Genomic DNA, 114294 nt, shown 5'->3' with positions numbered 1-114294 from the left:
GAACGAGATCGCACAGTTCCTCTTCCCCGTGATTGCGGTCGTCTACGGGTTCCTCATCGGCTTCATCGTCCTCGCGCTCTGGGGTCAGGTGAACACGTCGGACCAGACGACGCGGACCGAGGGCGCCATGGCGACGCAGCTGGCCAGGGGCCGCGAGGTGTTCGGCAAGGCCGAGAGCGCGCGGATCAGGCAGAGCCTGTTGGAGTACGGACGCGCGGCGGCGGCCGAGTGGCCCAGCGCCGCGGCCGGTGATTCCACGCCCGCGGCCGAGAACGCGCTGAGCCGCCTGCACAGCACGTACGAGAGCATCCAGCCCCGCAACGACACCCAGCGAGCCTTCCTCACCAGCTCGATCGCGTCCCTGAAGGAACTGAGCATCGCCCGCACGGAACGGCTGCTCCAGGCACGCACCAACATCGGCCCACCCCTGTCCCTGTGGATGGCGGTCCTTCTGACCAGTGGACTTGTCCTCGGGTTCTCCGCCACCTTCGGCTCCGAACAGGCCCTGATCCACTACGGGATGGTCGCGGCGGTGAGCGTCCTCGTCGCCACCAACCTGTTCCTCGTCACGGAACTGTCGTATCCCTTCCTCGGCGAGTTCTCCACGTCGCCGGAGCCACTGCGCGCGGCGGTCGAGGCCCTGTCGCCGCCTCGGTAGACGGGAGGCGGTGCACGGAAGAGGGCAGGGAGAGGAATCCCTCTCCCTGCCCTCACCTGCCAGAACCCTGCGGTCAGCCGGCTCCCACAAAGATCACGTACAGCAGCCAGACGACCGGAGCGGTCGGCAGCAGGGAGTCGAGCCGGTCCATGATCCCGCCGTGGCCGGGGAGCAGTGTGCCCATGTCCTTGATGCCGAGGTCCCGCTTGATCATGGACTCGCCGAGGTCGCCGAGGGTCGCGCTGGCCGCGACGGCGAGGCCCAGCAGCAGACCCTGCCACCAGGCGCCGTCCACGATCAGGAACTCCATGCACAGCGCCCCGGCCGCCATCGCGAAGAGCACCGCGCCGACGAGTCCCTCACGGGTCTTGCCGGGGCTGATGCGCGGGGCGAGCTTGTGCTTGCCGAAGCGCCAGCCGACCGCGTACGCGCCGGTGTCGCTGACGACCGTGAGCAGCAGGAACGTCATCACCCGCTCCGGCCCGTCGGCCTCGGCCGCGAGCATCAGCGCCACGAACGTCGCGAGGAAGGGCACATAGAACGCCGCGAAGACGCCGGCGGTGACATCCCGCAGATAGTTCTCGGGCGCCTCGGTCATCCGCCAGACGAGCACGGCGAGCGCGGTGAGCGCCATCGCCACCCAGGCCCCCTCGGCGCCGCGGACATAGCCCGCGACCACCATGGCCGTGCCGCCGACCGCGAGCGGCACCAGCGGCACCCGGATGTCCTTGCGCTCCGCCAGCCGCGAGGTCAGCTCCCACAGGCCCACGACCACGGCGATCGCTATCACGCCGATGAAGACGGGCTTGTAGACGAAGAGCGACGCAACAATGATCGCGCCGAGGCCGATGCCGACCCCTATGGCGGCGGGCAGGTTGCGGCCCGCGCTCTTCTTCTTCGGCTTCTCTGAGTCCGGCGAGCTGTCGGACCCGGAAAGAGAGGTGGGCATGGGCTCCTGCGGCTTTTCGTCGCGGAACAGGGGGCCGCTCCGTCGAGCAGCCCCCCGGTCGTCCAGGTGATCCCGGTTATCCCGGATGTCCCGATGTTCCCGGTTGTCATCCTGGTATCCGCCTTGCCCGGGGACAAAGGGCATGGGCCGAGTCTGCGCCGCATCGCCCCAGTCGTACACCGGACCCGCCGGAGCGGGGGGCGCCGCCCCGCGAAGCGAGGGGGCCGGTCCGTGGGCGGGCGGTCCCCATTGACCGGCGCCGGGCGGGGCCCCCCAGGAAGACTCGTTCATCAGACCTCGAGGAGCTCGGATTCCTTGTGCTTGAGGAGCTCGTCCACCTGCGCGACGTACTTCGCGGTGGTGTCGTCGAGCTCCTTCTCGGCGCGGCGGACCTCGTCCTCGCCGGACTCCTTGTCCTTGACGAGCTTGTCGAGGGTCTCCTTGGCCTTGCGCCGGACGCTGCGGATCGAGATCTTCGCGTCCTCGCCCTTGTTCTTGGCGACCTTGATGAACTCCTTGCGGCGCTCCTCGGTCAGCTCCGGGAACGTCACTCGGATGATGTTGCCGTCGTTGCTCGGGTTGACGCCGAGGTCGGAGTCCCGGATGGCCTGCTCGATGTTGCGCAGCGCGCTCTTGTCGAACGGGGTCACCACGGCCATCCGCGGCTCGGGCACCGAGAACGACGCCAGCTGGTTGATCGGCGTCATGGCACCGTAGTAGTCCGCCACGATCTTGTTGAACATCGCCGGGTGCGCACGCCCGGTGCGAATCGCGGCGAAGTCCTCCTTGGCGACCACGACGGCCTTCTCCATCTTCTCCTCGGCCTCGAGGAGGATCTCTTCGATCACCACTTGCTCCTGGTCTTTTCGGTAAGAAGCAGAGCCTCGCCCCTGCCGCGCGTCTTCTCCTGCACGGTGTCCGACCGGCAGGCCGTTGTCCATCCCCGTACCGGGGTCCTACCCCGGCCGGGAGTTGCCGCCCGTACGGGCCGATGCCCGTACGGAATCGCGGCAGTTGAGGCCGTCAGGCCCGGGTGTCCTGATCGCTGACGAGCGTGCCGATCTTCTCACCCTTCACGGCACGCGCGATGTTGCCCTCGGCGAGCAGTTCGAACACGAGGATCGGGAGCTTGTTGTCCCGGCACAGCGTGATGGCGGTGGCATCGGCGACCTTCAGGTCGCGGGTGATCACCTCGCCGTATTCGAGCGCGTCGAACTTCACCGCGTCGGGGTTCTTCTTGGGGTCGGAGTCGTAGACCCCGTCCACCCCGTTCTTCCCCATCAGCATGGCCTCGGCGTCGATCTCCAGGGCACGCTGGGCGGCGGTGGTGTCGGTGGAGAAGTACGGCATACCCATGCCGGCGCCGAAGATGACGACCCGGCCCTTCTCCAGGTGGCGCACCGCGCGCAGCGGAATGTACGGCTCCGCGACCTGTCCCATGGTGATGGCTGTCTGGACGCGGGAGTCGATGCCCTCCTTCTCCAGGAAGTCCTGGAGGGCCAGACAGTTCATGACCGTGCCGAGCATGCCCATGTAGTCGGAGCGGGCCCGGTCCATACCGCGCTGCTGGAGTTCGGCGCCGCGGAAGAAGTTGCCGCCGCCGATCACGATGGCGATCTCGTAGCCCTCGCGCACCACGGCGGCGATCTCGCGGGCCATCGCGTGCACGACGTCGGGGTCGACGCCCAGTCCCCCGCCGCCGGCGAATGCTTCGCCCGACAGCTTCAGCAGGAAGCGTCGCCTGCCGCCGTGACCGGCATGGTCTGTGTGCGCGCCGTCGGCACCGTGAATCATTGAGCTCTCCTCGTGCACATACGAAGAAGGCCATTGCCGTGGGTCTGGTTCAGATCCCTCTGCGGCAATGGCCTCCTCGTCACATCTGCGGCCGGCCGTTGAGCGGCCGACTGCGTACGACCCTAGCGGGGTCGCAGGTCATTCGCTGCCTTCGCGACAGGCTCAGATGCCGACCTTGATGCGCGAGAAGCGCTTCAGGGTGACACCGGCCTCCTGGAGGACCTTCTCAACGGACTTCTTGTTGTCAAGGGCGTACGGCTGACCGAGCAGCGTCGCGTCCTTGAAGAAGCCGTTGATCCGACCCTCGACGATCTTCGGAAGAGCAGCCTCGGGCTTGCCCTCCGCGCGGGTGGTCTCCTCGGCGACACGCCGCTCGGCCTCGACGACCTCGGCCGGCACGTCGTCCTTGGCGAGGTACTTCGGGGCGAACGCGGCGATGTGCTGCGCAATGCCCTTGGCGACCTCGGCGTTTTCCTTGTCGAGCTCGACCAGGACACCGATCTGCGGGGGCAGGTCGGGCATGGTGCGGTGCATGTACGCCGAAACATAGCCGTCGGAGAACTGCGCGAAGCGGTCCAGGACGATCTTCTCGCCCAGGTTGGCGTTGGCCTCGTCGACGAACGCCTGGACGGTCTTGCCGGCCGCGATCTCGGAGGCGAGCAGGGCCTCGATGTCGGCCGGGGAGGTCTTCGCGACGTGCGCGGCGATCTCGTTGGCGACGGCCTGGAACTTCTCGCTCTTGGCGACGAAGTCCGTCTCGCACTTCAGCTCGACGATGACACCGGAGGTGTTGTCGCCGGCGATCACGGAGACCACAGCGCCGTTCTCGGCGGACCGGCCCTCGCGCTTGGCGACGCCCTTCTGGCCCTTGATACGCAGCGCCTCGACGGCCTTGTCGACGTTGCCCTCGGCCTCGTCCAGGGCCTTCTTGCAGTCCATCATGCCGGCGCCGGTGAGCTCGCGGAGCTTCTTGACGTCAGCGGCGGTGTAGTTCGCCATGGTCTGTGAATCTCTTCTCGAAATCTCGAAGTCGAAAGATCTACGGGTGGACGGCGGGGGCGGCGCTTGTGGCGCCCTCCCCCGCCGTCATCAGCCGGATGCTGCGGGTCAGGCCTGCTCGGCCGGCTTCTCGGCCTCGGCCTCGGCGGCGGGGGCCTCGGCGGCGGGGGCCTCGTCGACCGGAGCGGCCTCCTCAGCGGGCTTCTCCTCGGCCTTGGGGGCCTCGTCGTCAGCCTTCTTCTCGCCCTCGAGCAGGTCGCGCTCCCACTCGGCCAGCGGCTCGGCCGCAGCGGCCTTCTCGCCGGGCTTCTGGTCGCCGGTGGCGGCACCGGAGCGGGCGATGAGGCCCTCGGCGACGGCGTCGGCGATCACGCGGGTGAGCAGGGTGACGGAGCGGATCGCGTCGTCGTTGCCCGGGATCTTGTAGTCGACCTCGTCCGGGTCGCAGTTGGTGTCGAGGATCGCGACGACCGGGATGTTGAGCTTGCGCGCCTCACCGACGGCAATGTGCTCCTTCTTGGTGTCCACGATCCAGACGGCGCTGGGCACCTTCTGCATCTCGCGGATACCGCCCAGGGTCTTCTCCAGCTTGGCCTTCTCGCGGGAGAGAACCAGGAGCTCCTTCTTGGTGAGGCCGGAGGCGGCCACATCCTCGAAGTCGATCTGCTCGAGCTCCTTCAGGCGCTGCAGGCGCTTGTAGACGGTCGAGAAGTTGGTCAGCATGCCGCCGAGCCAGCGCTGGTTCACGTAGGGCATGCCCACGCGGGTCGCCTGCTCGGCAATGGCCTCCTGGGCCTGCTTCTTCGTGCCGACGAACATGACCGAGCCGCCGTGGGCGACGGTCTCCTTGACGAACTCGTAGGCGCGGTCGATGTACGACAGCGACTGGAGCAGGTCGATGATGTAGATGCCGTTGCGCTCGGTGAAGATGAAGCGCTTCATCTTCGGGTTCCAGCGGCGGGTCTGGTGCCCGAAGTGGACGCCGCTCTCCAGCAGCTCCCGCATCGTGACGACGGCCATGGCCGTACTCCTCGTTGTTCTCGGTTCCACTGCGGCCGGTCGGCCGCGGTGCCTGACGCCCCGACGCGCCTGCCGGGGAAGACACCTTGCGGAGCCGTCCGAGGACCGAGGGGCGCGGCCATCGTGCTGCCCGAACGGGACTGGTGCACTGACGGCGGGGCGTGCGAAGTCGACCCGGTGACCCGGATCGCCATCAGAAGTGTACGGGACTGCCGATGCACCGGGCGACACGCACCTTTTCGAGCCTCACCCGAGTGACACCGTTGTCCACAACCACCCTGTCATCCACAGCTCCAGATCAAGATCCACACACCGCGACGAACTGCGTCACGGTCAGCACATGCGACGAAACCCACGACGAGATCAGCGACGAGACCGGCGACGAGACCCGGAACAAAACCCCCGACGACATTCGGTCCCTGCCAGGGCCTTCAGCGCCTCCTTCAGCGGCTTCACCGGCTTCCGGGGGCGCTTCCCGCGGCCGGTGGACGGTGGGCGGCCCAGGAACCGCGGCCGAGCGGGGAGCGGGCCGGGTCCCCTTCCGGCTGCCCGGCGCCGGGCTCGGTCGTCGCCCTCGCTCCCACCTCCGCCTCGGTCCCAGTCCCCGTCCCGGTCTCGGTCTCGGTCTCGCTGCTCGTCCCCGCCCCCGTCGTCCCGCTTTGGGTCGCCCGCGCCTCTGCCACCGGGGGCGCGCGGGAAGCCGAAGGGGTACGGGCCGAGCTGCTTCTTTCCCGCCCACGCGGCGGCGGTACTGCTGGCCCCGGCCACGGCCGCCGTCCTGACGCTCTTCGCACCGACGCTCGCGGGCGCCGCCGCTCCGTCGGTGAGCGGGGTGGCCGGGCGCGGGGTAGAGCGTGGAGTGGAACGACTGGCGGCGCGCGGGGCAGAGGACGGGCTGGGGTTCGTGGCGGGGCAGCCGGTGCGGCATCGGGTCGACGGGCCGGTGGGGAGCGGGACGGAGGGGCCGGAGCTGCGCGGAGTGGAGAGGCCGGTGGGGCGCGGGACGGGGAGGCCGGTGGGGCGCGAGGTCGACGGGCCGGTGGGTCGCGGGGTGGATTCGGCGGTGGTTGCGGGACGTGGGGAGGTGGGCGAGGGGGTGGGGTGGCGGCCTGAGGGTGGGGCACCCACGGCACCTGCCGCGCCACCGGACAAGGACAGATCCTGGCCGGTGGGAGGCCCTGCGGACGCACAACCAACGGTGGCCAGGGGCTGGGATCCGCCTCCTTCCCCGTGGGCGGCCGGACACCGCGGGGTGGACCTGGCTGCTTCCGCCGGCGCCGTGGTGCGAGCAGCAGCCCCTGGACGGGTGGCCTACGCCGGAACCGTCGCAGGCCGCGGCGTCCTGACCCTCGAGGTGTCCCGCTCGGGCCGCCCTCCGTTACGCACCACGTACGAACCCGTACGCTCCACGGTCCGGAAGGGCCAACGCGTCAAGGCCGGCCAGCCAGTCGCCGTCCTACAGCACGACGGCCCGTTCCACTGCCGCGAGCCCTGCCTCCACTGGGGCCTACGCCGCAACAAGACCTACCTGGACCCACTGTCCCTGCTGCCCCAGACCATGCTCCGCGGCGGCCCCTCCCGGCTACTGCCGATCTTCGGAGTCCCCGTACCGGCAGGCGGCGCTGCCTCTTCCCCGCATCCAGAACCACCGGAGCCAACAGCGCAGGCAAGAAGCTCGGCGCCTACAGGAGCCGCCCTCCTAGAGGCGACCGGACTCGCGGCCGTGGCGATCTGGGCGTTCGGCCGACTGCCTCGGCAAGCGAGGAGGACCCGCGGAGGCGGCGGGGTGGAAGGCGCTCGTGGCACGTCGTCGGGTGAGGGGGTGGGTGAGCGCGAGACGCAGTGATCACGGCGAAACGGTGATCCCGACGCTGCGGTGCTCGCGACGCTGCGGGTGAGCCCGCAACGGTAAGAGCAGCTCGACAGCGAGGCGACAGTTGGCGTCGCACGGGTGTCGCACAGGTAACGGCCCACGTTAGGCCCAGGCGAAAGCAGCGCGAGAGCCGCACAGCAGCTCGGCACCACGCCACAGGCACGACCGGGCACGACCGGGCGCGGGCTGCGGGCTGCGGGCTGCGGGCTGCGGGCTGCGGGCTGCGGGCTGCGGGCTGCGGGCTGCGGGCTGCGGGCTGCGGGCTGCGGGCTGCGGGGCCAACGAGCGTGGAGGTGGTGGAGGTGGGTGGGTGGGCCGGGGGCCCGGGGGGGGAAGCCCCCCAAGTCAGCCGCAGACCCCGCGGAGGGCCATCGCCACCGCCGCCTCTGTGATTTCGCCCGGGTCCTCTGCGGCACCCAGTTCGATGCGGCGAACCGCGGCGTCGACGACACCCTGGAGCAGCATGGCCGCGAGCCGGGGCTGTTCGTGGCCGAGGGCGGCGAGCGCCTCGACGATCATGGCGATGAGTCCGCCGTGCGCCGCGCGGATCTTCTCGCGCGCGCCCGCGTCCAGCTCGCCGGCCGAAATGGCCACGACGGCACGGTGGCGCCGGTCGCCGACCAGCGCGAGTTGCCGGCGCACATATGCCTCGATCTTGTCCTCGGGCGTGTCGACACGCTGCATCGCCGCTTCGACCTCGGCGGCCCAGACCGGGAAGTCGACGGCGCACAGCTCTTCGACGACGGCGGCGCGCGAGCGGAAGTACTCATACACGGAGGAGCGCGCGAGGCCCGTGCGCTCGGCGAGGGCGGGGAAGGTCAGCGCTTCCGTTCCGCCTTCGGACAGCAGGGAGCGGGCGGCGTCCAACAGGGCGCCGCGCTGCATCGACCGGTGCTCGGCCACGGAGGCCGCTCGAATCCTGGGCACGTCACCACTCTACGGATGGCACGCCCGCCGTGGCACTCCGCATGGCGAGACCGCGTGGGAAGACCTGGCGCCCACAACGGGTGACTCAGCGTCCGACGTCGGCGAGCTTCGCCCTGAGCTGGAGTACGGATTTGGTGTGGATCTGGCTGACTCTGCTCTCCGTGACGCCGAGGACATTGCCGATCTCGGCGAGCGTGAGGCCTTCGTAGTAGTAGAGCGTGACCACGGTTTTCTCGCGTTCGGGAAGGGTGTTGATGGCGCGCGCGAGCAGGCGCCGCAGCTCGCGGTCCTCGGCGATCTCGACCGGGTTCTCGGCGGCCGTGTCCTCGAGGGTGTCCATCAGGCTCAGCCGTTCGCCCCCTTCGCCGCCGACGTGCAGCAGGTCCTCCAGCGCCACGACGTTGGCCAGGGACAGCTGGCTGAAGACTCCGTGGAGTTCCTCCAGGGCGATGCCCATCTCCTCGGCGACCTCCGCCTCGGAGGGGGTGCGGCGCAGTTGCGCTTCGAGGGTGGCGTAGGCGCGTTCGACGGCGCGGGCCTTCTGCCGTACGGAGCGCGGAATCCAGTCGAGCGCGCGCAGCTCGTCGATCATCGCGCCGCGGATGCGGGTGATGGCGTAGGTCTCGAACTTGATGGAGCGTTCGGGCTCGAACTTCTCGATGGCGTCGATCAGTCCGAAGACCCCGGAGGAGACGAAGTCGGCCTGTTCGACGTTGGGGGGCAGGCCGACGCTGACGCGGCCGGCGACGTACTTGACCAGCGGGGAGTAGTGCAGGATCAGCTGCTCCCGCAGCCTGCCGTCGCCTGACGCCTTGTAGGCGCGCCACAGCTCGTCGAGCGAGCTGGGCGGAGCGGGGCGCACGCTGCCGCGTGCGGCGGGTGGTACAGCCGCACGGTCAGACCCGGAGGTGTGCTGGGGCATTCGTCGCCTTGAGCCGTTCTGCCGAGACGCGGGTGGATGGATGTATGAGGGTGGAATTTGCCTGTGAGCGTAGCGTGACCACAGCGTCGCGGTGCGCGAGGAAGGCAGGTTCGGGGGTGCGCAGATACGTTCCGCTGCCCGCACCCCGGAGTTACCTCGTACGGCGTGGCGACATCCGGACACGGTGCCGGGCACGGGCATCCGGAGGGCCGTGTGGGCGGACGCCGTGACATGACGGGCGGGGCCTCATGCGTCCCGTGCGCCACATTGCCGTCTCCCCACCGGTCGGGCCCGCGCCACGAAGCACGGCAAACCTGGATTCTGCGGTCATTCCCCTCACCCTTTCACCCGTTCGCCCCAGGTCAAGTACCGCCTCGCCGGGAACGCCCGGTCGTCTCGGCGCGTCGCGCCAACTCCCAGCGATCACCGCACTTTTGAACGAATCCGAGGGACAGCAGCTCGAAGAGTTTGGCGCGGGTGACATCGCGGGGCACGCCGGCTTCCTGGGCCAGATGGCCGGTGCCCGCGCTGCCGCGCGCCGGCAGCGCCTCCAGTACGAGGGTCGCGACGGGGTCCAGAAGGTCGCGGATGCGGGTCCGGCCTTCCCGGTCGGGGGCGAGATCGCCGATGCTGCCGACGAGTTCGATGACCTCGTCGGCGTCCGTGACCACCGCGGCCTCGCCGCGCAGGAGTTGATGCACCCCGGCGGACAGGCCGCTGGTGACCGGGCCCGGCATGCCCATCGTGAAGCGCCCGAGGGTCTGTGCCCGCCGGGCGGTGACGAGGGAGCCGCTGCGGAGTTCGGCCTCTACGACGACGGTGCCTCTGGTGAGCGCCGCGATCACACGGTTGCGCTGGATGAAGCGGCTGCGAGTGGGGTGGTCACCTGGTGGTAACTCAGCGACCACCAAACCCTGTTCGACGATTCGGCCGATCAACTCGGTGTGGCCACGCGGGTAGGGGTGGTCGACTCCGGAGGCCATGACGGCGGCGGTGGCGCCGTCCGCCGCGAGCGCACCACGGTGAGCCGCGCCGTCCACGCCGTAGGCGGCGCCGGAGACGACGGTCCAGCCGCGGTCGGCGAGTCCGGCGCCGAGGGTGGTGGCGAGGTGGGCGCCGTATTCCGTGCAGGCCCGGGCGCCGACGACGGCGACCGAGCGCAGTGCCCACAGTCGGAGGTTGGCCGTCCCCCGCACCCACAGGCCGATGGGGCGGGCGTCGCCGAGGTCGTCGAGCTGGCCGGGCCATTCGTCGTCCCCGGGACAGATGAACCGGCCGCCGAGTGCGGTGACGGCGTCGAGGTCCGCCGTGGGGCGTGCACGGACGGCGCGCAGCCGCAGGCCCGCGACCTTGGCCCGGCTTGCGCCCGGGGGTGGGGCCGCATCGTCGTCGGACAGGGTCTGCCACAGAGCCTCCGGGCCCATCTCGCGCAGCCACCGGCCGGCGGTTTCATCGCCTGGTTCGAGGATGCGGGTGAGGGCTGCGCGAGCCGTACGCGACGGGTCGGGTGCCTCGCTGGCTGCGCGGAATAGGTCGGTGGTTGCGGAGTTCGCCGCGGTCGCCGTGGGGACGGCATGGCCCGGTTCGGCCGTGGGATCGTGTGCGCGGTCCCGGTGGTTGTCGGCCGGCTCCGGCTCACCGGTGGCGAAGCCCCATGCGTCGATGCCGTTCATGGTTGCCCCTGCTTGTGCTGCGGCCGGGCGGTAGCGGTCTCCTTGCGCTTGCCGCCGCTATCAGCCGTCGTCAGCGCGCCGCGGCGTACGCCGGTGCGGAGTTCCAGGGCCCAGTTGACGTCCTCTTTGGTGGGGCGGTCGCGGCCGGCCAGGTCGGCGGCCGTCCAGGCGACGCGGAGGACGCGGTCGAGGCCGCGGGCGGTGAGGAGGCCGCATTCGAGGTCGCGTTCCGCCTGGGCCAGCGCGCCGGGGTGGACCTGCCAGCGGGTGCGCAGCTCGTGCCCGGGTACCTCGCTGTTGGTGTGCCACGGTGTGCCGGCCAAGCGGGCTGCGGCGCGTTCCCGGGCGGTCCGGACGCGTTCGGCCACGACGGTGGTGGTTTCCGTGTCGCGGCCGAGGGCGATCAGTTCAGCGCGGGCGACCGGCTCGACGGCGATGCGCAGGTCCACCCGGTCCATCAGGGGGCCGGAGAGCCGGGCCCGGTAGCGGCGGATGGACGACGGTCGGCATTCGCAGCCGCCGCTGGTGGTGCCGTGCCGTCCACAGGGGCAGGGGTTGGCCGCGAGGGCGAGGAGGATACGGGCGGGCATGCGCATCATGCCCGCGGCGCGGGCGACGACGACATGGCCGGACTCCAGCGGCTGGCGCAGTGCGTCCAGGACGCGTGGGCTGCACTCCGCGGCCTCATCCACGAACAGCACGCCGTGGTGGGCGAGGGAGACGGCGCCGGGGCGGGGCAGTCCGGTGCCGCCGCCGACGAGGGACGCCATGGTCGCGGAGTGGTGCGGGGCGCAGTAGGGCGGCCGGTGGACGAGCGGCTGGCCCGGCGGAAGGGTGCCGGCTACCGAGTGGACTGCGGTGACCTCCAGGGATTCCTTGGGCGACAGGGGCGGCAGCAGCCCGGGGAGGCGTTCGGCGAGCATGGTTTTGCCGGCGCCGGGCGGGCCCTTGAAGAAGATGTGGTGGCGTCCGGCGGCGGCCACTTCCAGGGCGCGGCGGGCGCTGTGCTGGCCTGCGACGTCCGCGAGGTCGGGGGTGTGGTCCCCGGGTGGCAGGCCCGCGCCGACGCTGGTTCCGGGCACGACCAGCCCGGCGAGTGAGGGGTCGGGGCGGCCTTCTTGCCGGGGGTCTTCCTCCTCGGGCACCGGTTCGTCGGCGAGGACGGCGATGAGCTGGCGCAGGCTGCGCACGCCGAGGACGGAGATGCCGGGGACGAGGGACGCCTCGGCCACGGTCTGTTCCGGGACGACAACCTGGCGGTATCCGGCGTCGGCGGCGGCTAATACGGCGGGCAGGACTCCGCGCACGGGGCGGACGCGGCCGTCCAGCCCCAGTTCGCCGATCATCATCAGGTCAGTGAGTTCGCGGGGGTCCAGGCGCTCGGCGGCACCGAGGACCGCGCAGGCCACGGCCAGGTCGAAGCCGCTGCCGCCTTTGGGTACGGAGGCCGGGCTGAGGCCGACGGTGAGCTTCTTCTGCGGCCATTCGGCACCGGAGTTCACGACGGCCGCGCGCACCCGTTCTCTGGACTCGATGAGGCTCTTGTCGGGGAGTCCGACCAGGGTGAAAGCGGCGACGCCGGGTTCCAGGTCGGCCTGGACTTCGACGACGACACCTTCGACGCCTACCAGGGCGACGGAGCACGTGCGGGCGAATCCCATCAGGCCACCCCTCGTGCGTGCTGGACGACCGGGGCGCCGCGGGCCGGGAGCAGTACGCCGATGACGTCGATCCGTACGCCTCCGGGCGGGGGGCCGCCGTGTCGCTCCAGCCAGCGTTCCGCCAGCAGTCGCAGCCGGGCGGTCTTCTCGGGGCGTACGGCCGCCATGGGGTGTTCGTACCAGCCGGCGCGGCGGGTTTTGACTTCGCAGACCACCAGGGCGTCGCCGTCGGCCGCGACGATGTCGATCTCTCCGTCGCGGCAGCGCCAGTTCCGGTCCAGGATCCGCATTCCGGCCTCGATGAGCCGCCGGGCCGCCAAGTCCTCGCCGTACCGGCCGAGGGCGCGGCGCCGGGTGTCGGGCGGTTTGGCCGCCGTGGAGCCGGTGTCTCTCGGGTCGGCGGCGGGTGGCTCGGCGGTGGTCCGCCCGGCTGCCGCGGGAGGCTTACGCCCCGGGGGCGGCGCTCCGCCCCTGCGGCCACCGGCCGACGTAACCTTCGCGGACTGCCCCGAACCCGTGCTGTGCACCTCTTCGCCGACCGGCCCCGCACCGCTGCGCGCCTCGCCCTGCCCGCCCGTCGAGCGCCCCCGGAGGGCCTCGCCCCCGGCGCCCGCCGAGCTGGCCCCGCGTGCCGCGTTCCGGTCCCTCGCGGAGCGCGTCCTCGACGGCGCATCCGTGGTCGGTGCGTCCGTGATCGGTGCGTTCTTCCCGGCCTGCCGGCCGGCCTGCATGGCGTTCATGCGGTACCACCTCCGGCACCGACTGTGACGCCCCCGACCCGATCTTTTGGATCTTGGTGGACAGTGAGCCGGATGTGGATAACCCGCTCACCCGCCCGGATGACGGTGGGCTGCCCCGGGACCCAGCCGCTCCGGCCGGCTCAGCTCCCCGGAAGATCCAGATCGCTCTTGTTGAGCTCCTCGATGTTCACGTCCTTGAACGTGAGTACCCTCACCTGCTTGACGAAGCGGGCCGGGCGGTACATGTCCCAGACCCAGGCGTCAGCCATCGACACCTCGAAAAAGACCTCGCCCTGGACCGAGTGCACCTGCATCTCGTAGTCATTGGTGAGGTAGAAGCGACGCTCGGTCTCGATCACGTATTTGAACAGCCCGACGACGTCGCGGTACTCCCGGTAGAGCTTCAGCTCCATCTCGGTCTCGTACTTCTCGAGGTCCTCGGCGCTCATGGCAGATCCCCTTCAGCCGTGCGTCCCCCCATTGTGCGTCAGACCCGCTCGGTCTCCAGGAGCACCGGCGCATCGGGGGGCCCATCGTCGAGCAGCGTGCGCAGCAGCTCGACGAGTCTGGTCGGATACACCGTCTCACGGGATGCGGACAGTTCCTCCCAAGTCCACCACCTCAGTCCCGAGACGCTGCGTCGCTCCAGGTCAGTCTGCCCGCCGGTGTGGGTGGCAGTCCGGTCGGTTCTTCCCAGGTAGTACCACTCATCCTGCTCCCAGCGGCGCCCGTCGAACGGAAAGGCGCAGTGGCGCTTCCACAGGACGGGGCCCAGGACAGCACCGGTGATGCCGGTTTCCTCGGCGAGCTCGCGGCGGGCGGCCTCTTCCCGGCTCTCCGTGCCTTCGAGGCCGCCACCGGGGGTGAACCACCAGGTGTCGGTGGGGCGGTCCGGTTCGAAGCCGTGGAGCAGCAGGATCCGGTCGTCGGGGTCGAGCAGCACGATGCGGGAGACCTGGCGTACAGCGGTCGTCTCCGGTGCGTCGGGGGCCGCATCGGCTCGTCTCTCGGCCTCAGCACGGCGCCCGGCCGACTCGTCACCGTCAGCCGCAGCGCCGTCCGCGCCCCCACGCCCCGTAGGTTCCTCGGCGTCCCGCCCCCGCCCTTCAGCCACGCTTACGCGCCCCGCGCCGGGCGAGGGGCCCGTAGGCCGCACCGCCGAGGATGAGGACCGCCCCGGCGACCACCGCGAAGGTGATGGGCTGCACCGGGCCGGGCTGCGAGATACCGCCGGGCAGGGCGGCGAAGCTGGTGGGGCGCTGCATCACGCCGACGCTGCCGAGCGGCCAGGCGCGCGCGTCGACCCGGGCGTTGACGGCGCTGCGCGGCACCGAGCCGTGGTCGCCGTCGGTGAGGTGGACCCGGGAGTCGAGGGAGTCGTTGCGGTGATCGCCGAGCAGGAAGAGCTGACCGGCGGGGACCTTGGCCTTGAAACCGACGGGCGAGGCGGGCCCGCTGCCCTGGAGATACGGTTCCTCGATGGGCTTTCCGTTCACGGTCAGCCGGCCCTGCTTGGTGCAGCAGGCGACCTTGTCGCCGCCGGTGCCGACGACGCGCTTGACCATCGGAAGGTCGCCCCAGACGTCGTCCTTGAAGACGACGATGTCGCCGCGCCGTATCTCGGAGCCGTCCACCCGCTCGGCCAGGACCCGGGCACCGGCCGCGATCGTGGGCGACATCGAATCGGTCGGCACCGTATAGGGACGGTATATCAGCGCCCCCCATACGAAGCCGCCCAGGAACAGCACACAGCCGACGGCCACGGCCAGACCGGACAGCACGCTGCCCGTCGTCCGGCCGCGGCCGTCGGTCCTGTGTTCGGTACTGCTGCTCATCCCAGCGCTCCCACCCCGCGGAACCGGCCCGCGTCGAAGATCCGGGACGGCACCTTACCTGGGGTTACGCGCTCCGGTCAGCCTCCGGCGGCGCCACATCACGATCGGCACCGCGCCGGCCAGCCCCAGGGCGGCCGGAGCCGCACCCATTGCCTTGTTGATCCCGGGCTGGTCGAAGGTGTCCGGTACCGGCAGGGTCGACCAGCGGTTGATCGGCCATGCGATGGTGAACGCCCGGCCGACGACCTCGTCCTCCGAGACCGTGCCATTGCCCTTGAGGTTCTGGTGGTAGCGGGAGTCGAGGGAGTCGTCACGGTGATCGCCCATCACCCAGATCCGGCCCTTGGGGACGTGGATCGGGCCGAACGCGCGGTCACCGCAGGGGGTGACGCCGGGGAAGATGTACGAGTCTTCCTTGAGGGCCTTGCCGTTGACCTTGACCGGGCCGGTGCCGTGGCACTCGACGGTGTCGCCGCCGACCGCGATGACCCGCTTGATCAGGTCCTTCTCCTCGGCCGAAGGCATCAGCCCGATGAAGCTGAGGACCTTCTGGACGGGGTTGGGCTCCGGGGTCGGCGTCTCGTTCAGCCAGCCGCCCGGGTCGTGGAAGACCACGACCTCGCCGCGCTGCGGCTTGGAGCCGAACCACGGCGTCAGCTTGTCGACCAGGACCCGGTCCCCGCGCTGGAGGGTGTCCTGCATCGAGTCCGACGGGATCGAGAACGCCTGTACCAGGAACGTCTTGATCAGCAGCGCCAGGAGCAGAGCGATGCCGATGAGGATCGGCAGCTCCTTCCAGAAGGCGCGCGGCTTCTTTGCCTTCTTCATGCCGCCGCTCACCTCCTCGCCCGACGACCTGTCCAACGTATCGGATGTGTCCGATTCGTCGGCCGGGGCCGAACGCTGCGACTGCGCCCCTGACTGTGCTGGTGACTGATGCACGGAACTCGTCGCCGGTCCCGCGGTCTCACCACGCCCTGCCGGCTCTTCGGGCTCTTCGGTTCCGGACCGCGCGCCGACCGCCAAGTCCCCCACATCTGCTCCTCACTCCACGCACTCGCCCACCCGTCAACCGGTGCAGGCCCATCACTCCCATAACGAGCGGGAGTTCCGCAGGGGTCGGGAGTAAGGTCAAACTCTCGGATGCCACCTTATGCGGCGTTCCTGCCGAGGACGCCTTGGCGCCCGGCGCGTCGCGCACGGTCGCAAAGGTGTCGGGCTCTTCGAGGCGCCGCCAGTGACTGAACGGCCAGGCGATCACCACGGCCCGGCCCACGACATTGTCCTCCGAGACCGTGCCACGGTACGGCTCGTCCAGGTGGAAGCGCGAATCCGCGGAGTCCGAGCGGTGGTCGCCCATCACGAAGATCCGCCCGGTGGGGACGGCCACCGTGAACTTCAGCGTGGAGGGCGGATTGCCGGGATGGACATACGGTTCGGTCAGCGGTGCGCCGTTGACGGTGACCCGGCCCTGCTTGTCACAGCATTTGACGGTGTCGCCGCCGACCGCCACGACCCGCTTGATCAGGTCCTGTTCATCGGCCGACGGCAGCAGCCCGATGAAGGTCATGGCGTCCGTGACCGGCTGGAAGGCGCCCCCGTCGGAGGGGGGCTTGGTCTGCTCGCCCTTGAGCCAGCCCCCGGGGTCCTTGAAGACGACGACGTCGCCGCGCTCGGGTTTGGAGCCGAACCACGGTGTCAGCTTGTCGACCAGCACCCGGTCGCCGATCTTGATCGTCTGCTCCATGGAGCCGGACGGGATGACGAATGCCTGGACGAGGAAGGTCTTCAGGACGAGGGCGATGGCCAGCGCCACGCCGACCAGGATCGGGATTTCCTTCAGGTAGGAGCGCTGTCTGCGCCGCTTGATGCGCCGCGCCTGGCGCCGCCGCTCGGCACGCCCGCCGGTCGCGGCCCGGGCCGACCGCCGGCCGCCGTGCCCGACCGTTTCCTGGGGGCCACCGCGCGCGCCGGAGTCGCCGTACGCCTCGTCGCCCGGCCCCGTGGGATCGGCACCCCGCGCCCGGCTCCGCTTCGGCGGGCCGTCGCCCTGGCTCCCGTGGCGGGGGCGTCCGCGCTTACCCATGGGGGCCTGCCGCGGCGGGTATCCGGTCGAAGTTCCGTGGGGTGTCGAAGGTGCGCCAGCGGCTCATCGGCCAGGTGATCAGGTCCGCACGGCCGATGACCCGGTCCACGGGGACCGTGCCGCCGCCCGCCTGACCGAGGTGGTCGCGGGAATCACTGGATCTGGCGCGGTGGTCACCCATGACCCACAGCCTGTCCTCGGGCACCACGATGTCGAAATCCACCGAGGACGGCGCGTCCCCGGGGTGGAGATACGCCTCGCTCACGGGCTCACCGTTCACTTTGATCCGTCCCCGTTTGTCGCAGCAGGTCACACGGTCACCGCCGATGCCGATCACACGCTTGACGTAGTCGGTCTCGGCGGGACGGGCCAGGCCCAGCGCCGCGCCGGCTCCGCGCAGCAGCCCCGTGACGGGATTCTCCCCCTGTTCCCTGTGAACGAAGGAGTCGGTGCCGTCGAAGACCACCACATCGCCGCGCGCCGGTGCGCTGCCGAAACGGTACGCCAGCTTGTTGACCAGCACGCGGTCCCCGATGCGCAGGGTGTTCTCCATGGAGGAGCTGGGGATCAGAAAGGGCTGTGCGATGAACGTGCTGAGCAGCAGCACAAAGGCCAGGCAGAGCGCGAGCAGGGTGACCGGCCGGTGGCGCAGACCGGCCGCACGGGCGCGGAAACGCGCGAAGCGCGACCCCTGCTCCGGCCCCTGGTCGGGGGTGGGAGAGGGGTCGCGCTCCGTGAGCTGTGCGTCGGTGTCCATCGGGCCCTGAGCCTATCCGGCCGGATCCGGGCACCGTACGCGAGCGTCGGTTTGCGTTGCCCCGGCGCAAAAAATCGTGCTCCGGGGCGCACCGGCTCAGTTGTCGCGCTTCTCCTTGATCTTCGCGGCCTTGCCGCGGAGCTCACGGAGGAAGTACAGCTTGGCGCGACGGACGTCACCGCGGGTCACGACCTCGATCTTCTCGACGATCGGGGTGTGCACCGGGAAGGTGCGCTCGACGCCGACGGAGAAGCTGACCTTGCGGACCGTGAAGGTCTCGCGGACGCCGGCGCCCTGACGGCGGATGACAACGCCCTTGAACTGCTGCACACGGGAGCGGTTGCCCTCGATGACGCGGACGTGGACGTTGACGGTGTCACCCGGGCGGAAGGCCGGGATGTCGCTGCGCTTCGACGCGGCGTCGACGGAGTCGAGAAGGTGCATGACCTACTGCTTTCTTCGCTGATGCCACAGGTCATCAACGGGATATGGGAAGGATGTTTCGGATGCCGTTCCGTCGGGCGGGCGTCGTTCCCCCTGTGGCAGGGGCGCGCGCCGGACGCACACAGCAGCGGCCTATTCTTCCACGGCCTCGCTCGTCCGCCCAAATCGGCCGTCGTCGCCCGCTGCCCAGCCGAGGGCGGCGAGTATCGCGCGGTCGTGTTTGTCGAACGCGGCGGGGTCGGCGCGCTCGATCAGATCGGGGCGGTTGAGGTCGGTCCGGCGGAACGCCTCGTCCCGGCGCCAGCGGGCGATCTTGCCGTGGTGGCCGCTGACCAGGACATCGGGGATCCCGCGGCCGCGCCACTCGGGGGGCTTGGTGTAGACGGGGCCTTCCAGGAGGTCGGCCATCGCGCCGGGGGCGAAGGAGTCGTCCTGGTGGGAGGCGGCATTGCCGAGGACACCGGGCAGCAGCCGGGCCACCGCCTCGACCATGACCAGGACGGGTGCCTCGCCGCCGGCCAGGACGTAGTCGCCGATGGAGACCTCGCGGACGTCGACGCGGTCGCCGTACTCCTCGATGACGCGGCGGTCGATGCCCTCGTAGCGGGCCGGGGTGAACACCAGCCAGGGCTTGGCGGAGAGTTCGACGGCGAGCTGCTGGGTGAAGGGGGCGCCGCTGGGCGTGGGGACGACGATCACCGGCTCGCCATCACCGGACGCGAGGATCTCGTCGAGCGCCTCGCCCCACGGCTCGGGCTTCATGACCATGCCGGGGCCGCCGCCGTAGGGCGTGTCATCGACGGTGTTGTGCTTGTCGTGCGCCCATTCCCGCAGGTCGTGGATGCGCACATCGAGCTGTCCGCGGGCCCGGGCCTTGCCGACGAGGGAGACGTTCAGCGGCTCGAGGTACTCGGGGAAGATCGTGACGACATCGAGCCGCATCAGCTGTCCTCGCGGCTGCTGGCGATCTCGGCCTGACTGTCGTCGAGGAGGCCGGGCGGCGGGTCGATGACCGCGCGCTGCTCCTCCAGGTCGATCTCCGGGACGATCTCGGAGACGAACGGGATCAGGACCTCGCTGCCGTCGGGCCGCTGGACGACCAGCAGGTCCTGGTAGGGCAGGTGGGAGATCTCGGAGATCCGGCCGACCTCGGTGCCGTCGCGGGTGACGACGTCGAGGTCCATCAGCTGGTGGTCGTAGAACTCCTCGGGGTCCTCGGGGACTTCCTCGGGGTCGACCTCCGCGATCAGCAGGGTGTTGCGCAGCGCCTCGGCCGCCGTGCGGTCCGCGACGCCCTCGAAGCGCAGCAGCAGCCGGCCGCTGTGCACCCGCCCGGTGGCGATGGTCAGCGGTCCGACGGAGGAGGGTTCGGTGGCGAGGACCGCGCCCGGCCCGAGCCGCAGCTCGGGCTCGTCGGTGCGCACCTCTACCGTGACCTCGCCCTTGATGCCGTGGGCGCGGCCGATCCGCGCCACTACCAACTGCACGCTGTTCTCTCCCGTTGTTGCGGCTGATCCGCCGCCGCTTGCGCGGAGGCGGCGAGGGCCGTCGTGGCTTCTCGATGGAGGGTGACGAGGGTGGATCCACGCTCACCAACGAACTCAGGCCGGGGACGGCCCGAGGGCCCTCCCCGGCCCGAGCCGGTGTTCAACTTGTCAGCGGACCTGGTCCACGTCGACGAGGTCGACGCGGATGCCCCGTCCGCCGATGGCGCCCACGACGGTCCGCAGCGCGCGGGCGGTACGGCCATTACGGCCGATCACCTTGCCGAGGTCGTCGGGGTGAACCCGCACCTCGAGCACGCGCCCGCGGCGCAGGGTGCGCTCGGCCACCTGCACCTCGTCGGGGTTGTCGACGATGCCCTTGACGAGGTGCTCGAGGGCTTCCTCGAGCATGCTCAGGCCTCGGTCGACTCGGAGGTGGACTCGGCCGCAGCCTCGTCCGCCTTCTTGTCAGCCTTCTTCGCCTTCGGGGTGATGGCCTCACCCTTCGGCTCGTCGCCGGAAGCCTTGGCAGCGGCCTCGAAGAGGGCGCGCTTGTCGGCCTTCGGCTCGGCAACCTTCATCGGCGCCGGGGCGGGCAGGCCCTTGAACTTCTGCCAGTCGCCGGTGACCTTGAGGATGGCCATGACGGGCTCGGTCGGCTGCGCGCCGACACCCAGCCAGTACTGGACACGCTCGGAGTCGACCTCGATGCGCGAGGGGTTCTGCACCGGGTGGTACAGGCCGATCTCCTCGATGGCCCGGCCGTCACGGCGGGTACGGGAGTCGGCGATGACGATGCGGTAGTGAGGCGCGCGGATCTTGCCCAGACGCTTCAGCTTGATCTTGACTGCCACGGGAGTGGTGTCTCCTGGTCTTGACGTGGTGGGGCACAACGGGATGCCACGTGGGGTTGCGGTACTCGGGGTGCCCGATGGACGCGTCAGCCGGAGGAGAGAGGGGTCCTATGCGACTGTCGAGTACAGCTAGCTATTGTGCCACACGCCCTCGGGTCAGCCGACCGCGGCCACCTCGGGGATCCGGAAAGGCTTCCCGCAGCCGCCGCAGACGATCGGCGCCTGGGCGAGCACAGACGGCACGACGCGGACATTGCGCCCGCAGTCGCAGACGGCCTTGACGCGGACGCCGCCCCCGGAGGAGCCGTGCCGGGCGGCCGGGCCCCGGAAGCTGCGGGTGGTGTCGGTGGCGGTGGCGGCGGTGTGCGCCTTGAGGGCTCTGCCGAGGCGTTCATTGGTGGAGCGGTAGCGCCTTCTGGCTTCGGGGTTGAGCGTGACCAGGGAGAAGCCGCTGCTGGGGTGCGGCTCGTCGATATGGTCCAGGCCCAACTCCTCGGCGATCGCCAGGAATCGGCGGTTGTGGTAGCGGCCTGCGCGGGAGGTGTCGCGGACGCCGCGGGCGGCGGCGATGCCATGGACTGCCTCGTGGAGCAGCCGTTCGAAGGAGAGTTCCGCGCCACAGGCGGACGAGGACTCCCCGATCAGGGACTCGGGCGCGGCCAGATCCGGCAGCTCGGGGTGGTGCCGTTGAATATCGGCCCAGGCGAGCGCCAGTTCGGCGGCGAGGACAGGCGGTGTCGTGCTCACGTCGTGACAACGAGCCGGGGTCGCCGAGTGTTCCGATTCCGGGGCATCTCAAATAATTTGCACGTACCAGTCAGTTTCCGGTCATGAGTCGTGCCGAGGGCGGGGTGCGCAGATCTGCGCAGAAGGCGCCCAGCGACCCGCAAGCCGGTACGTATCCCCGCGTACGCCGCATGGCGTAGCCGATCGTATCCGGTCGTATACCGAGGCAACGATCATGGCGGCGATGGTACGGGGCGTACCTGTGCCCGGCCGCACCGGCTCGAATCCCACCGTAGGCCCGTCGGACGGGGGAGTCCGGAGAACCGGGCGGCCGGCGCTGCCGTGGCGGAACGGCGCCGTCCGGGGCACGCTGGAACGGCGCTCCAGGGAGCGGGCCCGGCGCACACGGGGGCGCGCGGGAGACAACCCCGGCGCACCCCCTGGACGCTTGGGCGAATGCGCAGTTGTCTGGATCGCGGGGGCGCACCACGCGCGAACACGGGGGCGATCGGTACGGAACAGCTTCGGGTTCTCGGCGAATAGGGGCGCTATCGATGTCACCGACGCTCGTGCGGCACCAGCTTCCGCACTCCGGATCCACGCGCTGCGACGACCCGCCCGCTCCGACCCTGTCGCGGGCGCGCACCCGCGACTGGGCCGAGATCCAGGAGCGGATGCTGGTGCCGCTGTACGAAGCCGCGTACGACCGTCTGGGGGTCGGTCCCGGCACCCGGCTGCTCGGGCTGGGCTGCGGGTCCGGTCTGGCGCTGCTGCTCGCGGCGGCGCGCGGCGCGCAGGTCAGCGGGGTGGACGCGGACGAGTCCCGGCTGGAGCTGGCGCGTGAGCGGCTCACACCGGACGGCATGCCGGAGCACACCCGGGTGGTCAGCGGCGGCCTGGAGGCCGCGGCGCCCGGGGACGCCGCGTTCAACGTGGTCACGGCGTTCCACCCGGTGGGCTGTGTGAGCACGGTCGAGGGACTGACGGCGTCGCTCACCGCGGCGGCCGGGCTGGCGGAGCGCGGCAGCGCGGTGGTGCTCGGCGGCTGGGGCCCGGTGGAGCGGTGCGCCACGGCCGGGGTGCTGCGGGTGGCGCAGCGGCTGGCCGATCCCCCCGGCGGCCCCGTCATCGGCTCCCGTGGGTGGCGGCCCAGCGGGCGGGACGACCTGGAGGACCTGGCGGACCGGGCCGGGCTGCGGCCGGATGGTTCAGGGCGGGTGGCCTGCCCGTTCGGGTACGCGGATCTGGCGAGCGCGGTGCGGGGGCTGTTGTCGACGGGGCTGTTCGACGCGGCGCTGGAGGTGGCCGAGCAGCGCCAGGTGGAGAAGGAACTCGCGGAGGCACTGCACCCGTATCAGCGGGCGGACGGGACGGTGTGGATGCCGAATGTGTTCCGGTATCTGATCGCGCGGACGCGGTAGGCAGAGCCCCGCGTAGCGGCGCGGCCCTCGGGGCGACGAGTGCAGAAGCCCCGCCACAACAAGCAAGAGCCCCCGGCCGCCTCCAAGAGGGGCCAGGGGCTCGTGCGGTGGAGCTCGGGGGTCAGCCCGTGAACCGGGTCAGCCCATGAACTTCTTGAATTCCTCGGGGAGTTCGAAGTTCTGCGGGTCCTGGTCGCCCTGGGGCAGGCCCAGCGGGTTGCCGGCCTGGGCGGCCTCGCGGCGGGCGGCCGCGGCCTCTTCGTCGGCCTTGCGCTTCATCGGGTTGCCGCTCTTGCGCTTGCCCTTGGCCTGCTTGACCTGCTTCTTCTTGCGCGCGCCGCCGCCCATGCCAGGCATCCCCGGCATGCCGGGCATCCCGGGCATGCCGCCGCCCTGCGCCATCTTCGACATCATCTTGCGGGCGTCGAAGAACCGCTCGACCAGGCCCTTGACCGCGCTGACGTCGACACCGGAACCCTTGGCGATACGGGCCCGGCGCGAGCCGTTGATGATCGTCGGCTCCTGGCGCTCGGCCGGGGTCATCGACTTGATGATGGCGGCCGTGCGGTCGACCTCGCGCTCGTCGAGGTTGTTGATCTGGTCCTTCATCTGCCCCATGCCGGGCAGCATGCCGAGCAGCTTGGAGATGGAGCCCATCTTGCGGACCTGCTCCATCTGGGCCAGGAAGTCGTCGAGGGTGAACTCCTTGGGGCCCTTCGCCAGCTTGGCCGCCATCTTCTCGGCCTCGGCCTGGCTGAAGGTCTGCTCGGCCTTCTCGATCAGGCTGAGCATGTCGCCCATGCCGAGGATGCGGGACGCCATGCGGTCCGGGTGGAACGCGTCGAATTCGTCCAGCTTCTCGCCGTTGGAGGCGAACATGATCTGCTTGCCGGTGACATGCGCGATGGACAGCGCGGCACCACCACGGGCGTCACCATCGAGCTTGGAGAGCACCACACCGTCGAAGCCGACGCCGTCGCGGAACGCCTCGGCGGTGTTGACCGCGTCCTGACCGATCATCGCGTCGACGACGAAGAGGACCTCGTCGGGGCTGACCGCGTCGCGGATGTCCGCGGCCTGCTGCATCAGCTCCTGGTCGATGCCCAGCCGGCCGGCGGTGTCGACGATGACGATGTCGTGCTGCTTGCCGCGGGCGTACTCGATCGAGTCCTTCGCGACCTGGACCGGGTCGCCGACGCCGTTGCCCGGCTCGGGCGCGAAGATCGCCACGCCGGCGCGCTCGGCGACGACGGAGAGCTGGTTGACGGCGTTGGGGCGCTGGAGGTCACAGGCGACCAGCATCGGGGCGTGGCCCTGGCCCTTGAGCCAGCGGCCGAGCTTTCCGGCGAGGGTGGTCTTACCTGCACCCTGGAGACCGGCCAGCATGATCACGGTCGGCGCGGTCTTGGCGAGCCGCAGCCGGCGGGTCTCGCCGCCGAGGATGCCGACGAGCTCCTCGTTGACGATCTTGATGACCTGCTGGGCGGGGTTCAGCGCCTGGGAGACCTCGGAGCCGGAGGCCCGCTCCTTGACCTGCTTGATGAAGGCGCGGACGACGGGCAGGGCGACATCGGCCTCGAGCAGCGCGATCCGGATCTCGCGCGCCGTGGCGTCGATGTCCGCCTCGCTCAGGCGGCCCTTGCCCCGGAGGTTTTTGAAAGTACTCGCCAAGCGGTCGGAAAGCGTATCGAACACGGCGGTCGTCGATCCTCGGGGTCGGGGGCGGGGTCCAGTCGGCTTCTAGGGTATCGGCCTCCGCAAGCAAACCGTTCCGGCCCTGTATTCCCGGCCTCTACTGAAGGGCGCGCTCCACGGCCGCCGCCACCTCGTGCGCCGCGGCGTCCGCGAGGGGCGCCCCGTCCGGCCCGGTGACGTAAAACGCATCCACGGCGTTCGCGCCCAGCGTGCTGATGTGGGCGCTGCGGACGGCGACACCGGCCGCCTCCAGGGCGCGGCCGATGCGGTGCAGCAGGCCGTGCGCGTCCTGGGCCCGGACCTCGATGACGGTCGCGGTGTCGGAGCTGCCGGTGGCGACGGTGACCCGGGGTGGCGGGGCGAGCACGGCCCGGGAGCGGCGGGCGTAGGCGCGCTCCCGCTCGGCGAGGCGGGCGGGGATGTCGAGGGTGCCGTCCAGGGCGCGCAGAAGGTCGGCGCGCAGCCGGTCGGCCTGCGGCAGCGAGCCGTATTCGGCGGCCACCCGCCAGCTCAGTACCAGGACGGGGCCCTCGTCGATGGGGTCGAGGAGGAGCAGGTCGGCGGCGCGAACGGTGAGCCGGTGCAGGGCCAGCACCCCGGCCGCGGCGGGCAGCACGCCCGGCTGGTCAGCGACGGCGATGAGCAGTTCCACCCCGACCGGTTCCTGGGCGGGTGCCGGGGTCTCGGGTCCGGTGTCGGCCTCGGTGGGGGCCTCGGCGCGCGTGTGCAGGGCCAGGACCGGGCCGCCGGTGCGCCGGGCCTCGATCGCCAGCCGCTCCTGTTCCGCGGTCGGCTCGCCGGCGCCGCGCTGCTCGGTGTCGGGCTCCCCCGCGAGCCGCGCGGCGACCCGTTTGACCAGGTCGGCGACGAGACCGCCGCGCCAGGCGCTCCAGGCGGCGGGGCCGGTGGCCAGCGCGTCGGCCTCGGTCAGGGCGTGCAGCAGCTCCAGCGTGCGGGTGCTGCCGACCGCCTCGGCGACCGCGCCGACGGTCGCCGGGTCGTCCAGATCGCGCCGGGTGGCGGTCTCGATGAGCAGCAGATGGTGCCGTACGAGGGTGGCGATGACCGTGGTGTCCCGGGCGCCGAAGCCGAGCCGGGCCGCCACGTCGCGGGCGATGGTCTCGCCGGCCACCGAGTGGTCGCCGGGCCAGCCCTTGCCGATGTCGTGCAGCAGGGCGGCGATCAGCAGCAGGTCGGGGCGGTGCACCCGGCGGGTGAGGGCGGCGGCCCGTACGGCGGTCTCGACCAGGTGGCGGTCGACGGTCCAGGTGTGCACGGGGTTGCGCTGGGGGCGGCAGCGGACCCGCTCCCAGTCGGGCAGCAGCCGCGGGATGATGCCCTCCGCCTCCAGGGCCTCCCATACGGGCACGGTGTGTGTGCCGGCGCCCAGGAGGGTGACCAGCTGCTCGCGGGCCTCGGCGGGCCAGGGCACGGGCAGCGGCCGGTTGGCGGTGGCGCAGCGGCGGATGGAGTGGGTGGCCAGCGGCAGCCCGGCCTGGGCGGCGGCGGCCGCGGCGCGCAGCACCAGCACCGGGTCCCGCTCGGGGCGCGCAGTGCGGGCCAGTACCGCCTCGCCGTCGAGTTCGACGACGCCCTCGGCGAGCGGGGAGCGCTCGCCCTTGCCCGCGGTGCGGCCGTGCAGCAGCCCGCGCAGGGTGGGCTTGAGGGAGCGGGCGCGCAGGACCCGGCCGACCTCGCGCCAGGTGACGTCGGCCGCGTAGGAGATGGTGCGGGCGGATTCGTAGGTCTGCCGCAGCAGGGCGTCCGCGTCCAGCATGCCGAGGGCGGTGGCGACCTGGTCCTGGTCCTGGAGGGAGAGCCGGTCGGTGGCGCGGCCGGTGGTCAGGTGGAGCGCGTCGCGGGCGTCGAGGAGACGGGTGCGGGCGGCTTCCAGGCCGCCGCGCGGGGCGTCGGCGAGCCAGGAGGCGGCGACGGCCCGGAGTGCGGTGGCGTCCCGCAGCCCGCCCCGGGCCTCCTTGAGGTCGGGTTCGAGGAGGTATTGGAGTTCGCCCTGCCGTTCGGCGCGCTCCTGGCACAGGTCGTGGAGTTCCGGGAGCCGTTTGGGGGCGCTCTCGCGCCAGTCGGCGTAGGCGGCGGTGCGCACCGCGGCGGTCAGGTCGGGGTCGCCGGCCAGGTGGCGGGCGTCCAGCAGGCCCAGCTGCACCTTGAGGTCCTCGCGGGCGGCTTTACGGGCCTGGGCGGGGGTGCGTACGGAGTGGTCGAGGGCGAGGCCGAGGTCCCAGACGGGGTACCAGAGCCGGTCGGCGAGCGCGGCGAGGGCGCCCGAGTCGGCGCGGCCGTCGTGCAGCAGGAGCAGGTCGAGGTCGCTGCGCGGGGAGAGTTCGCCGCGGCCGTAGCCGCCGACGGCGACCAGGGCGGTGCCGGACAGTCCGGCGGCGGTGCCGTGCCGGGCCAGCAGGCCGGCCAGCCAGTCGTCGGTGAGCCGGGCGAGGGCGGCGCGGTGGTCGGGTCCGATGGAGGTCTCGTCCTGGAGGAGGCGCAGCCGGGCCGCGGGGTAACCCCCGTCCGGGGCGGTCGCGGGCTCGTTCCCCGGGCTCTGCGCTCCGGCCGGTCCTGCCGTGTCCTCGACGCTGTCCGTCAACGCGCGCGCTCCTTGGTCGTGGTGGTCCCCCGCCGTCCCCGTCGCCCGTGCGGCCGCCCCCGTACCGGCCGGGCCCGCACGATCAGTCTGTGCTGCCGCGGACCGGTTGGCCACCGCCGCTCGGGCGGCCGGGCCCGGTCGCGGTCCCCGGCGGCGGAGAGCCGCCCGGGGCCGGAGCCGGGGCCCGGCCGTGGCCTCACAGTGCGTCCGGCCCCCGCTCGCCGGTCCGCACCCGTACCGCGTCGTCGACGGGGATGCTCCACACCTTCCCGTCGCCGATCTTGCCGGTGCGGGCCGCCTTGACGATGACGTCGGTCAGTTCCTCGGCGTCGGCGTCCTCGACCAGTACCTCGATCCGGATCTTCGGGACCAGGTCGACGGTGTACTCGGCGCCGCGGTACACCTCCGTGTGCCCGCGCTGCCTGCCGTATCCGCTGGCCTCGGTGATCGTCAGGCCGTGCACACCGAATGCCTGGAGGGCGTCCTTCACCTCGTCCAGCCGGTGCGGCTTGATTACTGCCGTGATGAGCTTCACGCGTTCACCTTCTTTGTCAGGGCCTCGCCGAGTCGGCCGACCGTGCCGCCGCCCGCGCCGGTGAAGTCGTATGCGGTCTCCGCGTGCGAGGCCTGGTCGATACCGGCGACCTCTTCGTCCTCGCCGATCCGGAAGCCCATCACCAGGTCGATCGCCTTGGCAAGGACATACGAGACGACCAGGGAGTAGAGCAGCACGCTGAACACACCGATGGCCTGCCGGCCGAGCTGTTCGAAGCCGCCGCCGTAGAACAGGCCCTTGGCCTTGCTCTGCACCCCGCCGGTGGCGAACAGGCCGACCAGCAGCGAGCCGGCGACACCGCCGACGAGGTGGACGCCGATGACGTCGAGGGAGTCGTCGTAGCCGAACTTGTACTTCAGGTTGACGGCCATGGCGCACAGCACACCGGCGATCACGCCGACCGCGATGGCGCCCAGCGGGCTGACCGCACCGCAGGCCGGGGTGATCGCGACGAGTCCGGCGACCGCGCCGGAGGCCGCGCCGAGCGTGGTGAACGAGCCGTGCCGGATCTTTTCGTACGCCAGCCAGCCGAGCATCGCAGCGGCGGTGGCGACCTGGGTGTTGACGAAGGCGACCGCGCCGATGCCGTCGTCGTTGCCGAGCCAGGAGCCGGCGTTGAAGCCGAACCAGCCGAACCACAGCAGACCGGCGCCGAGCATCACCAGCGGGAGGCTGTGCGGCCGCATCGGGTCCTTCTTGAAGCCGATGCGCTTGCCGACGACGAGGAGCACGCCGAGCGCCGCGGCACCGGCGTTGATGTGGACGGCCGTACCGCCCGCGAAGTCGATGACCTTCAGCTCGAACAGCCAGCCGCCCTCGCCCCAGACCCAGTGGGCGACGGGGAAGTAGACGACGGTGACCCACAGCGCGATGAACAGCGCCCAGGCGGTGAATTTCACCCGGTCGGCGAGCGCACCGCTGATCAGCGCCGGCGTGATGATCGCGAACATCAGCTGGAAGACGGCGAAGACATAGACCGGGATGGTGGTGGCGCCCCACAGCTCCGTCAGGCCGATACCGCTGAGCCCGGCGAAGTGTCCGTCCCAGCCGATGAAGCCGCCCTGGTCGGTGCCGAAGGCGAGCCCGAAGCCGTACAGGACCCACAGGATCGTCACGATGCCCAGGCTGATGAAGCTCATCATCAGCATGTTGAGCACGCTCTTGACCCGGACCATACCGCCGTAGAAGAAGGCGAGACCGGGGGTCATGACCATCACCAGTGCGGAGCAGATCAGCATGAACCCGGTGTTCGCCGGGCTCAGTGTCGCCTTGTCTGCTGCAAGCGTCAGGATGCCTGGGGGCATCGGCGTCTCCTCGTCGTCGATGCGGCCCGTGCTGGCATGTTCTGGTGGGCCGACTTCGCGATGAGGTTGTCGCAGCACGGTTTCGGCCAAACCTTGCGGGTGTTTCACCCCAGTGACGAAGACACCCCCCGTGTTACACCCCGGTGAACTCCCAGATCAGCACGACATCCCCCGTTCAACCCCCAGAAACCACCAATTGAGCAACCCCCACGCCGCCCAGCCACCTCCGCGAAAGCGGCGCCAGCTTAAGGCGCACAAGCGAGCCCGGCCGCGGCTGCCGCCCGCGTGACCTGGCATGGGGGAGCCGAGTCGGGCTGTACGGGGCGGTGGCCGCGGCCGGAGTTCAGGGGTGGGGTGCCGTCAGACGGCCTCCGCGGTTTCGGGCAGCTGGCGGGTGAGCTCGTCGCCGAGCCGGATCACCTCGGCGACGCCGCCGAATTCCCGCGCCGCGTTGTCGACGGTCTTGCGCAGCCGGGTGTTGACCCGTTCGGAGCGGACCTGCCGGGCGAACGGGATCGCCTGCTGTGCCATCGCGGCGCAGGCCTCGGGCTCCTTCTGGAGCAGATGCACGGTGGCCATCCCGATCAGGTTGAGCGCGTACGACCGCTGGTGCTCGGGGTCCTTGCCGAAGAGCTCCACGGCGCGCTGCATGACGGGCTCGGCGAGCGAGGCGTAGGTGGGGCTGCGGCCGGCGACATAGGCGAGGTCGCGGTAGGAGTGGGCGTTCTCGGCGTTCAGCTCGGCCTCGGAGAAGAAGCGGATCCAGTCCGGCTCGGGTTCGCCGGGCAGGACGTCGGAGAAGGTGTCCTCGGCCATCCGGACGGCCCGCTTGACCTTGCTGGGCTGGCCCATCCCGGCGTAGGCGCGGGCCTCCATCGCATACAACATGGCCTGGGTGCGCGGGGTGGCGGTCTCACGGCTGCCGTACTGGGCGAGGTGGATCAGCTCCAGGGCGTCGTCGGGCCGGCCGAGGTGGATCATCTGCCGGCTCATGCCGGAGAGGATGTACGAGCCCAGCGGCCGGTCGCCGGCCTCTTTGGAGGCGTGCAGCGCGAGCACGAAGTACTTCTGCGCGGTGGGCTGGAGGCCGATGTCGTAGCTCATCCAGCCGGCGAGTTCGGCGAGTTCGGCGGCGACCTTGAACAGCCGCTTGGACACCTGCTCCGGCTGCAGCTCCTGGAGGAGGTCGGTGACCTCGTGCAGCTGGCCGACCACCGCCTTGCGCCGCAGCCCGCCGCCGCATTGCGCGTCCCACTGGCGGAACATCGCGGTCGTCGACTCCAGCAGGTCCAGCTCCGGCCCGGACAGCCGGGCGGGGCGGCGGGCGCGGTCGGGTTCCTCCGCGCCGCCCTGGCCCGCGGGCACCGGGACCAGCCAGCGCTGCATCGGCTCGATGAGGCTGGGGCCGGCGGCGAGCGCGAGGGAGGTGCCGAGGAAGCCGCGGCGCGCCAGCATCAGGTCACTGCGGGAGAACTCGCTGATCAGGCCGACCGTCTGGGCCCCGGCCCAGGGCAGGTCCACGCCGGAGACGGACGGGGACTGGTGCGCGGAGCGCAGGCCCAGCTCCTCGATGCCGACCACACAGCCGAAGCGTTCGGAGAACAGCTCGGACAGGATCCGCGGGATGGGCTCGCGCGGCTGCTCACCGTCGAGCCAGCGGCGCACCCGGGAGGTGTCGGTGCTGATGTGGTGGGCGCCCATCTGGCGGGCCCGGCGGTTGACCTGCCGGGCCAGTTCGCCCTTGGACCAGCCGCTGCGCATGAACCACGAACCCAACTGCGCGTTGGGTTGCTTGACGGCGTCGGTGCCGCCCGTGCCGCCGTTGCCGCCCACTGGAAGCCCCCATCCCGATAGCTGCGTTGGTGCCTGGTACCTGGTGCGTGCCGCGAACTGCCTTCCGGCAACCGTCCGTTACGACGCCTGTCCGGGGTACATCTACCCGATCACGGTTTCCGGCCACACCTTTTGGCCTGTGCTCGACCTGTGCGTTGCCACCGGCATACCCGTGCGAAGGATGCCTCTCCGGGGTTCGCGCACCGAAAGTAATCCTACGATCACGCCCGCCGCGAGGGCGACCGCGGAAACGCCACCATTCGCCACCCCTTCGAATGAACTCCCCGCCCAGCTCTCGCGATTGACTTGACACAGGCCGAAGAACGCCGGGCGGAACGAAGCACACAAGGGCTCACACGGCGCACCACACCACCCGGCACACCACCGCACCACGGGCGCCGCCGGGAACCAGGCGGCGCCGGACCGTCAACCCGCCGACTCGTAACCACTGGCACGCACCACCCGTTGGAGGGGGCATGGGCTTCACGATCGGCGGCATCCGAGAGATGCGTTCCAGCTCCCGGCGCCGCGCCCGCTCGACCGAGATCTCGGCGGTGGCGGAGTACACCGGGCTGTGGGGCTGGGACGTCGTCCCCGGCGCCCGGGCGGTCCGCGCGGGCAGCGGCCGTACGGACTGCTCGTGCGGGGCCGGCGACTGCCCCTCCCCCGGCGCTCACCCGCTGGCCTTCGGCGAGGAGCTGGTGGCCGGTGCCGGCTGGGAGAAGGCCGCCGCGGCGTGGGCCGAGACACCGGGCGCCGCCATCCTCCTCCCGGTGGGCCGGTCGTTCGATCTCCTCGACGTGCCGGAGGCGGCGGGCCGCAACGCGCTGGCGCGGCTGGAGCGGATGGGCCTGCCGCTGGGCCCGGTCGCGGTGGCACCGACCGGCCGGGCGCTGTTCTTCGTCGCCCCCGGCGCGGCCGGGCAGCTCCCCGATCTGCTGTACCGGATGGGCTGGGACGACGCCTCGCTGGACCTGCGCTCCCTGGGCCCCGGCGACCATCTCACCGCGCCCCCCTCCGACCTCGGCGGCCACGGCCCGGTGCGCTGGCTGCGCCCGCCGACCCTGGACACCGCGGGCCGGCCGCCGCAGGCGCGGCTGATGGTGGGCACCCTGGCGTACGCCTGCAACCGCTCGGCGGTCTGAGCCACTCGGCCCGGACCGGTACGGACATGTGTCAGCCCCCGGTACCCGCGCTCTGCGGGTCCGGGGGCCGGTGACGGTCCGGGCATGGTGCCCTGGTGGCGGCGTCAGTCGATCAGGGCGTCGACGAAGGCCTCCGGCTCGAAGGGCGCCAGGTCGTCCGCTCCCTCGCCCAGGCCGACGAGCTTGACCGGGACACCCAGTTCGCGCTGGACGGCGACGATGATGCCGCCCTTGGCGGTGCCGTCGAGCTTGGTGAGCACCACGCCGGTGATGTCCACGACCTCGGCGAAGACCCGCGCCTGGACCAGGCCGTTCTGGCCGGTGGTGGCGTCCAGGACGAGCAGCACCTCGCCGACCGGGCCGTGCTTCTCGACGACCCGCTTGACCTTGCCGAGCTCGTCCATCAGACCGGTCTTGGTGTGCAGCCGGCCCGCGGTGTCGATCAGGACGACATCGGCGGCCTCGGCGATGCCCTCCTTCACCGCGTCGAAGGCGATGGAGGCGGGGTCGCCGCCCTCGGGTCCGCGGACCGTACGGGCGCCGACCCGCTCGCCCCAGGTCTGGAGCTGGTCGGCGGCCGCGGCGCGGAAGGTGTCGGCGGCGCCGAGGACCACGGACTTGCCGTCGGCGACCAGGACCCGGGCGAGCTTGCCGGTGGTGGTGGTCTTGCCGGTGCCGTTGACGCCGACGACCAGGACGACGCCGGGGATCTCGTCGCCGCCGTTGCCGATGCCGTTGGCGGTGTGCACGGTGCGGTCGGCTTCCGTGCCGATGAGGGTGAGCAGCTCCTCGCGCAGCAGCGCGCGCAGGTCCTCGGGGGTGCGGGTGCCAAGGACCTTGACCCGCTCGCGCAGCCGCTCGACCAGCTCCTGGGTGGGCGTGACGCCGACGTCGGCGGTCAGCAGGGTGTCCTCGATCTCCTCCCAGGTCTCCTCGTCGAGGTGTTCACGGGAGAGCAGGGTCAGCAGGCCCTTGCCCAGGGTGTTCTGGGAGCGGGAGAGCCGGGCGCGCAGCCGGACCAGCCGGCCGGCGGTGGGCTCGGGGACCTCGATGGCGGGCGCCGCGGGCGCCTCGGGCTCGGCGGCCGGTGCCTCGGCCGCGGGGGCCTCGGCGGTGGGCAGCGTGACTTCTTCGATGGCGCGACGCTCTTCGTCGCGGGGGGTCTCGGCCTCCTCGCCGACATGCGGTTCGGCGGGGGGCGCGGTGACGGAGGGCTTCGGGGCGGCCGGCGGGGGCGGCGGCAGCTGCTTCTTCTTGCGGCCGCTGATGACGAGCCCGCTGATCGCGCCGAGCACGACCACGGCGATGACTACAGCAAGGATGACGATGTCCATAACCCCTCCAGTATCAGCCACGCTCCGCCCGTGGGGACTGCACGCGCCGAACCTGGAGGGGCGGTGTCCGGAAAGCGGTGCCCGGGCCTCGCAGCACCCTGCCCGGGCTCGCGCCGGGCGTCTCTCGGGAACGCCGGCACGACGCCGGGCCGTACGGGCCGAGGGCCCCCGGGGAGGCGGGCGAACGCCCTGACCCGGCCTCCTCCGGACGGGCTCCGAGCAGCCCGACTAGACCCTTCGACAAGGTTCGGCGACACTCGTCCTCGTCGTGGGGTCCAACGGAATGAACCGGTAGAAGTTGGATCAAAGTACGATGGTGGACGGCCGCGCAACGCGCGTAGAGTCCTGGCAACCAATTTCTGGCCAGGCACCACAGCTGCTGCCTGCACCCCCTCCCCCCGGGGGTGCCCCCCAGATCCCCCGCTCGGAGATACCTGCACCAATGGGCACCACGTCCGCTTCCGCTCCCGCAACCGAAGGCGCCGTCGAGACCCGCGGCATCGAGCCGGTCCCCGACAACGAACGCCAGGGCCGCGTCCGCGAGCTCTTCCCGACCTGGGTCGCCGCCAACATCAGCGTGTTGTTGCTCACCATGGGCGCCTCGCTCGTGGTCAACAACGGCCTGAACTTCTGGCAGGTCCTGCTGGTCGCCGCGATCGCCGCAGCCGTCGCCTTCGGCATGGTGGGCGTGCTGTCGGTCTCGGGTAAGTGGGGCGGCGCCCCCGGCGCGATGCTCTCCCGGGCCGCCTTCGGCGTCCGCGGCAATTACTTCCCCGGCGCGATCCTGTGGGTCGCCCGCTTCGGCTGGGAGACGATCAACGCGGTCACCGGCGCCTACGCGGTGCTGACCGTGCTGCATCTGCTGCTCGGCATCGAGAGCAACAACGTCCTCGTCGTCGTCACCCTGCTCGCCTTCGTGGCCGTCACGTATCTGGTGAGCGGTCTGGGCCGCAAGGCGCTGAACGTCTGCAACAAGTACTCGACGTATCTGTTCGGCCTGTTCAGCATCATGGTGCTGGTCTACCTGGTCGCCACGATGGACTGGGACGCCGTCTTCGCCAAGAAGGCCGGCACCACCGCCATGGTGATCGCGGGCATCGGCACCATCGCGGCCGGCGGGATCAGCTGGGTGCCCACCGGCCCCGACTTCGCGCGGTACCTGCCGCACTCCGCGTCCGGCAAGAAGATCGTCGGCACCACCGTCTCGGGCGCGGCCCTGGTGCTGCTGCCGATGGTGCTGATGGGCGGCGTGATGGCCGTCTCCAGCCCGAAGCTGGCCGGCCAGAACACCGACCCGATGTCGTTCCTCGGCAGCATCCTGCCGGGCTGGCTCGCGGTGCCGTATCTCCTCACGGCGCTGGTCGGGATGGTGCTGATCAACAGCCTGTCGATGTACTCCGCGGGCTTCACCGCCCAGACCATGGGCGTCAAGCTGCCCCGCGCCCTGGCGGTCAGCATCAACGCCGTCATCAGCCTGGTCGGCGGCCTGTTCATGATGCTGGTGGCCAAGGACTTCATCGGCCAGTTCATCGCCTTCCTGACGCTGCTCGCGGTCTCCTTCTCCGCCTGGATCGGCGTCTACGGCGTCGACATGGCCCGGCGGCGCAAGCTGGCGGTGCGCTATGACGCCGACAGCCTGATGAACACCGGCCGCACCAGCCGCTACTGGTACGTCGGCGGCTTCTGCTGGCAGGCCATGACCGCCTGGGGCGTAGCCCTGGCCGCGGGCCTGTGCTTCACCAAGGTCCAGTGGTTCACCGGCCCGCTGGCCACCACCTGGATCGGCGAGAACGGCCTGGGCTGGGCGGCCACGATCGCGATCGCCGCGCTGTTCTTCGCCGTACTGCCGACGCCGAAGGAGACCGCCCCGGCGGCCGGCCCGGACGCGGCGGCCGAGGCCCGGCAGCCGGTCGAGGCGGGCTGACCCGGGCTCCCGTGACCCGGGCCCCCGTGACCCGGACTCCGCCTCTAGTTATCTGACGCATCGTCAGCTACCGTCCCCTTCGCCAACCACCCCGGCGAAGGGGACGTGTGCGATGCCGGCTCTGCCTGTCACGGTCCTGCGGATCAACCTCGTCGACCCCGCGCCCATGCCCGACACCCTGTCCGCGCGCTACCGGGCCGCCGTCGAGATGGCGGCCTTCGCCGACGACCGCGGCTTCACCATGGTCCAGACCGAGGAGCACCACGCCACCACCAACGGCTGGATGCCCTCCCCGCTCACCTTCGCGGGCGCCGTCTTCGGTGCCACCCGCCGGATCGGTGTCACCGTCTCCGCGCTGATCACCCCGCTGCACGATCCGCTGCGGCTGGCCGAGGACCTCGCCTCGCTCGATCTGCTCAGCGGCGGCCGGCTGATCACCGTCGCCGGCCTCGGCTACCGGCCCGAGGAGTACGCGGCGCACGGCAAGGACTGGCCGGGCCGGGGCCCGCTCCAGGACGAGGTGCTCAAGACCCTGCTGTCCGCCTGGACCGGGGAGCCGTTCACGTATCAGGGGCGTACGGTCCGGGTCACCCCGCGCCCGTACACCCGGCCGCATCCGCTGCTGCTGATCGGCGGCAGCTCACGGGCCGCGGCCCGGCGCGCGGCCCGTCTGGGGCTCCCCTTCTTCCCCAGTGCCCACCTCCCCGAACTGGAGGCGTACTACCAGGAGCAGTGCGCCGCCCACGGCACCGACGGGTGGGTGATGCAGCCGCCCGAGCGGACCGCGCTCCTCCACCTCTCCGAGGACCCGGACCGCACCTGGGCCGAGTACGGCAGCCATCTGCTGCACGAGGCCCGGATGTACGCGTCCTGGCAGTCCGCCGGGAGCCGCTCCGCGGTGCGCTCGTCCGCACGGGACGTCGGGGCGCTGCGCGAGGAGGGCGTCTACCGAGTCGTCACCCCTGACGACTGCGTCCGCCTCGCCCGGAGCGCGGGCGCCGGGGGCTCGTTGATCCTCCATCCGCTGTGCGGCGGGATGCCCGTCGACGAGGGCTGGCGCTCGCTGCATCTGTTCGCCGAGCGGGTGCTGCCCCGCCTCAAGGACTGACCGGCGGCGACGGGTTCACAAAAAAAGGGGTACTGCCCGGGGTCCCTGATGACCCGGGGCAGTACCCAGTGCTGAGGAGACGGACTGGCGGGGGGGGGTTAGCCCATCTCCTCCAACGCCTTGCCCTTCGTCTCCTTCACGAACTTGAGCACGAAGGGGATCGAGAGCAGGGCGAAGACCGCGTAGATGATGTACGTGCCCGAGAGGTTCCAGTCGGACAGGCTCGGGAAGCTGGCCGTGATGGCCCAGTTGGCGATCCACTGCGCGGAGGCGGCGACGCCCAGCGCGGCGGCGCGGATCTTGTTCGGGAACATCTCGCCGAGGAAGACCCAGACCACGACGCCCCAGGAGAGGGCGAAGAAGAGCACGAAGACATGGGCGGCGATCAGGGCCACGGTGCCTTCGACGTGCGGCAGGGTGCCGGCCGCGGTCTTGGCGGAGAAGGCCCATGCCTCCAGGGCGAGCGAGACGGCCATACCGGCCGAGCCGATCAGCGCCAGCGGACGGCGGCCGATCCTGTCGACGAAGACCATCGCGATCACGGTGCCGATGATGTTGATGATCGACGTCGTGAAGCTGTAGAAGAACGAGGCGCTCGGGTCGATGCCGACGGACTGCCACAGCGCCGAGGAGTAGTAGAACGCGACGTTGATGCCGACCAGCTGCTGGAAGACCGAGAGACCGATACCGACCCAGACGATCGGCAGGAAGCCCATCTTGCTGCCGAGCAGGTCCTTGAACGACGACTTGTGCTCGCTGCGCATCGCGTCCTGGATCTCGGTGACCCGGGTGTCGAGGTTCACGGACTTGCCCTCGACCTCGGAGAGCACCTCCTTGGCGCGGGAGACCTTGCCGACGGAGATCAGGTAGCGCGGCGACTCGGGGATCGCGAAGGAGAGCAGACCGTAGAGGACGGCCGGGACGACCATCACGCCGAGCATCCACTGCCAGGCCTCCAGGCCGGCCAGGGTGCCGCGCTGGTTGCCGTCGGCGAGGTTGAGGATGCCCCAGTTGACGAGCTGGGAGATGGCGATACCGACGACGATCGCGGCCTGCTGGAACGAGCCGAGGCGGCCGCGGTAGGCGGACGGCGAGACCTCGGCGATGTAGGCCGGGCCGATGACCGAGGCCATACCGATGGCGAAGCCGCCGATGATCCGCCAGAAGGCGAGGTCCCAGAGGGAGAACGGCAGAGCGGAGCCGACGGCGCTGATGGTGAACAGCACCGAGGCGATCTGCATCACCCGGATACGGCCTATGCGGTCCGCGATCCGGCCGGCGGTCGCGGCGCCGATGGCACAGCCGATCAGGGCGACGGCGATCACCTGGGCGAGGACCGCGGATCCGACGTCGTAACGGCTGCGGATCGCCTCGACGGCACCATTGATGACGGAGCTGTCATAGCCGAAGAGAAAGCCGCCCATCGCGGCAGCCGCGGTGATGAAGATGACATGGCCGAGATGGTCGGGATGGGCCTTCCGGCCTTCCGGAACCGTCGGCTGCGCGGTGCTGGTCAACGTGAACTCCAGTGGCCCGGCTGCGCTGCCGGGCGTAGGGGGCTGGCCCTTCTAGTGGTGCATAGGTTGGGGGTACCCACCACTTGAAGGTAAAAGCAACGTTGCAGAGACTATGCCTTCAAGTTTCGAAGTCAATAGGACGTGATGAATTTGTTTCTCGGACGTCCTGGTGGCCATTCGTTCAAGTTCTGAACTGATGGGGTGTCGGATACTCCGGGCGATCATCAGCGGTGCCGGGAAGCGGCCGTCCCGCCCGCCGGCACCGGCCCGCGGCCGCCGCACGAGCCGCCCGCGCGAGCGCGGTCAGTGCAGCCGCTGGCTGATGACCTTCGATACGCCGTCACCTTGCATCGATACCCCGTAGAGCGCGTCCGCGACCTCCATCGTGCGCTTCTGATGCGTGATCACAATCAGCTGCGAGCTCTCCTGGAGTTCTTCCATGATCCGGATCAGCCGCTGGAGATTGGTGTCGTCCAGCGCGGCCTCCACCTCGTCCATCACATAGAACGGGCTGGGCCGCGCCTTGAAGATCGACACCAGCAGCGCCACCGCGGTCAGCGAGCGCTCACCGCCCGACAGCAGCGACAGCCGCTTGACCTTTTTCCCGGGCGGCCGCGCCTCCACATCCACCCCCGTCGACAGCATGTCGTCCGGATCGGTGAGCACCAGCCGCCCCTCCCCGCCGGGGAAGAGCCGCGCGAAGACGCCCTCGAACTCCCGCGCGGTGTCGTGGTACGCCTCGGTGAAGACCTGCTCCACCCGCTCGTCGACCTCCTTGACCACCTGCATCAGGTCGGCCCGGGTCTTCTTCAAGTCTTCAAGCTGTTCGCTCAGGAACTTGTGCCGCTCCTCCAGCGCCGCGAACTCCTCCAGCGCCAGCGGGTTCACCTTCCCGAGCTGCTGATACGCCCGCTCGGCGGCCTTGAGCCGCTTCTCCTGCTCGGCCCGTACATAGGGCACCGGCTGGTTGCGGGGGTGCTCCGGATCGTCCGGGAGCACCTCGCCCTCGGCGGGCGGCGACGGCGGTACCGGCTGCTCGGGGCCGTACTCGGACATCAGCCCGGCCGGCTCCACCCCCAGCTCCTCCAGCGCCTTGCTCTCCAGCTGCTCGATCCGCAGCCGCTTCTCCGCGCCCAGCACCTCACCGCGGTGCATCGAGTCCGTCAGCTTGTCCAGCTCGGACTTCAGCTCCCGGCCCTGGTTGCGCGCGGCCACCAGCGCCTGCTCCCGCTCGGCCTTGGCCCGGTCCGCGGCGCCCCGCTCCTCCTCGGCCCGTACGGCCGACACCTCGATATGCGCCAGCAGCTGCCGGGCACCGGCGGCGACCGCCCCGGCCACCGCCGCCTCGTGCCGGAGCCGGGCGCGCCGCCGCTCGGCCCGCGCCCGCGCCTCGCGCTCGGCCCGCGCGCCCCGGTCCAGCCCGTCCGCCCGCCCGGCGAGCGCCTTCACCCGCTCCTCGTGCGTCCGCGCCTGGAGCCGGGCCTCCATCTCGGTCTGCCGCGCATTGGCTCCGTCGGCCGCCAGCCGGTCCCGTACGGAGGTGTCCGGCTCCTCGTCGCCGACGCCCGAGTCCTCCTCGGCCACCGCGAGCCGCTCGGCCAGCTCCTCGGCCTCCTCGGTCGCCCGCAGCAGCGCCTCCTCGGCCTTGGCCGCCGCCGCCTCGCAGCGCTCGGCCTCGCCCGCGGCCGCCCGCGCCTGCCCGCCGAGCCGGCCCAGGTCCCCGGCGACCTTCGACTTCTCCCGGTCCGCCGCCCGCCGGCGCTCGGCCAACTCCTCGACCAGCGCGGCACCCGCCGTACGGCGCTCCGCCGCGGCCCGCTGGGCCTCCGCCAGCTCCGCGCAGCGCGCCGCCAGTTCCTCCAGCTCGGCCGCCGCCTCGTCGACGGAGGCCTGTACCTCCAGCAGACTCGGCGCACCGGCGGAGCCGCCCTGGGCGAAATGCGCCCCGAGCAGATCGCCCTCACCGGTCACGGCCATCAGCTCCGGCCGCGCGGCCACCAGGTCCTCGGCGTCCTCCAGCGTCCCGACCACCACGACATCCCGCAGCAACCGGGCCACGGCCGCGGTCAATTCCGCGGGCCCCCGGACCAGTTCCGCCGCCGGTACGGGCTCGGCACGCGGCCCGGGAACACGGTGCCCGGCCGCCTCGGGCGCACCCGCCGCCCCGGCCGCCCCCGCACAGACCTCGACCACGGCCCCCTCGGTCGCTCCCCCGAGACCATCGGCCCCACCGGTCCCACGAACCGGCTCAGCCCCGTGAGGCCCGGCAGCACCGGCGACCTGACCAGCGCCGAAGGCACCGGCGCCCCCACTCCACACCGTCCCCTCAGCAACATCAACAGCCCCCACGGCCTCCGCGGCTCCCCCGCCCTCCGTCGCCTCCACCGCCCGTGCGGGCGCGGGCACCCGTCCCGTCCCGCTCCGGCCCCCGATTCCCCCCAGCACCATCGCCGCCCGCCCCGCGTCCTGCTTCCGCAGCAGCCGGATGGCCTCGGCGGCGGTGGCCGGGCCGGTGACGGCGACGGCGTCCGCGGCCGCGCCGAGCGCCGCCGCCACCGGGATCTCGAAGCCGGGGGTGACGGTCAGCAGTTCCGCCGCCGGGCCGAGCAGTCCGGTGAGCCGGTCCGCGGCGGCCAGCAGAGCTCCGGTGCCGTCCTTACGGCGCAGCCCGAGCGCCAGCGCGTCGTGCCGGGCGGCGGTCGCGGCCCGTTCGCGCTCGGCCGCGGTCAGCGCCTCGCGCGCGGCGGTCAGCGCGGTCTCCGTCTCCGCCAGCTCCCGGCGGGCCGCCTCGTGCCGCTCCGCGATCTCCTCGTCGTCCGCGTCCAGCCCGTCGACCTCGGCCCTGAGCTGCTCGTACTCCTCCTGGGCGGTCTCCGCCCGGCTCCGGGCGGCGTCCCTGGCCTCGGCGAGCCGGCCGATCTCCGCCTGCGCCGAGGCGGCCCGCCCCCGGGCGGCGGTGACCTGCCCGCTCAGCCGGGCCAGCCCCTCCCGGCGGTCGGCGATGGCGCGGGCCACGTCCCGCAGCCGCCGCTCCTCGTCCGCCAACTGCCGCTCCAGTCCGGCACGGTGTTCGACGGTGTCCTCCAGGGCCCGGCTCGCCGCCTCCAGCGCGGCGGTCAACTCCGCCTCCTGCTCGCGGATCCGGGCCGCTTCCCGCTCCATGTCCTCGGGGTCCCGCCCGTGCCGCTCCTCCGGCGGCGCCGCCGTGGCGCTCTTCACCCGCGCCTCGGCCAGCGAGATCGTGCCGCGTACGCGCTCCGCGAGCTGCGACAGCTCGTACCAGGTCTGCTGCGCACGCTGCACCCGCGGCGTCAGCGTACGGACCTCCTCCTCCAGCGCCGCCTCCCGCTGCTGGGCGCTGCGCAGCCGGTCCTCGGCGGTCTGCTTGCGTTCCTTGAGCGCCGCCTCGTCCGCGATCTCGGCGCGCAGGGCCCGGCGCAGCGTGACGAGGTCGTCGGCGAGCAGCCGCAGCCGGGCGTCGCGCAGGTCCGCCTGGATGACGGCGGCGCGCCGGGCGACCGCGGCCTGCCGCCCCAGCGGCTTGAGCTGGCGCCGCAGCTCATCGGTCAGATCCTGGACCCGGGCGAGATTGGCCTTCATCGCCTCCAGCTTCCGCAGCGCCTTCTCCTTGCGCTTGCGGTGCTTGAGGACGCCGGCCGCTTCCTCGATGAAGGCCCGGCGCCCCATCGGGTCGGCATGCAGTACGGAGTCGAGCTGGCCCTGCCCGACGATGACATGCATCTCCCGGCCGATACCGGAATCGGAGAGCAATTCCTGGATGTCCAGCAGCCGGCAGGTGTCACCGTTGATCTGGTATTCGCTGCCGCCATTGCGGAACATGATCCGGGTGAGGGTGACTTCGGCGTACTCGATCGGCAGTGCACCGTCGGAATTGTCGATGGTGAGCGAGACCTCGGCGCGGCCGAGCGGCAGCCGCCCGGTCGTCCCGGCGAAGATCACGTCCTCCATCTTCCCGCCGCGCAGCGACTTGGCGCCCTGCTCGCCCATGACCCAGGACAGCGCGTCCACGACGTTGGACTTGCCCGAGCCGTTGGGGCCCACGACACAGGTGATGCCCGGCTCGAAGCGCAGCGTCGTTGCGGAGGCGAAGGACTTGAAACCTCGCAGGGTCAAACTCTTGAGATGCACGCCGTGGGACTCTACCGGCCGTTCCCAGGCGGGTGACCCCAACATTCCGGGGCGCTCCCCGGCCCCGTACGGCCCCCGGGTATACCGCGCCGTTCATTTTCGGTTTCACTGCCGAAAGCGCAGGGCACATCATGCGGTAAGGGAGGGCCGTCAAGGCTGAAGTGACCAGGTGGTTCGCGGAAAAGGCCGCAGTACGAAAAGGCGGAAACGACGAAGGGACGCCGAAGCGTCCCTTGCAGATCTTGAAGAAAGCGGTGCCTCAAGCGGCTGGCGAGCAGCCCTACCGGCCCTGAGGTCGGGGTCAGGTGAGCGCGGGCTCCGCCTGGGGTACGTCGATGTCGAGCATCGAGTCGTCGCGACGTGCGGCAGCGGACAGCATGTCGTTTTCGGCCTGCATCCGAATAAGTTCGGATTCAAGGTCTTGGACGCGCTGCTGAAGCCGTCGCATCTCGGAGAGGACTCGGGGGTCGGAGCCGCCGACGTAACCGAGAAGCGCCTTTGCCATGATGGATGGTCCTCCACAATGAGTGACCGACCGAAGCGGTGTGGGTCGTGAGGGATTCGCACCCGCGGTGCTTGTCATTCTCTGGTGCAGTCAATGCCAAACAGCTAAGGTGCGCGGGGATTCCAGAGTCTCACCAAACGGTTTGACGGTCAACACGATCACACCCCGTATCCTCGGGCACCTGAGAGTGCGCGGCCGTGAAGGCACTGCGCCGACTCCCCAGAAAGGTCCCGCCGGGGCGTGGAGATCATCCGTACAGCGGCAGCCTTGCACGGGTCGGCCGAGTTGGCAACCACCAGGCCTTATCTCCCGTAAGCAGCTCACAAAGACGCATCCGCAAGATCGCTCAGGACGGCCGTACGGACGGTTCCGGCGAGCCGGATCAGCGGATCTCGAAGCCGTCGTAACCGCCGCGGGGCGTGTCCCAGATCTCAGTGACTCCGTCGACCCGCCCGGGCGTGTCTCCGGTGCGGAGCCAGTCGAGCAACTGATCGCAGTGCTCCTTCGGGCCCTCGGCGACCACCTGGACGCGGCCGTCACCCAGATTGACGGCAAATCCCGCGAGTTCGCCAATGCGAAGGGCGTTGGCCCGGGTGAACCAGCGGAACCCGACGCCCTGGACCTGACCACGCACCCAGGCGGTCACTCGGACAGCTTCATTCATGTGTGCACGCTAACCGGCCAATTGCTCAGTGGTCACATCTGCCTCTTAGGCCATGGCGTACAGTCCCCCGACAGCGAGGCTCACTCTTATGGGTGAGTCATCTGGACGCCAGGAAAGCGGTGCGGCGTAGCCGCTCCGGTGGAGCCGGTGCGTGCGCCGGTGGAAGGAAGACAGCGGATGGGCCGCCATCGACGCTCTGCTCCCCCTGCCCCCGACTCCGCCGGTGCGGGGCCTGTTGACGCTCCGACGGCCGAACGGCCGGGCGCGGCGGCCACGACGCGGCAGCGCGGACATCGCGCGGCGCGCGGCAGCGGCAGGGCCCCCGTCCGCACCGGACTGCTCGGCGCCTCCGCGATGGTGGCGATGGGAGCCGTGGCGGTCGCCTCCGGACTGATCCCCGGCCACGGCCAGTTCGACGGGGGTGCGGACGGCGAGCAGGGCGACCGGGTCCGGGCCGGTGCGCTGCCGGAGGCCACCGAGGCGATGGGCGGGGCCTCGGCCACGCCGACCGACCGCGCCACCCAGGAGGCGAGCCGCGGCGGAGCCCGTACCAAGGCCCCCGAGAGCGGGCGCCCTTCCCGCAGCGCCACCCGGCCGGTGTCACCCGCCCCGCACCAGCCGTCCAAATCACCCACCGGGGCGACCGGTTCGCACCGGTCGGCCAAGCCCGTCGAACGGCCCGCCTCCCCGGCGCCCGAGCGCAGCGTGGCGGCAGCGAAGACCCCCGACGCCCAGTCGTCCGCGGAGTCCCAGGTCCTGTCGCTGGTCAATCAGGAGCGCGCCCAGGCCGGGTGCTCGCCCGTGACGGCGGACACGGAATTGGCCGGTCTCGCCCAGGATTTCAGTGACGACATGGCCCGGCGGGGCTTCTTCGACCACACGGACCCGGACGGCGACACGCCCTGGGACCGGGCCGAGGACGCGGGCGTCGACGGCCTCGGCGGCGAGAACATAGCCCGCGGCCAGGCCAACGCGCAGTCCGTCATGGACTCCTGGATGAACAGCCCCGGCCACCGCGCCAACATCCTCAACTGCGAGTACAAGACCCTCGGCGTCGGCGCCCACTTCGGGGCCGGCGGCCCGTGGTGGACCCAGGATTTCGGCTTCTGAGGCAGCCCGCCCCGCGGTGACACCACCGCGGCCGGACGAACGCCCGCGCCGCCCCGTGACCGGTCACGGGGCGGCGCGGGCGTTTCGCGTACCGGGCCGCTACGGCCGGCGGTGTGCCGGTCAGGCGGCGAGTGCCGCGCGGCCCGCGACGACGATGCGGGCCTGCTCGGCGATCCGCCGTCCGAGGTGCTCGGCGGTGGCGATATCGGCCTTGTGGACGCCCTCGGCGCCCTGGTCGTTGGGGGACTGGGCGGCGGCGCCCAGGAAGAAGCCCAGCCGGTTGAGGTCATTCTCGGACGCGGTGGAGGAGTTCCAGCCGGGGAGCAGGTTGAGGCTGACCCAGGTCATCCCGTGCTGGGCGGCGAGCACCGTGAAGAACTGGAGGGTGTGCAGCTTGTCGCCGCTCTTGGAGGCGGAGTTGGTGAAGCCGGCGGCGAGCTTGTCCTGCCAGGCGCGGGTGGCCCAGCGCTTGGAGCTCGCCTCGGCGAAGGTGTGGAAGGCGCCGGAGGCCGTGCCCATGTACGTCGGCGAGCCGAAGACGATCGCGTCGGAGGCGTCGAGCTGCGCCCACTGGGCCTCGGTGATCTCGTCGACCTTGATCAGGTGAACGGTGGCACCGGCCTCGGTGGCGGCGGCCCGGACGGCCTCGGCCAGGACGGCGGTGTGGCCGAAGCCGGAGTGGTAGGCGAGCGAGACGACGGGGGCGGGCAGAGCAGGCGTGGTCACGGTGGATTCTCCTCAGGGGTCGCGGCATGCCGGGACGGCCGGCACCCGGGAACGTCGGGCTGCGATGAGGAAAAGAGAAGCACTAACTTTTAGAAAGCGCAACCCGTTGGTTAGCGCTGCGCGGGGGTAGGGTGTCCCCCATGGCGACCGACACCACTGGCGAGACGGACGGGGAGCCCACCCCCGGCTGTACGGACGACCTGGCCTACAACGTCTTCGCGCGCGACTGCCCGTCCCGCGACGCGCTCCGGCACATCACCGACCGATGGGGCAGCCTGACCCTCGGCGCCCTGCTCGACGGCACCTTCCGCTTCAACGAACTGCGCCGCCGGGTGGCCGGGGTGAGCGAGAAGATGCTGGCGCAGACCCTGCACGCACTGGAGCGGGACGGACTGGTGCACCGCGAGGCACAGCAGACCAACCCGCCCCGGGTGGATTACGCGCTGACGCCGATGGGCGACCAGGTCGCCCGTCAGCTGCGGATGCTGATCGACCTGGTGGAGGACCGGATGCCGCAGGTCATGCAGGCCCGCGAGCAGTACGACGCCCAGCGCACCGACAGCTGAGCCGACGCACGGGCCGCAGGCCGGCGCTCAGGCGCGCGGCGGCCGCTGGCAGCGGGGGCAGAAGTAGCTGGAGCGGTTCATCCAGGGACGGCGACGGATCGGGGTACCGCAGCGGCGGCAGGGCTCGTCCTCGCGGCCGTAGGCGTCCAGCGAGCGCTCGAAGTAGCCGGACTCCCCGTTGACGTTGACATAGAGGCTGTCGAAGCTGGTGCCGCCGACCGCGAGCGCGGCGTTCATCACGTCCCGTACGTGGCCGAGCAGCTCGGCGGTGCGCGGCCGGGTGAAGGTGGCGGTCGGCCGCTCGTAGTGGAGCTTGCTGCGCCACAGTGCCTCGTCCGCGTAGATGTTGCCGACGCCACTGATCAGCGTCTGGTCGAGCAGCGCGCGCTTGACGGTGGTCCGGCGGCGACGCAGCGCGTCGTGGAAGGCGGCGTCGTCGAAGGCGGGATCGAGCGGGTCCCGGGCGATATGGGCGATGACGTCGGGCAGCAGGTCGGCGTCGCCGGGGACGGTGTCGTGCAGCGAGAGGCCGCCGAAGGTGCGCTGGTCGACGAAGCGGAGTTCGGTGTCCACGGCGTCGGCGAAGCGGACGCGGATGCGCAGGTGCTTCTCGTCGGGGGCCTCCTGCGGCTGGACCAGCAGCTGGCCGCTCATGCCGAGGTGGGCGAGGATCGCCAGCCCGTGGGTGACGGACGGGGTGATCATCGGGGGGATGCCCTCCGCCGCGGTCTGGGCGGCCGGACCGCCGCCGGTCACCGGAATCCAGAGGTACTTGCCGCGCCGACGCGCCGTGCCGAGGCGCAGTCCCTTGAGCCGGGCCGCGAAATCGGCCGCCCCGGCCGTGTGCCGGCGGATCGCACGCGGATGCCGCACCTCGACGGCGTCGATCGTGCGGCCGCTGACCCAGCGCTCCAGTCCGCGGCGTACGACCTCGACCTCGGGCAGCTCGGGCACGAAGGGCTCCTTGGGAACGACGGTGGGACGAAAGAGCTCTGACCCCGTCCGGAGCGACACGCGGTCGCCCCGGGCGGGGTCAGAATCAGTGCTTCAGTGTGCCGACGACGAACCGTCGCCGGAGGCCGGAGCCGAATCCTCGGCTGCCGGCGACGCACCGTCGCCGGAGGAGGCCGCCTTGGCCGCCTCGTCCGCCGCGGCGCGAATCGCACGCCACGCGGACTCGGCCGCCTGCTGCTCGGCTTCCTTCTTGCTGCGGCCGGTGCCGGTGCCGTACGAGACACCACCGACGCGGGCGGCAGCAGTAAAGGTCTTCTCGTGATCGGGGCCGGTCTCGGTGACCAGGTACTCCGGAACGCCGAGGCCTTCGGTCGCGGTGAGTTCCTGGAGGCTGGTCTTCCAGTCCAGGCCTGCGCCCAGGCTGGAGGACTTCTCGATGAGCGGGTCGAAGAGCCGGTGCACCAGCTCGCCGGCCGCGTCGAGGCCCTGGTCGAGGTAGACCGCGCCGATCACCGCTTCAAGGGTGTCGGCGAGGATGGAGGCCTTGTCCCGGCCGCCCGTACCCTCTTCGCCCCGTCCGAGGCGGATGAAGGCACCGAGGTCGAGGCCGCGGCCCACCTCGGCAAGCGCACGCGAGTTGACCACCGCGGCCCGGAGCTTGGCCAGCTGGCCTTCCGGGAGATCGGGGTGGATCCGGTACAGCGTGTCCGTGACCACCAGGCCGAGCACCGAATCCCCGAGGAATTCGAGCCGCTCGTTGGTGGGCAGACCGCCGTTCTCGTATGCGTACGAGCGGTGCGTCAGCGCACGCACCAGAAGGGCGGACTCGAGCTGATACCCGAGCCGCCCTTCCAGAAGCGTGTGCGACGAGGCTGTGTCCGCCGGAGTCGGTTCATCCCCGCGTTTGCGGGAAGTCGAATTGGCGTCTGACATGGAGCCTGTCACCAGCCGCTCAGACCTCGAGGACCTGGCGCTTGTTGTAGGTGCCGCAGCTCGGGCACGCGATGTGCTGCAGCTTCGGCTCGTGGCAGCGCTCGCACGCCACCAGGGTGGGGACCGCAGCCTTCCACTGCGACCGGCGGTGGCGCGTGTTGCTGCGCGACATCTTCCGCTTCGGAACAGCCACGGCTACTTCTCCTGCTTCTCGTCGACGCCCGCTTCGGCGCCGCCCATGTTGTCCTTCTCGCCGTCCTTGACGGTCCCGGCGAGTCCCTGCAGTGCCGCCCAACGGATGTCGACGGCGTCGTGGTGGTGGTCCGGGTCGTCCGCCAGCCGCACTCCGCAGTCGGAGCACAGGCCGGGGCAGTCGTCCTGGCACACCGGCTGCATCGGCAGTGCAAGCACCACCGCATCACGCAGCACGGGTTCGAGGTCGAACAGGTCGTCCTCGAGGAAGAGGGTGTCCTCCTCGTCCTCGGCGTCGTCGCCGGCGTCCTCATGGACCCGGGCGTCGGCGTCGGGGTAGGCGAACATCTCCTGGAAGTCCGCGTCGAGCTGTCGCTCCAGCGGCTCCAGACACCTTACGCACTCCCCCTTGACGGTTGCACGGCCGGTGCCTGTGACAAGCACCCCGTCCATGACCGACTCCAGGCGGAGTTCGAGCTCGATCGGTGCGCCCTCAAGCACGCCGATGACCTCATTGCCGAGGTCCCGGGGAGCCTCGACGGAGCGGGAGACCCTCTTGAGCGCACCGGGACGCCGCCCCAGCTCGCGTGTGTCGAACACGAGAGGGGAACGGTGGTCGAGGCGGGCGTTGATGGCTTCCTGCTTTCTACGGGGTTTACGCGCCGCCCGCATTCCAGCGATGCGGGATTCGGGCAGCAGAGATCGCGGATATACGCGCGACCGAAGAGCCAGGATACTGGAAGGGCCCCGATAGGCCCAATCCGCTCCCGGCCGTCCCTCCGGTCCCGCGGGCGGGAGCGCCTACTGGCGCCCCTCCTCGTACGCCCGGAGCTGGTCCAGGTCGATCATGCTGGTGTCGAAGAGGCTGGTCTCGTCCAGCGCGCCCGGCTGATGGGCGTGGCCGTGCGGGGCGTGCTGGGGCTGCTGGGGCACCTGCTGCTGGAGGTACGCATGCGGGTCGTAGCCCTGCTGCTGGGCCTGCTGCTGCCAGTCGTAGCCGTACGCGTTCTGCTGCTGGGGATCCTGGGCGTACGCCGCCTGCTGTGGCTGCTGATAGCCGTAGACGTCCTGCTGCGGGTAGGCCGCGGGGTCGGTGTAGTAGCCCTGCTGCTGAAGCTGGGGCTGGAGGGGCTGCTGATGCTCCTGGGGCTGCTGCTGGGGTTGTGTCTGGGGCATCGGGGGCGCCTGGGGCGGCTGCGGGGGCTGCTCGGCGGCGATGTCCGCCAGGCCGGCCAGGTAGTCGGCGTCGGCCTGCGGGCCGGACTGCGCATCGCCCTGCGCCGCCATGTGGATCGCCAGCTCATCGATCGCACGGGCGCCTTGGAGCTTGTCGCGGCCCCGGCCGACGGCCTCCAGCGTCTTGGTCAGCACGGCCTGGAACGCCCCGAACTTGGCGTCCACATAGGCGTCCGCGCGCTGCTTGAGGGTCTCCGGGTCGCCACTGCGCTCCGGGGCCTCGGTGTCCACGTAGCCCTGCTCGTCGAGCCCCGGGCCACGGCCGAGCAGCTTCTCGCGGCCGCGGTCGACGGAACCGATGGTCTTGGTGAGCACGACCTCGAAGTTGGCGAGCTTGCTGTCGACGTAGTCGTCGGCCTCGGCGCGGATCTCCTCCGCCTCCCGGCGGGCGTCCGCCAGGATCCGGTCCGCCTCCTCCTGGGACTGCCGGGCGACCTCGGTGTCGGAGATCAGCGAGCCGCGCTGGGCGTGCGCGGTCTCGATGATCCGCTCCGCTTCCGCCCGCGCCTGCTCGACCATCTGCTCCCGTCCGCCGATCAGCTCCTGTGCCTGGGCGAGGGAGCCCGGCAGCGCCGCGCGCACCTCTTCCAGCAGGGCGAGCAGCTCGGCGCGGTTGACCACGCACGAGGCCGACATGGGCATGGACCGGGCACCGCCGACGGTCGCGACGATGTCGTCGAGCTTCTTCTGCACGTCCACCTTGGACTCGCCACTCTCTGAAGGGTTTTGAACGACGGGAACGGGACGACTGTACGTCCACCGGCCCTCCGCCCGACACCGGCCGACGCACCGTCAGTGCGGCTTCGCGCGCGGTGCGCCGGGCGGGGTGCTCAGTCCTTCTTGCGCAGGCGCTCGGTGAGGGCTTCGAGGACGAACGGCGGGACCAGGTGGGAGACATCGCCGCCCCAGGCGGCGACCTCCTTCACAAGGCTGGAGGAGAGGAAGCTGTAGGTCGGGTTGGTGGGGACGAAGAGCGTCTCCACACCGGACAGGCCGTTGTTCATCTGGGCCATCTGGAGCTCGTAGTCGAAGTCGCTGACGGCCCGCAGCCCCTTGACGATCGCGGGGATGTCGCGCTGCTTGCAGAAGTCGACGAGCAGGCCGTGGAAGGCCTCGACCTCCACGTTGCCGTACTGGGCGGTGGCCCGGCGGATCAGGTCGATCCGCTCGTCGACCGTGAACAGCCCCTGCTTGGACTGGTTGATCATCACGGCGACATGGACCACGTCGTACAGCTTGGAGGCACGGGCGATGATGTCCAGGTGCCCGTTGGTGATGGGGTCGAACGACCCCGGACAGACGGCGCGGCGCAACTCGGTCTCCTCGCTCTCCGATCCGGTCATGACACGCTTGCTGACGTCGATTCGGCGGACGTCGAAGCGGCGCGACCGTACCAAAGCGTCCCTTCGCCGTAGCGACGGGCCTTGATCGCTTCAAATCCGTCCGGCCATGGGAACGTGCCGCCTCTGGTGCTGCGTTCCACGGTGACGAGTGCCTGCTCCGCAAACCAGCCCTGACCACGGAGTGTGAGCAGGATCTCGCAGAGTTCCGCGTCGGTGACCACGTAGGGCGGGTCCAGGAAGGCGATGTCGTACGGCTCGCCCGGAGGCGGTGCGGCGGCGGTCTGCTCGGCCTTGCCGGCCCGGACCTCGACGCCGGGGAGGCCGACAGTACGGACGTTGTCCCGGATCGTGCGGACGGCGCGGGCATCGGCCTCGACCAGCAGGACATGCGCGGCACCGCGCGAGAGGGCCTCCAGGCCGACCGCGCCGGAGCCGCCGTACAGATCGAGCACCCGGGCTCCGGCCAGCGGCCCGTCGAGCGACTCCCAGGTGGAGAACATGCCCTCGCGCGCACGGTCGGAGGTGGGGCGGGTGCCGTTTCCCGGTGGTACGGCCAGGCGGCGGCCGCCGGCCGTACCGGCGATCACGCGGGTCATGGGCCCGTCCTTACGTTGCGCGTGGTCGGTGTACTGAGCGGGAGCCGGGCAGGCTCCGCACCTCCACGATATTCCGTCAGCCGACGGCCGATGCCCGGCCGGAGCCTCCGGGGAGCACGGCGGGCGGTGATCGATCTCACCCGCGGCGGGCCGCCGGGCCCGTCCGCCGCGTCCCTCCCGTCGCCGCCACGGTGCTCATCCCTTGTCCAGATACTGCTCCCGTTCGTCGTCCAGCAGGGCGGACAGGGCGATCCGCAGCTCCGGATAGCCGGCCAGCTCGGGGTCGGCGGCGACGAGTTCGGTGGCCTCGTCGCGGGCGGCCGCGATCACTTCCTCGTCGTCGATGACCGCGAGCATCCGCAGCGAGGAGCGGACGCCGGACTGCGCCTGGCCGAGGACATCGCCCTCACGGCGCTGTTCCAGGTCGATACGGGAGAGTTCGAAGCCGTCGAGGGTGCCGGCCACGGCGGCGAGCCGGGCGCGGGCCGGGCTGGCCTCGGGCATCTCGCTGACCAGCAGGCACAGGCCGGGGGCCGCGCCACGGCCGACCCGGCCGCGCAGCTGGTGCAGCTGGGAGACGCCGAAGCGGTCCGCGTCCATGATCACCATGGCGGTGGCGTTCGGGACGTTCACGCCCACTTCGATGACGGTCGTCGCGACCAGCACATCCAGCTCACCGGCCGCGAACCGGCGCATCACGTCGTCCTTGTCGTCCGGCGCCATCCGGCCGTGCAGCACCGCCACCCGCAGGCCGTCGAGCGGGCCCGTGGTGAGCTGGTCGGCGATGTCGAGCACCGCGAGCGGCGGCCGCTTCTCCGCCACGTCCTCCGGTGAACTCTCCTTGGCCGCCGCGCCCTTGGCACCGGCCGCGCCCTTCTTCGCCCCCTTGGGCGGGTCCTCCTCGTCGCCGATCCGGGGGCAGACCACATAGCCCTGGTGCCCGGCCGCCACCTCTTCGCGGACCCGCTCCCAGGCGCGCGCCAGGAAATGCGGCTTGTCCTTGGCGGGCACCACATGGCTGGCGATCGGCGAGCGTCCGGCGGGGAGCTGGTCCAGGACGGAGGTCTCCAGATCGCCGAAAACGGTCATGGCGACCGTGCGCGGAATCGGGGTCGCCGTCATCACCAGCAGATGCGGTGACTGTTTGCCCTTGTTGCGCAGGGCGTCCCGCTGCTCGACGCCGAAGCGGTGCTGTTCGTCGACGACGACCAGCCCCAGGTCATGGAACTGCACCTTGTCCTCGATCAGGGCATGGGTGCCGACGACGATCCCGGCCTCGCCGGTGACGAGATCGAGCAGCGCCTGGCGGCGCGCCGCGGCGCCCATGGAGCCGGTCAGCAACACCACCTTGGTGCCCCGCTCCGCGCCGCCGAGCATCCCGCCCTCGGCCAGCTCCCCCATCATCTCGGTGATCGAGCGGTGGTGCTGCTGGGCCAGGACCTCGGTCGGCGCCAGCATCGCGGCCTGGCCGCCGCTGTCGACCACACCGAGCATGGCGCGCAGCGCGACCATGGTGTTGTGCGTGACGGTGAAGTGGTCGGTCACATAGGCGTGGCCGGGATGCCGGACGCTGATGCACTGGACGGGTTTGCGGCCGACGTACTCGATGGCCTCGATGGTGCGGCGGAAGCCGGGGCCGCCCTCCGGGTGACCGTCGGACCCGCCCGGCACCGCACGCCCGGGGGCCCGGTCGCGGAAGGGCGGATAGGCGTCCGGCAGCGCCACCGAGACGTCGTACGCGCCGTCCCGTACGGGGTGGAGCTGGGCACGGCCGCCCAGGGAGCGCACCAGCCAGGCCAGGTCACCGGCCAGCGGAGCGGCCGGCGCGCGGTACACCGCGGCGCCCCCCGCGGGCCTGCCGCCGGCGTCCATCAGGCCCTGCACCACGGCCAGCCGGTCCTTGAGGGGGGCGTTGCGGTAGGCGTCCGGGACCCGGTCCGCCGGGCGGGCGCCGCCGCCGTCGCCGAGTGCCCGCCCCAGCTCGTAGGGGGCGAGCGGCCGGGCCTCGCCGCCGTCCAGATCCACCGGTGTGGCCGGGGGGATGGACCACTTGGGGCGGCCGTCGGCCCGCAGCAGATCACCCCGCAGTTCACGCGTCGTCAGCACCCGCTCCGCCGCACCGCGGGTCCCGGCGATCCACAGATGCTCGTCATCGCACTCGACGGTGCTCCCGTCGGACAGCACGAGGCGCCACACCTCCCGCTCCCCCTGCGGGAAGACGCCGTCCACCACGGCGAGGTCACCGCTGGGCACCACCACTTCGGTGCCGACGGTCATCTCCCCCATGGGGCGGAAGCCGCGCGGCGTCAGCACGAGGGCGTCCAGCGGCTGCGCCTTGCCGGAGCCCACCTCGCCCTGGAGGAGGCGGTGCATGGGGTGCTCGGTCGCCAGGTCGTCGAAGATCTCCCGGCTGACCTTCTGCTGGCCGTCGGTGAGGGTGAAGGGCAGCTTGGCGTCGAACGCGCCGAGGATGCCGTCCTTGACCAACCTCCTTGCCACGGCGGGGAGTTGGGTCTCGGCGCGGCGGCGCCGGGCCAGCGCGACCTGGAGGACGAACGCCTCGTCCCACTTCAGCCGGGACCGCGCATCGGCGATATCGGCCTTGGTGGCCGGCCGGTGGATCTTCAGCAGCGCCTCGGTGAGCGGGACCAGCGCCCGGCCGTCGCGCAGCGCCTCCGGCAGCGGGTCTACGGCGTCCTGCGCACTGGGCAGCACCGCGTCGACCGCCTTGGCGATCTTCCAGGACGCCATCTGCTGGCAGGCCGGGTAGATCGGCATGAGCTGATTGGCGAAGGCGCTGACCGCGTCGGCGCCCTCGTCGTCGGCCGTGCGGTCGAGGAGCTCGTACTCAGGGTGGGCGAGCTGGAGTTTGTGGTTGAAGACGGACACCTTGCCGGCGAACATCGCGCGGCGCCCCGGGAGCAGGTCCTTGTGGGGCTTGTGAATGCCCTTGCCGAAGAAGACCAGCCGCAGCCGGCCGCTGCCGTCGGTGAGCGTCACTTCGAGGCGCTGGCCCCGGCCGCCGTTGAATTTCAGCACCCGGGCGTCCGCGACCTGCGCGACGACGGTGACGTGCTCGTCCAGCGGGAGGTCGGCGAGGCGGGTCAGTTCGCCGCGCTCGGCATAGCGGCGCGGATAGTGGTGCAACAGGTCGCCGACCGTATGCAGGTCCAGATGCTCGGCCAGCACCTTTGCGGTGGTGCCACCGAGGATTTTCTTCAGGGGTTCGTCGAGCGCTGCCACGCATCCATTGCACACCACGCCTGTGACAATCGCGGTTCACTCACCGGTCCGGTGCGCTCACTCCACGCCGATGAGCAGCGGCGCCGCGTGCTGGCCGCCTTCGTAGACGACCGTGTCCACGGCGAGATGGCGCGCCCGCACATGCCGCTCCAGCCGCTCGGCGAGCCCGTCGGGGGCGTCCGCGCCGAGGACCAGGGTGACCATCTCGCCGCCCGCGGACAGCATCCGGTCGAGCACGGCCGTCGCGATACGGGTGAGGTCGGAGCCGATCACCACGACATCGCCGTCGATCAGGCCGAGCACGTCCCCGGCCTGGCAGACCCCGGCCATCGTCCACGACTGCCGCTCGGCGACCGCCAGCTCGGCGTAGCGGGTGGCGCCCGCGGCCGCGGTCATCGCGACCACGTCCTCGTCGAAGCTGCGGCCCGGTTCGTGCACGGCCAGCGCCGCGATCCCCTGCACGGCGGAGCGGGTGGGGATGAGCGCGACCCGTACGCCTTCGGTGCGGGCCTGTTCGGCGGCGGCCGCCGCGGTGTGCCGCAGGTCGGCGTCGTTCGGCAGCAGCATCACCTCACGGGCGTGCGCCTGCCGGATCGCCTGCACCAGTTCGCCGCTGGCGGGCGGCTCTCCGGGGCGTACGGCGACGGGTGTCGCGCCGGCCTCGGCGCAGAGTCCGGCGAGTCCGGGCCCCGGTACCACCGCGACCACGGCCCGCGCCGTCATGGCGGGCTCCTTGGCGCGGGTGACACCGCCGAAGTGTGTGATGCGGACCCGGTACGGGCGGCCCGCCTCGATGCCGGCCTCCACCGCGGCGCCCGCGTCGTCGACATGGACATGGACGTTCCACAGGCCGTCCCCGCCGACCACCACCAGGGAGTCGCCGAGCCCGTCGAGCCGGGTCCGCAGCCGCGCCACCGCCGCGTCCCCGGCCTCCAGCAAGTAGATCACCTCGAAGGCGGGCCCCTCCGGGCCACCGCGGCCGTTCGCGGCCGCCCGGTCCGCGACCTCGCAGCCGGCCGCCTCGGGCAGCGGGGCGTCGGCCCGTACGGCGACCGGTGTCGCCGAGACCTCCCCGGACAGCGCGTCGGCGAGCGCCCCGAGCAGTGCCACCAGGCCGCAGCCGCCGGCGTCCACCACACCGGCCCGGCCCAGGACCGCGAGCTGCCCCGGGGTGGCCTGGAGCGCGGTACGGGCACCTTCGTGGGCGGCGCGGGCGACCTCGGCGGCCTCCGCCCCGGCGGCCGCGGCGGCGGCCCGCTCCGCGGCGTCGGCGGCGGCGGTCGCGACCGTCAGGACGGTGCCCTCCACGGGGTGGGCGACAGCCTCGTACGTCGATGCGGCGGCCCGGCGCAGCGCCTGCCGCAGTGCGTCGGCCGAACCGTCGCCGGCCGCCAGCACCTCCGTCATCCCGCGCAGCAGCTGCGCCACGATCGTGCCGGAGTTGCCGCGCGCCCCGATGAGCGCGCCATGGGCCATGGCGCCGATCGCGTCGGCGAGGCAGGGTGCGGTCCCGGCCGAGGTGTGCCCGTCGAAGGCGGCCTCGACCGCGCGGGCGGCCGATTCGAGCGTCAGATAGAGGTTGGTGCCGGTGTCGCCGTCGGCCACCGGATAGACGTTGATGGCGTCGATCCGCTCGCGTTCCCGTCCGAGCGCCTCCAGAGCCAGCCCGCACCAGGAGCGGACCGCGGCGGCGTCGAGCGGGTACGGCACGTCGTCCTCCTGGGTCGCGGGATGCACCGCACAGTAGCCGCGCTCCGGCGGGACGGCCGGGGCGGGGGCCGGGAGGTGCGTGGTAGTTTCGTTCTACGGGAGCGGTCGTTGTATGCTGCTCCGGTTGCCCGATGAGAATCGGGCCATTCCTCTCCTGACGGTGCCGGTCGGGCAATGCACTCGGCTCGTTGGGATTTCACCGTAAGTGCATCTGAAGTCTTTGGAGTGACCCGTGGCTGCCAACTGCGACGTCTGCGGCAAGGGGCCGGGCTTCGGCAAGAGTGTCTCGCACTCGCATCGCCGTACCAACCGTCGTTGGAACCCCAACATCCAGACGGTTCGTGCAGTGATCGGGCGCACGCCTAAGAAGCTGAACGCCTGCACCTCGTGCATCAAGGCCGGCAAGGTCTCGCGCTGACGTCTTAGCCGTAGCGCAGCCCAGCCGGTTGCTTAGGAAGCCGGTCCACCTTCGGGTGGGCCGGCTTCTGCCGTTCCCGGGGACAGCTGCGGACCCCGGCGGCGTCCGGCCGCGCCGCCGCCGGGGCAAGGTCAGTGCGCGCCGCGCATACGCCAGCCGTGGTCCACGGGGCCGATCCCCGCGCCGAGCCGGAAGCCGGCCGCGAGGGCGCCGGTGACGTAGTCCTTCGCCGCTGCGGCGGCCTGCGGGACGGTGTCCCCCTTGGCGAGCTGCGCGGCAAGCGCGCCGGCGAGGGTGCAGCCGGTGCCGTGGGTGTGCCGGTTGTCGTGCCGGGGCGCGCGCAGCCAGTGCTCCTCGGTGCCGTCGGTGAGCAGATCGACGGCGCTGTCGGACCCGTCGCCGGCCGTCAGATGGCCGCCCTTGATGAGCGCCCAGCGCGGCCCGAAGTCCAGGATCGCGGCGGCCGCCCGCCGCATATCGGCCTCCCCCTCGACCCGTACGCCGGTCAGCTGGGCGACCTCGTCCAGGTTGGGGGTGGCGACGGTGGCCGTGGGGAGCAGGGCGCCGCGGACCGCGTCCAGCGCACTGGCGGCGAGCAGCGCATCGCCGTGCTTGGAGACCCCTACGGGGTCGATGACGACCGGGACCCGCAGTCCGGCGAGCAGCTCGGCGACGGTTTCGACGAGTTCGGCCGAGGAGAGCATGCCGGTCTTCACCGCCTGCACGCCGATGTCGTCGACGACGCTGCGGAACTGGGCCCGTACGGCCTCGGCGGGCAGCTCCCACGCGCCCTGCACGCCCAGGGAGTTCTGCGCGGTGACGGCGGTGACCACGCTCATACCGTGGGTGCCGAGCGCCAGCATCGTCTTCAGGTCGGCCTGGATGCCCGCGCCGCCGCCGGAGTCGGAGCCGGCGACGGTCAGGACGCGTGGAGGTGGGTGCATACGCCGAATCTACTCGGCGGCACCCCGAGGTCCTGCGGGCGCCCGTAGGGGGCCGCCCGTATCCCGCGCGGAACTAGTCGGCGTCCCCGTTGTCGCCGAAGTGGTCCCAGCCGGCCTTCACCCACGGGGCGCCGTCCACCGTCACCTGGGGCAGCGCGGAGGGGTGGAGCACCTCGCCGATGACCTTCCACCGGGCGGGCAGCTTCACATCGGGCGGGAAGGTGGCCACGATCGCGTGATCTTCACCGCCGTTGAGCACCCACTGCATCGGGTCCACGCCGACCGCGGTGCCGATGTCGGACATCTGCGTGGGGATGTCGATGCCCGCGGACCGCAGATCGATCCGGACCTTGCTGGCCTCGGCGATGTGCCCGAGGTCGGCGACCAGCCCGTCGCTGACGTCGGTCATGGCGGTGGCGCCGAGTCCGGCCGCCGCCGGGCCCGCGTGGTACGGCGGCTCGGGGCGGCGGTGGGCCTCCACGAAGGCGCGCGGCGAGCGGAAGCCGCGGGAGAGGACGGCGTGCCCGGCGGCGGACCAGCCGAGCCAACCGGTCACCGCGACCACGTCGCCGGGCTGGGCACCGGCCCGGGTGACCGGCTCCTGATTGCGCAGATCGCCGAGCGCGGTGATGGCGACGGTGATGGTCTCGCCGCGTACGACGTCGCCGCCGACCACCGCGGCGCCCGCCACCTGGCATTCGTCGCGCAGCCCGTCCATCAGCTCGGTCGGCCAGGTCGCGGGGAGGTCCGCGGGGACGACCAGGCCGAGCAGGATCGCGGTGGGCACCGCGCCCATCGCCGCGATGTCGGCGAGGTTCTGCGCGGCGGCCTTGCGGCCGACGTCGTAGGCGGTGGACCAGTCGCGCCTGAAGTGCCGGCCTTCCAGGAGGATGTCGGTGCTGGCGACCACCCTCCGGTCCGGCGCGGTGACCACCGCGGCGTCGTCACCCGGCCCGATCCGTACGGCCGGGGTGGAGGTGAGCCGGGAGGTGAGCTCCCTGATCAGCCCGAACTCCCCCAGCTCGCCCACGGTGCCCTTCATGCTGTTGCCCTTCCCATGTGTACGGACGGTCCGTACGTGGCTGACGACTGTGCCGCACTTGCCGAGTTCACCGCGCGGGTCTCCCCGCTCCGCACGGTGACGCGGTACCGTGGCGTCCCTTCTTCCCACATGATCCTCGTAGCCGCCCTGGAGGTTCCGTGGTACAGGCCTACATCCTGATCCAGACCGAGGTCGGCAAGGCCTCGGCGGTAGCTGAGGTGATCTCCAAGATCCACGGCGTGCTTCAGGCCGAGGACGTGACCGGGCCCTATGACGTCATCGTGCGCGCCGAGGCCGGCACCGTCGACGAGCTGGGCCGCATGGTGGTCGCGAAGGTCCAGCAAGTGGACGGCATCACCCGCACCCTTACCTGCCCGGTCGTGCATCTCTAGCTCCCCGTATCCTCGGCCGGGTGATCTCTGCACGCCAACGGCACCTGGCCCTCACCGCGCTCACCGTGCTGTTCGTCGCGCTGAGCTGCTCCCCTTCCGAGGACGTGGCCGTCCCCTCCCCCAAGGGGGCGGCGGCGCGGTACTGCACGGCGCTCCACGCGCAGTTGCCGCAGACCGTGGACGGGCTGGAGCGGGCCACCGCCCGGCCGGTCTCCGACTTCACTGCCATGTGGGGCGATCCTGCCGTGAAACTGCGCTGCGGGGTACCGAAGCCCGACGTCCTGACGCACGGGAGTGAACATTACAACCCCTCCGCCAACGCGGCGGAAGTCAACGGGGTCAGCTGGCTCTTCGAGAAGCAGGACGACGGGTACCGCTTCACGACCGTGCTGCGCAAGGCTCATGTCGAGGTGACCGTGCCCGGGAAGTACGCCCCCGAGGTCAATGCGCTCACCGACCTCGCGGACGCCGTGAAGAAGACCGTTCCCGTAGGGGTCTAGGGTTCCGGCGCCGGTCCGCCGGGGCTGGACGGGACCGGCCCCGGGAACCGGCGTGGCTCAGCGCAGCCCCGTGGAGCGGTGCAGCGCGGCCTGGAGGAGCCGGTCGATCAGCTCCGGGTAGCTCACGCCGCTCTCCTGCCACATCCGCGGGTACATCGAGATGGGCGTGAATCCGGGCAGCGTGTTGATCTCGTTGATCACGAACTCGCCGTTGTCCTGAAGGAAGAAGTCCGCGCGCACCAGGCCCTCGCAGGACGCCGCGTCGAAGGCCGCGACCGCCAGTTCCTGGACCTTCGCGGTCTGCTCGGCGGTCAGCGGCGCGGGCACGATCCCGGCGGCCGAGTCGATGTACTTGGCCTCGAAGTCGTAGAAGTCGTGCGCGGTGACCGGCGGGATCTCGGCCGGCACGCTGGCCCGCGGGCCGTCCTCGAACTCCAGCACCCCGCACTCGATCTCGCGGCCGCGCAGCAGCGACTCGACGAGGATCTTGGGGTCGTGGCGGCGGGCCTCCTCGATCGCCTCGTCCAGGCCGCCGAGGTCGTTGACCTTGGTGATGCCCATGGACGAGCCGGCCCGCGCGGGCTTCACGAAGAGCGGCCAGCCGTGCTCCGCGGCGAAGTCCACGATCTTCCGGCGGGCGGCCGCCGGATCCGCTTCCCACTCCCGCGGGCGGATGACCTCGTACGGGCCGACCGGCAGCCCGAAGGAGGTGAACACCCGCTTCATGTAGTCCTTGTCCTGGCCGACGGCGGAGGCGAGCACGCCCGAACCGACGTAGGGCACCCCGGAGAGCTCCAGCAGCCCCTGGAGGGTGCCGTCCTCCCCGTAGGGGCCGTGCAGGACGGGGAAGACGACGTCGACCTCGCCGAGCGCCTTGGGCACCGAGCCCGGCTCGCTGTAGACGACCTCGCGGTTGGTCGGGTCGACCGGGAGCACCACGGCGCCCTCGGTGGACTCGGCGAGCGCGGCCACGGTGGGCAGCTGCCGGTCCGCGATGGCCATCCGCTCGGGATCGTCGGCGGTCAGCGCCCAGCGGCCGTCCGTGGTGATGCCGATGGGCAGCACGTCGTACTTCTCACGGTCGATGGCGCGCAGCACGGCGCCGGCCGTGAGCACGGAGATGGCGTGCTCGGAGCTGCGGCCGCCGAACACGACGGCGACGCGGGGCTTGTGGTGGGAGGTCTCGCTGCTCATATCGGGTTGAGGGTACCTGCTGACCGGCACGGAGTCAGTGCTGCGGCGGCCGTTGGTGGCGTCGCGCCCGGGTGCCGCGCGTCACGGGCCCCCGGGCGAACGGCGCCGGACCGCCGCATTCCGTACGGTTTCAGTGCCGCTCGGACTTGGCGCTGCGCGACATCAGGTCCTTGAGGGCGACCATCGGCGGCTTGCCCTCGTGGACGATCTCCACGACCGTCTCGGTGAGCGGCATGTCGACACCGTGCCTGCGGGCCAGATCCAGCACGGATTCGCAGGACTTGACGCCCTCGGCAGTCTGCTTGGTGACCGCGATGGTCTCCTGGAGCGTCATGCCCCGGCCGAGGTTGGTGCCGAAGGTGTTGTTGCGCGACAGCGGCGAGGAGCAGGTGGCGACCAGGTCGCCCATACCGGCCAGGCCCGCGAAGGTATGCGCGTCGGCGCCCATGGCGAGGCCGAGCCGGGTGGTCTCGGCGAGACCGCGGGTGATCAGGGACGCCTTGGCGTTGTCGCCCAGGCCCATTCCCGTGGCGATGCCGACGGCGAGCGCGATGACGTTCTTGACCGCGCCGCCCAGTTCACAGCCCACCACGTCGGTGTTGGTGTACGGGCGGAAGTACGCGGTGTGGCAGGCGGCCTGGAAGCGCCGGGCGACCGCCTCGTCGGCGCAGGCCACGACCGCGGTGGCGGGCTGCCGGGCGGCGACCTCCTTGGCGAGGTTGGGGCCGGTCAGCACCGCGACCCGCTCCGCGGGCACCTTGGCGACCTCCTCGATGACCTCGCTCATGCGCTTGGCCGTGCCCAGTTCGACGCCCTTCATCAGGGAGACCAGGACCGTGCCGGCGGGCAGCATGGGCGCCCATTCGGCGAGATTGCCGCGCAGTGTCTGGGCGGGGACGGCCAGTACGGCGAACTCCGCACCGCGCGCCGCTTCCGCCGGGTCGGTGGTGGCCCGTACGGACGCGGGCAGCTCGACCCCCGGCAGGTAGTCGGGGTTCGTACGGCCGCTGTTGATGGCGTCGACCAGGGCAGCGCGGCGCCCCCACAGGGTCACCTCGCAGCCCGCGTCGGCGAGCACCATCGCGAAGGCGGTCCCCCAGGACCCCGTGCCGTAGACGGCGCAGCGCGTCACTTGCTTTCATCCTCCTGTGCCTGCTGGGTGCTTCGGGCCTGCTGCGGGCCGACGGCCGGTTCGGTGGCGGCGGCCGGTTCGGCGGGGGTCGGGTCCGCTCCGGCGCCCTGGGTGGCCTTGGCGGCTTCCCGGGCGGCGCGGCGCTCCCGGGCGATCGCCTTGCGCCAGTCGTGCGGTTCGACCGGCACGGGCTCGCCGCGGACGACGGCCAGCTGCTCGGTGATCGCGGTCATGATGACTTCGGTGGCGGCCCGCAGTACCTCGGCGGTCGGTTCCCGGTCGTAGAAGGCGCTCAGGTCGACCGGCGGCCCGGCCTGTACCCGCAGTGTCTTGCGCGGGAAGAGCTGGAGCTTCTTCTCCTTGGCGTACGGCGGCATCGCGTCGTTGGCGCCCCACTGCGCGACGGGAATGACCGGCGCCCTCGTCAGCAGCGCCACCCGCGCGGCACCCGTCTTGCCCTGCATGGGCCACAGGTCGGGGTCGCGGGTCAGGGTGCCCTCGGGGTAGAAGGCGACGCATTCGCCCTTCTCGATGGCGGTGACGGCGGCGCGGAACGCGTTGGCGGCGTCGGTGGTTTCCCGGTAGACGGGGATCTGTCCGGTGCCGCGCATCATCAGGCCGACAAAGCCGCTCTTGAAGAGTCCGGCCTTGGCGAGGAATCGGGGGACCCGCCCGGTGTTGTACTGATAGTGCGCATAGGAGAGCGGATCGAGATACGAGTTGTGGTTGACCGCGGTGATAAATCCGCCGTCGGCCGGAATGTGCTCCATTCCCTGCCAGTCCCGCTTGAACAGAACCAGGAGCGGCGGTTTGCAGATGACCGCGGCCAAGCGGTACCAGAAGCCGATTCTGCGGCGGGACACTGGGACACCCTCCTTGTGGGGACCTGCGTAGCTGCTGCGGGCCGGCAGCCGCACAAGTGTCGCCCCAGGTACCCGCTATGTCGAGGACACCGTAACCCCGACGCTCCCGGAGAGCGGCGGCGGCAGGTGAGAATAACGCCGATGCGACGAGACGGAGCGGATGTGGGCTGGAGCCTGGTGGTGCCGCTGAAGCCGCTGGCGCGGGCCAAGAGCAGGCTCTCCCGGGCCGCGGGCGAGGAGTTCCGGCCCCGGCTGGCCCTGGCGTTCGCCCTGGACACCGTGACAGCGGCGCTGGCCTGCGAGAACGTCCAGGATGTGGCGGTTGTCACGGATGACCGGCTGGCCGCTGAGCGGCTGGCGGCGCTGGGCGCGCGGATCGTGCCCGACACACCGGCCCGCGGCCTCAACGCGGCGCTGGCCCATGGAGCGGGCGCGGTCCGGGCGCGTCGTCCGGGCGCGCCGGTCGCCGCGCTGAACGCCGATCTGCCCGCGCTGCGCCCCGCCGAGCTGGAACTGGTGCTCCATTCCGCTTCGCTATTTCCCCGCGCATTTCTCGCGGATGCGGCGGATATCGGGACAACACTTCTGACCGCGACTTCCGGCCGGGAATTGGAACCGGCATTCGGAGGCGCCTCACGGGCCCGTCACCTGGCGTCCGGAGCGCAGGAGATCACCGGCCCGGAGGCGCCGTCGGTACGCCGGGACGTGGACACCGGCGAGGATCTGCTGGCCGCGCTGGCGCTGGGCGTGGGCCCGCACACGGCGCTCCAGGCGCCGCGGCTGGTGGCGGGGGCGGCCGCGCCGGAGGGGTCGGAGCGGCTGCCGCCGCCGCAGGTCAGAGCGTCTGGAGCGTGATCAGGACGATCCTGCGGTCGTCGCCTTCGCCGGTGAGGTCGATCCGGACCCGCTGACCGGGCCGCAGCAGCAGCAGGCCGCCGGCGTCGAAGGCCGCCGCGTCGAAGGGCATCGGGGTGCCGTCGTCCAGCAGCACACTGCCGGAGCGGGTCTCGGAGTCGTACGTATACGCGGTGGCCTGCATGGGAGAGAGCCTAGACGAGGGGGTCCCGGGCCCCTCCGGCCGCCCGTACGGCGGTGGGAAGGGACCTGCGGCCCGCTCAAACGGCGCCGGACGCACCGCGGGCCGGGCTCCCCGAAGGGAGACCGGCCCCACGCGTGGCGTCGCCGCCGAATTACCGCTTACGGGCGGTGGTCTTCTTGGCGGTGGTCTTGCGTGCCGTGGCCTTCTTCGCGGGGGCCTTCTTCGCCGTCGTCTTCTTCGCGGGGGCGGTCTTCTTCGCCGTCGCCTTCTTCGCGGTGGTCTTCTTCGCCGTGGTCTTCTTGGCGGCGGCCTTCGTGGCGGGAGCCTTCTTCGCCGTCGTCTTCTTCGCGGTGGTCTTCTTCGCCGCGGTGGTCTTCTTCGCCGCTGCCTTCTTCGCCGTCGTCTTCTTGGCGGCGGCCTTCTTGGCGGTGGCCTTCTTCGCGGCAGCCTTCTTGATGGCGGTACCGCCGGTGAGGCTGCCCTTGGGAGCCTTCTTGACGGAGACCTCGCCACCCTTGGGGAGCTTCTTCGAGCCGCTCACCAGGTCCTTGAAGCCCTGACCGGCGCGGAAGCGCGGCACCGAGGTCTTCTTGACCCGCACGCGCTCACCCGTCTGCGGGTTGCGGGCATAGCGGGCCGGGCGGTCAACCTTCTCGAACGAGCCGAATCCGGTGACCGAAACGCGGTCGCCGGAGACAACTGAACGGACGATTGCGTCCAGTACGGCGTCCACCGCGTCCGCGGCGTTCTGACGGCCGCCGAGCTTGTCGGCAATGGCTTCTACGAGCTGCGCCTTGTTCACGTCTTCCCCTTCGGAGACATTGCTGGAACGAAAGATTCCAAGCTTTTTCGCACGTTAGGCAGATATATACCGCAAATCAAACACGAAACGGGCTAATCACCCTTGTGCCGCAACGAAGTCGACCTTCACGGACTTCCGCCGGTGTGCACATCTTCGGGATAACGACCTTCGCCGAGGTCAGCCATGAAGCACTCCAGACGCCTTGCCGCGTCCGCAAGATCGTGTTTAGCCGCGGCCGTGATGACGAGCAGCTTCCGGGTCAGCGCCATCCGTACGCCCTCCGGGACTTGCAGTGTCCGCACTCTTGTATGTGCGTCCTTGAGCCGGTCGGCGACAAGACCGTAGAGCTCGAGTTGGTCGTCGCGTTCCATGCGCTAATTGTGCCATCTGCGGCGAGTTGTCGCTTCACGGGGCCTCAACAGCCGCCTCGACACGACGATGCGCCCCCTGCCAACTGCACAGGGGGCGCATCGTACGCAATATAGCTTTGAGCCATAAAACCCGAGGTCAGACCTCGATGGTACGCGGCTTGAACGACGGCCGGTTCGCCTCGTACTCCACGATGGACGACTCCTCCCGAAGGGTGAGGCTGATGTCGTCCAGCCCCTCCAGCAGGCGCCAACGGGCGTTCTCGTCCAGCTCGAAGTCGGCGGTGACGCCCTCGGCGCGCACCTGCCGGCCGACCAGGTCCACCGTCACCTCGGCGGCCGGGTCGTTCTCCACCAGCGTCTGGAGCCGGTCGACGGTCTCCTGCGGCAGGACCACCGTCAGCAGCCCGTTCTTGAGGGAGTTGCCACGGAAGATGTCGGCGAACCGCGAGGAGATGACAGCCTTGAAGCCGAAGTTCTGAAGCGCCCAGACGGCGTGCTCACGGGAGGAGCCGGTACCGAAGTCGGGGCCGGCGACCAGCACCGTGGCGCCCTGGTAACGCTCCTGGTTGAGGACGAACTGCGGGTCCTTGCGCCAGGCCTCGAACAGCCCGTCCTCGAACCCGTCGCGGGTGACCTTCTTCAGCCAGTGGGCCGGGATGATCTGGTCGGTGTCGACGTTGCTGCGGCGCAGCGGGACGGCCCGGCCGGTGTGGGTGGTGAAAGCTTCCATGGTTCAGACTCCCGCGGGCGTGGCGACGGCGACATCGGACAGATCGGCCGGTGAGGCCAGATGGCCGAGAACCGCTGTTGCGGCGGCGACCTGCGGTGAGACCAGGTGCGTACGACCGCCCTTGCCCTGCCGGCCCTCGAAGTTGCGGTTGGAGGTGGACGCGGAGCGCTCACCGGGAGCCAGCTGGTCGGGGTTCATCCCCAGGCACATCGAGCAGCCCGCGTGCCGCCATTCGGCGCCCGCCGCGGTGAAGACCTTGTCCAGTCCCTCGGCGACGGCCTCCAGGGAGACCCGGACCGAGCCGGGGACGATCAGCACCCGTACGCCGTCGGCGACCTTGCGGCCTTCCAGGATCCCGGCCGCGGAGCGCAGGTCCTCGATACGGCCGTTGGTGCACGAACCTACGAAGACTGTGTCCACCTTGATGTCCCGCAGCGGCTGACCCGCCGTCAACCCCATGTACTCCAGGGCCTTTTCGGCGGCGAAGCGCTCCGAGGCGTCCTCGTACGAAGCCGGGTCGGGGACGCTCGCCGAAAGCGGCGCGCCCTGGCCGGGGTTGGTGCCCCAGGTGACGAACGGCGAGAGCGCGGAGGCGTCGATGCGCACCTCGGCGTCGAAGACCGCGTCGTCGTCGGTGCGCAGCGTCTTCCAGTACGCGACCGCGGCGTCCCAGTCCTCGCCCTGCGGGGCGTGGTCACGGCCCTGGAGGTAGCCGAAGGTGGTCTCGTCGGGGGCGATCATGCCCGCCCGGGCGCCCGCCTCGATCGACATGTTGCAGATGGTCATCCGGGCTTCCATCGACAGCTTCTCGATGGCCGAACCGCGGTATTCCAGGACATAGCCCTGGCCGCCGCCGGTGCCGATCCGGGCGATGATCGCCAGGATCAGGTCCTTGGCGGTGACACCGTCGGGCAGCTCACCGTCGACGGTGATCGCCATGGTTTTGAAGGGGGCCAGCGGCAGCGTCTGGGTGGCCAGCACATGTTCGACCTGGCTGGTGCCGATGCCGAACGCCAGCGCGCCGAAGGCTCCGTGGGTGGAGGTATGACTGTCACCGCAGACCACGGTGGTACCGGGCTGGGTCAGTCCCAACTGCGGTCCCACGACGTGGACAACGCCCTGCTCGACATCACCCAGCGGGTGCAGCCGGACCCCGAACTCCGCGCAGTTCTTGCGCAGCGTCTCCAGCTGGGTGCGGGAGACCGGGTCGGCGATCGGCTTGTCGATGTCGAGGGTCGGGGTGTTGTGATCCTCGGTGGCGATGGTCAGGTCCGTCCGGCGCACCTGGCGGCCGGCCTTGCGGAGGCCGTCGAACGCCTGCGGGCTGGTGACCTCGTGCAGCAGGTGCAGATCGATGAAGAGGAGGTCGGGCTCGCCTTCCGCGCGCCGGACGACATGGTCGTCCCAGACCTTCTCCGCGAGTGTCCGTCCCATCGCTTTCCCTCCGACCGGCCGCATTGCCGGCCTTTCCTCGTCCGTGCGCGATGCCCGCAGATATCCCCTTGCCGGGCCGTACGCCGGGCCCTGGTCGAGGGCCACACCTACAGATTGACGACTTCCCTGGAAAATTGAACTTGCGTTTCACAGTGTGAGACGCGAGTATCGTTGCATGGACAACTCTAGCGGCGTCGGCGTTCTCGACAAGGCAGCTCTGGTTTTGAGTGCCCTGGAGTCCGGTCCGGCCACCCTCGCCGGGCTGGTCGCGGCGACAGGGCTCGCACGACCCACGGCCCACCGGCTGGCCGTGGCACTGGAACACCACCGGATGGTGGCGAGGGACATGCAGGGCCGGTTCATCCTGGGCCCGCGGCTCTCCGAGCTGGCCGCGGCGGCCGGCGAGGACCGCCTGCTGGCCACGGCGGGCCCGGTACTCACCCACCTGCGCGATGTGACCGGCGAGAGCGCCCAGCTCTATCGCCGGCAGGGCGATATGCGGATCTGTGTGGCGGCGGCGGAGCGGCTGTCCGGATTGCGGGACACCGTCCCGGTCGGCTCCACGCTCCCCATGAAGGCGGGCTCGGCCGCCCAGATCCTGATGGCCTGGGAGGAGCCCGAGCGGCTGCACCGCGGCCTCCAGGGCGCGCGCTTCACGGCCACCGCGCTGTCCGGCGTACGGCGCCGGGGCTGGGCCCAGTCGATCGGCGAGCGGGAGCCGGGCGTGGCCTCGGTCTCCGCCCCCGTACGCGGCCCCTCGAACCGCGTGGTGGCCTCCGTATCGGTCTCCGGCCCGATCGAGCGGCTGACCCGCCACCCGGGCCGGATGCACGCCCAGGCGGTCATCGACGCGGCGGCCCGCCTCTCCGAGGGTCTGCGGCGCACCGGCTGAGCACTCCGGGCGGGCCGGGACAGGCGCCGCTATTGATTACGGCCGCCATGCCGAGGGGCGGCCCCGCACGGACAGTCCGCACGGGGCCGCCCCGGGCACTCAGGCCGCCATCCGGTCCGCGGCCCGCTCCCCGCGGCGGCCGACCGGCACCGTCCCCAGCGCCTCCCCCAGCCCGAACGACGGCATATTGACGTAGACGCTCTCGTACGAGCCCGCCGGGACGACATAGGTCTCGTGCCAGAAGCCGACCCTGTTCCGCCCCTCCCGCACCCGCCGGTTGAACGCCGCCCAGGCCGGCCGGTGCTCGCCGTCCTGGTCCGTGGCGTAGGCGAACAGCTTCTCCTTCGAGTCCCAGTACTGGAGGACGGCGAAGTGCCTGGGCAGTCCGGGCAGCAGCCGGTAGCCGATCATCCCGCTGTCCGGATCCCGGGCCAGCTCCTTGATCATGCGCGGCATGGCGAGGAACACCGGCAGCCAACTGCTCACCGCACGCCAGCTGTTGAAGCGCATCCCGATGAGGAAGACCACCACCTCCCGGCCACCGTCCGCCGTCATCCGTCCCTGCACCGGCTTGCCGCTCATGGCGGCCCCCTTCCGACACCGGATAGCGTCGCTATCCATATTTAGATAGTGACACTCCCCAAGGGGAGCCGCAAGGGGTAGGCATCTGACGGAGCCGGGCGGGCACAGCGGGGCCATCGCCAAGGAATACCTGCACGAGGGACCACCGCCGCGTCGGCACAGTCCAACCGGGGCCGCGGAAGCGGCAGTTGACACGAAAAGGCCCCCCGCATGACGCGGGGGGCCTTCTCTTCCTGTACCCCCGACCGGATTCGAACCGGCGCTACCGCCTTGAGAGGGCGGCGTGCTAGGCCGCTACACAACGGGGGCAAGTTTTCTTGCAGTTGGGAGTCTCCGAGGACACTCCGCGCTGGGCTACCAGGACTCGAACCTAGACTAACGGAACCAGAAACCGTCGTGCTGCCAATTACACCATAGCCCATGGTGGTTTAGACCAGTACCCCCGACCGGATTCGAACCGGCGCTACCGCCTTGAGAGGGCGGCGTGCTAGGCCGCTACACAACGGGGGCCCTAGCGATCCTGCATGAACGACAGTGGGTGCGACCCGGACTGTCCCCCTGGGAAGGATCTGTACCCCCGACCGGATTCGAACCGGCGCTACCGCCTTGAGAGGGCGGCGTGCTAGGCCGCTACACAACGGGGGCGTGTGCAGAGAGACTCTGCGTGCAGATGAGCTCTGCGAGCTGGCCTACCAGGACTCGAACCTAGACTAACGGAACCAGAAACCGTCGTGCTGCCAATTACACCATAGGCCATCAAAACACAACCCCCCGCAGGGGGCTTGATTTGATCTGCGCTTCCCGGCCCGGCCTTTCGGCCCTCTCGGGCGGCGCAGGAAGAACATTACCTGATCGTGGACGGCGCACCAAAACCGGTAACTGCGCCCAACAGCTCGGGGAGCTCCGCCAGGCTCGCGATCCGACGCACCCCCGCGGGCAGCTCCTCGCCGGTGCCCGCACGATCCAGCCATACGGCCGTCAGCCCGGCGTCCCGGGCGCCGAGTGCGTCGATGTCGAGCTTGTCGCCGATGTACACGACCTCGGCGGGGGTTAGGCCGAGCGCCTGACAGGCACCGGTGAACGCCTCCGGGGCGGGCTTGGCGCACCCCAGCGCGTCGGAGCAGAGCACCGCCTCGAAGCGGGTACGGATCCCCAGGACGGCCAGCTTGCGCTCCTGGTTGGCGGTGGTGGCGTTGGACAGCACCGCCTGCCGTACGAGGGGAGCCAGGGCCGCCAGGGCGGGCGCGGAGTCCGGGAAGAGCGTCCAGGACGCTTCGTAGTGCGCGAGGTACCGGCCGAACCAGGCGTCCGCCTCGGTGTCGGAGAGCGGGGTCCCCAGGAACGTCCGGGCCCGGCCTCTGCGGTGGTCGAGAAAGCCGACCTCGCCGGCGAGGAAGCGGGCGAACTCGGTCTCCATGGCCGTCCGCCAGCGCTCCAGGGCCGCTTCCTCGCCGCCGTACGCGTCGAGGAGTCCCTCGGTCCGCAGGTGCCGCAGGATGCCGGCCCGGTCCGACCCGGTGTAGTCGAAGAGGGTGTCGTCGAGGTCCCACAGGACGGCGCGCAGGGGCATACCGGCAATCTAGCGAAGGGCGCCGGATACGCGAGGGGCCCGGACACCGTGCGGTGTCCGGGCCCGTGGGCGCGGTGGCGGTCAGCCGGCCAGCTTGGCCAGGGCCGCGTCGATGCGCTGGAGGGTGCGCTCCTTGCCGAGGATCTCCAGGGACTCGAAGAGCGGCAGGCCGACCGTGCGGCCGGTGACGGCCACCCGGACGGGGGCCTGGGCCTTGCCGAGCTTGAGGCCGTGCTCCTCACCGGCGGCCAGGACGGCCTCCTTGAGGGGCTCGGGGCCGGACGCCCAGTCGGCGGCGTCGAGCGTGGCGCGCGCCGTGGTGAGCAGTGCGACCGGGTCGCCCTTCATCGCCTTCGTCCAGGACGCCTCGTCCTCGACGGGCTCCTCGCGGAAGAGGAAGTCGACATTGGCGGTGATGTCGGAGAGGACCGTCACGCGGGTCTGGGCGTGCGGGGCGATGGCCCGCCAGGCGGCCTCGTCGAAGTCCTCGGGGGCCCAGTTGGCGTGCGGGGCCGTCAGCCAGGGCTCGCAGGCCGTGATGAAGGACTCCAGGTCCAGGCGCCGGATGTGGTCGGCGTTGATCGCCTCGGCCTTCTTCAGGTCGAAGCGGGCCGGGTTGGCGTTGACGTCCGCGATGTCGAACTTCTCGATCAGCTCCTGCACCGAGAAGAGGTCCTGGTCGGCGGAGAAGGACCAGCCGAGCAGCGCGAGGTAGTTGAGCAGGCCCTCGGGGAGGAAGCCGCGCTCGCGGTAGAGGTTGAGGTTGGCCTGCGGGTCGCGCTTGGAGAGCTTCTTGTTGCCCTCGCCCATGACGTACGGGAGGTGGCCGAAGGCCGGGATCTCCTTGGCCACGCCCAGCTCGATCAGGGCCTTGTACAGGGCGATCTGGCGGGGGGTGGAGGAGAGCAGGTCCTCGCCGCGCAGGACGTGGGTGATCCCCATCAGGGCGTCGTCGACCGGGTTGACCAGGGTGTACAGCGGGGCGCCGTTGGCGCGGACGATGCCGTAGTCCGGGACGTTCTCCGGGGTGAAGGTCAGCTCGCCGCGCACCAGGTCGGTGAAGGTGATCGGCGCGTCGGGCATCCGGAAGCGGACGATGGAGGTCCGGCCCTCGGCGTCGTAGGCGGCCTTCTGCTCGGCGGTCAGCTCGCGGCAGGTGCCGTCGTAGCCGGAGGGCTTGCCGGCCTTGCGGGCGGCGTCGCGGCGCTCGTCGAGCTCTTCGGTGGTGCAGTAGCAGTGGTAGGCGTGGCCGGCGGCGAGGAGCTTGTCGGCGAGGTCCTTGTAGAGGTCCATGCGCTGCGACTGGCGGTACGGCGCGTGCGGGCCGCCGACCTCGGGGCCCTCGTCCCAGTCGAAGCCGAGCCAGTGGAACGAGTCCAGCAGCTGGTTGTAGGACTCCTCGGAGTCGCGGGCCGCGTCGGTGTCCTCGATCCGGAAGACCAGGGAACCCTTGTTGTGCCGTGCGTAGGCCCAGTTGAACAGGGCGGTACGGATCAGGCCGACATGGGGGTTACCGGTCGGGGAGGGACAGAAACGGACGCGGACGGGGGTCGCGTTAGCCACGCTTGATCACCTTGTTGGTGAGAGTGCCGATGCCTTCGATGGTGACGGCGACCTCGTCGCCGACGTTGAGCGGGCCGACTCCGGCCGGGGTGCCCGTGAGGATGACGTCGCCGGGGAGCAGGGTCATGGCCTCGGTGATGTGGACGATCAGGTCCTCCACCGGGCGGACCATGTCGCTGGTGCGGCCGAGCTGGCGCTGTTCGCCGTTGACCGTGCACTGGATGGCGAGACCCGCGGCGATGTCGGCGGGGTCCAGCCCGGTCTCGACCCAGGGGCCGAGCGGGCAGGAGCTGTCGAAGCCCTTGGCCCGTGCCCACTGCTTCTCGCGCTGCTGCACATCGCGGGCGGTGACGTCGTTGGCGCAGGTGTAGCCGAGGATCACGTCCTTGACGCGCTCGCGCGGCACCTCACGGCACATCCGGCCGATCACGACGGCGAGCTCCGCCTCGTGGTGCACCTCCTGGGAGAAGGAGGGGTACGCGATGGGGTCACCGGGGCCGATCACCGAGGTGGACGGCTTGAAGAAGGTGACCGGGACGTCCGGGACGGCGTTGCCCAGCTCGGCGGCGTGGTCGGCGTAGTTGCGGCCGATCGCGACGACCTTGTTGGGGAGGACCGGCGGCAGCAGCCGGACCTTGTCGAGGGGGACCTTTTGGCCCGAGCGCTCGAATTCCGCGAAGGGATGCCCCTTGATGACGTCGAGTTCGCCGTCTTCGAGGACGCCGAAGCCGACGTTGCCGTCGATGGAGAATCTTGCGATGCGCACGGGTTGCCGTCGCCCCTCATTGATCACTGGCCGGAGTTGACACTCCAGGCTATCGCGGGGCTGCTGCCGGTCCGTCGCTGATTACGCCGGGACGCCCTGCTCGGGGGCGGTCATCAGGACCGTACGGCGGGGGTTGGCGGTCTGGGCCGGCAGGTCGACGGTGTGCTCCGGGGCCTCGGTGCCGAGCTCCACGGCGTCGGTGAGGTGGGCCAGGGTGGTGCGCCGCGGGTTGGCTATGTTGCGGAACATCGTCGTCGTCTTCACTGCTGCATGCCTCGCGTCATCGAAGTCGGGAAAGGGCTTGCGGAAAGCTGCCTTGTCATTCTCGGCAACCATGTAAAGCGTCAGGCTAAGCGGGCTATTCCCTGCGATGTGCCGGGGGACTCAATGATCTTCCTGTGAGTTTGCTCACGAAGTGTGTGACAAATGCCGCATATCCCATGATCAACAACCCTGGGCGAATCGGACAATGGCGGATTGAAGTGCACGTTCCGCTCCCGATCACCGCACCTGGGACAGCGCCGAGGGGCAGCCGACTCGCGGATAAAAGTCCGTTATCGACGGTGAAATCTTCGACACGTCGTGACGCCTTCCGTACATTGCGTCACCCAAGTCACAGTGCGGGGCTCCGCTCTTGTTGGAGATCCGGCACTGTGCTGGAATTCCACGGACCGCCGCATGTTTGAGCCGGCGCGCAGGGCGCAACGAAGCGCCGCGCGGCGGTGCCGTCCACTCCGACCGAGAGGACAGCCCGCCGGTCATCACGACCGCCATGAGGGGGACTTAGCGGTCCCCATACGACTCGACACCGTCCCGCCGAGGTGGGACGCCTGGTCCAGAGGTTGCGACGCTAGTGCAGGGACGTTTCAAGAGGGATGGCAGCGCTGCGGCGGACCCGGAGCTGCGCGGCGGAACCGACCGCGCCTCCTCGCCCCAGCGCGCCCAAAGCAACGGTTCCGCCGGGGGCAGCACACTGCCCGTCGACGGGGGCGGCCAGGCGCCGGGCAATGACGCCGCGGACAGCGGTAAACCCAAGGCGTCGAAGGGGTCCAGTGGCCCCGGTTCGCGAATAGCACTGCGCAACTGGCGCATCAGCACGCGCCTGGTCTCCCTGCTCGCGCTTCCCGTGGTCGCCGCGACCACGCTGGGCGGTATGCGCATCGGCACGTCGCTGGAGAACATCGACCAGCTCGACAAGATGCAGCTGCTCACCGAGATGACCCGGCAGGCGACCGAGCTCGCCGACGCGTTGCAGATGGAGCGGGACAAGTCGGCCGGTCCGCTGGCCGGCAGCGGGAACGCCAAGGACGACGCCAACGTCGTCGCGCCCCGCGAGGCGACCGACCGCGCCCGGCTGTCGTTCAACCAGGCCACCGATGACATCCGGGGCCAGGACGCCACGATGACCGGTGTCCGGGCGACCGTCCTGGAGATCACCCGCCAGCTCAACACCCTCAACGAGATCCGCAACAACGCCTACAAGGACGCGGACAACTCGACCCGGACGGTCACCAGCTACAACCAGCTGATCAACTCGCTGCTGTCGCTCTCCCAGGACATGGCCCAGGCGACCAGCAACCCGGAGATGATCCGCAGTACCCGTGCGCTGGCGGCGTTCTCGTCGGCCAAGGAGTACGCGTCGATCCAGCGCGCCCTGGTCGCTGCCGGCCTCGCCCACGACGGCGGCCCGCAGCTGTCCTCCAACGACCGGCTGGCCGGCCGTAACGCCGAGAACAACGAGAAGGCGGCCCGCGACCGCTTCTCGCAGATCTACACCAGCAACGGGGAGAACAGCGCCGGCACGCTCACCCGCGGTCTGGACGGCAACAACGACGAGATCAAGGCCGCGGTGGCCTTCGCGCACCGCGCCTTCGCCAGCGGTTCCGGCATCCGCAGCCAGGACTACCGGTACCTCGACTGGTACGACTCCGACACCGTCAAGATCGACGAGATGTCGCGGATCGAGACCACGCTGCTCTCGGAGATGGAGCAGAAGTCCCGCCAGCTGCGCAACGAGGCCACCCAGTCCGCGATCATCAGCGGTGCGCTGATCCTGCTCGTCCTCGGCGTCTCGCTGGTCGGCGCGTTCGTCGTGGCGCGGTCCATGGTCCGCTCGCTGCGCCGTCTCCAGGACACCGCCCAGAAGGTCGCCCAGGACCGGCTGCCCGAGCTGGTCAAGCAGCTGTCGGAGTCCGACCCGCAGGACGTGGACACCTCCGTCGAGTCCGTCGGTGTGCACAGCCGGGACGAGATCGGCCGGGTGGCCGCGGCCTTCGACGACGTGCACCGCGAGGCGGTCCGCCTCGCCTCCGAGCAGGCGCTGCTGCGGGGCAACGTCAACGCGATGTTCACCAACCTCTCGCGCCGTTCCCAGGGTCTGATCCAGCGTCAGCTCTCGCTGATCTCCGAACTGGAGTCCCGCGAGGCCGACCCGGACCAGCTGTCCTCCCTCTTCAAGCTCGACCACCTCGCCACCCGCATGCGCCGTAACGGTGAGAACCTCCTGGTCCTCGCCGGTGAGGAGCCGGGGCGCCGGTGGACGCGGCCGGTGCCGCTGGTCGACGTGCTCCGTGCCGCCGCCTCCGAGGTGGAGCAGTACGAGCGGATCGAGCTCAACGCCGTACCGCAGACCGAGGTCGCCGGCCGGGTCGTCAACGACCTCGTGCACCTCCTCGCCGAGCTGCTGGAGAACGCCACCTCGTTCTCCTCCCCGCAGACCAAGGTCAAGGTCACCGGCCACGCGCTGCCCGACGGCCGGGTGCTGGTCGAGATCCACGACACCGGTATCGGCCTGTCCCCCGAGGACCTTTCGGCGATCAACGAGCGGCTGGCCAGCCCGCCGACCGTGGACGTCTCGGTGTCCCGGCGGATGGGTCTGTTCGTGGTCGGCCGGCTGTCGCTGCGGCACGGCATCCGTATCCAGCTGCGGCCCTCCGACTCCGGCGGCACCACCGCGCTGGTCATGCTGCCGGTCGATCTCGCCCAGGGCGGCAAGAAGCCGGCGCCCAGCAGCGCCAAGGGCGGCGGCGGTGACCACGGCGGCACGCCCGCCAGCCGGCTCGCGGGGCTCCAGCCGCGCGGTCAGGTCGGTTCGGGCCCCTCGGCCGGCGGGCGTCCCGCGCTGCCCGGCCGCGGCGGCCAGGGCGGCGGCCCCGGCGGCGGTGCGCCCAACGCCTTCGGTGCCCCGGCACCCGCCGGCCGTACGGCCCCGCCCGGTGCGGGCGCCCCCGGCGCCCCGGCGCAGGGCGGCGACGCCCGCCCGGCCGCCGGCCGTCCCGGCGGCGCGCGTCCCTCCCTGCCCACCCGCGGCGCGGACAACGGCCCGGCACCCACCGTCGCTCCGCCGACCGGCGCCCCGCGCCGCGAGGAGCGTCCGCAGCTGCCCGCCCGTGGCCCCGCTGCCGAACTGCCGAGCGGTCCGCCCGCCGGCGGGCAGGGCGGCGGCCAGGGCACTCAGCAGCCCGGCGGTACGAGCTGGGGCGCGCGCCGTGAGCGCGGCGGCTCCGACGACTGGCCGATGACGCCCCGTGAGACGCAGGAGCGGCCGCGCGGCCACGAGGAGCCGGAGACCACCGGCAGCTTCGAGCGGCCCGCGCCGAGCGGCGGCCCCGGTGACACCGCGGCGTTCCCCCGTCCCGACTTCAACGGCCCGCCGCCCGCCGCGGACGGCACCCCGCGCGGTTCCCGCCCGCAGGGCGCGCGTCCGGGCCAGGGTGCGGGCAACGGCCCCGCTGACACCGGGCAGTTCCCCATGCCGGGCGGCAACACGGGTCAGTACGAGACCGGCCGCTACGAGACGGGCGAGTACCGGCGTCCGGACAGCGACACCGGGCAGTACCAGCGCCCCGAGGACACCGGCCAGTACCAGCGGCCCGACAGCGACACCGGCCAGTACGGGACCGGTCAGTTCGGGACCGGTCAGTTCGAGACCGGCCAGTATCAGCGACCGGACGCCGACCGTGCCGCGTACGCCGACGAGTCGCAGGGCACCGGGCAGTTCCCGGTGCAGCGGTCGCAGGACAGCGGTGCGCCGTCCGCCGATGTGCTCGGTGAGGCGGACGCCGGTCCCGGAGACGGCCGTACGCCGATCTTCGACACCATCGAGTCCAACTGGTTCAACCACCCGGCGGCCGCCGCTGCCGGTGTACCGCCCCAGGGCGACGCCGAGCCCGAGGCGCCGCGGCTGCCGCGGCGCGCGGCCGCACAGGACGGCCCGCAGCGCGGCGAGGTGCGCGACGACGCGCGCGGCGAGGCACCGGTCAACGGTGCGCGCCGGGCGGCGCCGGCCGAGGCCACCGGCCAGTGGCGCAGCTCGCCGAACGACGAGACGTGGCGGCAGGCGGAGCAGATCCGCCAGCCCGCCGCGGGCGGTATCACCACCTCCGGACTGCCCCGCCGGGTCCCGCGCGCGAACCTCGTCGCGGGCACCGCGCAACAGCAGCAGTCCACCCAGAGCGGTCCCCAGGTCTCGCGTGCGCCCAGTGAGGTGCGCGGGCGGCTGACCAATCTCCGTCGGGGTATTCAGCAAGGCCGGCAGGCCGGGACGTCGTCCACCGGCACTCACGGCGTTGTCGATCCCACTCACCAGCAGGAGCGTTAGTTGAGTCCGATGAGCCAGGCGGCGCAGAACCTGAACTGGTTGATCACCAACTTCGTGGACAACACCCCCGGGGTGTCGCACACGGTGGTGGTCTCCGCGGACGGTCTGCTCCTCGCCATGTCCGAAGGCTTCCCCCGCGACCGTGCCGATCAGTTGGCGGCGGTGGCCTCCGGCCTGACCTCGCTGACCTCCGGCGCGTCCCGCATCTTCGAGGGCGGGACGGTCAACCAGACCGTCGTGGAGATGGAGCGTGGCTTCCTCTTCATCATGTCCGTCTCCGACGGATCGTCGCTGGCCGTGCTGGCGCACCCCGAGTGCGACATCGGCCTGGTCGGCTACGAAATGGCTCTGCTGGTCGACCGCGCGGGCACGGTACTGACGCCGGATCTGCGCGCCGAACTTCAGGGCAGCCTGCTGCACTGAACGGCGCCCGCAGCGCCGCTCCGTACAGCACCAACCATCCATGTGCCGCACCCCCCACCGGCCCAACCCGACGACAGTCAGTTGTCCCGCCCGGAGGACCCATGACCCCGCCACCTGCCACTTCCGGCCCGTACGGCGCCTACAGTCAAGCGCCGTACGGGAACGAAGGTGACCAGCCGCTGGTGCGCCCGTACGCCATGACCGGAGGCCGGACCCGGCCGCGCTACCAGCTCGCCATAGAGGCGCTGGTCAGCACGACCGCCGACCCCTCTCAGCTGCCCGGGCTGCTGCCCGAGCACCAGCGGATCTGCCACCTGTGCCGCGAGGTGAAATCGGTCGCCGAGGTCTCCGCCCTGCTCCACATCCCGCTGGGTGTGGCGCGGATTCTGGTCGCGGACCTGGCAGAGGCCGGGATGGTGGCGATCCACCAGCCGGGCGGCAGCGGTGAAGCCGGTGGCACGCCCGACGTGACCTTGCTCGAGAGGGTGCTCAGTGGACTTCGCAAGCTCTGACAGCGGTTCGGACGGGACTACGGCCCGCGCCACGACCTCCGCCAAGATCGTGGTGGCGGGTGGCTTCGGCGTGGGCAAGACCACGTTCGTCGGGGCCGTCTCAGAGATCAACCCGCTGCGTACCGAGGCCGTGATGACCTCCGCCTCGGCGGGTGTCGACGATCTCAGCCACGTGCAGGGCAAGACCACGACGACCGTGGCGATGGACTTCGGCCGGATCACCCTGGACCAGGACCTGATCCTGTACCTCTTCGGTACGCCGGGTCAGGACCGTTTCTGGTTCATGTGGGACGACCTGGTCCGCGGCGCGATCGGCGCCGTGGTCCTGGTGGACACCCGCCGTCTCGCCGACTGCTTCCCGGCCGTCGACTACTTCGAGAACAGCGGACTGCCGTTCGTCGTCGCCCTCAACGGCTTCGAGGGGTATCAGCCCCACACGCCCGACGAGGTGCGTGAGGCGCTTCAGATCGGCCCGGGGACGCCGATCATCACCACCGACGCCCGGCACCGCAACGAGGCCAAGAGCGCCCTCATCACGCTCGTCGAGCACGCGCTGATGGCCCGCCTCCAGTAGCCCGTCGCCACCGGCCCGCCGCCGTCCGGCGCGGGCCGGACGGCCCTTGTCAGGGCCGGGGGCGTGCCCCCCTGCCCCGGACCGGATTCCGGCATCCCTGAGTCGATCTGTGTCCTTCGACACGCCCGCAATTTTGCTTCATAACGTTTCGACAGTGAATCAGCGGGCTTTCGACACCCCGCGCGCATGCCCGGCTTCGCTGCGCTCACAATTCTCCTGCATTTTGGCGCGGCTCGCCCTTAACGCCCCTTTTATCTTGGGCCCTTTCGCGCCCGCTCCGGTATTACCCAGTGTTTGGAACGCACCGCCCTGACGTGCTGAAATTCGCTGAACTCCGGAGTAGGAACGCCCAGAAGAAACGGCACAGCAAGTCAGTGCCGGCGCCGAGAGGTTGTTGGTCGAGTGAGGCGAAGCAAGGCGAGCCCCGAGCCGCAGGAACCGCGGCGGGGTAACTTCACACCGCCACCCAGAGGTGGCCTACCGGCTTCTGACGCGCCCGAAAATTCGGCCGCGAAGCCTCCGGTCAGTGGCGGTAAGTACTCCCCGCGCAACTGGCGCGTGGCGACCCGCCTGAACGCCATTCTGCTGATCCCCGTCGGACTCGCCCTGGTTTTCGGCGGTCTGCGGGTGGACAGCTCGTTCGCCACCTGGCAGGAAGCCCAGGACGCGGAGAACACCGCGAAGCTCGTTCGCGCCGCGCTTTCCTACGGCACTGCCGTGATCGACGAGCGTGACCGCACCGCGGCACCGCTGCTCAAGGGCAAGAAGGACGACCCGGTCGTGCAGCAGGCGCGCGACGCCACCGACGCCGCCGCCGACAAGTTCCACGAGGCCGCCAAGGCCATGCCGGACAAGCCGGGCCTCAAGCGCCGGCTCGCGGCGTTCGAGAAGGCCGAGCCCAAGCTCCAGCAGCTGCGTCAGGCCTCCTACACCTCCAAGCTGCGCGGTGTGCAGACCGAAGAGGGCTATGTCGAGGTCCAGCACCCGCTGATGGAGTTCGCCAACGAACTCGGCCTGGGCACCGGCAACATCACCTCCTACGGCCGCACGGTCTACGCCATCTCGCTGGCCAAGGCCGCCGAGTCGCTCCAGCGCTCCATCGGCACCCACCTCCTGGTCGACCCGGCGTCCCCGCAGGGCGGCAAGGAACACAAGCTCCAGCTGACCGCCTTCGCGTCGTACCGCTACCTGGAGGGCATCGCCATCGGCGAGTACACCTCCGGCGGTATGCCCGAGGACGTCGAGCGCCTCAAGAAGGACGCCGCGTCGCTCAAGCAGGCCGCGCAGCAGAAGATCGCGCGGGCGAAGGAGCAGGCGCAGGCGGCCGGCCGGCCGTTCCGCACCCCGCCGTCGATCGACCAGATGTCCGCCCAGATCGCCACCGGCGCCGCGCCGGAGACGCTCGGGGTGCGCGGCATCACCTCCGACACCTACTTCGCGGCCGCGACCGGCAAGTTCGACATGTACCGGTCCATCGAGAAGGACCTGGCGGACAAGGCCGTGAACGAGGCGGCGCAGATCGCCGACGACGCCCGCCAGTCGACCTTCATCGACTCCGGCATCGCGGTGGCCGCGCTGATCATCGCGTTCGTCGTGGCCGGTCTGATGGCCCGCCGGATGAGCCGCAACATGCGCCAGCTGCGCACCGCCGCCTTCGGCATCGCCGAGCAGCGGCTGCCGATGCTGGTCGACCAGCTCTCGCGGACGGACCCGGGCCGGGTCGACACCCGCGTGCAGCCCATCCCGATCTCCACCACCGACGAGATCGGCGAGGTCGCCCGCGCCTTCGACCAGGTGCACCGCGAGGCCGTCCGGCTCGCCGCCGAGCAGGCGCTGCTGCGGGGCAACGTCAACGCGATCTTCACCAACCTCTCCAGCCGCAACCAGGGTCTGATCGAGCGCCAGTTGGAGCTGATCACCGACCTGGAGAACAACGAGGCGGACCCGGACCAGCTGGAGAGCCTCTTCCGGCTCGACCACCTGGCCACCCGTATGCGGCGCAACGGCGAGAACCTCCTCATCCTCGCGGGCGAGGAGCCCGGCCGCCGCTGGAACCAGCCGGTGCCGCTGGTCGACGTCCTGCGGGCGGCGATCAGTGAGGTCGAGTCCTACGAGCGAATAGACCTCACCGGCGTCCCCGAGAGCGAGATCCACGGCACCGCCGTGACCGACCTCGTGCACCTGCTGTCCGAGCTGCTGGAGAACGCCACCACGTTCTCCTCCCCGCAGACGAAGGTGCGGGTGGCCGCGACGCGGCTGCCCGACGGCCGGGTGATGATCGAGATCCACGACAAGGGCATCGGGCTCACCCCCGAGGACTTCGCGGACATCAACCACAAGCTGGCGAACCCGCCGAGCGTGGATGCCGCGATCTCCCAGCGCATGGGCCTGTTCGTGGTCGGCCGGCTGGCCGACCGGCACGGAATCCGGGTGCAGCTGCGCCCCTCCGGCGAGCAGGCGGGCACCACGTCGCTGGTCATGCTGCCCGAGGCGATCACCCACGGTGGTGGTGGCGGCGACGAGCAGTACGACGACGACTTCACGGTCTCCCGGATCGTGCCGGAGCAGCAGCAGCACACGGCGTACGAGAACCATCAGCGCACCGCCGCCGAGCTGGGCTTCGACGACAGCCGCTACGGCCGGCCGGACTCCGGTGAGCTGGACATGGTGGGCCGCTCGCTGGTCCGCGAGGAGCGCCGGGCCGCACTGGAGGCCCAGACCTCCGGTGAGCAGGGCCCCGGGTACCCGCAGGACGAGCGTCCGCTCTTCCGTGACGAGGTGCCGTCCGGCGGCGCCTACCAGGACTACCCGCCCCAGGGATATGCGGAAGCCGATCAACCGCTCTACGACGACCGGTCGCACGGCGGCCACGCGTTCGGCGAGCCCGGCTTCGCGGAGACCACGGGCCAGCAGCCATACGTCTCCCACGAGGCGGCACAGCCGGACGAATGGGCCGAACGCCCCTCATTCGAGGGCTACTTCGGGACCGAAGCGGAATCTGACCGGAATACAACTGCCGCTCCCGCTGACGCCGCCGAGCGCGTACCATTCGAGCGTCCGGGCCCCACACCGAGCGATGCCCCCCCGCTGACGGGCGCCGGCCTTCCGCGCCGCGGAGGCCGCGACCAGCAGGCGCCGCAGGTGCCGCAGCAGGGGAGCCCGCCGGAGACCGGCCAGGACGGTACCGACTGGCGCAGCTCCAACGACGAGCGCTGGGAGCGGGCGGAGCAGCTGCGCGAGCCGAAGGCGGGCGGAGTCACCTCCTCCGGCCTCCCCCGGCGGGTGCCCAAGGCCAACCTGGTCGAAGGTGCCGCGGAGCAGACCCCGCAGGGCGGCCCCCAGGTCTCCCGCGCCCCTGAGGACGTCCGCGGCAGGCTGAGTAACCTGCGCCGCGGTGTCCAGCAGGGACGCAACGTCGGCACGGACCCCTCCGGGGTCCCCCAGAATGACCAACAGGGCTTCGGCCCCGGCAGCACCTACGATCAGGAGCGTTAGTGTGAGCCCGATGAGCCAGGCGGCGCAGAATCTGAACTGGTTGATCACCAACTTCGTGGACAACACCCCTGGGGTGTCCCACACGGTCGTGGTCTCCGCGGACGGTCTCCTCCTCGCCATGTCCGAGGGCTTCCCTCGTGACAGAGCCGATCAGTTGGCGGCGGTGGCCTCCGGCCTGACGTCGCTGACCTCCGGCGCGTCCCGCATCTTCGAGGGCGGTAGCGTCAACCAGACCGTGGTGGAGATGGAGCGTGGCTTCCTCTTCATCATGTCCGTCTCCGACGGATCGTCGCTGGCCGTGCTGGCGCACCCCGAGTGCGACATCGGCCTGGTCGGCTATGAGATGGCCCTGCTGGTCGACCGCGCAGGCACGGTGCTGACGCCGGATCTGCGCGCCGAACTTCAGGGAAGTCTTCTCAACTAAAAGACAGGCAGTGCGTTTCCCGCCACCGCGCCTTATGGTTCGGTGGCGCGACCGGCGTCAGACAGGCAAGTTGGAGGAGGAGACGTGGCAACGCCCCCGAGCGGATACCCGTACGGTTCCGGACAGGAGTCCGGGCCTGTGGGCGAGACCCATAACAACCGCTTCAACTTCCCGTCTGCGCCGAGCCGCCGGCCGCAGCGGCCCCAGCAGCAGCAGCCCCGGCCGTACGACTCCCAGCCGTACGAGCCGTCGGTGTACGACCAGCCCCAGGCACCGCGCATCCAGCCGGTGCAGCCGCAACGGCGCGCGCCCGAGCCCGCCTCCACCGGCTCGAACAATTCGCTGGTGCGCCCGTACGCCATGACCGGAGGCCGGACCCGGCCGCGCTACCAGCTCGCCATCGAGGCACTGGTCAGCACGACCGCCGACCCCGCCAAGCTGCAAGGCCAGCTGCCGGAGCACCAGCGCATCTGCCACCTCTGCCGTGAGATCAAGTCAGTAGCCGAGATCTCCGCGCTTCTCTCCATCCCCCTCGGCGTCGCCCGGATCCTCGTCGCCGACCTGGCAGAGGCCGGACTCGTCGCCATCCATCAGCCCGGCGGGGACGAGACCGCCGGCGGACAGCCAGATGTGACACTGCTCGAAAGGGTGCTCAGTGGACTTCGCAAGCTCTAGCGGTGCAGCCCGCTCCACCACCTCCGCGAAAATCGTGGTGGCGGGCGGCTTCGGCGTGGGCAAGACCACGTTCGTCGGGGCCGTCTCAGAGATCAATCCGCTGCGTACCGAAGCCGTGATGACCTCCGCCTCGGCGGGCATCGACGACCTCACGCACGCGCCGGACAAGACGACCACGACCGTGGCCATGGACTTCGGCCGGATCACCCTGGACCAGGACCTGATCCTGTACCTCTTCGGTACGCCGGGCCAGGACCGTTTCTGGTTCATGTGGGACGACCTGGTCCGCGGCGCCATCGGCGCCGTCGTGCTGGTCGACACCCGCCGTCTCGCCGACTGCTTCCCCGCGGTCGACTACTTCGAGAACAGCGGACTGCCCTTCGTCATCGCCCTCAACGGCTTCGACGGGCACCAGCCCTACACGCCCGACGAGGTACGTGAGGCGCTTCAGATCGGCCCGGACGCGCCGATCATCATCACCGACGCGCGGCACCGCAGCGAGGCCAAGAGCGCGCTCATCACGCTCGTGGAGCACGCGCTGATGGCGCGCCTGCGCTAGGACGCGTCCGGGCCCCCGTGCCCGCACGCGCGCAACGACGAAAGGCCCCCACACCGTTTTGGTGCGGGGGCCTTCGTCGTCCCGGGAGCCCGTACGCACCCGTCCACGGGCCCCCGGTACGGCTTCCCGGCGTCAGCGGCGCCCGGGGCACTCCTTCCATGCGAAGTGGTACAGGGTGTTGATGCTGCCGTCGGTGGAGTCCATGGCCATGTAGCTGGTGGACTTGGGGTCCGCCGACTTGGCGTCCACCCTCATCTCGGTGTTGATGTTGAAGTAGCGCTCCTCGCCGCAGGGGGCGTACACCAGCGCGTCGATGTCGGTCTCGTCCGAGGTCTGCCAGTTGGCGTCGTAGGGGCCGCTGAAGGTGTGGCTCTTACGGGCCGTCTGCTGCTGGCCCTGGAAGTAGTAGCCGGCCGTCTCCAGCCCCCGGGCCCCCGGCGCCAGGGAGGCGTAACCCCGGTAGTCGGCCCGGGCGATGGCGTACGTGAAGCCCTGCGGGACATGCACGTTCAGCGCGATCTGGCAGTTCTTGCGGGAGTCGGTGGGCTTGCTGCCGCTGCCCGCCTGGGCGAGGTACTCGCTGTACGTGACGGTGAAGGCCGTGTTGTCGGGCGCGATGGCCACTGCGGCGCTGCCGGGTCTGCACCCCGAACCGTTGACCGTGGCGACGGTAATAGTGATCTTGCCCGTCGGCGGGTCGTCGCCGAACCGGGCGGTGGCGGTGGGGGATGCCGATCCGGCGAGGAGCAACGATGCCACTGCGGCACCAGCACTCAGCGTGCTGAGCATGGGCTTTCCTTCCGGTCGTCCTAGGCCCGCGACGCGGGAACACCAGGAGAAGGGTTGACGAGCGCATGCCAGCATGGGGATCACCGCTTGAACAGCTCTGCTCCCCAGGGTTGAGGCGAACCTACGCCTTGATCCGGACACGCCATGCCAAACCGGAACACGTTGCGGTTTGCGCCGTTTCGCCTTCGGCGGGTGGGTGGCGGGTCGGAGGGGACGCCCGGTACCCCTCCCCCAGCCTCCGGCCGGGAGGTGCCCCCACGGCGCGGGCGACGCGGGTCCATGGGATTGAGCACCCCGGCGTTCGCTCCGGTCCTGCAGGCGGGGCACCGGGCATCCCCTCCGACCACCGTGCGTGCGCGGCTGACCCGCCGTACGGATCACCGTTACGGCAAGGCAGCGGGACCTCCAAAGGCCCGGAAACCCACAAGGGGCCCCGCAACAGGCGGGGCCCCAAGTCGGCAAGCTCAGCGAAGCGTTACCGCTGCCAGCTGGTCGCTCCGTGGAAGCCGTTCTGCCGCTCCAGGCGGCGCCAGCGGGCAGCCGTGGCGTGCGGACGCGCGGGCGCGGCGGTCGGCCGGTGCGCGGCGCGGGCCAGCAGGACCGCGGTCAGGGCGGCCAGCTCTTCCTCGCTGGCCTGGCCCTTCTCCACGCGGATGGAGTCGGTGCGGTGGGCAGTGTTCACGGTGTGGTCTCCGTCGTCGCGGTGGGCGTGGTGCCGGTGGCGGGTGCGGTGGGTGGCTACTGGGGCGGGTTGCCGTGCTTACGGGCCGGCAGGTCCGCATGCTTGGTGCGCAGCATCTCCAGGGCACGGATGAGCGTGTGGCGGGTCTCGGCGGGGTCGATGACGTCGTCGACCAGGCCGCGCTCGGCCGCGTAGTAGGGGTGCATCAGCTCGGACTTGTACTCCTTGACCATGCGCACCCGCATGGCCTCGGAGTCGTCCGCCTCGGCGATCTGCTTGCGGAAGATGACGTTGGCGGCGCCCTCGGCGCCCATCACCGCGATCTCGTTGGTGGGCCAGGCGTAGGTCAGGTCGGCGCCGATGGACTGCGAGTCCATGACGATGTAGGCGCCGCCGTAGGCCTTGCGCAGGACGAGGGAGATCCGCGGCACGGTCGCGTTGCAGTAGGCGTAGAGCAGCTTGGCGCCGTGCCGGATGATGCCGCCGTGCTCCTGGTCGACGCCGGGCAGGAAGCCGGGGACGTCGAGCAGGGTGACGATCGGGATGTTGAAGGCGTCGCACATCTGGACGAAGCGGGCGGACTTCTCGGACGCCTCGATGTCCAGCACACCGGCCAGCGACTGCGGCTGGTTGGCGATGATGCCCACCACGCGGCCGTCGAGCCGGGACAGCGCGCAGATGATGTTGGTCGCCCAGCGCTCGTGGACCTCCAGGAATTCGCCGTCGTCGACGATCTCCTCGATGACCTTGCGCATGTCGTACGGGCGGTTGCCGTCGGCCGGGACCAGGTCGAGCAGCGCGTCACCGGAGCGGTCGGCGGGGTCCTCGCAGGGCACCGTCGGCGGGTTCTCGCGGTTGTTCGCGGGCAGCAGCGAGAGGAGGTAGCGGACCTCCTCCAGGCAGGTGGCCTCGTCGTCGTAGGCGAAGTGCGCGACACCGGAGGTCTCGGCGTGCACGTCGGCGCCGCCCAGGCCGTTCTGGGTGATCTCCTCGCCGGTCACCGCGCGCACCACGTCGGGGCCGGTGATGAACATCTGCGAGGTCTCGCGGACCATGAAGACGAAGTCCGTCAGGGCCGGGGAGTAGGCGGCGCCGCCGGCGCAGGGGCCGAGCATGACGGAGATCTGCGGGATGACCCCGCTCGCCTTGGTGTTGCGCTGGAAGATGCCGCCGTAGCCGGCGAGCGCGGAGACACCCTCCTGGATGCGGGCACCGGCGCCGTCGTTCAGCGAGACCAGCGGTGCACCGGCCTGGATGGCCATGTCCATGATCTTGTGGATCTTGGTGGCGTGGGCCTCGCCCAGCGCGCCGCCGAAGATCCGGAAGTCGTGCGCGTAGGTGAAGACGGTCCGGCCGTGGACGGTGCCCCAGCCGGTGATCACGCCGTCGGTGTAGGGCTTCTTCGCCTCCAGGCCGAAGCCCGTCGCCCGGTGCCGCCGCAGCGGCTCGACCTCGTTGAACGAACCCTCGTCCAGCAGCAGCTCGATCCGCTCGCGGGCCGTCAGCTTGCCCTTGGCACGCTGCGCTTCGGTGGCACGCTCGCTGGGGCCTCGCCGGACCTGCTCACGGATGGCGTGCAGTTCGGCGACGCGCCCGCGGGCGTCGTTGGCGCCGGCGGGCACATCTTCGACAGTGGTCATGTATCGACGGTACGTGGGCGGGGTGCCCCGCACCGATGTCGGTTTCGTACAACGTCGCATGCGATTTGGTGGGCAGGCAGTACAGAACCGCGCTGTACGCACCCCGCGTCCCGGCGTCCGTTCGGGTGGCGGGCTCATCCGGCGTCTGTATGGGCCCGACAAACAGACGCGGAGCGATGTTGTGGTGACCGGCTGGTCCGGCGGGCCGGGTTCCGGTCAGCCCAGCCGCACGGTGCAGCTGTGGGTGGCGCAGCTCGTGCCGGGGGTCACCCGCAGCCGCAGGGCCCGCCCGGTGGTCAGCACCTCGATCGCCGGGTCATGGGCGAGCACCGCGCGCACCGGCCGTGACCAGGTGATCTCCAGGGTGTCGCCGGTGCGCTCGGGGGCGGCGACGCAGAGCCGCGCGGTGCCGCCGCGGCCCGCCGGCCGCCCGCGCCGCCGCTCCCGTACCAGCACGGTCGCCGGGCCGTCGGCGGTGAGCGGCCCCGCGCGGCCCGCCCGCCAGAAATTGGCGGCGGTTACGCCGAGCGGGTCGACGGCGATCGCCTGCCGGTCCGCGTCGTTGGCGAGCACGGTCAGCCAGCGCCGGTCGGCGGCGCGGGCGGCGAGCGTGCCGGGGGTGGCGCCCGGCATCAGGAGGTAGGCGTAGCAGGCGTCGGTGGGGTCGGTGCCGTGGTCGTGCCAGAGGGTGAGATAGCGGCGGGTGAAGGGTTCGGTGGAGGAGGTCGTGTTGATGTCGTGCCAGGAGCCGGTGCGGGCCTCGCGCAGCGCCATCAGGGGGGCGCCGCCGGGGAAGACATAGCCGCCATGGCCGGCGAGGTGGGCCCAGTGGGCGCGGCGGAAGGCGGTGGTCCGGCCGAGGGTGCCGGGCTGCGGGACGCCGTCGACGGTGAGCGTCGCGGTGCCGGACTCCCCCAGGCAGCGGTTGTCGACGACGGTCTCGGCGGGCACGCCGTCGCGGGCGGTGATGCCGGCGCCCAGGCAGACGACGCAGTCCGCGAGCGCGAACCAGGATTTCCTGGCGGTGAGGGTGGCGGCCAGTCCGCGCAGGTCCTGGCCGAGGGCGGCGTAGGTGCCGTCGGTGGTCCCGCCGACCCAGCGCGCGGCGGGCTTGGGCTCGCCCCAGCCGCCGCCCTCGTTGTCGGCCAGCCGCTTGGTGGAGACGGTCGTGCCGGGGAGCCGGTAGGGGTCGACGGTGGGCCAGAAGGCGTCCGTGTACTGGTCGCCGCCGAAATCGGCGCCCCACCAGGAGAGCATGCCGGCGCCGGTGTGCCAGCCGCGCGGGTTCTCGCCGTTGCCGTTCTCGTAGTACGCGATCCGGTCGGAGGCCATAGCCAGCCCTGCGGCCCAGCCGGGGCGGCGGTGGACGGCGCGGTCCATGGCGGGGAACAGCCGGTGGCCGACGGGTTCGGGGGCGGGGGCCGCGGGGCTCCGGGCGATCTCGCCGAGCCGGGCGAGGTCGGCGACGGGGTACTGCCGGTCGGTGAGGACCGGCAGCGTACGGTCGCGGGCGATCCAGCCCTTGATCATGGCGTGCCAGCGGTCCCGCTCGGCGCCGCTCGCGCTCCGGGCGAGCAGTGCGACGGCGGCGATCAGCGCATGGCCGTGGTAATGGTCGCTGCGCAGGATGTGCCGTTCGTCGCTGCGGAGATAGCCGCGGCTGATGGCGCGGCCGTTGACGCAGTCCATCATCAGGCCGTTGTGGAGCAGCGGGGCGTAGGCCCGTTCGACGCTGTCGAAGATGACCTGCCTGGCCGGGTCGGTGAGCTGCCAGGACGAGCCGCCGAGCAGCGCGAACAGCCGGCCGAGGCCGTCCAGCAGGACATAGCCGTAGGTGCCGGAGTAGGCGACCCAGGTGTGCTGGACGAAGGAGCCGTCGGCGTAGAGCCCGTCGCCCGCGGTGACGTACGGGAAGACCGGGGAGAGGGCGTCGCGGGCCAGCGCGATCTTGTCGGGGGCGCGGCCGAGGACGCCGCGCAGCGCGACCACCCGGCACAGGTCGACGCGGTTGGCGCCGGTACTGGTCCCGGTGTAGTCGCCGAGCATGGTGTCGGGCACGAAGTGGTCGACGGCGGCCAGACAGCGGGTGCGCAGATCGTCGGGCACGCCGCCGCCCTCGGGCAACCGCTCGTCGAGGATCGCGAGGGTGTCGAGAAGGAGTCTGGGGCTGCCGATCTGCCACTCCCACCAGTTTCCGTAACGGGTGGTGGCGGTGCGGTAGACGGTGGCTTCGAGGTGGCCGAGGCCGGTGACGAGGGCTTCGGCGAGGGCGGGGTCGCCGGTGCGGCCGGTGCCGGGCTGGGCGTAGCCCTGGGCCATGGTGTGCAGCCGGCTGTAGCTCTGGGTGATGCCGGACGGCGGGTCGTAGCGGCAGTCGGGCCAGAGGGAGCCGGCGGCCGGGCGCATCCGCGCCTGGAAGGTGCTCGCGAGGGCGCCGGTCTCCTGGAGGGCGGCGGCGTAGGGCGGGGCGGTGGGGTCGAAGCCGGTGCCCAGGGTGAGTTCGCACCAGCGGCGGCGGAGGGCGGTGAACTCGTCGGCGGGGGCGGCCGGCCCGGGGGCGGCGTGCGCGGGGCCGGCCGCGAGGCCGAGCGCACCCGCGGTGGAGACGGCGAGAAATCCTCTGCGTGACCAGACGGGCAGGGCGGGGACTGGTGACACGGGCGGTCCTCTCCAGGGCGTCAACTGGGGGGTGGCGCTGCGCACTTGGGAGTTCCCGATGGTCTAGCACGGGCCGTCGGCGAGCGGCAATGACCGCGCCGGAACGCCGACCACCACCCGCCCGGCGGAGCCCGTTCCCACCAAGAGGTTGAATGTTGAACCAGATAGGGTTACCTTGAATCTCGTTGAAGCTTAAACAAAACTTCCGCACACCGAGTGCACCGTCTTTGAGGAGGAGCCATGGCTCTGTTCAACCGCAAGCGCACCGCCGACACCGCCGTCACCGCCCCCGCCGCCGCTGCCGTCCTCGACGCGGACCCCGGACTCGCGGCACTGACCGGCGACTACACCATCGACCCGGCCCACAGCAGCATCGGCTTCACCGTCCGGCACGCCATGGTCACCAACGTCCGCGGTGCCTTCGGGGTGTACGAGGGCTCGCTGCACCTCGACGGGTCCGAGCCGGCCCGCTCCACCGCCTCCCTCGACGTCACGATCGCCAGCATCGACACCGGGATCGCGGACCGCGACGGCCATCTGCGCAGCGCCGACTTCTTCGACGCCGAGAGCTTCCCGCTGATGACCTTCCGCAGCACCGCCGCCGAGCGCGTGGGCGGTGACCGCTACCGCATCACCGGCGAGCTGACCCTCCGGGACGTCACCAAGCCGCTCACCATCGACCTGGAGTTCCACGGCTCGGCCACCGATGTCTACGGCGCCGAGCGGGTCGGCTTCGAGGGCAGCGCCGAGATCCTGCGCTCCGACTGGGGCCTGACCTGGAACGCCGCGCTGGAGACCGGCGGCGTCATGGTCAGCGACAAGGTCAAGCTCACCTTCGACATCTCGGCCGTCAAGGCGGCCCCGGAGGCCTGAGCCGGCCCCCTCCCCCATGACCGCGGCCCCGCACCGGCCTCCCCGGAGGTCCGTGCGGGGCCGCGGTCATGCCGTGCCCGGCGGCGCTCAGTCCTGGGGTTCGACCCCGGCCCGCAGCAGCCCGTACGCGTAGGCGTCGTCCAGCGCCTGCCAGGACGCGGCGATCACGTTCTCCGCGACGCCGACCGTGGACCACTCGCCCCGGCCGTCGCTGGTGGAGACCAGGACCCGGGTGATCGAGCCGGTGCCCAGGGCGCCCTCCAGGATGCGGACCTTGTAGTCCACCAGCTCCATGTGGGCCAGCTGCGGATAGATCCGCTCCAGCCCCACCCGCAGCGCCCGGTCGAGCGCGTTGACCGGGCCGTTGCCCTCGGCGGTGGCGACGATCCGCTCCCCCTTGGCCCACAGCTTCACGGTCGCCTCGTTGGCGTGCGTCCCGTCCGGGCGGTCCTCGACGATCGCCCGCCAGGACTCGACGCTGAAGTAGCGCACCGGCGTGCCCCGCACCTCTTCGCGCAGCAGCAGCTCGAAGGACGCGTCGGCGGCCTCGTACGTATAGCCCGTCAGCTCCCGCTCCTTGACCCGCTCGACGACCCGGCCGACCAGCGCCCGGTCGCCGCTCAGATCGATGCCCAGCTCCTTGCCCTTGAGCTCGATGGACGCCCGGCCGGCCATGTCGGAGACCAGCATCCGCATGCTGTTGCCGACCAGCGCCGGATCGATGTGCTGGTAGAGATCCGGGTCGACCTTGATGGCGGAGGCGTGCAGTCCGGCCTTGTGGGCGAAGGCGGAGACACCGACGTAGGGCTGGTGGGTGGAGGGGGTGAGGTTGACGACCTCGGCGATGGCGTGCGAGATCCGGGTGGTCTCGGCGAGCTTGCCCTCGGGCAGCACCTGCCGCCCGTACTTGAGCTCCAGGGCGGCGACGACCGGGAAGAGGTTGGAGTTGCCGACCCGCTCGCCGTAGCCGTTGGCGGTGCACTGGACGTGGGTGGCGCCCGCGTCCACCGCGGCCAGGGTGTTGGCGACGGCGCAGCCGGTGTCGTCCTGGGCGTGGATGCCCAGCCGTGCCCCGGTGTCCGCGAGGACGGTCCGGACGACGGCGGTGATCTGCGCCGGGAGCATCCCGCCGTTGGTGTCGCAGAGCACCACGACATCGGCGCCGGCCTCGCTCGCGGTGCGGACGACCTGCTTGGCGTAGACCGCGTCCAGGGCATAGCCGTCGAAGAAGTGCTCACAGTCGAGGAAGACCCGGCGGCCCTGGTCGCGCAGGTGGCGGACGGTGTCCCGCACCATCGCGAGGTTCTCCTCGGGGGTGGTGCGCAGCGCCAGCTCCACATGCCCGACATGGGACTTGGCGACCAGCGTGATGACCGGGGCCCCGGACTCCAGCAGCGCGGCGACCTGCGGATCGTCCTCGACGCGGACACCGGCCTTGCGGGTGGCGCCGAACGCGACCAGCTGGGCGTGCCGGAAGTCGATCTCCTCGCGGGCCCGCTGGAAGAACTCGGTGTCCCGCGGATTGGCGCCGGGCCAGCCCCCCTCGATGAAGCCGACCCCGAATTCTTCGAGGTGCCGGGCGATGGTCAGCTTGTCGGCGACCGTGAGATTGATGCCCTCGCGCTGCGCGCCGTCGCGGAGCGTGGTGTCGAAGACATGGAAGTCGTCGGACACCGCGTCGGCGGGCCGGGGGGCGGGCGACGGGGAGGGTTCTTGTGCGTCCGTCATGCTGGTCTGGCTCCTGTCGGGATCTCGGTCTACCGGAATAACCGGTTCCACCGCCCCTCCATGTTCCCTCGCGCTCCGCCTCCGGTGACATGTGGGCCGGAAACGAAAAAACCTCTCGCGGGTGCGAGAGGTCTGCGCGCGGGTCTGGGACGACGGTGGCCGCGCCGTACTCGGTTCGTACGGGGCGGTCACTGCGGACCGGCGCGCCTGCTGCCAATAATCATGGCGAACGAGAGCACGGTCCGCAGTGTGCCACAACCCCGGGTGGCACAGCGGGACGTCTCACGATGCGGGCGGGCTGTCCACCCCCGCCCAGCGGCGGAGCGCGGCGGTGGCCCGGGCACGGTCCCGGGGCGCCAGGTCGGCGATCTTCACGACATGGCTGGTGTGCGGCGCCAGGTAGATGTGCGCGTCCCGGCTGCCTTTGCCGGTACGGAACGGCTCGGCCCGCGCGGGGTCGTTCGCGCCGTACACGAAGCTCAGTTCGCTGCCGTGGTGCCGGACCCAGCGGTCGATATCGGGCATGGCGCCGGGCTGGAAGCGCAGCGGAATCGTGCGGGGCACATAGGTCCGCATCGTCTGGATGCCGGGGTGGCGCAGCTTTCCGGCCAGCTGCGGGGCGGCGAGTTCCACGAAGCCGAGCTGGGTGCCCAGCTGGTAGAAGGACGCGGTCACGGGCAACAGGTGGCGGTCGGCGTAGCCGGGCAGCTGGACCGCCTCGGCGAACCAGCTGTACAGCGCGTCGCCCTCGGCGGCGGGCCGGGGGATACCGTCGCAGCCCGCCTCGCCGTCGCGCATCCAGAAGAGCATGGGCAGCTGAAGAACGGTGAGCTCCAGCACGCGGTCGGCGCTTCCGATGGTGCGGAAGGTCTGGCCCTCGCGCGCGGCCCAGCGGGAGAGGCGGCCGGCCATCTCCGCCCGCCGGGATCCCAGGATCTCGCGCTGCACGGCGGTGAGTGCGGCCCGGCAGGCGGGGGTGCCCCGGCGCGCCAGGAAGCGGTCCACAGCGGAGTCGTGCCGGTCGTCGGTGTTGTTCGGGGCCGCGTACGCCACCGAGCCGGCCACGTCGTGCGGGTAGAAGCGCCGGTGGTAGACGGTGGCCATCCCGCCCTTGCTGGCGCCGGTGGAGATCCACCGGGCGGGGTAGAGCGGTTTGAGCGCCTGGACCAGCCGGTGGTGGTCGGCCGCCGCCTGCCGGATGTCGAGCTTGGTCCAGTCGACGGGACGGGGGCGGGAGGTGCCGAAGTACCGCTGCTCGGTGCTGATCTGGTTGCCGTCGAGGATCTCGGTCGGCTCGGCGCGGTAGTCGGAGGTCTGGTAGTTGAGGTCGTAGCCGTTGGTGTGGAGCACCATCGGCCGGGCGGCGGACCGGTGCAGCAGGGTCAGCCGCTGGGCGAAGGTGCCCCGGCCGGGGTGCCGGTGGTCGACGGGCTGGCGGTAGGTCAGCGCGAAGGAGCGGTAGCCGGCGGGCGCCGGGTTCTCCTTGACCACTCGCATACCGGGGACGGCCGCGAGCCTGGCCCGGATGTCGTCGGCGGCCGGGCGCATCGTGGCCGGCGGGGCCGTGGCCGGGTGCGCCCCACCGGTCCGGGCCGTCGCCGTGGACGGGGCCGCGACGGCCGAGGCCAGCAGGCCGGTGAGCAGCAGCGGCAGGCATAACTGTCTCGTGATCTTCATGCCGTCCAGCCAACCAGCCGGCGCCGCACCCGCCTATCCCGGAACCGGCCCTGCCGCGGGCGGCGAAGACCGGTTCCGGCCAGGACGGGCCTCAGTCGGCGACGGGCTCCCCCACCCGCGTCCGGCCGGCCCCCGTGCCCGCGTTCTCCTTGCCGACCCGGTGCAGATCGATGGTCCGGGTCTCGCGCATGGTGATGTAGACGATCAGCGAGACCGCGGCGCAGCCGGCGACGTACCAGTAGTAGCCGGACTCGATGCCGCCCTCCTTGAACCACAGGGCGACATACTCCGCGGTGCCGCCGAACAGCGCGTTGGCGATGGCGTACGGCAGGGCCACCCCCAGCGCGCGGATGCCGGTCGGGAACAGCTCGGCCTTCACACAGGCGTTGATCGAGGTGTAGCCGGTGATGACGACCAGGGCGAGCAGCGAGAGCCCGAGGGCGGGCCAGAAGCTGCCGGCGTGCTTGAGCAGCGTCATGATCGGCACGGTCAGGAAGGTCGAGCCGACCGCGAAGGTGATCAGCAGCGGACGGCGGCCGATCCGGTCGGACAGCTTTCCGGCGAGCGGCTGGATGCACATGAAGATGAACAGGGCGCAGAAGCTGACCAGGGAGGCGGTCGGCTTGGACAGACCGGCGCTGCCCGAGAGGTACTTGGTCAGGTAGGTCGTGTACGTGTAGTACGCGACCGTGCCGCCCATGGTGAGCGCCATGACCAGGAACGCCTCGCGCTTGTGGGCCAGCAGCGCCTTGAGGGTGCCGCGTGCCGGGTCGGCGTGGGCGCTGTCGTCCTCGGCGTAGACCTCGGTCTCCAGCATGTTGCGGCGCAGGTAGAAGACGACGGCGGCGCCCAGCGCGCCGATGATGAACGGGATCCGCCAGGCCCAGCTGTGCAGGGCGTCCTCGGACAGGGTGCGCTGGAGCACGATCTGGAGGCCGAGGCCGAGCAGCTGGCCCGCGGTCATCGAGACGTACTGGAAGCTGGAGGCGAAGCCGCGGCGGCCGGGCGCGGAGGCCTCGGTGAGGTAGGTCGCGCTGGCCGCGTACTCCCCGCCGACCGAGAGCCCCTGGAGCATCCGCGCGAGGAGCAGCACGGCCACTCCGCCGTAGCCCGCGACCCCGTAGGTGGGCGCGACGGCGATCAGGATCGCCGAGGCGGACATCAGGGTGACGGTCAGCGTGAGCGCCGCCTTACGGCCCCGGCGGTCGCCGACCCGGCCGAGCACCCAGCCACCCACCGGGCGCATGAAGAAGCCCACCGCGAAGATGCCCATGGTGTTCATGAGGTTCGCGGTGTCATTCCCTTTCGGGAAGAACGAATCCGCGAAGTAGACCGCGAAACTGGCGTACACGAACCAGTCGAACCACTCGACCATGTTGCCGGCCGAACCGACCCAGATCTTCTTCCATTGCTCTCGTCCCATAGCCGGTTACGGTCGCGGACCCGGGGGCCGGCGGCAAGGGAGCGGGCGGCAACGATCGCAGGTACTTACGTGCGTTGTGGTCACGCGGGAGGCGGGTGGCGGCCCCCGGCACAGCCGCAGCGGCACGCCTCCTGCGAGAGAAGAGAAGCGAGATGTCCGAACCTCAACCGCAAGCGGGGCACCGGCCGATTCCCACCGGCGCCGGGGAGGCGCTGGAGATCGGGCGGGTGCGCTCAGCCCCGGGGAACGGACAGCGATTCGTCCAGGAACTCCCGTACGTGGACCCCCACTTCTTCCCGCTCCGTGCCCGGGAGGCCGACTACCAGCTGGGAGCCGAAGCCGTCGAGGAGGGCGCGGGTGCGGGTGGCGAAGCGTTCGGGGTCGACGGGGCGGAACTCGCCCTTCGAGATGCCCTCGACGAGCAGGGCCACCAGGTCGCGGTGCCAGGCCAGTTCCAGTTCCAGCTGGCGTTCGCGGGTCTCGTCGTCGGCGTTCTGGGAGCGGTTCCACACCTCCAGCCACAGCGTCCAGCGCGGATCGCGGTGGCCTTCGGGGAGGTAGAGGTCGACCAGGGCGTCCAGCCGTTCGCGGGCCGGGACGCGGCGGGAGAGGGCGGCCCGGCGCTCGGCGCCGAGCTGCTCCTCGCTCCACTGGAGGGTCTGGAGCAGCAGCTCGTCCTTCGTACCGAAGTAGTAGAGGATGTGGCCGCTGCTCATGCCGACCTCGCGGCCCAGTCCGGCCATGGTCAGCCGGTCCAGGCCCTCGGCGGCGATGGTCGCCATCGCCGCGGCCAGGACCTGCTCGCGGGGCTGGTTGAGCCGGCGCCTGGGGCGGCGCGCGGGACCGGGCACAGGGACCTCCGGGTCGGCTGGGCAGGTCTGCGGATCAGACCTCGGGCTGCTGCTGGGTGATGCAGTGGATACCGCCACCCGCTGCGAAGATCGTACGGGCGTCCACGAGGGTCACCGTCCGGTCGGGGAAGAGCCGGCGGAAGATCGCGGCCGCCTCCTCGTCGCGCGGGTCGTCGAAGCCGCACAGCACCACGCCGTCGTTGCAGAGGTAGTGGTTGATGTAGGAGTAGTCGACCAGCTCACCGTCCTCCTCGATGACGGTCGGGGCGGGCACCTCGATGACCTTCAGCCGGCGGCCCCGGGCGTCGGTGGAAGCGCGCAGCAGCTTGCCGATCTCCTGGCAGATGGCGTGGTCGGGGTGGTCGGGGTCGGGCTGGGTGTGCACGAGCACGGTGCCGGGGCGGGCGAAGGCGGCGACGATGTCGACATGGCCGCGGGTGCCGAACTGCCCGTAGTCGGCGGCCAGACCGCGCGGCAGCCAGATCGCCTTGGTGGTGCCGAGGTGGGCGTGGATCTCGGCCTCGACCTCCTCCTGCGTACGGCCGGGGTTGCGGCCCGGGTCGAGCTGGACGGTCTCGGTGAGCAGCACGGTGCCCTCGCCGTCGATGTGGATGCCGCCGCCCTCGTTGACCAGGGGGGTGGCGTAGCGGCGGGCGCCGGCCAGCCCGCAGACCTGCTCGGCGATCTTCTCGTCGAGGTCCCAGCGGGCCCATTCCTGGGCGCCCCAGCCGTTGAACACCCAGTCGGCGGCGGCGAGTCGGCCCACTCCGTCGGTGAGGAAGGTGGGGCCGATGTCGCGCATCCAGGCGTCGTTGAGCGGGCGCTCGACGATCTCGATGTCCGCGCCGAGCAGCGCGCGGGCGCCCTCGGACCGGCCGGTTCCGGCGACGACGGTGACCGGCTCGTAGCGGCGGACCGCACGGGCGACGGCCGCCCAGGCGCGGCGGGCCTCCGCCAGCGTCTCGCCGCCCTCCTCACCGAAGGTGAAGCCAGGCCCTGGCCAGGCCATCCAGGTGCGCTCGTGCCGGGCCCACTCCGGGGGCATACGGAAGCCGTCGGCGACAGGGGTGTTCATGCGGGGTCCTCAGGGTCTGTATCGGTGTTACAGGCAACGGGTTCGCGCTGGTCGGCCATCGGGGCGCACTCACCAGGAATGGCCACGGGGCGTGGTCGCAGGGGGTGGTTGGTGCCGGGGCGTGGCCGCAAGGAGCCGCCCCAGGGCGCCGCCCTCACAGGAAATAGAGCCGGGACAGTGAGACGGAGTCGGCCGGTTCCGAGCGCATCGGCGCGCCGTCCAGGGTGACCAGTCCGCTGCTCCCGTCGACCTGCACCTGTCCGACCCGGGAGTTGTGGACCAGGCTGCCGGGCCCGATGCCGCGGGTACCGCGGACGGCGACCCGGCGGCGGCGGGTGGGCATACCGTCCCCGCCCTGTTCGGCCGCGGCCCGCGCGACGAAGGCGACGGAGATCTCGGCGGGCGTCGCGCCGTACGCCCCGAACTGCGGGCCGAGCACCAGGGGTTCGCAGGTGTCGGTGGCGGCGTTCGGGTCGCCGGTGACGCCGTAGGCGGGGAATCCGGACTTCAGCACCAGCTGCGGCTTGGCGCCGAAGTACTGCGGCTTCCACAGCACGACATCGGCCATCTTGCCGACCTCGATCGACCCGATCTCATGCGAGAGACCGTGGGCGATGGCGGGGTTGATGGTGAGCTTGGCGACGTAGCGCAGGACGCGGGCGTTGTCGTCGTGCGCGCCGTCGCCCTCCATCGGGCCCAGCTCGGCCTTCATCTTCCCGGCCATCGCGAAGGTCCGGCGGACGGTCTCGCCCGCACGGCCCATGCCCTGCGCGTCGGAGGAGGTGATGCCGATCGCCCCGAGGTCGTGCAGCACGTCCTCGGCGCCCATCGTCCCGGCCCGGATGCGGTCGCGGGCCATGGCGGCGTCACCGGGCAGATCCGTCTTCAGATCGTGGACCGAGACGATCATGCCGTAGTGCTCGGCGACCGCGTCCCGCCCGAAGGGGAGGGTGGGGTTGGTGGAGGAGCCGATGACGTTGGGGACCCCGGCCATCTTGAGGACGTTGGGGACATGACCGCCGCCGCAGCCCTCGATGTGGAAGGCGTGGATGGTCCGGCCGTCCAGCACGCGCAGGGTGTCCTCGACGCTGAGGCACTCGTTGAGGCCGTCGCTGTGCAGCGCGACCTGGACGTCGTGCTCCTCGGCGACCCGCAGCGCGGTGTCCAGGGCGCGGGCGTGGGCGCCCATGTCCTCGTGCACCTTGAAACCGCAGGCGCCGCCCTCGGCGAGCGCCTCGACCAGCGGGGCGTCGCCCGACGAGGAACCGCGGCCCAGGAAGCCGATGTTGACCGGCCAGGCGTCGAAGGCGCTGAAGGCGTGCCCCAGCGCCCAGGGGGAGTTGACGCCGACGCCCCAGACCGGCCCGAATTCCTGGCCGATGATCGTGGTCACGCCGGAGGCCAGCGAGGCCTCCATGACGCGCGGCGAGAGCAGATGGACATGGGTGTCGACGGCGCCCGCGGTGGCGATCATGCCCTCGCCGGAGACGATCGAGGTGCCGGTGCCGACGACGACATCGACCCCGTCGAGGGTGTCGGGGTTGCCGGCCCGCCCTATCGCGTGGATCCGGCCCTCGCGGATGCCGATGGACACCTTGCGGATGCCCTGGACCGCGTCGATGACCAGGACGTTGCTGATCACCACATCGCAGGTCTCGCGGACCGCGGCGGCCTTGAGGTGCAGCCCGTCGCGGGCGGTCTTGCCGAAGCCGGCCAGGAACTCGTCGCCGGGCTTCTGGGCGTCGGACTCGACCCGGACGACCAGGCCCGAGTCACCGAGGACGACCCGGTCGCCGGCCCGCGGGCCGTGCACCGACGCGTACTCGTGGGGGTCGATGTTCCCGGTCATGCCTGCTCCTCCGCTCCCAGGTAGCCGCAGGCGGCGGCCCGCCGCAGCGCTTCCGTCTTGGCGCCCGGCGCGTCCAGCGGGCCGTCGACGAGCCCGGCGAAGCCGATCGCGATCCGGTCGCCGCCGATCGGGACCAGACCGACCTCCTCGGCGCCGCCGGGGTCGAACCGCACCGACGAGCCGGCCGGGACGCACAGCCGCATGCCGTAGGCGGCGGCCCGGTCGAAGTCCAGCCGGGGGTTGGCCTCGAAGAAGTGGAAGTGCGAGGTGACGCTGATGGGCACGGTCGCGGTGTTGCGCACCGTCAGCACCACCGCGGGCGCGGGCTCCGGGTCGGCCGGGCCGGGGAGCACCGCGCCGGGCGCCGGAGCCTGGTCGCTCCCGTCGGCCGGCGGCCGGGCCCCGATCGGGTCGCTGACCACCGCGAGCCGGGAGCCGTCGTCGAAGACGGCCTCCACATGCACCTCGGTGACCACGTCGGCCACGCCCGGCAGCACATCGTCCGGGCCGAGCACGCCGCGTGCCGCCTCGATGGCTTGAGCGAGGCGGCGCCCGTCCCGCGCCGCCTCGCAGACTGTGTCCGCGATCAACGCGGTCGCCTCGGGCACATTCAGCTTCAGCCCACGGGCCCGGCGCGTCCGCGCCAGTTCGGCCGCGCCGAACAGCAGCAGCCGGTCGCGTTCCGTCGGGGTCAACCGCATCCCGTCCACACCTCCCGCTCGATTAGAGCAACACTCTAACCACGAAAATCGTCAATGGGAAAGCATTGACCGAGAGCACAGGCATGGGTCACATTGAGCGCTGCTCTAAGAATGCGGCGCGATGGAACGCCGCTCTAAATGATCTCGCAGCGCGGGCAGCGCGGCAGCGTGCCTCACGCGCACCGTCCACAGCACCGAGCACTGCACGGAGCACCGCCCCGAGCGCTGCGCGCACACTGTTGTCCGGCCTCTCAGGGGAGCCCTCATGCCGATCGAACAACGCGGAGTCGACACCATCCCGGACGAGGAACGCACCAGCGGCCCTCGCGATCTGATCTCGATCCTGCTCGGGTCGAACCTCGCGCTCGGTGTGGTGATCTTCGGCTGGCTCCCGGTCTCCTTCGGGCTCGGCTTCTGGCCCTCGGTGACCTCCCTGGTGGCCGGCACCCTCGCCGGCACCCTGCTCACCGCCCCGCTCGCCCTGGTCTCGCTGCGCAGCGCCACCAACCTGTCCACCAGCAGCGGCGCCCACTTCGGTGTGCGCGGCCGGCTGATCGGCTCGGTCATCGGCCTGCTGCTGTCGCTGGGCTACACCGCGCTGACCCTGTGGGTCGGCGGCGACGCGGTGGTGGGCGCGCTGCACCGGCTGACCGGACTGCCGTCCGGCGGCGCGACCTACGCCCTGGTCTACGCCCTGCTCGCGGGCGCCACCGCCGTCGGCGCGGTCTACGGCTACCGGGTGCTGCTCCGGCTGAGCAAGGTGCTCGCCATCGGACTGACCGTCCTCCTGGCCATCGGCATCGTCGCCTACGCGGACACCTTCACCACCGCCGCGCCGCCCGGCAGCTCCTACCTGCTCGGCGGCTTCTGGCAGACCTGGCTGCTGGCCGCCGTCTCCGCGGGCCTGAGCGGCCCCATCGCCTTCATCACGCTGCTCGGTGACTACAGCCGCTACATCTCCCCGCGCCGGCACAGCGGCCGAAAGGTCTTCGGCGCCACCTGCCTGGGCCTGGTGGTCGGCCTGCTGGTGCCGCAGCTCTTCGGTACGTTCACCGCGCTCGCGGTCGGCGCGGGCGCGGACTACGCGGGGCCGCTGGTGGCCGGCGCACCGTTCTGGTACCTGGCGCTGCTGCTGCTCAACGCCTCGGCCGGCTCCGTCGGCAACTCCGGTCTGATGCTCTACAGCATGGGCCTCGACCTGGACGCGATCCTGCCGCGCGCGACCCGCACCCAGGCCACCTATGTCGTCGCCGCGCTCGCGACCACGCTGGTCTACGCCGGTCACTTCCTGTGGGCGGCGCAGGACGCGATGACCTCGTTCGTGCTGCTGATGACCGCCGTCGGGACGCCCTGGGCGGTGATCACCGTGATCGGCTTCGTCCGCTGCTGCGGCGCCTACGACCCGGAGTCGCTCCAGGTCTACAACCGGGGCACGCGCGGCGGCGTGTACTGGTACCGGGCGGGCTGGCACCTCCGGGCGACGCTGGCCTGGGCGCTGGGCTCCGCGGTCGGCCTGATGGGCGTGGACACCCCGCTCTACCAGGGGCCGCTGCTCCCCCTCACCGGCGGCATCGACCTCAGCTTCCTGCTCGCGGCGGCCGTGGGCGGGATCGCGTATCTGGCCCTCACCGTCCGGGATCCGCGCCCGGTCGCGGCGCTGCGCGCCCTGCCGCCCACGCCCCCGGCCACGGCGAAAGCCCCCGCGGAGCTGGGCTGAGCCGGCCCGGACCCGACCGAGGCCGCCCCCGACGCTCGGGGGCGGCCTCGATCAGGTCCGGGCGACGCGGTGACGGGCTCAGCCCAGCTCGTGCATCCAGCCGTGCTTGTCCTCGGCGACACCGCGCTGGATGTCGAGGAGCGCCTCGCGCAGCTTCAGCGTGACCTTGCCGGGCTCGCCGTCGGACTGGGTCCACTCGCCGCCGGCGCTCTTGACCGTGCCGACAGGGGTGATCACTGCGGCCGTGCCGCAGGCGAAGACCTCGGTGAGGGTGCCGTCCGCGGTGTCGGCCTTCCACTGGTCGATGGAGACCCGGGCCTCCTCGGACGCGTAGCCCAGGTCGCGGGCGACGGACAGCAGGGAGTCACGGGTGACCCCGGCGAGCAGCGAACCGGTGAGGGTGGGCGTGACGATCTTGTCGCCGTAGACGAAGTACAGGTTCATCCCGCCGAGCTCCTCGACCCACTTGTGCTCCACGGCGTCGAGGTAGGCGACCTGGTCACAGCCCTGCGCGGCGGCCTCGGCCTGGGCGAGCAGCGACGCGGCGTAGTTGCCGCCGGTCTTGGCGTCGCCCATACCGCCGGGCACGGCGCGCACCCGGTTCTCGGACAGCCAGATGGAGACCGGCTTGACGCCGCCGGCGAAGTACGCGCCGGCCGGTGAGGCGATGACGACGAAGAGGTACTCGTTGGCGGGCTTCACACCCAGGCCGACCTCGGTCGCGATCATGAACGGGCGCAGGTAGAGCGACTCCTCGCCGCCGTGCGCGGGCACCCAGTCCTTGTCCTGCTCAACGAGCAGGTCACAGGCCTCGATAAAGGTCTCGACGGGCAGCTCGGGCATGGCCAGCCGGCGCGCGGAGGCCTGGAAGCGCCGGGCGTTGGCGTCCGGACGGAAGGTGGCGACGGACCCGTCGGGCCGGCGGTACGCCTTGAGGCCCTCGAAGATCTCCTGGGCGTAGTGCAGGACATTGGTCGCCGGGTCGAGGGAGAGCGGCCCGTACGGCACGAGCTGCCCGTCGTGCCAGCCACGGCCCTCCGTCCACTTGATCGTCACCATGTGATCGGTGAAGTGGCGGCCGAAACCGGGGGCGGCCAGGATCTGCTCCCGCTCCGCGTCGGACAGCGGATGCGAGGAGGGCTTGAGCTCGATCGTGGGCGTCGTCATGGGTGCATGTCCTTCACTGCGTGTGCGATACCGGGGGGTACCTCCCAGCGTGTGCTGGGGAGCATCACCGGCCCAGCCCTCCGGCCGGGGGTAAGGGGGTCGGTCCCCCACCTTGCGGCACCGGTGCGGTGGCTGCCGCGCCTACGAGGGGACTTGAACGTACCGGTCGTTACTGGGACGTCCGAGTTTCCTCGCGGGCAAGGATGCCACGTCCGATTATCGCCCGTGGGTTCGTACAGCCGGAACCGGGGCGGCGGCCGGGCGGGACCCACGCGCACAGCGCCGGGCCCCCTGGAGTGAGGCCCGGCGCTGTGCGTGGTGCGTGTGTCTGCGCGGCGGGCCTCAGCCCGCTACTCGTGCGACCAGCGCGTCACCGATCTCGTCCGTGCTCCGCGCCGCGCCGTCCCTGGCCTCCAGGTCGGCGGCCACGGCCTCCTCGATGCGGGCGGCCTGCTGCTCGTAGCCGAGGTGGCGCAGCAGCAGGGCGACGGAGAGGATCGTCGCCGTCGGGTCGGCCTTGCCGGTGCCCGCGATGTCCGGCGCGGAGCCGTGCACCGGCTCGAACATCGAGGGGAAGTCACCGGTCGGGTTGATGTTCCCGGAGGCGGCCAGGCCGATACCGCCGGTGACCGCCGCGGCGAGGTCGGTGAGGATGTCGCCGAAGAGGTTGTCGGTGACGATCACGTCGAACCGCTCGGGCTGAGTGACGAAGAAGATCGTCGCGGCGTCGACATGCAGGTAGTCGGTGGTGACCTCGGGGTACTCCTGGCCGACCTTGTCGAAGATGTTCTTCCACATGTGGCCCGCGTACACCAGCACATTGTTCTTGTGCACCAGCGTGAGCTTCTTGCGGGGGCGGGAGTTGGCCCGCTCGTACGCGTCGCGGACCACCCGCTCCACGCCGTAGGCGGTGTTGAGGCTGACCTCGGTGGCGACCTCGGCGGGGGTGCCGGTGCGCAGCGAGCCGCCGTTGCCGGTGTACGGGCCCTCGGTCCCCTCGCGCACCACCACGAAGTCGATGTCGGGGCGGCCGGCGAGCGGAGTGGAGGTGTTCGGGAAGAGCTTCGACGGGCGCAGGTTGACGAAGTGGTCGAAGGCGAAGCGGAGCTTCAGCAGCAGACCGCGCTCCAGCACACCGGAGGGTACGGACGGGTCGCCGATCGCGCCCAGCAGGATCGCGTCGTGCTGCTTGAGCGACTCCAGCTCCGCGTCGGGGAGGGTCTCACCGGTCGCATGCCAGCGCCGGGCACCGAGGTCGTACTCCTTGGTTTCCAGCTTGACGTCCTGCGGGAGGACCGCGGTCAGGACCTTGAGGCCCTGGGCCACGACTTCCTGGCCGATACCGTCACCGGGGATCACTGCGAGGCGAATGCTGCGAGACATGTCTGGACCCTACGCTCAGTCCCATGGATTGACACGTAACGTCCGCCATACGGACACATGGGGAGGCGGTCAGCCGGCGTTCACCCGCTGTCCCCACAACGGTCGGGTCGCGCTGGGAAATTCGGGGCATGACTGGAAATTCCCGGGGGGCCGCCCGGCCCTCGCACACCCCGCGCGTCGGCATCCCGGAGCAGCTGGCGGCCCGGATGAGCATGCCGGAGCAGCATGACTACCTCCGCACCAAGCTGAGCCGCAGAGGTCTGCTGCGCACCTCGGCCGCCACCGCGGGAGTGGTCGCGGGCTCCGGGCTGCTGGCCGGTTCGGCCCAGGGTGTCTCGCCCACCCTGCTGTCCTCGCCCGCGACGGCCGCCGTGGACGGTTCGCTGGTCGCCCCGTTCGGCCGCCATCTGGCCTTCGGCGCCGACCCCAGGCACCAGATGCGGGTGAGCTGGCAGGTGCCGCTCGCGGTCAAGCGGCCGTATCTGCGGGTGGGCCTGAAGCCGTGGGACCTGGGGCGCAAGATCGAGGCCGAGGTCCGGCCGCTGCACACCCCGTCGCTGTCCGCGAAGCTGCCGGCCGTGCAGCAGTACTACCTGCACGCCGCGCTGGACGGGCTGCGCCCCGGGACGACGTACTACTACGGCGTCGGCCATGAAGGCTTCGACCCGGCCGACGCGCGCCACTTCTCCACCGTCGGCACCTTCCGTACCGCACCGGCCCGTCCCGAGGCGTTCGTCTTCACCGCCTTCGGCGACCAGGGCGTGAGCTACCACGCCCTCGCCAACGACCAGTTGATCCTGGGTCAGAACCCGTCCTTCCACCTGCACGCGGGCGACATCTGCTACGCGGACACCGACGGCGACGGCTCCGAGCACGACGCCTACGACGCCCGGGTCTGGGACCAGTTCCTCGCGCAGACCGAGTCGGTGGCCAAGTCCGTGCCGTGGATGGTGACCACCGGCAACCACGACATGGAGGCCTGGTACTCCCCCAACGGCTACGGCGGCCAGAACGCCCGCTGGTCGCTGCCCGGCAACGGCCCGGACGCCGAGAACGCCCCCGGCGTCTACTCGTTCACCTACGGCAACACCGCCGTCGTCGCCCTGGACGCCAACGACATCTCCTACGAGATCCCCGCCAACCAGGGCTACACCGACGGCCGGCAGACCCGCTGGCTGGACCGCCGGCTGGCCGAGCTGCGCGCCGCCGACGACATCGACTTCCTCGTGGTCTTCTTCCACCACTGCGCCTTCTCGACCACCAACTCGCACGCCTCTGACGGCGCGGTGCGCGACGCCTGGCTGCCGCTGTTCGAGAAGCACCAGGTGGACCTGGTCGTCAACGGCCACAACCACGTCTACGAGCGGACCGACGCCCTCAAGAGCGGGCGGGTCGCCAAGAAGATGCCGATCGGCGCGAGCGTGGACACCACCCGCGAGGGCATCGTGTACGTCACCGCGGGCGGCGCCGGCCGCGCCCTCTACGACTTCCCGGTGCCGGACAGCTACGAGGGGCACGTCAAGGACCTCGACCACGTGGACACCTACCACTGGTCCAAGGGCCAGAAGAAGACCAAGGAAACCGTCGAGTGGTCCCGGGTCCGCTACACCGGCTACTCCTTCATCGCCGTCGAGGTCACCCCGGGCAGCCACCCCCGGATGAAGGTCACCGCCCTCGCCGAGTCCGGCGAGCGCATCGACCACTTCGAGGTGACCCGCTCGCACTGAGGCACGCTCCGGCGCGCGGGGCAACCGGCTCGTGCCGGGTGCCCCGCGCGCTCAGGTCAGCTCAGGAGAGAAACAGCCACCGGGCCACGGACAGCCGGATCCGCCAGCAGCAGCGGCAGGGCATCGACGCCTGCCGCGGCAGGACGGCCCCGCTTCGTACGCGCAGCATGTCAGTGCCCGGTCGAGCCGCCGTTGTCCCGGCGGTCGAGGGCGCGCTGAAGGGCGGCGGCCGCGTTCCGGCGGTCGGCTTCGTTGGTCGTACGGACGGAGTGACGGGTCCTGCGGACGGCAGTCTCGGCCATGATTCACGTCTCCAATGCCAAAGCCCCGAGAACAAATGGGATGCGTCGATCCAGATGCGGCCGGAAGGGGCGGAGGCCACGGCACTCACAGGGGTCACCTGCGCTCACGCACCGGGCCGCATCCGCACGCGCTCGATGGAGCGTTACGTTCGGCTTCCTACAACGCTAGGACAGCTCGGCCGTGATGTCTGCACAATTACTTGGGCTTCCTACTATCTGAGACGGCGGGCGTGTGCTCGAACGAGTGATCCGGGAACATTCGCTGGTCATGGCCGTCCCGGCGCTCCCTAGCGTGGCGGTGTCGCTTGTGCCACGAGGCCAAGCCCGCCCACACTTAGGAGGAGGTGCTGCACCATGACCGCGCTCGCGCAGGAGGCGCCCGTGACGATGTCGGAGATCACGACACCGGAGGACACGACCCCCGGACCCGAGCTGGACGAGGTCCTGTGGCAGGCATGGAAAGCCATGGAACTCCCCGAGGGCTTCCACGCCGAGATCATCGAGGGGTCCATCGAGGTGTCGCCCACCGGCCGCCACAGCCACAGCCGCATCAGCTTTCAACTACGCCGGCAGCTGACCCAGTACCTGGACCAGCAGTCAAGTGCTTACGCCGTCACCAACGATACGAACATCGTCCATGACCGGAAGGTCTGGATTCCGGACACCGTCATCGCCCTCGAAGACGCCATCATCGCCTCGGCGGACGATTCCGAGTTCGTCGCCGAGGACGGCATCGGCCTCAATGTCCGCTGCGTGGCACTCGTCGCCGAGGTGGTCTCCCCCGGCCATGACTGCAAGAAGCGCGACCGTGTCCGCAAGCGCCGTGCCTACGCCGGTGCCGGCATCCCCGTCTACGTCATCCTTGACGACTACGACGGCCGGGGCACCGTCACCGTGCTGTCATTGCCTTCCCCTGACAGAGCCGCATACGCCGAGAGCCACCGCGTGCCGTACGGCACGGACGTGATCATCCCTGACGGCCCCGCCAAGGGCTTCGTCATCGGCGAGTCCATCACCGGCCCCCCGCGCAACGCCTGAGACACCTGAACCGACGCCGACGGCCCGGCTCCCCCGGGGAGAGGGGAGCCGGGCCGTCATGGTGCACGCTGGCGTCAGCCCATGTGCGGATAGCGGTAGTCCGTCGGCGGGACCAGGGTCTCCTTGATGGAGCGGGTGGAGGTCCAGCGCATCAGGTTCTGCTTGGCGCCGGCCTTGTCGTTGGTGCCGGAGGCGCGGCCGCCGCCGAAGGGCTGCTGGCCGACGACGGCGCCGGTCGGCTTGTCGTTGATGTAGAAGTTGCCGGCCGCGAAGCGCAGCAGCTCGCAGGTGCGGGCCGCTTCGGCACGGTCCCGGGCGATGACGCAACCGGTCAGGCCGTACGCCGAGGCGGACTCCATCTGGGTGAGCATCGCGTCGTAGTCGGCGTCGTCGTAGACGTAGACGCCGAGGATCGGGCCGAAGTACTCGTCCTTGAAGATCTCGTTCTCCGGGTCGGTGGAGACCAGGACCGTCGGGCGGACGAAGTAGCCCTCGCTGTCGTCGTACGTGCCGCCGGCCACGACCTCGACGGTCGGGTCGGCCTTGGCGCGGTCGATCGCCGCCTTGTTCTTGGCGAAGGAGCGCTCGTCGATGACGGCGGACATGAAGTGCGACAGGTCCGAGACGTCACCCATGGACAGGGCGTCGACCTCGGCCGCGAACTCCTCCTTGAGGCCGTTGTTCCACAGCGAGGCCGGGACGTAGGCGCGGGAGGCCGCGGAGCACTTCTGGCCCTGGAACTCGAAGGCGCCACGGGTCATGGCGGTCTTCAGCACGGCGCGGTCGGCCGAGGGGTGGGCGACGATGAAGTCCTTGCCACCGGTCTCGCCGACGAGCCGCGGGTAGGTCTTGTAGTTCTCGATGTTGTTGCCGACCGTCTTCCACAGGTACTGGAAGGTCTTGGTCGAACCGGTGAAGTGGATACCAGCCAGCTCGGGGTGGGTCAGCGCGACCTCGGAGACGTCCTTGCCGTCGCCGGTGACGAGGTTGATGACGCCCTTGGGCAGCCCGGCCTCCTCCAGCAGCTGCATCAGCAGCACGGCGGCGTAGGTCTGCGTCGGGGACGGCTTCCAGACCACGACGTTGCCCATGAGGGCGGGCGCGGTCGGGAGGTTGCCGGCGATCGCGGTGAAGTTGAACGGCGTGATCGCGTAGACGAAGCCTTCGAGGGGGCGGTGGTCCGAGCGGTTCCAGACGCCCGGGGAGTTCGCCGGGGGCTGCTCGGCGAGGATCTGGCGCGCGAAGTGCACATTGAAGCGCCAGAAGTCGATGAGCTCACACGGGGTGTCGATCTCGGCCTGCTGGGCGGTCTTGGACTGGCCGAGCATGGTGGCGGCGGCCATCGTCTCGCGCCAGGGGCCGGAGAGCAGGTCGGCGGCCTTGAGGATGATCGCGGCGCGGTCGTCGAAGGACAGCGCACGCCAGGCCGGAGCGGCGGCCAGCGCGGCGTCGACCGCGTCCTGGCCGTCCTTGACGGTGGCGTTGGCGTACGTACCGAGCCGGGAGGCGTGGTTGTGCGGCTGCACGACGTCGAAGCGCTCGCCGCCGCCCATCCGGTGCTCGCCGCCGATGGTCATCGGCAGCTCGATCGGGTTGTCGGCCAGCTCCTTGAGCTTGGCCTCCAGGCGGGAACGCTCCGGGCTGCCGGGGGCGTAGGTGTGGACCGGCTCGTTAACCGGCACGGGGACCTGGGTCACAGCGTCCATAGCGGCCGTGTCTCCTTCGATTTCGCTCGTCGGTTTTCGTACGTCGGTGGTGCGGCCGCGGCCGCTTCGGGTGGGCGGCTGCGGGCGGCGCCGTCCGGGAGCATCCCCCGGCTTCCAGCATCCACCCGTACCGGCCTTTCGCGGGGCCGGTCAGCCGCGGGTCGCAGGCGGCCGCGGGCCGCCGCCTGCCGTGGCCGTCAGCCGCGGGTGGCGAGCGACCTCAGGAAGAACCCGAGGTTCGCGGGGCGCTCGGCCAGCCGGCGCATGAAGTAGCCGTACCAGTCGGTCCCGTAGGGGATGTACACCCGCATACGGTGTCCTTCGGCGACCAGCCGCTGCTGCTCGGCCTCGCGGATGCCGTACAGCATCTGGAATTCGTAGTCGGCCGGCTTGCGGCCGTTGCGGTGGGCCAGCTCCTGGCCGATGGCCACCATCCGCGGGTCGTGCGACCCGATCATGGGGTAGCCCTCCCCCGCCATCAGGATCTTCAGGCACCGTACATAGGCCTTGTCGACCTCCCGCTTGTCCTGGAAGGCGACGCTCGCGGGCTCCTTGTACGCGCCCTTGACCAGCCGCACCCGGGAGCCTTCACCGGCGAGCGCGTGGCAGTCGTCCTCCGTACGGAAGAGGTAGGACTGGACCACCGCGCCCGTCTGGGGAAAGCGCTCCCGCAGGTCGGCGAGGATCGCGAGGGTGGAGTCGACCGTGGTGTGGTCCTCCATGTCGAGGGTCACGGTCGTCCCGGCCTCGGCGGCGGCCTCGACCACCGGGGTGACGTTCTTCAGCGCCAGCTCGTGACCGCCGGACAGCGCCTGCCCGAAAGCGGACAGCTTGACCGACATCTCGGCCTTCACGCCGAGTCCCTGCTCCTTGAGGGCCGCGGCCAGCTGGAGGTAGGCATCGCGATTGCGCAGCGCCTCGGCCGGGTCGGTGATGTCCTCGCCCAGGTGGTCGAGGGTGACCTCCAGACCTCGCGCGGCCAGGGTCCGCACGGCCGCCATGGACTCGGTCAGACGCTCGCCGGCGACGAAACGCTCCACCACGGGCCGGGTGACCGGAGCGGCCGCCACGATCCGGCGGATGCTGTCACTGCGCGCTGCGGCCAGAAGCACGGGACCCAGCATGGGCACCTCCAGGATTCAGGGTGACAAGTACCGGGCGGACACCGGGCGGGCGAACGCGTCGGCAATATTGAGCCACCTGAAACTTAAGGATCGCGCCACTTCCCGGCCATCGACAGCTGTCACGCCTTCGTGGCCGGGATCTCAGACAGATGTATGAGAATAAGGAGGAGGAGACCGTGCCAGTGGTGACTGTGGTGTGAGAGGTGTCCGAGTCACCGGTGGTGCCGGTGGTGAGACGACAGGAGAGGAGCCGGGCGGCCGATGCGGGGCGACTACCAGCAGCTCGTGGACGAGATCTCGGCGGCGCTCGGCGCACCGGCGACGCTGGAGGACCGGGATTTCGGACTGATTGCGTTCGGCGCGCACGAGGGCGACGACGACGAGGTGATGGACCCGGTCCGTACCCGCTCGATCCTTCAGCGCCGCTCCTCGGCGGCGGTCCGGGCCTGGTTCGAGGCGTTCGGGATCGCCCGCGCCAAGACCGCGCTGCGCATCCCGCCGGACCCGGCCGCGGGGGTCTTCCGGGGCCGTATCTGTCTGCCCGTGCGCCACCGGGGCATCGTGCACGGCTACGTCTGGCTGCTGGACGACGGCCATCTGACCGATCTCGAACTGGGCACCCGGGGCGCCCCGCCCGACCCGCGGATCGCGCAGGCCATGGAGACCGCCGCCCGGATCGGCGCACTGCTGGCCGACGAGGCCCGCGCCGGGGCCGAACTCGGCGATCTGCTGCGGGAGTTGCTGGTCGCGGCGCCCGACGGGCAGCCGGCCGCGGCGGCCGCGCTGCGCGATGCGCTGCGGGACAGTCTGCGCTTCACCCCGGGCGCCCCGCTCACCCTGGTCGCGGTGCTGCCCTGGGACACCTCGGACACCGACGCGGCGCCGCTGCCGAGCCTGCCGGGGCTGCTCGCGGCCTGTGCACTGCCGGCCGGCGGCGGCCCGGCGGACGGCCCGGCCGTGGGGGCGGACGAGGCGGAGCCCGCCGCCCGCTCCGCCGCGGGACGCGGCGGCCGCACCGGGTCCGCCGCCCGGCCGCAGCCCGCGGCGCCGGTGCCCGCCCTGGCCGCTCTCGTACGGCTGCGCTCGTCCGGGGCGCCCGCCCCGGCCCTTACGGTGGCCGAGCATCTGCTGCGCTCCCCCCGGGCGGGCGCCGTACCGGCCGAGGGGAAGGCGCCACGCGGCAGCTCCGGGCACCCCGCGCCGCCGCGGCCGGGCTCCGCCGGAATCGGCGCCGGTACACGGGAGTTGACCGACCTTCCGGCCACCTGGCGGGAGGCGCTGGACGCGGCCCGCGCGGCACACGCCGAGCCCCGGCTGGGCCCGATCACCCAATGGGGCGCCATCGGCCCGTACCGCATGCTGACCGCCCTCCCGGCCACCGCACCCGACCCGGCCATCGGCCCGCTGCTGGCCCCCGCGCACGCCGAACTCGCGCGCACCGCCGAGGTGTTCCTCGACTGCGCCGGCCAGGCGAGCCGCACCGCCCAGGCGCTGGGCATCCACCGGCAGACGCTCTACTACCGCCTGGGCCGGGTGGAGAAGCTGACCGGCCTCGATCTGGACGACGGCGAGCACCGGCTGCTGCTGCACATGGCGCTCAAGGCGGCGCGGCTGTGAAGGGCTGTAGGTTCCGCGGTTTCGTGAGCACTTCCGCGTGATCATGAGCACCGATCGAGCAATTCCGCGTGATCATGGGCAGCGGTAACGTTCAGTAGTCACCACAGCCGCCCATGAGCGATCTTCCGCTTCGGGCCGGCGTTCCCCCCGAACCGTTCCATTAAGGCCACAGAGCGCCCGAGAAGGGGCCGTAGCAAGCACAACAGCCCTATGGGTCGCTTCAGTACGTGGATCGGTCGACTCGCGAAGTCCCCGTCAAGCAAATGCGGTTGAGGGACTTCGACGAGTCGGCCAGTGGCGTCGGGCCTGCGTCAGACCATGGCGAGCCGGTCCACCAGCAGCTCCGTCCTCCGCTCGGCGTCCTCCGGCGGCAGTCGTCCCGCCCGGGTCAGGGTCGCCAGCCCATGCAGGGCCGCCCAGAACACCTCGGTGAACAGCCCCGGGTGGACGCGGTCCCCAGCGACCTCGCCCAGGTTCTCCAGCAGCGCGGCGAAGGCGTCCTTCAGAGGCTCCGGGGTGTCCTCGTCCGCGAACGCCAGGCCGCCGTCGAGCTGGAACATGGCGTCGTAGACCGCCGGGTTGCGTTCGGCGAAGTCGAGGTAGGCGCTGGCGAGGGCGGCGACCCGCTCGCGCGGGCTGTTCGCGCTGGTGGCCGCGGCACGCACCGCCGCGGCCATCTCGGCGGCGCCCTGGAGGGCAACGGCGCCGATGATCTCCCGCTTGCCGCGGAAGTGGCTGTAGAGGACGGGCTGGCTGTACTCGATGCGCTCGGCGAGCCGGCGGGTGGTGACCGCGTCCCAGCCCTGCTGCTCGGCGAGTTCGCGGGCCGTCGCCAAGATGAGGCGTTCGCGGGCCGCCCGTTCGCGCTCCTTGCGTTCCTGTACCGACATAATTCGATCCTAGCATCGCTAGACAATCAAGCGGCAGTAGCGCTAGCTTTGCCACATCAGCTAGCAACACTAGATGCCGAGAGGGTCGTCATGCTCAACGCACTCCAGGTCATCACCACCGTGGTCGTCGGCGTGATGGTGGGGGTGGAGTTCTCCGTCGCCTTCGTCATCAACCCGATCCTCAACGCACTCCCCGGCGACAGTGGCCAACTCGGCCGCGCCCACGGGGGCCGGATGCTCGGCGCCGTGATGCCGGTCTGGTACGTCACCTCGCTCGCCCTCGTCGCGATCTGGGCCATCGCCGGATGGCACCACCACCGCACCGGCCTCGTCGTCACCGCCGCCGCGCTGCTGATCCTCAGCGTGATCATGTCGATCCTGCTGCTCGTCCCGATCAACAACCGGGGCAAGACCTGGACCCCTGACAACCGGCCCGCCGACTGGAAGCAGCAGATGAACCGCTGGGACCGCTTCCACTACGTCCGCGTCGCCGTCATCATCGCCGCTTTCACCCTGCTGGTCGCCGCCCTCACCTGAGCCCGCGGGCTCACCTGCCCGGTCGTCAGCCGCGACACCAACCCCCTCGAACTCCGCTGGTATCCCCAGGACGCGGACCCCAGCGACACCCACTGACCGATAGCGAGAGGAAGTACCGAAAATGGCCAAGCTGCAGAGTCTCGACCCGCACACGCCGATGTTCGCGCAGTTCAAGGAGAAGACCGGGCCCATCGTCCTGGCCAACACCTTCTTCGTCCCGAAGGAGAGGACTGAATGGTTCCTGGCCCTCTTTCGCAGGCAGGCCGAGTTCATGAAGGCTCAGCCGGGATTCGTCTCCCTGCAGATGCACAAGGGAACGGCGGACAGTCAGCTTCTGATGAACGTCGCGGTCTGGGAGTCGACCGAGGCGCTCGCCACGGCGTTCGGCAGCCCGGAGTTCCAGCGCATGGCGGCCGAGTTCCCCGACGACATCGTGTCGTACCCGCACATCTTCGAGCAGATCGACGAATGACACGGCAGTTGCAGTTGCAGCCGCGTCCGTGCCGACCGACCAGGCCCCATACGACGCACCAGGCTCACGAAGAGTCGCAAGGAGAAGCAGTGTCGTTGAAGAAGATCAACACCGTCCTGGCCGCCGCCTTCATCCTCTTCATCCTCTGGTTCGGGACGGAGTTCATCCTGCGCCCGGAGACGACGGCGCCGGGCTACGGCCTGCCGAGCTGGCCGTCCGGCGACGGCGACGGCTTCCTGATCATCAAGGGAATCCGCGACGTCGTCCTGGCCCTGGTCCTGGGCATCCTGCTGGTGACGGGCCACCGCCGGGCGCTGGGCTGGGCGCTGCTGGTGGAGGCCCTCGCCGCGTACGGCGACATGACCAACGTGCTGGCCCACCACGGCTCCGTGGCCACCGCGCTCGGCGTCCACTGCCTGACCGCGACACTGATGGTGGTCAACGGCCTGCTGATAATGCGCGAGACCCGCAAGGTCGCGGCCGCTCCGGCGACGCCCGCCCCGCAGCCTGCCTGATCCCATCGGTCCAAGGTGGCCCAGACCCGGCCGGGCCACCTTGGCGCGTACCGGTATTCGCGTGTTCAGCGCCCGCCGGGAAGGGCCAGGATCCGCAGGCTGCGAGGCCAGGGGACGCGTACGGCCAGGGGCGTGCGAGAGGGGTGGTGGTGCGGCGGTAGGCATTTCGCGCGCTCCGATTGGACACCGTCGACCAGGCACCGAATTGCTGCGTCAGCTGCGTACGCGTCACGCAAGACGATCTACCGGATCGAAGATCAGCACGAGGGGAGAACCCACTCATTGATCACGACTCGATACGCGCCTTAGTGCGGATTCCCCAGGAAGGGGAAGTCGGTGTGAAGGTCGGCGTGAGGCCGCAGCCCATCGTGAGGGACAGCACCGTTGCTCAGCTGGGCGATCCCCATGTTGATGACATCGTCGGTCAGGTTGCGGCCGTTGGGGAATCCTTCGGCGCTGGCGTAGTCATACGTCAGAAGGTCGGGGAGCAAGCTCTCCGCGAGAGTGTTCGCCCGGTCCTTGGGGTAACCCGCGTGCTCGAAGACATGCGCGAACTTATCGAGGAAGCCTTCGCGATCGTGAGACGGCTCCTGCTGGTTCCAGACTCGCTTGTCGTCGTCGTCCTGGTTGAAGTTGTTGTCGATCCCGGGCCGCCCGGCCCGGTCGCCCTGGACCAGCCGGCCATCGTGCGGAACCAGGACTCTGGCCCAGACGCCCACCTGCGGGTTCGGGCCGAGCGCGCTGTTCGGGACTTCCAGCACGATGCCGAACACGTTCTTGTCGGCGAAGAAGTCCTTGCCGGTCCACTGGAAGTTGTTGTTCGCTCCGACGGGGTCGGCGAAGAACGGATCGCTGCGGAGCCCGGCGAAGAGCCTGAAGTCGCCGGACG

102 protein-coding genes, 5 tRNA genes and 2 pseudogenes (2 of these 109 only partly in view) are annotated in these 114294 nt (G+C 70.9%); 29 read left to right on the top strand and 80 right to left on the bottom strand.

Annotation, left to right across the window (positions count from 1 at the left end):
• Window positions 1-658 carry the 3' portion of a DUF4239 domain-containing protein gene (locus QT196_RS28790; protein WP_211117444.1) on the top strand. It extends 140 nt beyond the left edge of the window, so 658 of the gene's 798 nt are visible here — the last part of the coding sequence; its start codon lies beyond the left edge, outside the window; the stop codon is at window positions 656-658.
• Window positions 659-731: 73 nt separating this feature from the next.
• On the opposite strand, the gene QT196_RS28785 is transcribed toward QT196_RS28790, so the two are convergent.
• The 5 genes from QT196_RS28785 to rpsB form a co-directional block, all read right to left on the bottom strand.
• Window positions 732-1898 carry a phosphatidate cytidylyltransferase gene (locus QT196_RS28785; protein ID WP_211117443.1) on the bottom strand — a complete coding sequence of 389 codons (1167 nt, stop codon included), beginning with the start codon at window positions 1896-1898 and terminating at the stop codon, window positions 732-734.
• Complete coding sequence (gene frr / locus QT196_RS28780; RefSeq protein WP_006602824.1) at window positions 1898-2455, bottom strand: ribosome recycling factor; 558 nt, start codon at window positions 2453-2455, stop codon at window positions 1898-1900. Before frr ends, QT196_RS28785 begins: the two co-directional genes overlap by 1 nt.
• A 175-nt stretch (window positions 2456-2630) precedes the next feature.
• Window positions 2631-3401, bottom strand: a complete 771-nt coding sequence (gene pyrH / locus QT196_RS28775; protein WP_168481587.1) for a UMP kinase — start codon at window positions 3399-3401, stop codon at window positions 2631-2633.
• Window positions 3402-3563: 162 nt separating this feature from the next.
• Window positions 3564-4400: a translation elongation factor Ts gene (gene tsf, locus QT196_RS28770; RefSeq protein ID WP_168481586.1), complete on the bottom strand. Its 837-nt coding sequence runs from the start codon at window positions 4398-4400 to the stop codon at window positions 3564-3566.
• Between the two features lie 108 nt (window positions 4401-4508).
• A complete protein-coding gene (gene rpsB, locus QT196_RS28765) occupies window positions 4509-5420 on the bottom strand; it encodes a 30S ribosomal protein S2 (RefSeq protein WP_290355969.1) in 912 nt (303 codons plus the stop codon).
• Between the two features lie 1156 nt (window positions 5421-6576).
• Between rpsB and QT196_RS28760 the strand changes: the two are divergent.
• A pseudogene (locus QT196_RS28760) lies at window positions 6577-7266 on the top strand (M23 family metallopeptidase); the annotation flags it as partial.
• A 372-nt stretch (window positions 7267-7638) separates the two neighbouring features.
• Here the strand turns inward: QT196_RS28760 and QT196_RS28755 are convergent.
• The 17 genes and pseudogenes from QT196_RS28755 to QT196_RS28675 all read right to left on the bottom strand — a co-directional run bounded on the left by QT196_RS28755 (window position 7639) and on the right by QT196_RS28675 (window position 21423).
• Window positions 7639-8178 (bottom strand): TetR/AcrR family transcriptional regulator, encoded by a 540-nt coding sequence (locus QT196_RS28755; RefSeq protein ID WP_168484049.1) that lies wholly within the window; start codon window positions 8176-8178, stop codon window positions 7639-7641.
• Between the two features lie 127 nt (window positions 8179-8305).
• Window positions 8306-9142, bottom strand: coding sequence for an RNA polymerase sigma factor WhiG (gene whiG, locus QT196_RS28750; protein ID WP_168481584.1), 837 nt, complete (start codon window positions 9140-9142; stop codon window positions 8306-8308).
• 362 nt (window positions 9143-9504) lie between these two features.
• Window positions 9505-10815 (bottom strand): DNA-processing protein DprA, encoded by a 1311-nt coding sequence (dprA, locus tag QT196_RS28745; RefSeq protein ID WP_168481583.1) that lies wholly within the window; start codon window positions 10813-10815, stop codon window positions 9505-9507.
• Entirely contained in the window at window positions 10812-12476 is a 1665-nt protein-coding gene (locus QT196_RS28740; protein ID WP_168481582.1) for a YifB family Mg chelatase-like AAA ATPase, read from the bottom strand. Before QT196_RS28740 ends, dprA begins: the two co-directional genes overlap by 4 nt.
• A pseudogene (locus QT196_RS28735) lies at window positions 12476-12820 on the bottom strand (YraN family protein); the annotation flags it as partial. The pseudogene QT196_RS28735 and the gene QT196_RS28740, both read right to left, overlap by 1 nt.
• Window positions 12821-13356: 536 nt before the next feature.
• Window positions 13357-13665 carry a DUF2469 domain-containing protein gene (locus tag QT196_RS28730; protein ID WP_003980220.1) on the bottom strand — a complete coding sequence of 103 codons (309 nt, stop codon included), beginning with the start codon at window positions 13663-13665 and terminating at the stop codon, window positions 13357-13359.
• A gap of 38 nt (window positions 13666-13703) precedes the next feature.
• Window positions 13704-14162, bottom strand: coding sequence for an NUDIX hydrolase (locus QT196_RS28725; RefSeq protein WP_266734375.1), 459 nt, complete (start codon window positions 14160-14162; stop codon window positions 13704-13706).
• A 160-nt stretch (window positions 14163-14322) separates the two neighbouring features.
• Window positions 14323-15051 carry a signal peptidase I gene (gene lepB / locus QT196_RS28720; protein WP_168481579.1) on the bottom strand — a complete coding sequence of 243 codons (729 nt, stop codon included), beginning with the start codon at window positions 15049-15051 and terminating at the stop codon, window positions 14323-14325.
• A gap of 54 nt (window positions 15052-15105) precedes the next feature.
• The gene (lepB, locus tag QT196_RS28715) at window positions 15106-16077 is read right to left on the bottom strand and encodes a signal peptidase I (protein WP_168484048.1); all 972 of its coding nucleotides are present in this window, start codon (window positions 16075-16077) and stop codon (window positions 15106-15108) included.
• Window positions 16019-17137, bottom strand: coding sequence for a signal peptidase I (gene lepB / locus QT196_RS28710; RefSeq protein WP_168481578.1), 1119 nt, complete (start codon window positions 17135-17137; stop codon window positions 16019-16021). The genes lepB (QT196_RS28715) and lepB (QT196_RS28710) overlap by 59 nt, the downstream gene beginning before the upstream one ends.
• Window positions 17130-17894 carry a signal peptidase I gene (gene lepB, locus QT196_RS28705; RefSeq protein WP_168481577.1) on the bottom strand — a complete coding sequence of 255 codons (765 nt, stop codon included), beginning with the start codon at window positions 17892-17894 and terminating at the stop codon, window positions 17130-17132. The genes lepB (QT196_RS28710) and lepB (QT196_RS28705) overlap by 8 nt, the downstream gene beginning before the upstream one ends.
• Before the next feature lie 96 nt (window positions 17895-17990).
• Window positions 17991-18338 carry a 50S ribosomal protein L19 gene (rplS, locus tag QT196_RS28700; protein ID WP_018087148.1) on the bottom strand — a complete coding sequence of 116 codons (348 nt, stop codon included), beginning with the start codon at window positions 18336-18338 and terminating at the stop codon, window positions 17991-17993.
• Between the two features lie 132 nt (window positions 18339-18470).
• The gene (gene trmD, locus QT196_RS28695) at window positions 18471-19280 is read right to left on the bottom strand and encodes a tRNA (guanosine(37)-N1)-methyltransferase TrmD (protein WP_168481576.1); all 810 of its coding nucleotides are present in this window, start codon (window positions 19278-19280) and stop codon (window positions 18471-18473) included.
• Window positions 19280-19825 (bottom strand): ribosome maturation factor RimM, encoded by a 546-nt coding sequence (gene rimM, locus QT196_RS28690; protein ID WP_168481575.1) that lies wholly within the window; start codon window positions 19823-19825, stop codon window positions 19280-19282. Before rimM ends, trmD begins: the two co-directional genes overlap by 1 nt.
• Before the next feature lie 168 nt (window positions 19826-19993).
• The gene (locus tag QT196_RS28685) at window positions 19994-20233 is read right to left on the bottom strand and encodes an RNA-binding protein (RefSeq protein ID WP_168481574.1); all 240 of its coding nucleotides are present in this window, start codon (window positions 20231-20233) and stop codon (window positions 19994-19996) included.
• A 2-nt stretch (window positions 20234-20235) separates the two neighbouring features.
• Entirely contained in the window at window positions 20236-20676 is a 441-nt protein-coding gene (gene rpsP, locus QT196_RS28680) for a 30S ribosomal protein S16 (protein ID WP_006602842.1), read from the bottom strand.
• A 156-nt stretch (window positions 20677-20832) separates the two neighbouring features.
• Window positions 20833-21423 (bottom strand): hypothetical protein, encoded by a 591-nt coding sequence (locus QT196_RS28675; RefSeq protein ID WP_168481573.1) that lies wholly within the window; start codon window positions 21421-21423, stop codon window positions 20833-20835.
• 533 nt (window positions 21424-21956) lie between these two features.
• Here QT196_RS28675 and QT196_RS28670 point away from each other — a divergent pair.
• Window positions 21957-22823: a methyltransferase domain-containing protein gene (locus QT196_RS28670; protein WP_290355968.1), complete on the top strand. Its 867-nt coding sequence runs from the start codon at window positions 21957-21959 to the stop codon at window positions 22821-22823.
• Between the two features lie 138 nt (window positions 22824-22961).
• Here QT196_RS28670 and ffh read toward each other — a convergent pair whose 3' ends face one another.
• The 5 genes from ffh to QT196_RS28645 form a co-directional block, all read right to left on the bottom strand.
• On the bottom strand, window positions 22962-24518 hold the full coding sequence (gene ffh / locus QT196_RS28665; protein WP_168481571.1) for a signal recognition particle protein: 1557 nt from the start codon (window positions 24516-24518) through the stop codon (window positions 22962-22964).
• A 97-nt stretch (window positions 24519-24615) separates the two neighbouring features.
• A complete protein-coding gene (locus QT196_RS28660; protein ID WP_290355967.1) occupies window positions 24616-27120 on the bottom strand; it encodes a [protein-PII] uridylyltransferase in 2505 nt (834 codons plus the stop codon).
• Between the two features lie 196 nt (window positions 27121-27316).
• Entirely contained in the window at window positions 27317-27655 is a 339-nt protein-coding gene (locus QT196_RS28655; RefSeq protein WP_018087155.1) for a P-II family nitrogen regulator, read from the bottom strand.
• Window positions 27652-28980: an ammonium transporter gene (locus tag QT196_RS28650; RefSeq protein ID WP_168481569.1), complete on the bottom strand. Its 1329-nt coding sequence runs from the start codon at window positions 28978-28980 to the stop codon at window positions 27652-27654. Before QT196_RS28650 ends, QT196_RS28655 begins: the two co-directional genes overlap by 4 nt.
• A gap of 360 nt (window positions 28981-29340) precedes the next feature.
• Window positions 29341-30813 carry a hypothetical protein gene (locus QT196_RS28645; protein ID WP_290355965.1) on the bottom strand — a complete coding sequence of 491 codons (1473 nt, stop codon included), beginning with the start codon at window positions 30811-30813 and terminating at the stop codon, window positions 29341-29343.
• Window positions 30814-31289: 476 nt separating this feature from the next.
• On the opposite strand from QT196_RS28645, the gene QT196_RS28640 reads away from it, so the two are divergent.
• Window positions 31290-31958, top strand: a complete 669-nt coding sequence (locus QT196_RS28640) for a bifunctional DNA primase/polymerase (protein WP_266733196.1) — start codon at window positions 31290-31292, stop codon at window positions 31956-31958.
• 104 nt (window positions 31959-32062) lie between these two features.
• Here the strand turns inward: QT196_RS28640 and ftsY are convergent, their stop codons facing one another.
• The gene (gene ftsY / locus QT196_RS28635; protein WP_266733198.1) at window positions 32063-33292 is read right to left on the bottom strand and encodes a signal recognition particle-docking protein FtsY; all 1230 of its coding nucleotides are present in this window, start codon (window positions 33290-33292) and stop codon (window positions 32063-32065) included.
• Window positions 33293-33734: 442 nt separating this feature from the next.
• On the opposite strand from ftsY, the gene QT196_RS28630 reads away from it, so the two are divergent.
• Both QT196_RS28630 and QT196_RS28625 read left to right on the top strand, forming a co-directional pair.
• Window positions 33735-35216 carry a cytosine permease gene (locus QT196_RS28630; RefSeq protein WP_168481566.1) on the top strand — a complete coding sequence of 494 codons (1482 nt, stop codon included), beginning with the start codon at window positions 33735-33737 and terminating at the stop codon, window positions 35214-35216.
• Between the two features lie 112 nt (window positions 35217-35328).
• Window positions 35329-36324, top strand: coding sequence for an LLM class flavin-dependent oxidoreductase (locus tag QT196_RS28625; RefSeq protein ID WP_168481565.1), 996 nt, complete (start codon window positions 35329-35331; stop codon window positions 36322-36324).
• Window positions 36325-36422: 98 nt separating this feature from the next.
• On the opposite strand, the gene QT196_RS28620 is transcribed toward QT196_RS28625, so the two are convergent.
• The 4 genes from QT196_RS28620 to QT196_RS28605 all read right to left on the bottom strand — a co-directional run bounded on the left by QT196_RS28620 (window position 36423) and on the right by QT196_RS28605 (window position 43159).
• On the bottom strand, window positions 36423-37841 hold the full coding sequence (locus QT196_RS28620; RefSeq protein WP_168481564.1) for a sugar porter family MFS transporter: 1419 nt from the start codon (window positions 37839-37841) through the stop codon (window positions 36423-36425).
• Between the two features lie 303 nt (window positions 37842-38144).
• On the bottom strand, window positions 38145-41990 hold the full coding sequence (locus tag QT196_RS28615; RefSeq protein WP_290355964.1) for an AAA family ATPase: 3846 nt from the start codon (window positions 41988-41990) through the stop codon (window positions 38145-38147).
• A gap of 301 nt (window positions 41991-42291) precedes the next feature.
• Window positions 42292-42495 (bottom strand): hypothetical protein, encoded by a 204-nt coding sequence (locus tag QT196_RS28610; RefSeq protein WP_006602857.1) that lies wholly within the window; start codon window positions 42493-42495, stop codon window positions 42292-42294.
• 382 nt (window positions 42496-42877) lie between these two features.
• A complete protein-coding gene (locus tag QT196_RS28605) occupies window positions 42878-43159 on the bottom strand; it encodes an acylphosphatase (protein ID WP_168481563.1) in 282 nt (93 codons plus the stop codon).
• Window positions 43160-43336: 177 nt separating this feature from the next.
• Here QT196_RS28605 and QT196_RS28600 point away from each other — a divergent pair, with 177 nt between their 5' ends.
• Window positions 43337-44269, top strand: coding sequence for a CAP domain-containing protein (locus QT196_RS28600; RefSeq protein WP_266733207.1), 933 nt, complete (start codon window positions 43337-43339; stop codon window positions 44267-44269).
• 120 nt (window positions 44270-44389) lie between these two features.
• Here the strand turns inward: QT196_RS28600 and QT196_RS28595 are convergent, their stop codons facing one another.
• Entirely contained in the window at window positions 44390-44980 is a 591-nt protein-coding gene (locus tag QT196_RS28595; protein ID WP_211117618.1) for a flavodoxin family protein, read from the bottom strand.
• Window positions 44981-45135: 155 nt separating this feature from the next.
• Here QT196_RS28595 and QT196_RS28590 point away from each other — a divergent pair, with 155 nt between their 5' ends.
• The gene (locus QT196_RS28590) at window positions 45136-45561 is read left to right on the top strand and encodes a helix-turn-helix domain-containing protein (RefSeq protein WP_290355963.1); all 426 of its coding nucleotides are present in this window, start codon (window positions 45136-45138) and stop codon (window positions 45559-45561) included.
• A 27-nt stretch (window positions 45562-45588) separates the two neighbouring features.
• Here the strand turns inward: QT196_RS28590 and mutM are convergent, their stop codons facing one another.
• The 9 genes from mutM to QT196_RS28545 all read right to left on the bottom strand — a co-directional run bounded on the left by mutM (window position 45589) and on the right by QT196_RS28545 (window position 55768).
• Window positions 45589-46515: a bifunctional DNA-formamidopyrimidine glycosylase/DNA-(apurinic or apyrimidinic site) lyase gene (gene mutM / locus QT196_RS28585; RefSeq protein WP_290355962.1), complete on the bottom strand. Its 927-nt coding sequence runs from the start codon at window positions 46513-46515 to the stop codon at window positions 45589-45591.
• 93 nt (window positions 46516-46608) lie between these two features.
• Window positions 46609-47448 carry a ribonuclease III gene (gene rnc / locus QT196_RS28580; protein WP_168481558.1) on the bottom strand — a complete coding sequence of 280 codons (840 nt, stop codon included), beginning with the start codon at window positions 47446-47448 and terminating at the stop codon, window positions 46609-46611.
• 19 nt (window positions 47449-47467) lie between these two features.
• Window positions 47468-47641, bottom strand: a complete 174-nt coding sequence (gene rpmF, locus QT196_RS28575; RefSeq protein WP_007493396.1) for a 50S ribosomal protein L32 — start codon at window positions 47639-47641, stop codon at window positions 47468-47470.
• A gap of 2 nt (window positions 47642-47643) precedes the next feature.
• Window positions 47644-48312 (bottom strand): YceD family protein, encoded by a 669-nt coding sequence (locus tag QT196_RS28570; RefSeq protein WP_168481557.1) that lies wholly within the window; start codon window positions 48310-48312, stop codon window positions 47644-47646.
• Between the two features lie 129 nt (window positions 48313-48441).
• Window positions 48442-49575: an ATP synthase F0 subunit B gene (locus QT196_RS28565; RefSeq protein WP_290355961.1), complete on the bottom strand. Its 1134-nt coding sequence runs from the start codon at window positions 49573-49575 to the stop codon at window positions 48442-48444.
• A gap of 131 nt (window positions 49576-49706) precedes the next feature.
• Window positions 49707-50219: a pantetheine-phosphate adenylyltransferase gene (gene coaD, locus QT196_RS28560; RefSeq protein ID WP_168481555.1), complete on the bottom strand. Its 513-nt coding sequence runs from the start codon at window positions 50217-50219 to the stop codon at window positions 49707-49709.
• A complete protein-coding gene (gene rsmD / locus QT196_RS28555) occupies window positions 50216-50815 on the bottom strand; it encodes a 16S rRNA (guanine(966)-N(2))-methyltransferase RsmD (protein ID WP_168481554.1) in 600 nt (199 codons plus the stop codon). Before rsmD ends, coaD begins: the two co-directional genes overlap by 4 nt.
• 195 nt (window positions 50816-51010) lie before the next feature.
• Window positions 51011-54058 carry a helicase-related protein gene (locus QT196_RS28550; RefSeq protein ID WP_290355960.1) on the bottom strand — a complete coding sequence of 1016 codons (3048 nt, stop codon included), beginning with the start codon at window positions 54056-54058 and terminating at the stop codon, window positions 51011-51013.
• A 57-nt stretch (window positions 54059-54115) separates the two neighbouring features.
• The gene (locus QT196_RS28545) at window positions 54116-55768 is read right to left on the bottom strand and encodes a DAK2 domain-containing protein (RefSeq protein ID WP_290355959.1); all 1653 of its coding nucleotides are present in this window, start codon (window positions 55766-55768) and stop codon (window positions 54116-54118) included.
• Window positions 55769-56000: 232 nt separating this feature from the next.
• Here QT196_RS28545 and rpmB point away from each other — a divergent pair, with 232 nt between their 5' ends.
• Window positions 56001-56186 (top strand): 50S ribosomal protein L28, encoded by a 186-nt coding sequence (gene rpmB / locus QT196_RS28540; RefSeq protein WP_006602870.1) that lies wholly within the window; start codon window positions 56001-56003, stop codon window positions 56184-56186.
• Window positions 56187-56317: 131 nt separating this feature from the next.
• Here the strand turns inward: rpmB and thiD are convergent, their stop codons facing one another.
• Both thiD and QT196_RS28530 read right to left on the bottom strand, forming a co-directional pair.
• A complete protein-coding gene (gene thiD, locus QT196_RS28535) occupies window positions 56318-57130 on the bottom strand; it encodes a bifunctional hydroxymethylpyrimidine kinase/phosphomethylpyrimidine kinase (protein WP_266733221.1) in 813 nt (270 codons plus the stop codon).
• A 73-nt stretch (window positions 57131-57203) separates the two neighbouring features.
• Complete coding sequence (locus tag QT196_RS28530) at window positions 57204-58172, bottom strand: thiamine-phosphate kinase (protein ID WP_042149279.1); 969 nt, start codon at window positions 58170-58172, stop codon at window positions 57204-57206.
• A 158-nt stretch (window positions 58173-58330) separates the two neighbouring features.
• Between QT196_RS28530 and QT196_RS28525 the strand changes: the two genes are divergently transcribed.
• On the top strand, window positions 58331-58564 hold the full coding sequence (locus QT196_RS28525) for an Lrp/AsnC ligand binding domain-containing protein (protein ID WP_168481552.1): 234 nt from the start codon (window positions 58331-58333) through the stop codon (window positions 58562-58564).
• Between the two features lie 20 nt (window positions 58565-58584).
• Window positions 58585-59064 (top strand): DUF3515 domain-containing protein, encoded by a 480-nt coding sequence (locus tag QT196_RS28520; protein ID WP_266733227.1) that lies wholly within the window; start codon window positions 58585-58587, stop codon window positions 59062-59064.
• Window positions 59065-59121: 57 nt separating this feature from the next.
• Here the strand turns inward: QT196_RS28520 and QT196_RS28515 are convergent, their stop codons facing one another.
• From QT196_RS28515 to QT196_RS28505, 3 genes are all read right to left on the bottom strand, one after another.
• Window positions 59122-60258, bottom strand: coding sequence for a D-alanine--D-alanine ligase family protein (locus QT196_RS28515; RefSeq protein WP_168481550.1), 1137 nt, complete (start codon window positions 60256-60258; stop codon window positions 59122-59124).
• Between the two features lie 130 nt (window positions 60259-60388).
• Window positions 60389-61390 (bottom strand): NAD(P)H-dependent glycerol-3-phosphate dehydrogenase, encoded by a 1002-nt coding sequence (locus QT196_RS28510; RefSeq protein WP_290355958.1) that lies wholly within the window; start codon window positions 61388-61390, stop codon window positions 60389-60391.
• Window positions 61387-62253: a lysophospholipid acyltransferase family protein gene (locus tag QT196_RS28505; RefSeq protein ID WP_168481548.1), complete on the bottom strand. Its 867-nt coding sequence runs from the start codon at window positions 62251-62253 to the stop codon at window positions 61387-61389. Before QT196_RS28505 ends, QT196_RS28510 begins: the two co-directional genes overlap by 4 nt.
• 141 nt (window positions 62254-62394) lie before the next feature.
• On the opposite strand from QT196_RS28505, the gene cofC reads away from it, so the two are divergent.
• Window positions 62395-63108, top strand: coding sequence for a 2-phospho-L-lactate guanylyltransferase (gene cofC / locus QT196_RS28500; RefSeq protein WP_290355957.1), 714 nt, complete (start codon window positions 62395-62397; stop codon window positions 63106-63108).
• Here cofC and QT196_RS28495 read toward each other — a convergent pair.
• From QT196_RS28495 to leuC, 5 genes are all read right to left on the bottom strand, one after another.
• On the bottom strand, window positions 63089-63292 hold the full coding sequence (locus tag QT196_RS28495; protein ID WP_085925188.1) for a hypothetical protein: 204 nt from the start codon (window positions 63290-63292) through the stop codon (window positions 63089-63091). The genes cofC and QT196_RS28495 overlap by 20 nt on opposite strands.
• A gap of 151 nt (window positions 63293-63443) precedes the next feature.
• The gene (locus tag QT196_RS28490; protein ID WP_168481547.1) at window positions 63444-64094 is read right to left on the bottom strand and encodes an HU family DNA-binding protein; all 651 of its coding nucleotides are present in this window, start codon (window positions 64092-64094) and stop codon (window positions 63444-63446) included.
• 125 nt (window positions 64095-64219) lie between these two features.
• On the bottom strand, window positions 64220-64465 hold the full coding sequence (locus tag QT196_RS28485; RefSeq protein WP_168481546.1) for a hypothetical protein: 246 nt from the start codon (window positions 64463-64465) through the stop codon (window positions 64220-64222).
• Between the two features lie 136 nt (window positions 64466-64601).
• A complete protein-coding gene (gene leuD, locus QT196_RS28480) occupies window positions 64602-65195 on the bottom strand; it encodes a 3-isopropylmalate dehydratase small subunit (RefSeq protein ID WP_168481545.1) in 594 nt (197 codons plus the stop codon).
• Between the two features lie 3 nt (window positions 65196-65198).
• Window positions 65199-66629: a 3-isopropylmalate dehydratase large subunit gene (leuC, locus tag QT196_RS28475; protein ID WP_168481544.1), complete on the bottom strand. Its 1431-nt coding sequence runs from the start codon at window positions 66627-66629 to the stop codon at window positions 65199-65201.
• Window positions 66630-66804: 175 nt separating this feature from the next.
• Here leuC and ndgR point away from each other — a divergent pair, with 175 nt between their 5' ends.
• The gene (gene ndgR / locus QT196_RS28470) at window positions 66805-67521 is read left to right on the top strand and encodes an IclR family transcriptional regulator NdgR (RefSeq protein ID WP_030982239.1); all 717 of its coding nucleotides are present in this window, start codon (window positions 66805-66807) and stop codon (window positions 67519-67521) included.
• Between the two features lie 99 nt (window positions 67522-67620).
• On the opposite strand, the gene QT196_RS28465 is transcribed toward ndgR, so the two are convergent.
• From QT196_RS28465 to QT196_RS28420, 10 genes are all read right to left on the bottom strand, one after another.
• Window positions 67621-68103 (bottom strand): DUF4188 domain-containing protein, encoded by a 483-nt coding sequence (locus QT196_RS28465; RefSeq protein WP_290355956.1) that lies wholly within the window; start codon window positions 68101-68103, stop codon window positions 67621-67623.
• A 236-nt stretch (window positions 68104-68339) separates the two neighbouring features.
• Window positions 68340-68412 (bottom strand) — tRNA-Glu (locus QT196_RS28460).
• A 40-nt stretch (window positions 68413-68452) separates the two neighbouring features.
• Window positions 68453-68524: transfer RNA gene (locus QT196_RS28455), tRNA-Gln, on the bottom strand.
• 16 nt (window positions 68525-68540) lie between these two features.
• Window positions 68541-68613, bottom strand: a tRNA-Glu gene (locus tag QT196_RS28450).
• Between the two features lie 62 nt (window positions 68614-68675).
• A tRNA-Glu gene (locus tag QT196_RS28445) sits at window positions 68676-68748 on the bottom strand.
• A 39-nt stretch (window positions 68749-68787) separates the two neighbouring features.
• Window positions 68788-68859 (bottom strand) — tRNA-Gln (locus tag QT196_RS28440).
• An 88-nt stretch (window positions 68860-68947) separates the two neighbouring features.
• Window positions 68948-69673 carry an HAD family hydrolase gene (locus QT196_RS28435; protein ID WP_290355955.1) on the bottom strand — a complete coding sequence of 242 codons (726 nt, stop codon included), beginning with the start codon at window positions 69671-69673 and terminating at the stop codon, window positions 68948-68950.
• 81 nt (window positions 69674-69754) lie between these two features.
• The gene (gltX, locus tag QT196_RS28430; protein ID WP_168481542.1) at window positions 69755-71236 is read right to left on the bottom strand and encodes a glutamate--tRNA ligase; all 1482 of its coding nucleotides are present in this window, start codon (window positions 71234-71236) and stop codon (window positions 69755-69757) included.
• A complete protein-coding gene (locus QT196_RS28425; RefSeq protein WP_085925181.1) occupies window positions 71229-72002 on the bottom strand; it encodes a fumarylacetoacetate hydrolase family protein in 774 nt (257 codons plus the stop codon). Before QT196_RS28425 ends, gltX begins: the two co-directional genes overlap by 8 nt.
• An 81-nt stretch (window positions 72003-72083) precedes the next feature.
• Window positions 72084-72266, bottom strand: coding sequence for a hypothetical protein (locus tag QT196_RS28420; RefSeq protein ID WP_168484046.1), 183 nt, complete (start codon window positions 72264-72266; stop codon window positions 72084-72086).
• Window positions 72267-72855: 589 nt separating this feature from the next.
• Between QT196_RS28420 and QT196_RS28415 the strand changes: the two genes are divergently transcribed.
• The 8 genes from QT196_RS28415 (at window position 72856) to QT196_RS28380 (ending at window position 83264) form a co-directional block, all read left to right on the top strand.
• Window positions 72856-76602 carry a nitrate- and nitrite sensing domain-containing protein gene (locus tag QT196_RS28415; protein WP_290355954.1) on the top strand — a complete coding sequence of 1249 codons (3747 nt, stop codon included), beginning with the start codon at window positions 72856-72858 and terminating at the stop codon, window positions 76600-76602.
• A 9-nt stretch (window positions 76603-76611) separates the two neighbouring features.
• Complete coding sequence (locus QT196_RS28410; protein WP_018087200.1) at window positions 76612-77025, top strand: roadblock/LC7 domain-containing protein; 414 nt, start codon at window positions 76612-76614, stop codon at window positions 77023-77025.
• A gap of 101 nt (window positions 77026-77126) precedes the next feature.
• A complete protein-coding gene (locus QT196_RS28405) occupies window positions 77127-77537 on the top strand; it encodes a DUF742 domain-containing protein (RefSeq protein ID WP_042149221.1) in 411 nt (136 codons plus the stop codon).
• A complete protein-coding gene (locus tag QT196_RS28400) occupies window positions 77518-78111 on the top strand; it encodes an ATP/GTP-binding protein (protein ID WP_168481541.1) in 594 nt (197 codons plus the stop codon). Before QT196_RS28405 ends, QT196_RS28400 begins: the two co-directional genes overlap by 20 nt.
• A gap of 558 nt (window positions 78112-78669) precedes the next feature.
• Window positions 78670-81606: a nitrate- and nitrite sensing domain-containing protein gene (locus tag QT196_RS28395; protein WP_290355953.1), complete on the top strand. Its 2937-nt coding sequence runs from the start codon at window positions 78670-78672 to the stop codon at window positions 81604-81606.
• A 10-nt stretch (window positions 81607-81616) separates the two neighbouring features.
• Complete coding sequence (locus QT196_RS28390; protein ID WP_018087204.1) at window positions 81617-82030, top strand: roadblock/LC7 domain-containing protein; 414 nt, start codon at window positions 81617-81619, stop codon at window positions 82028-82030.
• A gap of 138 nt (window positions 82031-82168) precedes the next feature.
• Window positions 82169-82705 carry a DUF742 domain-containing protein gene (locus QT196_RS28385; protein WP_248001336.1) on the top strand — a complete coding sequence of 179 codons (537 nt, stop codon included), beginning with the start codon at window positions 82169-82171 and terminating at the stop codon, window positions 82703-82705.
• Complete coding sequence (locus tag QT196_RS28380; protein ID WP_073760799.1) at window positions 82686-83264, top strand: ATP/GTP-binding protein; 579 nt, start codon at window positions 82686-82688, stop codon at window positions 83262-83264. Before QT196_RS28385 ends, QT196_RS28380 begins: the two co-directional genes overlap by 20 nt.
• A gap of 132 nt (window positions 83265-83396) precedes the next feature.
• Here QT196_RS28380 and QT196_RS28375 read toward each other — a convergent pair whose 3' ends face one another.
• The 4 genes from QT196_RS28375 to QT196_RS28360 form a co-directional block, all read right to left on the bottom strand.
• On the bottom strand, window positions 83397-84053 hold the full coding sequence (locus QT196_RS28375; RefSeq protein ID WP_168481538.1) for a DUF4360 domain-containing protein: 657 nt from the start codon (window positions 84051-84053) through the stop codon (window positions 83397-83399).
• 475 nt (window positions 84054-84528) lie between these two features.
• Window positions 84529-84735, bottom strand: a complete 207-nt coding sequence (locus QT196_RS28370) for an acyl-CoA carboxylase epsilon subunit (RefSeq protein ID WP_168481537.1) — start codon at window positions 84733-84735, stop codon at window positions 84529-84531.
• A gap of 56 nt (window positions 84736-84791) precedes the next feature.
• Window positions 84792-86375, bottom strand: coding sequence for an acyl-CoA carboxylase subunit beta (locus QT196_RS28365; RefSeq protein WP_168481536.1), 1584 nt, complete (start codon window positions 86373-86375; stop codon window positions 84792-84794).
• 216 nt (window positions 86376-86591) lie between these two features.
• On the bottom strand, window positions 86592-89033 hold the full coding sequence (locus QT196_RS28360) for a polysaccharide lyase 8 family protein (protein ID WP_290355952.1): 2442 nt from the start codon (window positions 89031-89033) through the stop codon (window positions 86592-86594).
• Between the two features lie 240 nt (window positions 89034-89273).
• Between QT196_RS28360 and QT196_RS28355 the strand changes: the two genes are divergently transcribed.
• Window positions 89274-89906 (top strand): YceI family protein, encoded by a 633-nt coding sequence (locus QT196_RS28355; protein ID WP_168481535.1) that lies wholly within the window; start codon window positions 89274-89276, stop codon window positions 89904-89906.
• 87 nt (window positions 89907-89993) lie between these two features.
• Here QT196_RS28355 and cimA read toward each other — a convergent pair whose 3' ends face one another.
• The 7 genes from cimA to ureA all read right to left on the bottom strand — a co-directional run bounded on the left by cimA (window position 89994) and on the right by ureA (window position 99210).
• Window positions 89994-91634 (bottom strand): citramalate synthase, encoded by a 1641-nt coding sequence (cimA, locus tag QT196_RS28350; RefSeq protein ID WP_266733256.1) that lies wholly within the window; start codon window positions 91632-91634, stop codon window positions 89994-89996.
• A gap of 282 nt (window positions 91635-91916) precedes the next feature.
• Window positions 91917-93311 (bottom strand): S28 family serine protease, encoded by a 1395-nt coding sequence (locus QT196_RS28345; protein ID WP_168481534.1) that lies wholly within the window; start codon window positions 93309-93311, stop codon window positions 91917-91919.
• Window positions 93312-93402: 91 nt separating this feature from the next.
• Entirely contained in the window at window positions 93403-94734 is a 1332-nt protein-coding gene (locus QT196_RS28340; protein WP_168481533.1) for an MFS transporter, read from the bottom strand.
• Between the two features lie 233 nt (window positions 94735-94967).
• Entirely contained in the window at window positions 94968-95585 is a 618-nt protein-coding gene (locus QT196_RS28335) for a TetR/AcrR family transcriptional regulator (RefSeq protein ID WP_168481532.1), read from the bottom strand.
• A 34-nt stretch (window positions 95586-95619) separates the two neighbouring features.
• Window positions 95620-96660: an agmatine deiminase family protein gene (locus QT196_RS28330; protein WP_290355951.1), complete on the bottom strand. Its 1041-nt coding sequence runs from the start codon at window positions 96658-96660 to the stop codon at window positions 95620-95622.
• A 154-nt stretch (window positions 96661-96814) separates the two neighbouring features.
• On the bottom strand, window positions 96815-98509 hold the full coding sequence (locus QT196_RS28325; RefSeq protein WP_168481530.1) for an urease subunit alpha: 1695 nt from the start codon (window positions 98507-98509) through the stop codon (window positions 96815-96817).
• A complete protein-coding gene (ureA, locus tag QT196_RS28320) occupies window positions 98506-99210 on the bottom strand; it encodes an urease subunit gamma (protein WP_168481529.1) in 705 nt (234 codons plus the stop codon). The genes QT196_RS28325 and ureA overlap by 4 nt, the downstream gene beginning before the upstream one ends.
• A 265-nt stretch (window positions 99211-99475) precedes the next feature.
• Here ureA and QT196_RS28315 point away from each other — a divergent pair, with 265 nt between their 5' ends.
• Entirely contained in the window at window positions 99476-100927 is a 1452-nt protein-coding gene (locus tag QT196_RS28315; RefSeq protein ID WP_290355950.1) for a cytosine permease, read from the top strand.
• 78 nt (window positions 100928-101005) lie between these two features.
• On the opposite strand, the gene QT196_RS28310 is transcribed toward QT196_RS28315, so the two are convergent.
• The gene (locus tag QT196_RS28310) at window positions 101006-102094 is read right to left on the bottom strand and encodes a branched-chain amino acid aminotransferase (RefSeq protein WP_290355949.1); all 1089 of its coding nucleotides are present in this window, start codon (window positions 102092-102094) and stop codon (window positions 101006-101008) included.
• 342 nt (window positions 102095-102436) lie between these two features.
• Window positions 102437-103477 carry a 3-isopropylmalate dehydrogenase gene (locus QT196_RS28305; RefSeq protein ID WP_168481526.1) on the bottom strand — a complete coding sequence of 347 codons (1041 nt, stop codon included), beginning with the start codon at window positions 103475-103477 and terminating at the stop codon, window positions 102437-102439.
• A 128-nt stretch (window positions 103478-103605) separates the two neighbouring features.
• Between QT196_RS28305 and QT196_RS28300 the strand changes: the two genes are divergently transcribed.
• The gene (locus QT196_RS28300; protein ID WP_290355948.1) at window positions 103606-105204 is read left to right on the top strand and encodes a fibronectin type III domain-containing protein; all 1599 of its coding nucleotides are present in this window, start codon (window positions 103606-103608) and stop codon (window positions 105202-105204) included.
• 170 nt (window positions 105205-105374) lie between these two features.
• Here the strand turns inward: QT196_RS28300 and QT196_RS28295 are convergent, their stop codons facing one another.
• Window positions 105375-105506 carry a hypothetical protein gene (locus QT196_RS28295; RefSeq protein ID WP_085925161.1) on the bottom strand — a complete coding sequence of 44 codons (132 nt, stop codon included), beginning with the start codon at window positions 105504-105506 and terminating at the stop codon, window positions 105375-105377.
• Window positions 105507-105860: 354 nt separating this feature from the next.
• Between QT196_RS28295 and QT196_RS28290 the strand changes: the two genes are divergently transcribed.
• Window positions 105861-106544, top strand: coding sequence for a Uma2 family endonuclease (locus QT196_RS28290; protein WP_168481524.1), 684 nt, complete (start codon window positions 105861-105863; stop codon window positions 106542-106544).
• Window positions 106545-106618: 74 nt separating this feature from the next.
• Here the strand turns inward: QT196_RS28290 and pruA are convergent, their stop codons facing one another.
• Both pruA and QT196_RS28280 read right to left on the bottom strand, forming a co-directional pair.
• Window positions 106619-108250, bottom strand: a complete 1632-nt coding sequence (pruA, locus tag QT196_RS28285; RefSeq protein WP_168481523.1) for an L-glutamate gamma-semialdehyde dehydrogenase — start codon at window positions 108248-108250, stop codon at window positions 106619-106621.
• Window positions 108251-108447: 197 nt separating this feature from the next.
• Window positions 108448-109374 carry a proline dehydrogenase family protein gene (locus tag QT196_RS28280; RefSeq protein ID WP_168481522.1) on the bottom strand — a complete coding sequence of 309 codons (927 nt, stop codon included), beginning with the start codon at window positions 109372-109374 and terminating at the stop codon, window positions 108448-108450.
• Window positions 109375-109635: 261 nt separating this feature from the next.
• On the opposite strand from QT196_RS28280, the gene QT196_RS28275 reads away from it, so the two are divergent.
• On the top strand, window positions 109636-110991 hold the full coding sequence (locus QT196_RS28275) for a helix-turn-helix domain-containing protein (RefSeq protein WP_168481521.1): 1356 nt from the start codon (window positions 109636-109638) through the stop codon (window positions 110989-110991).
• 311 nt (window positions 110992-111302) lie between these two features.
• Here QT196_RS28275 and QT196_RS28270 read toward each other — a convergent pair whose 3' ends face one another.
• On the bottom strand, window positions 111303-111881 hold the full coding sequence (locus QT196_RS28270; RefSeq protein WP_168481520.1) for a TetR/AcrR family transcriptional regulator: 579 nt from the start codon (window positions 111879-111881) through the stop codon (window positions 111303-111305).
• A gap of 90 nt (window positions 111882-111971) precedes the next feature.
• Between QT196_RS28270 and QT196_RS28265 the strand changes: the two genes are divergently transcribed.
• From QT196_RS28265 to QT196_RS28255, 3 genes are all read left to right on the top strand, one after another.
• Complete coding sequence (locus tag QT196_RS28265) at window positions 111972-112418, top strand: DUF1772 domain-containing protein (RefSeq protein WP_168481519.1); 447 nt, start codon at window positions 111972-111974, stop codon at window positions 112416-112418.
• A 121-nt stretch (window positions 112419-112539) separates the two neighbouring features.
• The gene (locus QT196_RS28260) at window positions 112540-112890 is read left to right on the top strand and encodes an antibiotic biosynthesis monooxygenase family protein (protein WP_266733282.1); all 351 of its coding nucleotides are present in this window, start codon (window positions 112540-112542) and stop codon (window positions 112888-112890) included.
• An 89-nt stretch (window positions 112891-112979) separates the two neighbouring features.
• Entirely contained in the window at window positions 112980-113405 is a 426-nt protein-coding gene (locus QT196_RS28255) for a DUF4267 domain-containing protein (protein ID WP_168481517.1), read from the top strand.
• A gap of 305 nt (window positions 113406-113710) precedes the next feature.
• Here the strand turns inward: QT196_RS28255 and QT196_RS28250 are convergent, their stop codons facing one another.
• A protein-coding gene (locus QT196_RS28250; RefSeq protein WP_168481516.1) for a DUF4331 family protein crosses the window boundary here: on the bottom strand, window positions 113711-114294 show its 3' portion. 373 nt of this gene lie beyond the right edge of the window; the window shows 584 of its 957 coding nt (coding positions 374-957); its start codon lies beyond the right edge, outside the window — the gene reads right to left on this strand; the stop codon is at window positions 113711-113713.

Source organism: Streptomyces sp. P9-2B-2, assembly GCF_030406865.1.
Lineage (GTDB): Bacteria > Actinomycetota > Actinomycetes > Streptomycetales > Streptomycetaceae > Streptomyces > Streptomyces platensis.
The sequence above is the reverse complement of the archived record's forward strand: the minus strand, read 5'-3'. Positions and strand labels throughout refer to the sequence as shown.

Excerpts from the sequence above, each read along its gene's own strand:
- QT196_RS28605 (WP_168481563.1), bottom strand. The coding sequence starts at position 43,159 with ATGAATGAAGCTGTCCGAGTGACCGCCTGGGTGCGTGGTCAGGTCCAG.
- QT196_RS28405 (WP_042149221.1), top strand. The coding sequence starts at position 77,127 with ATGACCCCGCCACCTGCCACTTCCGGCCCGTACGGCGCCTACAGTCAA.
- QT196_RS28280 (WP_168481522.1), bottom strand. The coding sequence starts at position 109,374 with ATGCTGGGTCCCGTGCTTCTGGCCGCAGCGCGCAGTGACAGCATCCGC.
- QT196_RS28485 (WP_168481546.1), bottom strand. The coding sequence starts at position 64,465 with ATGGAACGCGACGACCAACTCGAGCTCTACGGTCTTGTCGCCGACCGG.
- thiD (WP_266733221.1), bottom strand. The coding sequence starts at position 57,130 with ATGCACCCACCTCCACGCGTCCTGACCGTCGCCGGCTCCGACTCCGGC.
- QT196_RS28325 (WP_168481530.1), bottom strand. The coding sequence starts at position 98,509 with ATGACCGGGAACATCGACCCCCACGAGTACGCGTCGGTGCACGGCCCG.
- QT196_RS28355 (WP_168481535.1), top strand. The coding sequence starts at position 89,274 with ATGGCTCTGTTCAACCGCAAGCGCACCGCCGACACCGCCGTCACCGCC.
- QT196_RS28390 (WP_018087204.1), top strand. The coding sequence starts at position 81,617 with ATGAGCCAGGCGGCGCAGAATCTGAACTGGTTGATCACCAACTTCGTG.
- QT196_RS28755 (WP_168484049.1), bottom strand. The coding sequence starts at position 8,178 with ATGCAGCGCGGCGCCCTGTTGGACGCCGCCCGCTCCCTGCTGTCCGAA.
- QT196_RS28610 (WP_006602857.1), bottom strand. The coding sequence starts at position 42,495 with ATGGCAAAGGCGCTTCTCGGTTACGTCGGCGGCTCCGACCCCCGAGTC.
- QT196_RS28685 (WP_168481574.1), bottom strand. The coding sequence starts at position 20,233 with ATGCTCGAGGAAGCCCTCGAGCACCTCGTCAAGGGCATCGTCGACAAC.
- rpsB (WP_290355969.1), bottom strand. The coding sequence starts at position 5,420 with ATGGCCGTCGTCACGATGCGGGAGCTGCTGGAGAGCGGCGTCCACTTC.
- whiG (WP_168481584.1), bottom strand. The coding sequence starts at position 9,142 with ATGCCCCAGCACACCTCCGGGTCTGACCGTGCGGCTGTACCACCCGCC.
- QT196_RS28640 (WP_266733196.1), top strand. The coding sequence starts at position 31,290 with ATGGGCTTCACGATCGGCGGCATCCGAGAGATGCGTTCCAGCTCCCGG.
- leuC (WP_168481544.1), bottom strand. The coding sequence starts at position 66,629 with ATGGGACGGACACTCGCGGAGAAGGTCTGGGACGACCATGTCGTCCGG.
- lepB (WP_168481578.1), bottom strand. The coding sequence starts at position 17,137 with ATGGGTAAGCGCGGACGCCCCCGCCACGGGAGCCAGGGCGACGGCCCG.
- QT196_RS28330 (WP_290355951.1), bottom strand. The coding sequence starts at position 96,660 with ATGAACACCCCTGTCGCCGACGGCTTCCGTATGCCCCCGGAGTGGGCC.
- dprA (WP_168481583.1), bottom strand. The coding sequence starts at position 10,815 with ATGAACGGCATCGACGCATGGGGCTTCGCCACCGGTGAGCCGGAGCCG.
- pruA (WP_168481523.1), bottom strand. The coding sequence starts at position 108,250 with ATGGACGCTGTGACCCAGGTCCCCGTGCCGGTTAACGAGCCGGTCCAC.
- QT196_RS28625 (WP_168481565.1), top strand. The coding sequence starts at position 35,329 with ATGCCGGCTCTGCCTGTCACGGTCCTGCGGATCAACCTCGTCGACCCC.
- QT196_RS28305 (WP_168481526.1), bottom strand. The coding sequence starts at position 103,477 with ATGTCTCGCAGCATTCGCCTCGCAGTGATCCCCGGTGACGGTATCGGC.
- ndgR (WP_030982239.1), top strand. The coding sequence starts at position 66,805 with ATGGACAACTCTAGCGGCGTCGGCGTTCTCGACAAGGCAGCTCTGGTT.
- ftsY (WP_266733198.1), bottom strand. The coding sequence starts at position 33,292 with ATGGACATCGTCATCCTTGCTGTAGTCATCGCCGTGGTCGTGCTCGGC.
- QT196_RS28300 (WP_290355948.1), top strand. The coding sequence starts at position 103,606 with ATGACTGGAAATTCCCGGGGGGCCGCCCGGCCCTCGCACACCCCGCGC.
- QT196_RS28670 (WP_290355968.1), top strand. The coding sequence starts at position 21,957 with ATGTCACCGACGCTCGTGCGGCACCAGCTTCCGCACTCCGGATCCACG.
- QT196_RS28260 (WP_266733282.1), top strand. The coding sequence starts at position 112,540 with ATGGCCAAGCTGCAGAGTCTCGACCCGCACACGCCGATGTTCGCGCAG.
- QT196_RS28785 (WP_211117443.1), bottom strand. The coding sequence starts at position 1,898 with ATGAACGAGTCTTCCTGGGGGGCCCCGCCCGGCGCCGGTCAATGGGGA.
- coaD (WP_168481555.1), bottom strand. The coding sequence starts at position 50,219 with ATGACCGGATCGGAGAGCGAGGAGACCGAGTTGCGCCGCGCCGTCTGT.
- lepB (WP_168481579.1), bottom strand. The coding sequence starts at position 15,051 with ATGAGCAGCAGTACCGAACACAGGACCGACGGCCGCGGCCGGACGACG.
- QT196_RS28630 (WP_168481566.1), top strand. The coding sequence starts at position 33,735 with ATGGGCACCACGTCCGCTTCCGCTCCCGCAACCGAAGGCGCCGTCGAG.
- leuD (WP_168481545.1), bottom strand. The coding sequence starts at position 65,195 with ATGGAAGCTTTCACCACCCACACCGGCCGGGCCGTCCCGCTGCGCCGC.
- QT196_RS28740 (WP_168481582.1), bottom strand. The coding sequence starts at position 12,476 with ATGGGATTCGCCCGCACGTGCTCCGTCGCCCTGGTAGGCGTCGAAGGT.
- trmD (WP_168481576.1), bottom strand. The coding sequence starts at position 19,280 with ATGCGGCTCGATGTCGTCACGATCTTCCCCGAGTACCTCGAGCCGCTG.
- QT196_RS28365 (WP_168481536.1), bottom strand. The coding sequence starts at position 86,375 with ATGACCACTGTCGAAGATGTGCCCGCCGGCGCCAACGACGCCCGCGGG.
- pyrH (WP_168481587.1), bottom strand. The coding sequence starts at position 3,401 with ATGATTCACGGTGCCGACGGCGCGCACACAGACCATGCCGGTCACGGC.
- ureA (WP_168481529.1), bottom strand. The coding sequence starts at position 99,210 with ATGCGGTTGACCCCGACGGAACGCGACCGGCTGCTGCTGTTCGGCGCG.
- rsmD (WP_168481554.1), bottom strand. The coding sequence starts at position 50,815 with ATGACCCGCGTGATCGCCGGTACGGCCGGCGGCCGCCGCCTGGCCGTA.
- QT196_RS28730 (WP_003980220.1), bottom strand. The coding sequence starts at position 13,665 with ATGAGCGCCGAGGACCTCGAGAAGTACGAGACCGAGATGGAGCTGAAG.
- QT196_RS28530 (WP_042149279.1), bottom strand. The coding sequence starts at position 58,172 with ATGAAGGGCACCGTGGGCGAGCTGGGGGAGTTCGGGCTGATCAGGGAG.
- QT196_RS28600 (WP_266733207.1), top strand. The coding sequence starts at position 43,337 with ATGGGCCGCCATCGACGCTCTGCTCCCCCTGCCCCCGACTCCGCCGGT.
- QT196_RS28315 (WP_290355950.1), top strand. The coding sequence starts at position 99,476 with ATGCCGATCGAACAACGCGGAGTCGACACCATCCCGGACGAGGAACGC.
- QT196_RS28495 (WP_085925188.1), bottom strand. The coding sequence starts at position 63,292 with ATGCAGGCCACCGCGTATACGTACGACTCCGAGACCCGCTCCGGCAGT.
- cimA (WP_266733256.1), bottom strand. The coding sequence starts at position 91,634 with ATGACGGACGCACAAGAACCCTCCCCGTCGCCCGCCCCCCGGCCCGCC.
- QT196_RS28375 (WP_168481538.1), bottom strand. The coding sequence starts at position 84,053 with ATGCTCAGCACGCTGAGTGCTGGTGCCGCAGTGGCATCGTTGCTCCTC.
- QT196_RS28435 (WP_290355955.1), bottom strand. The coding sequence starts at position 69,673 with ATGCCCCTGCGCGCCGTCCTGTGGGACCTCGACGACACCCTCTTCGAC.
- cofC (WP_290355957.1), top strand. The coding sequence starts at position 62,395 with ATGCGACGAGACGGAGCGGATGTGGGCTGGAGCCTGGTGGTGCCGCTG.
- QT196_RS28465 (WP_290355956.1), bottom strand. The coding sequence starts at position 68,103 with ATGAGCGGCAAGCCGGTGCAGGGACGGATGACGGCGGACGGTGGCCGG.
- rnc (WP_168481558.1), bottom strand. The coding sequence starts at position 47,448 with ATGTCAGACGCCAATTCGACTTCCCGCAAACGCGGGGATGAACCGACT.
- QT196_RS28590 (WP_290355963.1), top strand. The coding sequence starts at position 45,136 with ATGGCGACCGACACCACTGGCGAGACGGACGGGGAGCCCACCCCCGGC.
- QT196_RS28345 (WP_168481534.1), bottom strand. The coding sequence starts at position 93,311 with ATGAAGATCACGAGACAGTTATGCCTGCCGCTGCTGCTCACCGGCCTG.
- QT196_RS28275 (WP_168481521.1), top strand. The coding sequence starts at position 109,636 with ATGCGGGGCGACTACCAGCAGCTCGTGGACGAGATCTCGGCGGCGCTC.
- QT196_RS28310 (WP_290355949.1), bottom strand. The coding sequence starts at position 102,094 with ATGACGACGCCCACGATCGAGCTCAAGCCCTCCTCGCATCCGCTGTCC.
- QT196_RS28570 (WP_168481557.1), bottom strand. The coding sequence starts at position 48,312 with ATGCGGGCGGCGCGTAAACCCCGTAGAAAGCAGGAAGCCATCAACGCC.
- QT196_RS28265 (WP_168481519.1), top strand. The coding sequence starts at position 111,972 with ATGCTCAACGCACTCCAGGTCATCACCACCGTGGTCGTCGGCGTGATG.
- lepB (WP_168481577.1), bottom strand. The coding sequence starts at position 17,894 with ATGGACACCGACGCACAGCTCACGGAGCGCGACCCCTCTCCCACCCCC.
- tsf (WP_168481586.1), bottom strand. The coding sequence starts at position 4,400 with ATGGCGAACTACACCGCCGCTGACGTCAAGAAGCTCCGCGAGCTCACC.
- QT196_RS28340 (WP_168481533.1), bottom strand. The coding sequence starts at position 94,734 with ATGGGACGAGAGCAATGGAAGAAGATCTGGGTCGGTTCGGCCGGCAAC.
- QT196_RS28515 (WP_168481550.1), bottom strand. The coding sequence starts at position 60,258 with ATGAGCAGCGAGACCTCCCACCACAAGCCCCGCGTCGCCGTCGTGTTC.
- QT196_RS28410 (WP_018087200.1), top strand. The coding sequence starts at position 76,612 with ATGAGCCAGGCGGCGCAGAACCTGAACTGGTTGATCACCAACTTCGTG.
- QT196_RS28270 (WP_168481520.1), bottom strand. The coding sequence starts at position 111,881 with ATGTCGGTACAGGAACGCAAGGAGCGCGAACGGGCGGCCCGCGAACGC.
- QT196_RS28290 (WP_168481524.1), top strand. The coding sequence starts at position 105,861 with ATGACCGCGCTCGCGCAGGAGGCGCCCGTGACGATGTCGGAGATCACG.
- QT196_RS28295 (WP_085925161.1), bottom strand. The coding sequence starts at position 105,506 with ATGGCCGAGACTGCCGTCCGCAGGACCCGTCACTCCGTCCGTACGACC.
- QT196_RS28650 (WP_168481569.1), bottom strand. The coding sequence starts at position 28,980 with ATGCCCCCAGGCATCCTGACGCTTGCAGCAGACAAGGCGACACTGAGC.
- rplS (WP_018087148.1), bottom strand. The coding sequence starts at position 18,338 with ATGCACCTTCTCGACTCCGTCGACGCCGCGTCGAAGCGCAGCGACATC.